General features: G+C 55.2%; 62 protein-coding genes and 1 riboswitch. Of the genes, 4 read left to right on the top strand and 58 right to left on the bottom strand.

Annotated features, from left to right (window positions below; all coding sequences use genetic code 11):
• Window positions 1-463: 463 nt before the first annotated feature.
• From HYT79_10695 to HYT79_10620, 16 genes are all read right to left on the bottom strand, one after another.
• Complete coding sequence (locus tag HYT79_10695; GenBank protein ID MBI2071053.1) at window positions 464-868, bottom strand: arsenate reductase ArsC; 405 nt, start codon at window positions 866-868, stop codon at window positions 464-466.
• 119 nt (window positions 869-987) lie between these two features.
• Entirely contained in the window at window positions 988-1,329 is a 342-nt protein-coding gene (locus tag HYT79_10690) for a DUF190 domain-containing protein (GenBank protein MBI2071052.1), read from the bottom strand.
• Window positions 1,330-1,339: 10 nt separating this feature from the next.
• On the bottom strand, window positions 1,340-1,720 hold the full coding sequence (gene crcB, locus HYT79_10685; GenBank protein MBI2071051.1) for a fluoride efflux transporter CrcB: 381 nt from the start codon (window positions 1,718-1,720) through the stop codon (window positions 1,340-1,342).
• 151 nt (window positions 1,721-1,871) lie between these two features.
• Window positions 1,872-4,061: a thioredoxin domain-containing protein gene (locus tag HYT79_10680; protein ID MBI2071050.1), complete on the bottom strand. Its 2,190-nt coding sequence runs from the start codon at window positions 4,059-4,061 to the stop codon at window positions 1,872-1,874.
• Window positions 4,062-4,107: 46 nt separating this feature from the next.
• On the bottom strand, window positions 4,108-4,680 hold the full coding sequence (locus HYT79_10675) for a TlpA family protein disulfide reductase (protein ID MBI2071049.1): 573 nt from the start codon (window positions 4,678-4,680) through the stop codon (window positions 4,108-4,110).
• Entirely contained in the window at window positions 4,677-5,384 is a 708-nt protein-coding gene (locus HYT79_10670) for a cytochrome c biogenesis protein CcdA (GenBank protein ID MBI2071048.1), read from the bottom strand. Before HYT79_10670 ends, HYT79_10675 begins: the two co-directional genes overlap by 4 nt.
• Before the next feature lie 68 nt (window positions 5,385-5,452).
• The gene (locus tag HYT79_10665; GenBank protein ID MBI2071047.1) at window positions 5,453-5,896 is read right to left on the bottom strand and encodes a DsrE family protein; all 444 of its coding nucleotides are present in this window, start codon (window positions 5,894-5,896) and stop codon (window positions 5,453-5,455) included.
• A 213-nt stretch (window positions 5,897-6,109) separates the two neighbouring features.
• Window positions 6,110-7,630, bottom strand: coding sequence for a mercuric reductase (locus HYT79_10660; protein ID MBI2071046.1), 1,521 nt, complete (start codon window positions 7,628-7,630; stop codon window positions 6,110-6,112).
• Entirely contained in the window at window positions 7,624-8,469 is an 846-nt protein-coding gene (locus HYT79_10655) for a transglutaminase domain-containing protein (protein MBI2071045.1), read from the bottom strand. Before HYT79_10655 ends, HYT79_10660 begins: the two co-directional genes overlap by 7 nt.
• Before the next feature lie 146 nt (window positions 8,470-8,615).
• Window positions 8,616-9,257, bottom strand: a complete 642-nt coding sequence (locus tag HYT79_10650; GenBank protein ID MBI2071044.1) for a hypothetical protein — start codon at window positions 9,255-9,257, stop codon at window positions 8,616-8,618.
• A gap of 581 nt (window positions 9,258-9,838) precedes the next feature.
• The gene (locus tag HYT79_10645; protein MBI2071043.1) at window positions 9,839-10,300 is read right to left on the bottom strand and encodes a copper chaperone Copz family protein; all 462 of its coding nucleotides are present in this window, start codon (window positions 10,298-10,300) and stop codon (window positions 9,839-9,841) included.
• An 8-nt stretch (window positions 10,301-10,308) separates the two neighbouring features.
• Window positions 10,309-10,884 carry a cation transporter gene (locus HYT79_10640; protein ID MBI2071042.1) on the bottom strand — a complete coding sequence of 192 codons (576 nt, stop codon included), beginning with the start codon at window positions 10,882-10,884 and terminating at the stop codon, window positions 10,309-10,311.
• Window positions 10,881-11,324, bottom strand: a complete 444-nt coding sequence (locus HYT79_10635; protein ID MBI2071041.1) for a heavy metal-responsive transcriptional regulator — start codon at window positions 11,322-11,324, stop codon at window positions 10,881-10,883. Before HYT79_10635 ends, HYT79_10640 begins: the two co-directional genes overlap by 4 nt.
• 257 nt (window positions 11,325-11,581) lie before the next feature.
• Complete coding sequence (locus HYT79_10630) at window positions 11,582-11,929, bottom strand: helix-turn-helix transcriptional regulator (GenBank protein MBI2071040.1); 348 nt, start codon at window positions 11,927-11,929, stop codon at window positions 11,582-11,584.
• On the bottom strand, window positions 11,926-12,288 hold the full coding sequence (locus tag HYT79_10625; GenBank protein ID MBI2071039.1) for a type II toxin-antitoxin system RelE/ParE family toxin: 363 nt from the start codon (window positions 12,286-12,288) through the stop codon (window positions 11,926-11,928). The genes HYT79_10630 and HYT79_10625 overlap by 4 nt, the downstream gene beginning before the upstream one ends.
• A 65-nt stretch (window positions 12,289-12,353) precedes the next feature.
• Window positions 12,354-12,599: a hypothetical protein gene (locus HYT79_10620; protein MBI2071038.1), complete on the bottom strand. Its 246-nt coding sequence runs from the start codon at window positions 12,597-12,599 to the stop codon at window positions 12,354-12,356.
• A gap of 494 nt (window positions 12,600-13,093) precedes the next feature.
• Here HYT79_10620 and HYT79_10615 point away from each other — a divergent pair, with 494 nt between their 5' ends.
• Together HYT79_10615 and HYT79_10610 are read left to right on the top strand one after the other, a co-directional pair.
• On the top strand, window positions 13,094-14,173 hold the full coding sequence (locus HYT79_10615) for a hypothetical protein (protein ID MBI2071037.1): 1,080 nt from the start codon (window positions 13,094-13,096) through the stop codon (window positions 14,171-14,173).
• Window positions 14,151-14,987 (top strand): hypothetical protein, encoded by an 837-nt coding sequence (locus HYT79_10610; protein ID MBI2071036.1) that lies wholly within the window; start codon window positions 14,151-14,153, stop codon window positions 14,985-14,987. Before HYT79_10615 ends, HYT79_10610 begins: the two co-directional genes overlap by 23 nt.
• 74 nt (window positions 14,988-15,061) lie before the next feature.
• Here HYT79_10610 and HYT79_10605 read toward each other — a convergent pair whose 3' ends face one another.
• The 9 genes from HYT79_10605 to HYT79_10565 form a co-directional block, all read right to left on the bottom strand.
• On the bottom strand, window positions 15,062-15,916 hold the full coding sequence (locus tag HYT79_10605; protein MBI2071035.1) for a metallophosphoesterase: 855 nt from the start codon (window positions 15,914-15,916) through the stop codon (window positions 15,062-15,064).
• A gap of 6 nt (window positions 15,917-15,922) precedes the next feature.
• Complete coding sequence (locus HYT79_10600; protein ID MBI2071034.1) at window positions 15,923-16,804, bottom strand: nucleotidyl transferase AbiEii/AbiGii toxin family protein; 882 nt, start codon at window positions 16,802-16,804, stop codon at window positions 15,923-15,925.
• A 32-nt stretch (window positions 16,805-16,836) separates the two neighbouring features.
• Window positions 16,837-17,586 carry a type IV toxin-antitoxin system AbiEi family antitoxin gene (locus HYT79_10595; protein MBI2071033.1) on the bottom strand — a complete coding sequence of 250 codons (750 nt, stop codon included), beginning with the start codon at window positions 17,584-17,586 and terminating at the stop codon, window positions 16,837-16,839.
• A 473-nt stretch (window positions 17,587-18,059) separates the two neighbouring features.
• Window positions 18,060-19,220 (bottom strand): DUF4433 domain-containing protein, encoded by a 1,161-nt coding sequence (locus tag HYT79_10590; protein ID MBI2071032.1) that lies wholly within the window; start codon window positions 19,218-19,220, stop codon window positions 18,060-18,062.
• 122 nt (window positions 19,221-19,342) lie between these two features.
• Complete coding sequence (locus tag HYT79_10585; GenBank protein MBI2071031.1) at window positions 19,343-19,930, bottom strand: hypothetical protein; 588 nt, start codon at window positions 19,928-19,930, stop codon at window positions 19,343-19,345.
• Window positions 19,931-19,966: 36 nt separating this feature from the next.
• On the bottom strand, window positions 19,967-20,188 hold the full coding sequence (locus HYT79_10580; protein MBI2071030.1) for a helix-turn-helix domain-containing protein: 222 nt from the start codon (window positions 20,186-20,188) through the stop codon (window positions 19,967-19,969).
• Window positions 20,189-20,421: 233 nt separating this feature from the next.
• On the bottom strand, window positions 20,422-20,871 hold the full coding sequence (locus HYT79_10575) for a 4Fe-4S binding protein (GenBank protein MBI2071029.1): 450 nt from the start codon (window positions 20,869-20,871) through the stop codon (window positions 20,422-20,424).
• Window positions 20,872-20,902: 31 nt separating this feature from the next.
• Window positions 20,903-21,499, bottom strand: a complete 597-nt coding sequence (locus HYT79_10570; GenBank protein ID MBI2071028.1) for a bifunctional nuclease family protein — start codon at window positions 21,497-21,499, stop codon at window positions 20,903-20,905.
• The gene (locus HYT79_10565; GenBank protein ID MBI2071027.1) at window positions 21,477-22,205 is read right to left on the bottom strand and encodes an SDR family NAD(P)-dependent oxidoreductase; all 729 of its coding nucleotides are present in this window, start codon (window positions 22,203-22,205) and stop codon (window positions 21,477-21,479) included. Before HYT79_10565 ends, HYT79_10570 begins: the two co-directional genes overlap by 23 nt.
• Here HYT79_10565 and nth point away from each other — a divergent pair, their 5' ends adjacent.
• Window positions 22,206-22,865, top strand: a complete 660-nt coding sequence (gene nth, locus HYT79_10560; GenBank protein MBI2071026.1) for an endonuclease III — start codon at window positions 22,206-22,208, stop codon at window positions 22,863-22,865. It abuts the gene before it with no gap.
• On the opposite strand, the gene HYT79_10555 is transcribed toward nth, so the two are convergent.
• Window positions 22,846-23,820 (bottom strand): hypothetical protein, encoded by a 975-nt coding sequence (locus HYT79_10555; GenBank protein MBI2071025.1) that lies wholly within the window; start codon window positions 23,818-23,820, stop codon window positions 22,846-22,848. The genes nth and HYT79_10555 overlap by 20 nt on opposite strands.
• 50 nt (window positions 23,821-23,870) lie before the next feature.
• Here HYT79_10555 and HYT79_10550 point away from each other — a divergent pair, with 50 nt between their 5' ends.
• Window positions 23,871-24,386, top strand: coding sequence for a phosphatidylglycerophosphatase A (locus tag HYT79_10550; protein ID MBI2071024.1), 516 nt, complete (start codon window positions 23,871-23,873; stop codon window positions 24,384-24,386).
• Here the strand turns inward: HYT79_10550 and HYT79_10545 are convergent.
• The 32 genes from HYT79_10545 to HYT79_10390 form a co-directional block, all read right to left on the bottom strand.
• Window positions 24,366-24,950 (bottom strand): CDP-alcohol phosphatidyltransferase family protein, encoded by a 585-nt coding sequence (locus HYT79_10545; protein ID MBI2071023.1) that lies wholly within the window; start codon window positions 24,948-24,950, stop codon window positions 24,366-24,368. The two genes, HYT79_10550 and HYT79_10545, sit on opposite strands and share 21 nt — an antisense overlap.
• Window positions 24,951-24,964: 14 nt before the next feature.
• Complete coding sequence (locus tag HYT79_10540; GenBank protein ID MBI2071022.1) at window positions 24,965-25,879, bottom strand: DUF4115 domain-containing protein; 915 nt, start codon at window positions 25,877-25,879, stop codon at window positions 24,965-24,967.
• Entirely contained in the window at window positions 25,876-26,640 is a 765-nt protein-coding gene (locus HYT79_10535; protein ID MBI2071021.1) for a hypothetical protein, read from the bottom strand. Before HYT79_10535 ends, HYT79_10540 begins: the two co-directional genes overlap by 4 nt.
• Window positions 26,615-28,831 carry a DNA translocase FtsK 4TM domain-containing protein gene (locus HYT79_10530; protein ID MBI2071020.1) on the bottom strand — a complete coding sequence of 739 codons (2,217 nt, stop codon included), beginning with the start codon at window positions 28,829-28,831 and terminating at the stop codon, window positions 26,615-26,617. Before HYT79_10530 ends, HYT79_10535 begins: the two co-directional genes overlap by 26 nt.
• Window positions 28,832-28,874: 43 nt before the next feature.
• Window positions 28,875-29,099 carry a hypothetical protein gene (locus HYT79_10525; protein ID MBI2071019.1) on the bottom strand — a complete coding sequence of 75 codons (225 nt, stop codon included), beginning with the start codon at window positions 29,097-29,099 and terminating at the stop codon, window positions 28,875-28,877.
• A 1-nt stretch (window position 29,100) separates the two neighbouring features.
• Window positions 29,101-29,526: an acetyl-CoA carboxylase biotin carboxyl carrier protein gene (locus HYT79_10520; protein ID MBI2071018.1), complete on the bottom strand. Its 426-nt coding sequence runs from the start codon at window positions 29,524-29,526 to the stop codon at window positions 29,101-29,103.
• Between the two features lie 43 nt (window positions 29,527-29,569).
• Window positions 29,570-31,855: a polyribonucleotide nucleotidyltransferase gene (gene pnp / locus HYT79_10515; protein MBI2071017.1), complete on the bottom strand. Its 2,286-nt coding sequence runs from the start codon at window positions 31,853-31,855 to the stop codon at window positions 29,570-29,572.
• 117 nt (window positions 31,856-31,972) lie between these two features.
• Window positions 31,973-32,236: a 30S ribosomal protein S15 gene (rpsO, locus tag HYT79_10510; GenBank protein MBI2071016.1), complete on the bottom strand. Its 264-nt coding sequence runs from the start codon at window positions 32,234-32,236 to the stop codon at window positions 31,973-31,975.
• Window positions 32,237-32,257: 21 nt separating this feature from the next.
• Complete coding sequence (ribF, locus tag HYT79_10505) at window positions 32,258-33,163, bottom strand: riboflavin biosynthesis protein RibF (protein ID MBI2071015.1); 906 nt, start codon at window positions 33,161-33,163, stop codon at window positions 32,258-32,260.
• Entirely contained in the window at window positions 33,133-33,879 is a 747-nt protein-coding gene (gene truB, locus HYT79_10500) for a tRNA pseudouridine(55) synthase TruB (protein MBI2071014.1), read from the bottom strand. Before truB ends, ribF begins: the two co-directional genes overlap by 31 nt.
• Window positions 33,880-33,904: 25 nt before the next feature.
• Window positions 33,905-34,924: a bifunctional oligoribonuclease/PAP phosphatase NrnA gene (locus tag HYT79_10495; protein ID MBI2071013.1), complete on the bottom strand. Its 1,020-nt coding sequence runs from the start codon at window positions 34,922-34,924 to the stop codon at window positions 33,905-33,907.
• Complete coding sequence (locus tag HYT79_10490; GenBank protein MBI2071012.1) at window positions 34,899-35,336, bottom strand: ribosome-binding factor A; 438 nt, start codon at window positions 35,334-35,336, stop codon at window positions 34,899-34,901. The genes HYT79_10495 and HYT79_10490 overlap by 26 nt, the downstream gene beginning before the upstream one ends.
• A 13-nt stretch (window positions 35,337-35,349) precedes the next feature.
• Complete coding sequence (gene infB / locus HYT79_10485; GenBank protein MBI2071011.1) at window positions 35,350-37,623, bottom strand: translation initiation factor IF-2; 2,274 nt, start codon at window positions 37,621-37,623, stop codon at window positions 35,350-35,352.
• A 2-nt stretch (window positions 37,624-37,625) separates the two neighbouring features.
• Complete coding sequence (nusA, locus tag HYT79_10480; protein ID MBI2071010.1) at window positions 37,626-38,747, bottom strand: transcription termination/antitermination protein NusA; 1,122 nt, start codon at window positions 38,745-38,747, stop codon at window positions 37,626-37,628.
• Window positions 38,748-39,215: a ribosome maturation factor RimP gene (locus tag HYT79_10475; GenBank protein MBI2071009.1), complete on the bottom strand. Its 468-nt coding sequence runs from the start codon at window positions 39,213-39,215 to the stop codon at window positions 38,748-38,750.
• 105 nt (window positions 39,216-39,320) lie between these two features.
• The gene (locus tag HYT79_10470) at window positions 39,321-40,088 is read right to left on the bottom strand and encodes an aminotransferase class V-fold PLP-dependent enzyme (protein ID MBI2071008.1); all 768 of its coding nucleotides are present in this window, start codon (window positions 40,086-40,088) and stop codon (window positions 39,321-39,323) included.
• On the bottom strand, window positions 40,055-40,366 hold the full coding sequence (locus HYT79_10465; GenBank protein ID MBI2071007.1) for an aminotransferase class V-fold PLP-dependent enzyme: 312 nt from the start codon (window positions 40,364-40,366) through the stop codon (window positions 40,055-40,057). The genes HYT79_10470 and HYT79_10465 overlap by 34 nt, the downstream gene beginning before the upstream one ends.
• A 199-nt stretch (window positions 40,367-40,565) precedes the next feature.
• Window positions 40,566-41,336 carry a hypothetical protein gene (locus HYT79_10460; GenBank protein MBI2071006.1) on the bottom strand — a complete coding sequence of 257 codons (771 nt, stop codon included), beginning with the start codon at window positions 41,334-41,336 and terminating at the stop codon, window positions 40,566-40,568.
• Between the two features lie 8 nt (window positions 41,337-41,344).
• Entirely contained in the window at window positions 41,345-41,995 is a 651-nt protein-coding gene (locus HYT79_10455; protein MBI2071005.1) for a flagellar motor protein MotB, read from the bottom strand.
• A 1-nt stretch (window position 41,996) separates the two neighbouring features.
• Window positions 41,997-42,803 carry a MotA/TolQ/ExbB proton channel family protein gene (locus tag HYT79_10450; protein MBI2071004.1) on the bottom strand — a complete coding sequence of 269 codons (807 nt, stop codon included), beginning with the start codon at window positions 42,801-42,803 and terminating at the stop codon, window positions 41,997-41,999.
• 38 nt (window positions 42,804-42,841) lie between these two features.
• Window positions 42,842-43,069: a flagellar FlbD family protein gene (locus HYT79_10445; protein MBI2071003.1), complete on the bottom strand. Its 228-nt coding sequence runs from the start codon at window positions 43,067-43,069 to the stop codon at window positions 42,842-42,844.
• Between the two features lie 16 nt (window positions 43,070-43,085).
• Window positions 43,086-45,299, bottom strand: a complete 2,214-nt coding sequence (locus HYT79_10440; GenBank protein MBI2071002.1) for a hypothetical protein — start codon at window positions 45,297-45,299, stop codon at window positions 43,086-43,088.
• Window positions 45,300-45,303: 4 nt separating this feature from the next.
• Window positions 45,304-48,828, bottom strand: coding sequence for a hypothetical protein (locus tag HYT79_10435; GenBank protein ID MBI2071001.1), 3,525 nt, complete (start codon window positions 48,826-48,828; stop codon window positions 45,304-45,306).
• Window positions 48,829-50,073, bottom strand: coding sequence for a hypothetical protein (locus HYT79_10430; GenBank protein MBI2071000.1), 1,245 nt, complete (start codon window positions 50,071-50,073; stop codon window positions 48,829-48,831).
• A 3-nt stretch (window positions 50,074-50,076) separates the two neighbouring features.
• A complete protein-coding gene (locus HYT79_10425) occupies window positions 50,077-52,011 on the bottom strand; it encodes a tetratricopeptide repeat protein (protein ID MBI2070999.1) in 1,935 nt (644 codons plus the stop codon).
• A gap of 195 nt (window positions 52,012-52,206) precedes the next feature.
• The gene (locus HYT79_10420) at window positions 52,207-53,781 is read right to left on the bottom strand and encodes a PorV/PorQ family protein (GenBank protein ID MBI2070998.1); all 1,575 of its coding nucleotides are present in this window, start codon (window positions 53,779-53,781) and stop codon (window positions 52,207-52,209) included.
• A gap of 170 nt (window positions 53,782-53,951) precedes the next feature.
• Window positions 53,952-54,095 carry a hypothetical protein gene (locus HYT79_10415; protein ID MBI2070997.1) on the bottom strand — a complete coding sequence of 48 codons (144 nt, stop codon included), beginning with the start codon at window positions 54,093-54,095 and terminating at the stop codon, window positions 53,952-53,954.
• Between the two features lie 4 nt (window positions 54,096-54,099).
• A riboswitch (cyclic di-GMP riboswitch) is annotated at window positions 54,100-54,179 on the bottom strand.
• A 69-nt stretch (window positions 54,180-54,248) separates the two neighbouring features.
• Complete coding sequence (locus tag HYT79_10410; protein MBI2070996.1) at window positions 54,249-55,307, bottom strand: hypothetical protein; 1,059 nt, start codon at window positions 55,305-55,307, stop codon at window positions 54,249-54,251.
• Complete coding sequence (locus tag HYT79_10405; GenBank protein MBI2070995.1) at window positions 55,308-55,994, bottom strand: flagellar motor protein MotB; 687 nt, start codon at window positions 55,992-55,994, stop codon at window positions 55,308-55,310. It abuts the gene before it with no gap.
• Window positions 55,991-56,794, bottom strand: a complete 804-nt coding sequence (locus HYT79_10400; protein ID MBI2070994.1) for a MotA/TolQ/ExbB proton channel family protein — start codon at window positions 56,792-56,794, stop codon at window positions 55,991-55,993. Before HYT79_10400 ends, HYT79_10405 begins: the two co-directional genes overlap by 4 nt.
• Before the next feature lie 3 nt (window positions 56,795-56,797).
• The gene (locus HYT79_10395) at window positions 56,798-58,519 is read right to left on the bottom strand and encodes a hypothetical protein (GenBank protein ID MBI2070993.1); all 1,722 of its coding nucleotides are present in this window, start codon (window positions 58,517-58,519) and stop codon (window positions 56,798-56,800) included.
• A 69-nt stretch (window positions 58,520-58,588) separates the two neighbouring features.
• Window positions 58,589-82,730 (bottom strand): hypothetical protein (locus tag HYT79_10390; protein MBI2070992.1); only part of this gene is annotated, 24,142 nt, incomplete at its 5' end.

Raw genomic sequence — 82,730 nt, 5'->3', positions numbered from 1 at the left:
CGCGCGGTTTTCCAAAAATCAAATGCCTGATCCGGTCAAACACGAACAGTTACCTCCTGAATATCGGCGGGGGTCACCCCCCGCATGGATTCCGGTATCAGAGGATGCCGGAATTCATGAGAGGGTTGCCTCAAAAGGCTTCGTCAGGGTGGCTCTTGACGGCTGCGCTTATCTGCAGGCATGGAATACACTATTATAAATTTATGGCCGGTTGGATAAATTGAGCCCGAATCGCGCCGTCTAAAATGTAACCCTATGGATAATCGTAGAGACATTTTTCTTTGATTGTATTTTATCTGCTGGGAGTACAATCAATATTGCGCGGTACGCTAACAACAACCTGATTTGGTTGATCTATCTGCGGGCGTAGGGCGTCACCCGGCCGCCGGAGATCTCGTTGATAATAATGGCTCCCGTACCCGCGAACACCAGGCAGAACGTGCCGACGGCCTCCGCCAGATATTTAGGGATTCTTTTGTTTAGCATTTTGGATAAGCTCGCGAACCTTCTCTTCGATTATGTCGCGCACCTTGCGAAACTCGTCATCAGGCATAGCCTTGGGATCAGGAATATTCCAATCAAGTTTCGCCTTGGCGGCAACTATGGGGCAGGCATCCCCGCAACCCATCGTGACCACATAGTCCCATTGGATTTTAGGCAGGTCACCAAGACCCTTGGGAATATTATGGCTCAAATCTATTGTTTGCTCCTTCATAAGCCGCACGGCCGTCTCATTGACCTTGCCCGAAGGCTTAGAGCCCGCGCTCCAGGCTTCCAATGCATCCTTGCCCAAAGCCCTGGCGAAACCTTCAGCCATTTGGCTGCGGCAGGAATTCTCAACGCAAACGAACAGAACCTTGATTTTCATAGGCACGTTAAATGATACCACTGACTAAGCCGACGGCAATCAAAAAAAGCATCGCGGCCACGGACCACCGAACAGCGCCCCAAAGAAGCCGCTTAAGATTCCACCCAAGGGGAGATATTTCATCCTTTTCCATTAGCCCGGTACATGACCACCTGAACCTTTTCCAGGGTGACTAGCCCCTCCTGAACCATCGCGTCGAGCTTGGGAAGAAATTTGCTGATCTTTTCTTCGCTATCCACAATCTCGATAACAATGGGCAGGTCCTCGGATAGGCGCAGGAGCTTGGCGGTGTGCAAATGACTTTTGCAGCCAAATCCCATGAAGCCTTTGATGGCGGTGGCTCCCGCCAAACCCTCCTTTTTGGCTTCGAGAACAATGGCTTCGTAAAGCGGCTGGCCTTGCCATCGATCGGCTTCGCCGATAAAGATTCTTAAAAGTTTTCCATCGGTTGGAATTTTCATCGTAACCCCCTCATATCAATTTTCCCAAGGCCATTCCCAGGCGAAGCAGGACGAGGCCAAGGAGAAGGCTCCCGCCGGCGTTTAAGACGGCTCTTAAAATTTCTCCATCCTTCAAAAGATTGTTGGTTTCCAAAATTAAAGTCGAGAAGGTGGTAAAGGCCCCGCAGAATCCGATCATGAGCAGGAGCCGGGCGTTGGGGCCTAAAAGGAATTTTTCTTCAGCCAAGCCGTCTAAAAGTCCAATCAGCAGACACCCCGACATATTGACCACGAAAGTTCCATGCGGAAAACCGGTTCCAAAGACACGATAGGCCATGCCGGCCAGAAAATACCTGGCAAAGCCTCCGGCAAGGCTGCCCGCGGCCAATCCAATTAATTTGCTTGTGTCCATAAAATAAAAAACTCCTACCGCTTTTACTTGGTAGGAGTTATCATCCCGCGAAAATCGCCGGGCGGTTCAAGGCGAACTCCATCGCCTATCGTCTATTCAAGCAAATCTTAGATGGCGCCGGCAAAATTCGCTCTGAGAAATCGAGCCAAAATTACCTGCCCTGGCTGGGGCGCGAGCCATCCAAAATCAATCCCAAAATTTTGAGATCATTGGTAGGAAGCTCGCAGGCATAGTCAATGCAGACATAGGCGGTTGCCTTGCCCCCAATAGGCACGATGCCCTTCAAAAAAGGCAGCCATTGGATCAAGGTTTCTCTGTTTTTCCCGCCATTAACCACCAGGAGAATTTTGTTTGGCATAAAGCGGCGGTGGATTTCCTCAAGCATCTCTTTCATATCTTGATCCGAGGGTTCCCCGGCAATAACGATCTGCTTAGGTTTAGAAAGATAAAAGTCCAAAGCCGCCAGCATCTGAGGCAGGGAACGCGGCTGTTGCTTCAATTGTTGGGCGAAAAGGGTCAAGGTTTTTTCCGCAGCCTCCCGGAAATCTTTACGATCCGTGAACTGCGCCAAACGCAAAAGATTCAAGGCCGCAATAGAGCTGGCCGAGGGCTCTACGTTGTCTGAATCTTCTTTGGTTCGAACCAGAAGATTTTTGTCATGGCCGATAGCGGTCATGTAGAATCCCCCGTTTTGAGAATCGTAAAAGAGTTTGTTTTGCGTTTCGGTAAGCTCAATCGCCCATTCTAGCCACCTGGCATCAAAGGTTGCTTCATAAAGATCCAAAAGCCCCTGAACCAGAAACGCGTAGTCATCGGCGATACCAGGCACCTTGCTTTCGCCCTCTCTCCATCTTCGATAAAGCCTTTTTGTCTTTAAGTCGTACAGACTGGTTTGAATGAAGGCGGCGGAGCGCTCCGCGGCTTTAGCGTATCGAGGCTCACCCAAAATTTGAGCTGCCTTGGCGAAAGCCGAGATCATGAGGCCGTTCCAGGAAACCAGAACCTTGTCGTCTAAATGGGGCCTTGGCCTCTTGGCGCGCGCTTCGAAAAGTTTTTGTTTGGTTTCTTGGAGAATCCTCTGCGTCTCTTTTTCTGATTTTTGGAACTTTTTGGCTGTATCGGGCATACCGTGGGCGATGTAGAGAATATTTTTATTTTTGAACTCTCCCTGGGGGTCAGACTCGGCGTTGCCGGTGGGCTCAATACCGTAGCGGTAGCTAAAAATCTCTCCAGCCTCCTGGCCCGCAATCCGCAAAATTTCTTCCTTCTCCCAAATATAAAAAGCTCCTTCCGATTTGTGCTCATGGCCTTTATCCGAAACCTTGCCCGCCAACTCCGGCGGGAGGCTATCCGCATCTTCGGCGGAATAAAAGCCGCCCTGGGGATGGGTCATGTCACGCAGAACATATTCCAGAGTTTCGCGGACAACTTGGGCGAATCCCTCCTCTCTGCTGATCTGATAGGCCTCCAAGTAATTGACCGCAAGCTGGGCGTTGTCGTAGAGCATCTTTTCAAAATGGGGGATATGCCATTTGTCGTCCGTGGAATAACGGTGGAATCCGCCTCCTAGGTGGTCGTAAATCCCGCCCTTGGCCATCTCGCGCAACGTGTGAAGGGACATATCCAGGGCTTTGGAATCTTTGGCACGCGCCCAGTAACGCAGGAGGAAGTTATGATTGACCGGCATGGGAAACTTGGGAGCGCCGCCAAAACCCCCTCTTGAGGCCTGATAAGAGCTCTGGTAGGACTTAAATCCGCTCTCAAGGGCCGCGGGCTCCAGTGGCCCCTGGCGTCCCTCCACTGTCATGTATTGCTGAATCTTCTCGGTCAGATCATTGCTGGAGGAAACAAGCTTGTCGCGCTGTGTTTTCCAGAGTTCCGCGGTCCTTTCTAAAATCTGAGAAAATCCCGGCCTGCCCCAGCGGGAATCCGGTGGAAAGTAGGTGCCGCCAAAGAATGGCTTGAGATCAGGCGTCAGCCATGCCGAAAGTGGCCAGCCGCCGGCGCCGGTCATGGCCTGGACCGCTGTCATGTAGATTTTATCCACGTCCGGACGCTCCTCCCGGTCCACTTTAATCGAAACAAAATATTTATTCATGATTGCCGCGATCTTGGGATCAGAGAAGGATTCCTTCTCCATGACATGGCACCAATGGCAGGTGGAATACCCGATGGAGAGGAAAATGGGTTTGTTTTCCCGGCGGGCCTTTTGAAACGCTTCCTCGCCCCAAGGATGCCATTCCACGGGATTGTAGGCATGCTGTTGCAAATAGGGACTTTTTTCCCGGATGAGATGATTGGGTTTTCCTTGAGAATTGGACGCTTGCGAATCTGAAGCCATAAAAAAGTATTGAACAAATAATAAAGCGATGAAACAGCCTCTCATCTTAACCGCCTCCCTTTCGAATTGGCACAAGGCTCTCGATGTCCTTCTCAAGCTCCTCCCTAAACTTGAATCCTGTGTATCTCTTGCGGATCATTCCATCGGGGCTGATCAAATAAGCCGTGGGAAGGCCGCGCAAAGGATAACCTTTGGGCGATTTGTCGGCGCCGCCCGCAAAAAGAACGGGCCAGGGGACATTATGTTCCTTGACGAACTGGACAACAACCTCCTTGCCCGCCTCATCCAAGGAAACCCCGACAATCACAAATCCTTTGTCCGCATATTTTTTGTAGACAGCTTTTAGATCCGGCAGCTCCTCGATGCAAGGCAGACACCAAGTCGCCCAAAAATCAAGAAGAATAACCTTGCCCTTGAAATCTGAGAGATGAATGGGCTTACCTTGAAGATCGGGTAAAATAAAATCCGCAGATGGACGGGGATTCTGGCTTAAATCCTGAGTTTGCGGCCCCTGTTGAATTCCAAGGTAATATCCTACGCCTGCGATCATCGCAACCGTGATCAAAGTCCGCCACCGCCTCAAAATAAAATTTCTTATTTTTTCGATGAGCAGAGTCATAAGGCAAACTTAAAGAGCCATGAGGGAAATAGGGCGATTAGCTTGGTCAGCCGGTTTGAAAAAATGAGGGCTCCTACCACAACAAGAAGAATGCCTGCCGCGATTTCTCCCCAACGGATATAGCGCTTGTAACGGTTAAAGAATTGCAGGAAGGCAGCTGTCCCAAAACCTGTGAGTATAAAAGGAATTCCAAGACCAAGGGAATAGACAAAAAGAAGAAACATTCCCTGTTTTACAGTCGCCTGCACCGCGGCCAACGCCAGGATTCCAGAGAGAATTGGGCCGATGCAGGGAGTCCAGCCGAAGGCGAACGCGAAGCCCATTGCAAAGGCCCCGGCCCAACTGGGCTGAAATTTTCCTGTCTTGATTCGCTTCTCGTAATAAAGCCATTTGATAGGAACGACGCCGATGGTGTGGAGTCCAAAAAGAATAATCATCGCCCCCGCCAGCTTGGAGAATACCTGCATGTGGGCCTCAAGAAGGCGGCCGATGGCTGAGGCCGAGGCGCCCAGCATGGTAAATACCATCGCAAAGCCCAAGACGAAAAAAATGGAGCCCACTCCCGCGCGGCGAATGATGGCCCGGCGGTCAGCGCCTTGAGAGAGCTCCTCTAGAGATATGCCAGAGATAAAAGAAATATAGCCCGGAACCAAAGGCAAAACGCAAGGAGACAAAAACGAAGCCACGCCAGCCAAGAATGACATCCAAACACTAATCTGGCTCATCGCAGCAAATCTCCCTCGGTCCTAAATTGATTTCGCGTCGCACCACATCAAAGAACAATAATCTGATAGCCTTGAGCAACCCACTTCTTGAGGCTGGGATGGCCCTCAAATTCTCCCACCAGCGTGGCGTCCGACATCTGTTTCAATTTACCCTTAACCTTGAAAGCCCCGGCACAGAAGTCGCAGATTTCTTCGACCACCTGCAGATTTTTAAGTCCCTTGTATCTATCGTGAAGCTTATTCTTGGGATCGCGAAAAGCCTCGGCCCAGCCCGTTCCTGCGCCGTCAAAAACAAGCGTCACGGCGTAACCCGCCTCTTTAAGCTCCTTCGCATAGAGCAGGGCATGGAGAGCGCGGGCCAACCCCTCGTGACTTTCGGTGCCCGCCTGAAGGATGATGAGAAATTTAGGCGGCCGCTCTCGTGATTCGGCGCAGCCAAAAAGCAAAAGTCCGCTAAAGAGCGCTGCGGCCAAAAGACCAAGCCTATTCATGAGATTTCTCCACGGCGACAAGCTTGCCCCCAATACAATTAACGCATTGGTCCGAATCGGAAGGCGCACATTTAGGACACCAAAGCATCCCGCACTTTACGCACTTTCTCCAGTTTTTGGCTTCATTCTCAGGCTGGTAATTGCAATGGCTGCACGTCAAAGCATTTTCGTTTTCCATCTGGTTTCCTCCTCAACTTAAAATATCTTAAAGAACTACCGGTTCCACCTCAACCATTTCTCTAAAATGGTCTTGGCAAAAGGAGTTAATCGAGTCCGATTGTAGGCATCCCCGATTTTTTTAATGCATTCGGCCTGCGTGGGATAAGGATGAATCGTCTGGGCTATACCCTTAAGACCAATCCCATTGGTCATGGCCAGAGTGATCTCACTGATCATCTCGCCGGCGTGCCGGGCGACGATAGTGGCGCCCAGTATCCGATCGGTTCCTTTCTCTACATGAACCTTAATCATGCCTTCATTCTCGCCATCCAACAAAGCCCTGTCCACTTCCTTAAACTCCTGAATAAAGGTATCCACCGGGATGCTTCGTTCCTTGGCGTCCTTTTCGTAAAGGCCGACGTGAGCGATTTCCGGATCGGTGTAGGTACACCAGGGAATTGTTAAGGCGCTTGCCTTCTTGCGTCCCATGAACAAGGCGTTTTGGATGACGATGCGCGCGGTCGCGTCTGCCGTGTGAGTGAACTTGTAGGCTGAGCAGATGTCACCCGCCGCGTAAATTCTGAGGTTGCTGGTCTCCAGCCGATCATTAACATGGACCCCTGACTTCTTGTCGTATTCCACTGCGACCGCTTCAAGGTTGAGTCCCTCCACGTTTGGGGCTCGTCCGACTCCTACCAGAATCTGATCCACAGCAATGCCGCCCTTATGGCAATCGCACTGCGTGAAAACCACTTTCTCAGCGCCACGCTTTTCCACCTTAACAACATTGTGATTGCAGGAAAACTTTATTCCCTCTCTTACGAACGCTTTCTCAATAATCTGGGCGGCGTCACGATCTTCGCGAATGAGGGTTTGACCCAGAGCCTCCATGAGATAAACTTCAGAACCGAAACGCAGAAAAGCCTGGGCCATCTCACAGCCGATGGGCCCGGCCCCCACTACAGCCAAACGCCTGGGCAGTTCCGTCAAGGAAAAAATTGTTTCATTGGTCAGGTAGCCGGCCTCCTTAAGACCCGGGATCGGCAGCTCTATGGCACGGGCTCCAGAAGCGATAACAGCCTTGGTAAAACGAAGCCGTTTGCCCTCAATTTCCACGGTATCAGGGCCCGTAAATTTGGCCTCCCCCAAAAAGACATCCACGCCTAGATTCTTGAAGCGTTGGACCGAGTCGTTGGGGCTGATCTGGGCACGCAGGCGGCGCATACGTTCCATGACTGCCGGGAAATCTACTTTAGCGCCCGGCGGGACGACAACGCCGTAGTCCGCAGCGCCTTGCACATCCGCAATGGCGCGCGAGGCCCGGATCAAGGCTTTGGAAGGCACGCAGCCCACGTTGAGGCAATCACCGCCTAAAAGATGTTTCTCGACCAAGGCTACCTTGGCTCCAAGGCCGGCGGCCCCGGCCGCGGTTACCAAACCTGCTGTACCAGCTCCGATTACTACAAGATTGTAACGGGAAGCTGGTTCTGGATTAATCCAATCGGGTGGATGGGCATTAGAAACAAGCGTCTTATTGTGCTCGTCCCAAGGCTCGACAATGACCTCTTTCACGATGATCTTTGCATCTCCTTAAAGTTGCGCGTAAACTCGATATCGTAGAGGGGCTTGCCATCCGCCTCCGCGTAGGGCCGGCTCAGAAAATTAAGCAACGGCCCCTTCTGAGGCGGAGAAAGTCGGATATCGCGGCCCGTGCTGACCAGAACCCGCCTCGTATCCAGATGGCCAAAGTAATACTCGGCGCGTTTGGGGTTTTTCCAAGCCTCCGAAATATCCACAGGAACCCAGCCTGTTTTCTCCGTGTAGAATTCAGCCCAGCAGTGGTAACCGCCGATCGCGCCTTGAGACTCCTCCGGCAGGGAGAACCCCATGTGGAATCGCGCTGGAATTCCGCTAGCCATCGCTAGAGCCATAAAGAGAGAATGGAAGTCCGTGCAGTTTCCCTTGCCGATGCGGCAAGCGTAGATGGAGTCCCCCCGCCCCCAACCCTCTCCTGATTTGTCATAAGCCATGCGGCTTAAGACATATTTATAGAGAGAGCGGCCTTTCTCCAACGAATCGGAAATGCCCTGGGTCTTGTCTTTAGCGATTTGCTGGATTTCGTCATTGACGGCCAAGAGGCCGCGTGCCTTAAGATCAATATCCGAAGGCCTTCTGCCGTCAAAAGAATCTCCTTGCGGCCTTCGGGTAATCCTGTACCTAAGAAGTACCTCAAGCCCTTCCCTGACCGGAGGATGAGCCCTCAGGAACACGGTTTCGTTCCCGAACTCCGGCTCGGAGGCAATCTCATAAGGCAGCGGCGATTCAACGCTGATCAGTTGGACGGATTGCGAAGCACCATTGGGCGGCTTGGGAATCCAGAGCCGGATTTCACGAGTCCCCGGTGGCGCCGACACCTTAACTCTTTCCTCCAGCTCAATAACTCTGGACGCTGATGGCGGCGCTAGATTAGAATAAGCCGCGAAGGCCGCAATTCCTGCCAGAAGGATCGCTCCTCCTGCTGCCAAACGCCATTCCCCTTTCATGACTATTGCGAGCTGCCTTAATTGCCGGCCGGCGCCATCTCGTTTTTCTCGTTCCAGGTATAACGAGGAACGCCGTTAACCTTGTGGATTAGGACTTTGTCAATTGTCCAGGAACCGTCGGGATTTTTCGTGGCGAAGAAATCCAGGTCGAGCTTGTCTTTTTCGCCTTTCTTAACCGATTTGAAGTCCGAGCAGGCAAAAAATTGGTTCTTGCCTAGTTGGACAATCCGGTTCTTATGAACCTTAACGACCCGCAGTTCCCAATCTTTGTTCAACTTGTCATCGTGAATCGTGTACGACTCGGTTTTGCTTTTGCCCTTTCCGACCTCGCAAACCTTGGCATCGTATTCGTTACGGATCTGCTTCATCCAGGCCTTGGAGCCTTCGGGAGCCTGGGCGGGTTTACCTTTGGGATGTTCAGGGTGCTCTTTGCCCTTCGGATGCTCCTTGTGTTCTGAGGCAGCCGCACCAGCAGGATGTTCCTTGGGATGCTCTTTGGCAGCCGCTGGAGCCGTTCCAGAGGGATGTTCTTTAGAAGGCTCCTGAGCAGCGGCAGCCGGAGCTGTTCCCGACGGATGTTCCTTCGGGTGTTCCTCTGCGTTGATATTCGCGGCAAACATTAATGCCGCAATAGCGCTTAACGCTAGGGTTCGTGTCATACTCGTTCCTCCTTGTGTTTTTGTATTTTTATTTTGCGCCCCTTGATCCAAAGCGGATCGAGCGGCGCGAGTTACAAAAAGCGTTACCGCAACCGTTGCGATGAGTCCCAAGGCATAAAGGGCCCATTCAAATGGGGTTTTAGCGCGGCTCCCCAGGGCACCACCGTGGTCCTTAAATCCATCCTTAGGAGGATAGGCAATTTTAAAATCTTCGCCAAACCACTTAAATATCGGCGATAGATAAACAATCCCCTTGGGCTCGACTTGGACCCCGCTGATCATTGATTGGCCTTGAGCATTTTTATCACAAACCCTTCATGGGCGTACCCGCTACCCGAAAGCCCTATTTCCTAAGAGGGCAACATGGGGCCGAGGGATTGCCGCAACAGATACCAGCCTTGTAGGCCCAAACCCCAGCGCCTGTCACCATCGCTATGGCCAGGGCGATCAATATGGTCTTCACTCAAATCACCTCCTTGCTTTCCTGCCGTGAGCTTTGAAAAACGTTTTAACAACCGCAAGGTTTTTTAGGTCCCATGGTCATCACCCCCTTTTCTTCGTGCTTTTCATGGCCGTTTAAGTTAAATCTCGATTTCTTTGATGGCCTGGGCAACGTTGCCCAGGCAGCAGGCGCCTTGGGGATTCTTTCTTTCGCAGTCGCAGCGGCCCTCCTTGACGCCTTGCTTGATTTTATAAGGAATGTCCGTTTTGCCCTTTTCCTTAAGACCGCGGCGCAAATCGCTCCGCTTATGCTCAAAGCAGTAGCACACATAAACGTCGTCACCCACATCTTTGATGGTCACAGGCAGTCTGGTTTGACCTTTTTTTACGATCCTGCCTTGAGGATTGCAGTAAACAACCTCACAGGCCGGGTTAAGACAAAAAGTGGCATCATCGCCCAGTTCCTTCCGCAAAGGGCTGGGCACGTGGTTATTCAGAGTCAAGGCGGTTACCTTTCGTCCTCTATTACCGCAAACAGGGCAGGGGCAAAGGATTGTCGGTATCTTGCAGCAGGCTCCGTGTGTTTCGGATGAGTCAGGCACCTTAACTCCTAATTCTTGATCTTGGCCGTGTAATCGCCAGCGGCTGACACGGCTTTAAGCAAGTCATCTGTTGAAGTGCCCGGCTCCACAAGAACCGCGGCTTCGGCCTTTTCGAAATCCACGAACGCGGATTCAACCCCGTGAACCTTCTTCAAGGAACGCTCAATGCTTAGGGCGCAGGCCGTGCAACTCATGCCGGAGATGGAAAGATGAACTGTTTGGGCATTGGCGCTTGCCGCAGCCAGATGCTTCGATAGAAACAGCGCCGACCAATCAGGAAATGTAGCTGTTCCCACCGCCAAAATGGCAATAACCCATAAGACTGTCTTCATTGTTTTGCTCCCTGATCGGAACTCGCAAGATCCATCCGCGCAAGCAACCTTGCGTTTTCTGTAGGTCATATAAAACGCTGATCCCAGCAAAATAGCGGTCAGTCCTAAAAAGAAAAGGCGATACTTTGCGAGGCCGGCCGCCAATCCAACCCCGCCTAAGCCCAGGCCAATCAACACGATGGGCCCCAGGCAACAGACAGAGGCCAAGGCTGCCGAGGCCAAAGCTCCAACGCTGGCAATTTTTTCTTTCATCTTGACGATCCCCCTTTGGGAAGCGACCTTTTTCCGTCTTTAATCTCCAAGCTCCTTAGAATAGGGCAACGATCAGTAGTGGCCTTGATCCGACAGGTACGAACAAGGCCCAGCAGCGTCTTCTCCATGGCTTTAAGGCTGGCTATTTTCTCTCTGACGCTCCGTAGCTTGGTCTCAGCCTTCCTTTTGACATCTCCACAACGGGCCCGGTGGCTCACCCTTAATTTCAAAAGTCCTTCTATTTCTTTAAGGGTAAACCCCAGAGCCTGGGCATTTTTGATGAACCTTAATTTCTGGACAGCTTCCTCGTTGTAGAGCCTATATCCTGAATCCCTTCGGTCATCTGGAAATAAAATCCCCCGGCGCTCATAGTAATGCACCGTTTGGATATTGACGCCTCCCAATTTAGCTACCTTGCCGATGGTTAATGATTCGCTCATGTCCGCCTCCTCACCTTAAGTATAAACCCTATACCTTAGTATAGAGTCAATAGGCAATTTTAGCGAAGGAGGGGGGCATCGGATCAATCAGAGCTGAAGGCCCAATTCGGCCTAATACAGCCTTGAATCCTATTACTCGGATAAAGAGCGCCAGTTGCTCTCGATAAATTCATTTCTTGCTAACGCTTTTGCTAACAGACGCCCCGATTTTCGACCCTATTTTCGGTTGACTGCAATCGTAATTTAGCTAGGTGCAATCAAAGATGCGCCGAATGAAATTTCTGGAGATAGTCTTTGGACACCAGGGTCATATTCTCTGGAACCACGGCCAGATGAGCGCCCATCTTTTCAGCGGCCCGCTTATACAAGCTTAAAAGGTGGTCAGAATCCACATTCTCAAGCCTAGAAATATGAGTTTGCTTAAGATGAAGTGCCTTGGCCAACTGCTCCTGGGTCATACCCAAATATTTGCGTAAAAGCGCGATCTGGACAGGAAGAGGGCGCTGCATAAGCTCCTCGAAATACTCGGCAGCATATTCGGGGTCCGATTCAATGGCTTTACGCACGTCTGGATCAAATTGGTTTTCCTGCTTTTTTCTTTTCATGGTTTTATCTCCAAAACTTCCTTCATTCGCTTATAAGCCTTCTCGAGCTCGTTTCTAGGTGTATCATCCGACTCCTTTTCATAAGCTGAAAGAAGCCAAAGCTCGTTCTTTTTAATACAGAAAAAAATTCTATAGGCGATCTTGTCAAAGCGCCTTTTCAACTCCTTCAAAGGTTCCCACCCTTTAAGAGTCCTAACCGTCACATTCATAGTTTTAGGCCAAAATAGCTCTAACGTTTGAAGGTCGATATCCAGCTTAACGGCCGCCTTTCTCCTCTGGCTATCCTGCCGCAAGGCCTCCAAATACTCCCGAACCTCGCCGGAATCGCCGTTGGGATAATACCTTCTACGAAGCGCCATTTTATACCCTTAAAAGTATATACCTAAATATGTATATTTTCAAGGCTCCGTTTTTAAGTCAGACATTATCCAATTTGAAATTTTTTCCAAGCGTCGCTAGGTGAAATAGTCATTCGCAAAGTTTTACATAAATTCTCCGCTTGAGAATAAAACTTTTCCCTTAGTTGATCCTCGGAAACATCGGCTTTCTTAGCTAAAGCCAGCGCTTCCTTAAATATCCAGCCCAAGAGGGAACCGGTCGTGAGATCAAATCCATTGAAATTATTACATCCGTTAATGTCGATATTTCTTGCTAACGTTTTTGCTAACAAGATCAGGGTAAATCGAGGACATTCGGGGATATTCAGGGCTGTTAGATTGGGCTACTTCGGCCCCATCAAGTTGGGCACCTGAGGGTTCTGTTTCTGAAAAACTTCGCGGTGAATTGGGTTGTCGGAGGGCGGTTTCCCGACGAAGGTTCGGAGCTCCTCCTCGACAACTTCGGGGTTTGTGAAAATGGCGTGATCGTGGGTGAGTTGGCTGTCTAAACTTGTTTTGTGATCCTTGATCGTATCTGTCGGAACCATCCTGATGGTGTCCCACGGGCAGTCAATCCCTCTCGAAGCGACCCCCCGGTTGCTACGGTTTCTGCTACGGTCCGTCATGCCAAATTTGAATATCCGCTACTTGTAGGGCACTTGGGGGGTAATTGAAGGGTCGCCCACCCCTCTTTTCTCCCTCAGGTTCTCAACGCCATCCCCCACACGTCCGAACTAAAGCTCCCCTTGAGAATACTATATTGCTTAAGTATAATATATTGCACACAGTGAGCAATATGTCTATTTTAAGCAATACTCTAACACGCGAGTTAATGGGGCTATTAGAAAAACGCCTTCCGCCCGGTTGGAAGGTGGTGTCTAAAGGCGCCGAGATAAAAGCCGGCCCTGGTTTACGCCTTGACCTCTTACTAGAGCTGCGCGGGCCAGAAGGCAAAAAAACCAAAATGCTGGTGGAGTTCAAAAATCGCCTAGAGCCCAAGCTTGTCCAACCGTTAATGGATCAACTGCGGATCTACGCTAAAGCGTTAGGCCAGGAAGCAGTCCCCATGGTTGTTTCCCCTTTTATCAGCCCCAGCACGCGCCAAAGCCTCAAGGAAGCCGGTATCCCCTATGCCGATACAACCGGCAATATGTGGCTAGTTTCCTCGCAGCCAGGCCTCTACATTGAAACCCAAGGCGCAGAACGCAACCCTAACCGTGAAAACCGTCCAGTTCAATCGCTCAAAGGCGCCAAAGCCGCAGAAGTGGTACGAGCTCTTTGCGACTTTTCTCCTCCTTTTGGAGTGGTAGAGCTGGCCCAAAAAGCAGGAGTAGACCCCGGTTACACCTCACGGGTTCTTTCGTTCATTGACAGTGAAGACTTGATCCAGCGCGAACCCAGAAGCCCCATTACGAATGTCCTCTGGAGAAAACTTATTGATCGTTGGTCTCAGGATTACTCCTTCTTAGGTTCCAACCGTATCATTCCTTGCCTTGAACCCCGCGACATAAATAATCTACCCCAAAAACTCGCCGATACAACTGACAGCCTGGCTATCACAGGCTCCGCCGCAGCAGCTGCCATTGCCCCGGTGGCACCCACCCGCATGATAGCGGCTTACGTTAAGTCGCCAGAAGACGTTATGGAACGGCTTGGTCTTAAGCCCGTCGAGGCCGGCGCCAATGTACTGCTTGCTGAACCTTATGACCCTGTAGTTTTTGAACGTGTCCAAGTGCGTGATGGTATTCCTTATGCCGCACCGAGCCAAACAGCGGCCGATCTTTTGACCGGCCCAGGGCGCAATCCCTCGGAAGCCCAATCTCTGCTAGACTGGATGGAAAATCATGAATCTAAGTGGCGCACCTGATCCGCTTTATATCCTGGCCCGTAGGGTTCTTTTGGATGCGCTGGAAGCCCTGGGCTCCCAGCGCAAAGCCACTATTCTGGTCGGAGCCCAAGCTGTCTATCTGCATACCGGCCCGGCAGGTCTGGCTGTTCCTGAATACACCACCGATGCCGACATCGCCTTAAACCCGGAGATGCTCGCAGATAGCCCGCAGTTGGAAGAAATCATGAAAGGCGCCAAATTTAAGCCGGACGGTACCAATGTTGGGAGCTGGGTTACGAAAAGAACTCAGAAGGGAAAGGAGGTGGAAATCAAAGTGGACCTACTGGTTCCGGCCGGCGTGGGTGGCCAAGGTCGCCGCGGCGCTCGCCTAGGCGCACATGGCAACAAGGCCGCCAGGAAGGTTAAAGGACTAGAAGCCGCGCTTGTGGATAAAAGTCAGATGACCATCACGGCCTTAGAGCCGACTGACCAGAGAAGTTACGCTTTAGCCGTCGCCGGACCCGCCGCTCTTTTAATCGCCAAGCTCCACAAACTGGCCGACCGCCAGGAAGATGCGGGCAGGCTCAATGACAAAGATGCCCTAGACACGCTCCGCCTCCTGCGCCATACTGACACCCAGACTTTAGCGGATACATTGCGTAAACTCCGCTTGGAAAAAATCGCAGGAAGCGTCACTCTGGAAGCCATCGAAATACTCAGCCACCTCTTTGCCAAGTCGGATTCCCCCGGTTCCCAGATGGCCGCCCGCGCTGCGACACCCATGGAACCCACAGAAACCACCGCCGCTTCCTGTTCGGCCTTAGCCACCGATCTTGTACGCGCCCTGAAATAATTAGATTCTTTCTGTCACACTAATCCGTAATTTTGTGTGACATTTTAGACAATAGCGGTTCCCCCTGCGGCCGGTCACGCAAATTTTCTATTGATGAACGAATCCACGGGTCTTTCGATCTTCAGGTTGTCAAGATCAATAAGCGCATAGCTTACGGAATCCGCGCCTACCTGCCCCGGCTGCACGCACACGGTTTTGCCTACCATAGCGCGCCACACGCCGCTGCACTCGGGTGATTCATGAATATGGCCGTGCAAAGTAAGCAATGGCTGCGTTCTTTTAATAAATTCATGAATCGCCTTTGAGCCGACCTTTTCTCCAGACTGACAAACATCCAACCCCAAGCCAGCCGGTGGCATGTGGATCACATAGATCGCTTTGCGAGGATTCTTGGGCTTAGGAAGCGAACGCAGTTCTTCTTCAATCGTTGGCAACGTCGCCGCATGGGCAAACCAATCGCCCAATTCTTCAAAACCATTTTTTGTCGAGATAAGCCCAGAGCCAAGTTGCCGCTGGAATGCATACTCTTTTTGATCTTTTCGGCATCGGTCCTTGAGCCTAAAAGGGTAGTCCACTACCCAATTCATACCGATAAATTCAAAAGTCCCCAATTCAAATCTTTTCTGGGCTAAGTTGACCGCATGGGAATGCTGGGAGCATACCTTCTCAAAAGAAGTGTCGAAAACTCTTAAATCATCATTGCCCAAGTAGCCCAGATGATAAATCCCCGCTTTCTCATATTGAGCAAAGTACCCATTCAAAAAGTCCTCAACAAATTCTTTTTGAGCGCGGTGCAGGTTGGCACCCCCTTTCGGCAGCATATCACCACCGTTTACCACTGCGTCAACCCCATGCTCCCTCGCCACTTCTAAAACCTGCCAATACTTCCCATTGTTCCCATGGATATCGGTCACAAAAAGAATCTTCATGGCAACCTACATCTCCAACTTGGCTTTAAGCTTGGCGATAGATTCCCGGTGTTTGGCCGCGTCCATCTTTTTAATATTTTGCAGCTTCCACTGAATCGCGGGCAATCTCTCAATGCCTTCAAGTCCAAGAAAATTCCATTCGGGGTTGCCCTCTTTAAGGGAAATCAAAAATCTTCTCTCGGCGTCCGTCAATCGAGCTTTCAAGTGAGCCACCAGATTCTCACGGATTTCAACCAGCTCCTCATAAGTTACCCGCTCATCGGTCATTTCTAAAAATTCGTTTTCAAAAATAGATCTCACATCCTTTCGCGTGGGATCAATGACTTCGTGCATCGGCCGGTCATGGCTAGACAAGTAAACGACAAAGGCTTTCTGGATTTCGGGTGTTATTCCCTCATGGTCCATAAGGATTTTAATGTCAAAAAGGTCTCTAGGATGCTGGCGGTCCAATGCCGCGCAAATTTTGCCTCCATAAATGTCCGCTTCAGAAAGCGTGGTGGTCGAAACGGAAATCTCGAAAAGCTCCTCGGCTTTTTTTGACAACTCGTGATTCTCACATGGAAATAATGTCCCACGAATTATCTGATTCGGCTCAATTTTGATTTGATTTTTCCCATCGTTAACAACGAGCTTGGCAACCTGCCCCAATGGCTTAATAACACTTTCTTGTATTTTGATCCCAGGCATCGCCTTTTTAATAGAAACTGCGATACGCTTAAGGGCTTGGCCGATATTTTTCAAGGAATCCTCACGTCCCTCAAGGGGAAGATAGGTCAAATCAATATCTACGGAGAGCCTTGGCATATCCCGAAGAAAAAAGTTGATCGCCGTCCCGCCTTTAAGAGCGAAGCGCGATTCGGAAGAAACATGAGGAATCATGCGCAGCATCAGCTCCGTCTCTTTGAAAAATGGGCTTTTTTTCACGATCCCTCCTCCGCTTTACTGACCGCCGGAACTGTGATCTGATACTTTGAATCCAAATGGCCGTCTCTGACGATCATGCGCTTTCCTTTTCCAAAATCCAATTGAGACTGATCCACCTTCGCCACCCATGCATGGTTAGACTTCTCGGCCAAGTGCATAAAAAGCCGCTTGACCTTTATCGAGCCACACTGCTCCAACAAACTCTGAACCAAATTGGGCCTCAGGGTGGTTAAACCCTCAAACAAAAGCTTGGCTCCCTCAAAGGATTGCTGTTCAGGAACGAGGCGAAGCGTCTCCATTATGGCCCGTTCCGGAGCGGATATGGTTACGGAATACGCTCCCAAATCTTCTTTGGTAAGCCCTAGGGTTGTTTCCTTGGGAAAAAGATTTGTAGTTATGTAACGAACTTTAACATCCCAGCTATACTCACGAAACCAAGAAGGAAGCCGGGTCCTGGGAGCCCCAAACAAATACACCCCCCTACCTTTTCCAAGAGGCACGAAATGGGCATAACCCCTCATTTCCAAAGCCGTTCTTCCCCCAAGATGGATGGGCAAATTCAGCTGCTCCTGAATGGCGTAAAGACCGCCTGTCCAATCCAACTGGTCCCCCACGCGGCCGACGGCCCCGCGGCCGACGGAATAAAGCCAATTGCTCTTTCGATAGAGATTTATAAGGTCGTAACCAAATCCCTTCTGGTGGAGCCAAGAACAGGCCGAAACTGTGCCATTGGGCCAATTGGTCAAAAGTTGGTTTATTTTAGTCTTATTTGATTGATCCATTATCAATATACTAGCAGTAATTCAAACTAAAATCAATAGCTGGTTTATTTTGAATACTTTTAGATGATTAAAAATCTATCTATTCGTACTAAATCAAACCAATATTGCACACAGCGAGCAATATGGCCTTTTTAGGCAACAGTCGTGAGTCCTATCCTAATCGTTGAAACCCTGGCCGATGTTAGCGCCGCCTCCTGACTATCCAGTTTCAGCCGTTCTCTGATTATCCAGTTGGTCCTTTTTCTTCTTTTTGGGCACACCACCCCTTTATGTTTTAGGCTTTGAGAAAAAAATAAAGAGGGGGCTTGCCCCTCTTTAATTCTTTTCTTCGATTACATCGAGCCCTAACTGCTGCTGTCTTCTTTTCTTAAGTATAAATTTGACTCTTACCTTTCAAATTGGCCTCTTCCAATTCAATCTGTAAAATATCCTCCAATCTATTTCAACAAGAATTCCCTGGTAAGCTGGGCATCGGGAATCTTTCTCTCTGTTGGCAAATAAATCCAAACCGGAATATCCAGATCAACCAGAAAACGGCAAATCGCTGGGCCCACGTCTTTCCAATCCAAACCGCCTAATCCACAACCCAACGCTGGCATCGCCAAAGATTTGATGCCCTCTTTCTTATAATTTTCTCGCAACCAAACGAGCCCTCTTTTGATACCTTCAAAATCTCCAAGCTCTTTCCAATGGTTTTTAGTAGCAAAAAGTAAAAACCAGGTAACTCCATTGCCATTGACCACCGGGCGCGGTTCATCGGCCAATTCACTATCCAGTGAATTCTCTCGCTTATAAATACAGGGCTTGCCCATTTGTAACCTACCGCTTCGACACGCATCCTGGTAAAACACATACACATCAGAAAATTGATATTTGGCCCTAGAGGCAAGCCCCTTGCCCATAATACCCACGCAATTAACGCTGATCGTCATTGTCTGCAACTTAGAAAAGAACATATCGCCTTCAACTAAAAATAAATTATTAGCAAGGCTCATCTTGCGAGTTGGCTCAAAAAATAGAGGCATCTGAGGAACAATCGCGAGCCTGTCCGGCAGAGACATGGATCTAACCTTTTCGGCTGCCTCATGGCTTGCCACGTAAATTGTATTGATCAGATCGGGTGGCACGAGGTCTGGCACCAGACACTCGGCCATCATCTTTCTTTTAGAGCCGTCCTCAGGTTTCCAATACTCGCTGTCAAGTTCTTTGCGCAATGAATCAATATTTTTCAACCCTTCTTGAGGAGGCAGAACGCTTGATTGCGGACTTCCTAACCCCCCGTCTGAAATGAAAATATCAGGTCGCCTTAAGATATCCCTGCTAATTCCTAAAACCACAATATCATTGGGCGATTTTTCATAAAGAACCCGGTACAGCATGGCGTTTCTTGCTTGAAAATAAAGATTCGCAAAGCTCAGAAGATTACGGCCACCCGCAGTCCGCTCCCGTCGTCCGGCGATAATTTGTTCGTCATAGACCGGTGTATATCGAAGGCCTTTAGATAGCACTAACTCATGAGACAAAATCCCCTCCGCCACAATGCTGGGAAGATTATCAATATGAGTAATGTAATAAAGCTCTCTAATTTGAAAAGCCATTAAAATCCGCCAAAACTGACCGTCTGAATTTCAACTGACGTTGTTGGGATTATGCCCCCTTCATCTTTTCGCTAATCTTGCTGATTACCCAATTTGCATTTTTTCGAACTAACTCATCTGGATCATAAGAACATAATACCCCTCTGCTCATCTCTCTCTTCCTGAGATCCCAGTTGGTTAAATTTGATAAATGGCGCTCGATTATCGCATCCAAAAGCATGATTCATCAATGAATCTCCCCCGTCATGCGTATTTTTCCCAAGAGCCTGCATTCGATTTTTTACTTCAGAAATAACCCTCTTCAATGCTTCCTCAACCGCCTGGGCATAATGCCCATCACGGAAAAGGCTTCCGGCTACCGCCTCAATTTTTGTATGCAATGCGTGATTTTGTAGGACATCTGCCGCAGTCCCGTTGACTATCGGATGCAACGCCGTTTCGTATTGTCGAATTATTGCTTCAAGTGCCGACCTTTTCTTTTCGAGAGTCCCCAAAAACTTTGCGCAATGATCCTCATCGCTTAAAGACCATCGCATTTCAGACGAATCTTCAAAAACAGCAACCGTCGCTTCATCAAAAGCGCTTTTCAGTAACCTAGTTGTTGCATTCTCCCAAAGCTGATACTGCGGATTGAAGGCAGGTCCTTTTTTTAAGGATTCAATTTGACCAAGTTGATCCTTTAATCGCTGAATACATTCATTAATTTCCATAAATATTAATAAAACGTCAACGAAGACTTAAGCTTTTTAGTTGTTGGGCTGTGGTTCCAGCTTATATTTTTTTCCCTTTAGTTTTTCTGCGTCCCAACGTAAAAAAATCCAAGTGGCTCCTCCGCCGGTTCGCTTCCAGGGTTTAATCCTATTTTGGTCCATCCAAGAATACAGGGTTTGTCTTGTAATCCCCAAAAGTTCACACACCTCGGTGGTACTCAAGATATCGTTGGGGGTTACGGCAACTTTTATCGACATTGCTTCATTTAATAAAATTTTTACAGGTCTGTAAAATGTAAGCCAAAAGCCTTGCTCTTTTGGTTTAAGGCTTAACCCTCAAGAGATCACAGATTTTTGCGTTGACCTCAGGAAGAGCGCAAAAACCCTGCTACCCACCCCCTTTCCATGTGCCCTTTTGGGTAGCACTTTTGCTGCCCGCTTTGCTGCCCATTTGAGCAACATTCGGCAACATTCCGCAATATCGGCCAGGTCTACTTGGGCCCCATCAAGTTGGGCACTTGGGGGTTTTGTTTCTGGAAAAGTTGCTCAACCTGGGGGTTGTTAAATGGGGGTTTCCCGACGAAGGTTCGCAGTTCTCCCTCGACAACTTGGGGGTTGCTGAAAATGGCGTGATCGTGGGTGAGTTGGCTGTCTAAACTTGTTTTGTGTTCCTTGATTGAATCGGTCGGAACCATACGTATCGTGTCCCACGGGCAGTCTTTGACGCAGAGCATGCACCCAATACAGATGTCGTAGTTGACATAAACGCCCCAGTTTTCCGGTGATTCGCCGAATTTTTCGATGCAGGTGGGCACCGGGCAGACCGCGATGCAGACCTCGCAGCCGGTGCAGGCGTTGAGATTGACCAGGGCTTTAATCTTCGCCTTGGACGCCCCTTTAACGAGAGCGGCGCGGCGCTGGGGGTTCATTTGAGCCGGCATAACCTAAGTATACAGGATAAGGATTTAGGGGTTAAAGAGGCCCTTCGCGGGGCGCGTCCTTGAATTTATCCTTATCCGGCGGCCAATCCAAGCCGTTTTCCTCGAAGACCTTCCTGAGAACGTAGATTTTGGCTTTTGACCTTAAGGCCAGAGCCATGGCATCCGAAGGGCGGGCATCGGTGGAGTATTTTTTATCCCCCAGCGTCCAATCGAGCCTGGCGAAAAAAGTATTGCCGGAAACCGTATGAATCAGGCAAGAAAGAAGCCGGACGCCGGCCTGATTCATGAACTTGGAAAAGAGTTCATGCGTCAAGGGACGGATCGATGTTTTTTTGGCGACGGCGTAAAAAATCGACGTCCCTTCGGACATGCCCACGCCGATGACCAGCACTTTCTGAGGGTATTTGTATTTTTTCTTACGGCGGGGCGCCATATTTGAAATATCCAAGGTTTTAGGGGCTAAAATCACCAGCCAACCCTTGCCTTCGGCATCCGGCATCACGGACACCACTTTGGCTTCGATTTGGTCCAAGCGATCCGGTTCCTTGGAGAAGGCGATCAGGGCCGAGAAACCGAGCGCGCCTAAAAAAACCGCGGCCCCGAGCCTACTGAATATCTTTGTAGTCAAAGGATTTTCCCGAATCATTGATGGTAAGGCGCGGGATGAATTTGGCCAGAACCTCGGCCAATTGTTCCGGCGTCTTCAAGGTTTCAGGGTCTTCCTGCGGGTAAGCGTCGGCGCGCATTTTCGTGCGCGTTCCTTCGGGATTAAACGCGATGGAAATAATGCCTTTCTCCCGAAGTTCATTGGCCAATACCTGATTTATGCCTTCCAAAGCGAATTTACTCGCGGCATAAGCGCCCCAATTGGGCTTACCAACGCGGCCGACCCCGCTTGAAATATTGACGATTAAACCGGATCCTTGCTTGAGCATGGTTTCTTTTAAACAGGCTTTGGTCACCCAAAAAAGGCCGTTCACATTGGCGTCCATCACGCTTTTCCAAACATCCTCCGGGTAATCGTAAAGCGGGGCGCGCGCGCCCAAGAGCCCGGCGTTATTGATCAAAACATCGATGCGCCCAAAGCGGCGGACGGTTTCGCGAATCCATTGGACGGCGCCTTGGCGATCGGTGATATCAAGGATTTGGGTTAAAACAGCGTCGCGGCCAAGGGAAGAACGCTTGACGGCTTCTTGAGCCGCGGACTCAAGGTCGGCGGCGGTTCTGGCGCAAAGGCTAAGCCGCGCGCCCGCCTTGGCGAAGCAGGAAGCATAAGCGCGGCCCATGCCTCGGCCCGCGCCGGTAATTGCTATAACCGAATTTTCAATTTTCATATGGCGAAAGCGGCGATTTCGAATCGACAAACACGCGCCATCCTCAAGCGCTTCGACAAGCTTTACCCCGGCGCCCATTATTATCTGAATTTTTCAAATCCGCTTGAGCTGTTGGTTGCGGTGGTTCTGTCGGCGCAAACCCGCGACCAGGCGGTCAATGCGGCCACCCCTAAGCTCTTCGCCCGGTTTAAAACCGCCCAAGACTACGCGCGTTCGACGCCCGAAGAAATTCAACGCTATATCGCCGGCATTAATTTCTCAAACACAAAATCCAAAAATATTCACAAAGCCTGCGCGATCATTGCGCAAAAACATAACGGACGGGTGCCGCAGACCATGGAAGCGCTGATCGAACTGCCCGGCATCGGCAGAAAAAGCGCCAACGCCGTCTTGATCAATGCCTTCAACAAAGTCATCGGGGTTGTGGTGGACACGCATGTGATCCGGCTGGCCAATCGCCTGGGCTTTTCCAAAAACACGGACCCCAAAAAAATCGAACAGGACTTAATGAACATCCTGCCAAAAAACTACTGGGTTAAAATCACCTATTTCATGAAGGAGCACGGCCGCGCCGTCTGCCGCGCGCCCAAAGCGCTATGCGGTCAATGCCGGCTGGCGGATTTGTGCCCGAAAGTCGGCGTCACTTCTTCCCGGCGGTAGCCGGGTAGAACGTATAACGGAAATTAATATGGGCCATGACTTCATAGCCCCTTTCATAAGCCAAATAGGCCAAATCAAAATTGGCATGCAGCGCCTGGCCCACCTGAAGATTAATCAAGTAGGGCGCAGCTTTGACTCCAACGGGACGAATAAGCTCTCCCTTAAGCGCAAAGCGGCGGCCCAGCTTTAACACAACGCCGCCGAAGTACCCGGACTTCGCGTCGGAATCCCTGGTCAAAAACTCGCTCAAATAAATAAGCTTCGACGGCGAGTCGCCTTGCACCCATCCTAATGACGGATTAAACCATCCAAAATTTTTGCTGGCCACCAGAAACAAGCCGTTGAACGTCCTGTTCTTTTCTTTGGTGGTCAGCGTGACGCCCGGAGCGGCGGAAACGCTGGGCGCGGGCGCGTTGTTAAGCATCATGGAACTTTCCATTCCCACGGCCAGTTCGGGCAGCAAGGGACCCTCCCGCTCCAAAATGACCTTGGCGTCAACCTGCCAAAACATGACGCCGATGCGCGAAAACAAACTTCTTCTCGTACTGGTCAGCTCTTCTAAACGATTGTAACTGTAGAGCCGGCCGATATAGTAGCTCGCCAAAATATCGACATTGACCGGCAACAGCTTGCTTGAGGCGCTGGCGTCGGAGTCGTACAAAGGAATCCGGCGATAAGCCGCAGGCGTCAGCATCAGACCGGAAGGCGGCGGCTGCATGGGCTTCCAGAACAGCCATTCCGGGAAGGAAACGGCCAATACCGTATTGTCCGGCCGAAACGCCAACACTTTAAAGGCAAAGGTCCTGCCCATGTCTGCCTGATAGAAATAGTCTTTGTACCAATCGTGGTAATAATCAAGCGGATGGGCTGTGTCCGTTGAGGTGGAGGCCGCAGCCGCCTGGCCCAAAACCACAAGGGATAGAATGGCTATCGAAGCCATGCCTTGTTTATTCATGAAGTCTCACCTAATTCTAACAGCCCTTGAAAGCCGGTGGTAGGAGTTTTTTGAAAAACCCGGCTCCCCGAACGCACGGCGCAGCGGTCATGCTGGCGGCTTTTTTGGCCAGCGGCTTCTTTTTAAGTCATCTGCTTTACCGGCACACCCGCAATATCCGCTTTAAACTGGGCAAGGGCTGCGGCTTAATCGGCAGCGCCTTGGCCCTGGCCGCCTGGATAGCGATGCCGCCCCTTGGCGCCTGGGCGGCCGCGCTTTTGGCTGCGGCCGTCACCCTGGCGGGCGTGGCCGCGGCTCAAGGAGCTCAAGCGTACTACGGCCAGGAAGATGACCCCCGTGTGGTCATTGATGAGTTCGCCGGGTATCTTTGGTCCGTTGTTTTCCTGCCGAAACAGGCCTGGGTTTTGATTGCGGCCTTCATCGGCTTTCGGTTGCTTGACGTGTTCAAGCCGCTGGGCATCCGGCGTCTCGAAGAGCTGCCGGGAGGCTTGGGCTGCATGATGGACGATGTCGCCGCAGGATGGCTGACGGCGCTGATCCTGGCGTCAATTTTGTTTTTTTGTTGACGAGGCCCAGGCGCGCCGAAGCGCCTCGCGATTTTTCCAAAAGTAAGGGATGCCGCTGATCACCGTCAAAAAACCGACCAACCAAAAGGCCGTCCCCAAATGCTCGTGCGTCTTGGGCGGCGCGCCGCCCAGCAAAGCCAGGTTCACCGCCAGAATCAGGCTGAATTGAATCGCGGCCTTTATTTTTCCGAAACGCTCCGCCGGCAGCAATCCGCTCGAAGACACCAACAGAATCACCCTCAACCCCAAAACCAACAGCTCCCGCATCATGATCAAAATCAATGGAAAAACAGGCAAATTCGATTTAGGCAACGCCACCAAAGCCGCAAAGGCCGATAAGACGAACACTTTATCCACAACCGGATCGAAACAAATCCCGAAATGAGACACGACTCTCCAGCGCCGCGCGAGATGCCCATCGAGCAAATCGGAAATGAAAGCAGCCACCACGGTCAAGGCGGCCAGCGACAGATAGACAAGCCCGCCTTGCAACACAAAAAAACAAAACAAGAGGCCTAAAAAAACGCGGCTTAGGGTGAGCTGATTGGGCAGGTTCGCCCTCATGGACAAAACCGGACCTAAGGCTTTTTAGTGCCCAGCTTGGCTTCGATCACGCTTTGATTGAATTCCGCCTCAAGCGGCGTGCGCTCAAGCTCATCGACGGAGAAAGGCCACGGCGTTCCGTTAATGCGCACTTCCATGCTCTTAGGATTGCCGACGCGGATTCTGGAAACGCCCTTCACGCGAAAGGAGCGTTTTTGAAGAGCGGGAAGAACCCCCTCAAAGGCCCTGCGCTCATCAACGTCGACGCGCAGCCAGGTGGGTTCGGATTTAGTGGCCAATTCCATTTGAAATTCCTGGGTAAACAAAGCGGCCACCGAATGGCCGCCGCCCGGGCCGTCTAGAGCGGGCCGTTCCCGGCCGGCAGGCGGGGTCTGCCCGATGATTTTATTGACATCGACGGTTCTCCTGGGCTGGCTATGATAGCTCTGACGCTGAACATAGGAGTAAACCCCGTAAAAACAGCCCACCAGCAAGGCCGGCAGCACCAAAAAAGCAAAAATCCAATTCTGTCCTTCCAGAGCCCATAAAACGAACGATTCCCACGGGCCGTCGGGCCTGACTCGATTCTCACCGGGCGCGGACTGAATACGCTCCTGGGGGCGGCGCTTAGTCTCTCGTTTCTCGACGGGAACGGAATGGCGGTCCGATTCAAGAGTGCCCTCGACTTTTTCCCAAAGCTCAGGCGGATTGGCCAGGGCCAGGTACTTGGCGTAATTTAAAAAGAAACCGCGGCAATACACCCTGGCGGGGAAGGCGTCGTAGCGAGCCTCCTCCAAGGCGTTTAAAAACTTGGTGGGGATTTTCGTATCGTCGCGGACTTTTTCGATGGTCAGGCCGCGCTCCGTGCGGCGGGCGCGCAACAGCTCGTGGACGGCCAGGGGAGCCGGGACGGCCGGAGTTTGAATCGGAATTTTTTCTTCTTTGGTCATAAATCGTTTCCTTTCGTCAAATCCAAAATAGCGACATCCGACGGCAAATTGCGATCGAACATTTTATCAGAGAATTTAGCCTTGGGCTTAATCTCGGAGATGGTGAGATTCGCCTCATAATTGGGCATCACCAAATCCAATGTCCGGGTCTGCCCGGTTTCAACGTCGACGCCCAGAACCAAATAATAGGGAGCGGCCTTCATTTTTGGATCGGCGCGCACATACACAAGCGCGGGCATTGTTTTGTTTTTCTTCAGCTCCTCGGCCCTGGGCGAAGATTTTTCCGCCGAAACGCTGGAAAAATCATAGCGATCCATAAAACGCCCCACGTCGAAAAATACCGGGATGTTCATGAACGCCTGGAAATGAACCTTGGTGAAATCATCCCAACGCCGGATGGCCAGTTGCTTGAGCGATTCGTCGTAAAGAAAAACCAACCCCTTGTCCAACCAAACTTTATACTTGACGCCCTTGCCGGAGTAATCCATGCGAACGCGCTTGTTCATCCGGTCGAAATAAACCCGGCCGTCGAGCTTGGACTCCTCTCCCGTGGGCGCCAGATAAAACCGCTCGTTGAAACGAAATATCGCGCGTTCGATGGAGTTATCGAACTGCTGAATCTTCGCCAAAACAGCGCCGGTGCTCAGCTCGATATTGGCCGTCGCCGTGCTGGCCGCGATGCCCAAAGCGGGCAGAAGAAGGAAAGCGCAAAAACAAAAAACAATAGCCGGACGCTCAGCTGTCGACTTTGTTGTTGGCAAGATAATCCTCGATCCGATCATATCGAATTTCCCAGCGGTTGGTTCCCTCAGGCTTCATGATGAAGCCGCCGATTTCAAGGCGCGACAAAATATCCGTGGCACGGGCGGAGGAACCGAAATGGGCTTTGAGCAAATCTTGAGACACGCGGCGGCGCTCCAAAACGAGTTTAAGCGCGCGGGAAAGGTTTTCGGCGTCTTCCCTCGAGGCCGGACCCTCCTGGCCCTCTTTGGCGGGCAGACCCATAAGCGCGGCCGGTTCGGGATAATTTGGAGGGCCTTGCTTGGCCCATCTCTCCACCACGCGGTTGATCTCCGCGTCCGACACGTAAGCGCCTTGGATGCGCACGGGCCGTTGAGCGCCCGACGCCAGATACAGCATATCCCCGGCGCCCAGAAGATTCTCCGCGCCCTGGGTGTCTAAAATGACGCGGGAGTCGATTTTCGAAACCACCTGAAGCGCGATGCGCGCGGGGAGATTCGCCTTGATCACGCCGGTGATGACGTCCACGCTGGGCCGCTGAGTCGCCAAGACCAGATGAATGCCCACGGCTCTGGCCATTTGCGCCAGACGCTGAATCGAATTTTCCACCTCTTTACCGGCCACTAGCATTAAATCCGCCAATTCGTCGATAATCACCGCCACATAAGGCTCCGGCGCAAATCCGTCGGATTTAGCCATCCGGTTGTAGGCGTCGATATTCCTGGCGCTTTTTTGAGCCAGGCGCTCATAGCGCGCCTCCATCAAATCCACCATCGCGGCCAAAGTTTTGGCGGCCTCTTTGGAATCGGTGATCACTTTGACTTCGGCCGCCGTCACCCGCGGATTGAATAGATGGGGGATGCGGTCATAAAACGGCAACTCCAGACGCTTGGGATCGATGAGCACCAACTTCAATTCATCGGGCGTGAGCCTGTATAAAAATGAAACGACGAGGGTATGAATTAAAACGCTTTTGCCCGAGTTAGTGGCTCCGGCGATCAGCAAATGAGGCATGTCCGTCAAGTCCGCGGTCACGGGTTCGCCTGAGGCAGAACGTCCCAGTGCGAACGGCAGCCTCCCGGACGCGTTCATGGCGGGATCCTCCAGGACTTCGCGCAGGCGCACCAATGTCGGGCGCGGGTTGGGCACCTCGATGCCGATGGCCCCGCGGCCGGCGATGGGTCCCAGGATGCGCACCCCGCCCACTTTAAGAGCCAAAGCGATATCCGAGGTCAAGTTGACGATTTCCCCGACCTTGACGCCCGGCTTGGGGATGACGTCGTAACGGGTGACCACCGGGCCGGGGACAATGCCGTCCAACTCAACGGCCACCTCGAAATTGCCCAAGGCCGAAACCAAATCCTGTCCCCGGCGCACCAATTCGTCCTCTTTGGCCCAGGAGCCTGACCGATGTTCCGAGGCGGCCAATAATTCAAGCGGCGGACGGGTCCATGATAAATCGCCGGCAACGCCGACGGCAGGCGCGGGCGCAGCAACGACGGCCGGCTTTTCCTTGGCCGTTTTGCGCAAGGGCGCGGGCGCGCTGATCGCGACGGCCGCTACCGGCGTTTCCTGACCCTTGGGTTCATCCGCTTCCGGAACCCGGACTTTTATCACCGCGGTTTCGCCGCCGTTGACTGTTTTTAATTTAGGTTCAAGGCTCGCGGCCAAACGCCGGCGCTCGAGCAGTTCTTTTCTCCAGGACTTCCAATCCGCGTAAAGCGCCTGCATCCCTTTTTTCAACAGCGACACCCATGGGATTTCAAAAATAAACCAAAGCCAGGCGGCCCAAGCCAAAACGGTCATGCCCCAGGCTCCTAAAAAACCGATGCGGCTGATGAGCCCGCCGGCTAAGCTCAAAGCCAAATGCCCGGCGATATCCTGCTGCCCCGCGATCAACAGCCCCCAGGTGAGCTCGCCCAAAAAACCCCCGGCCAAAGGCACGCCCAGATGTTCCACGGTAAAAGCCAAATCGCTGCCGGTCGAAGTCCTGCCCCTCCAAGCCCTGAGGCCGATCCAAAAGAAAAAAGGCGGCCAACAATAAGCGGGCCATCCCAATAAACCAAGCATACCGTCGGCCAGCCAACGGCCGAAGGGTCCCAGCCCCTGCGTCCAATACAGCGCGCCGGCCGAAACGCCGGCCGAGGCCAGCGTGAAAAAAGAAAAAATAAACCGCCAGGTTTTCCGTCGACGCTTTGGGGGCTTGGGCATCGACTAGAGTCTAAAACGTCAAGGGAGGAATGTAAAGGGGCTGTTACGAATCGCCGACCGTCGCCGGTTGAGTGATGCGGCGGACCTGATAGCCGTAGTCGGAGGGCAGCAACTCGACGCGACTTTCGGAAAGCATCCAACCTAAAGCTAAAAACAACCGGCTGGCCGCCACTTCAAGCTTAAGCTTCAAGTGCATCACTTCGACGGCTTGATTTTCGCCCAGCAATTCTTCGATGCGCCATGTCAATTCTTGAATTTCTTTGTTCATGCTACTCTCCTAGAATGAATAGAACATCGCCTTTTTTAACGTGCTTGCCGTTGACGCCGGAGATTTTGAGCACCCGGCCGGCTTTTGCGGCTTTAATCTCATTCATCACCTTCATCGCCTCGATGATGCAAAGGACGTCCCCGGGGCGCACCCCGGACCCTTCTTCAACGAACATCGGGGATGATGGCGAAGGCGCCCGGTAAAAAACGCCTGATAAAGGCGCGGTGATTTTCATGCCCGGGATCTCCGAAGCCGGCGCGGCAGAGAACGCTGAAGCGGCCTGCGCCGGACTCGCGGAAGGCGCTTGAGCGCCTTTGCGCGTCAAGCGAAGTTTTTCTTGGGGGCCGATCTCAAGCTCAAGCTTGGATACCCCCGCTTCGATCATGCGGCGATAAAGAAGCTCAAGCTGGGTTAAAAAAGAACCCACCCGTGCTCCCTCGCGAATTCAAATGAATCAATGCCGGACTCCGTCACCGCCCGCGATGCCCGCCGCCGCCGTGGCCTCCCCGGGGTCCGCCGCCGTGGCCTCCGCGATGCCCGCCGCCGCCTCGAGGATGACCGCCCCCGAACCGAGGGGGCCTTAACCCGAAACCGCGCGGCCCATCATGCCGGCGAGGCGCATCGCCGCCGCCGTCGGGACGCCGGGCGCGAGTGTCTTCAAATTCGCTGCCGGGAACAAGAATGGCTTTTCTGGAAAGCCGGATTTTGCCCATGGAATCGATGTCCACGATTTTAACCTCGACCTCATCGCCTTCTTTATAGAGATCCGAGGGATGATTGACGGGATGCTCCGCCATCTGGGAAACATGGAGCAAGCCGTCTCGGCCCGGCATAATCTCCACGAAAGCGCCGAAGTCGGTGATCGAAACCACCTTGCCCTTGTAAATTTTGCCGATCTCAGGCTCCTGGGTCATGGCTTCAATTTCCCGCTTCGCCTGTTCGACGGATTCCCACTCCTTGGCGTGGAGGAAAACCCGGCCGTCGTCCTCGACTTCAATCTCAACGGAATAAGTCTCGGACATGCGCCGGATATTTTTGCCGCCCGGGCCGATCAACGCGCCGATTTTTTCAACGGGGATGGAAACGACGACCATCTTAGGCGCGTATAAAGAAAGCGAGGAGCGCGGGTGCGTCAGCGCCTGGATCATTTTGTCCAAAATCGCCAAACGCGCGTGGCGCGCCTGTTCGACCGCTTGATTGAGAATATCGAAGGTCAAGCCCGGCACTTTAACGTCCATCTGGAAACCGGTCACGCCGTTTCTTGTTCCGGCGAGCTTGAAGTCCATGTCGCCCAAGTGATCTTCAAGCCCCATAATGTCCGTCAACACGATCGGGCGGCCGTTTTCCAGGATCAGCCCCATGGCGATGCCCGCGACATGATCTTCCATCGGAACGCCGGCGTCGAACATGGCTAATGAGCCTCCGCAAACAGAGGCCATGGAAGTCGAGCCGTTTGATTCGAGAATATCGGAGACGACCCTGACCGTGTAAGGAAAATCCTCTTCTTTGGGCACCAACGGCAAAAGAGAGCGCCGGGCCAAGGACCCGTGCCCGATTTCCCGCCGTCCTGGGCCGCGATCAGGCCTGATCTCCCCGACCGAAAAAGCGGGGAAATTGTAATGGAACAGGAAGCGTTCTCGATAATCGCCTTCCAAATCTTCCATTTGCTGAGTGTCTTTGGGCGTGCCCAACGTGACGGTCACCAGCGCCTGGGTTTGTCCGCGCTTGAAGATGGCGGACCCGTGGGTGCGGGGCAGAACCGAAGTCATACAGGTGATGTTTCTGATTTCATCGGGTTTTCTGCCGTCGGCGCGCACGCCGTCGTTGACGAGCATGGCCCTGGCTTCGGCGTAATAAATATCATGAACGACGCCGCCCACCTGGCCGACATGGTCCGGAAATTTAGCCTCAAGCTTTGCTTTAAACGCCTTGGTGATGGACCCTAATTCAAGATCCTGGCTCTTCTTATCCAAAAACTTCTTGAGCATCGCCTGAACCTTCGGCGTAGCTTCAGGGGTGACGGCGGCTTTCAATTCCGCGTTCCAAGAAAACGGCGTCCAAGAAAACTTGGCCTTGCCGATTTTTTTCCTGATTTCATCCTGAATTTCGCAAAGCCGTTCCAGCGGCTTCTGCGCCGTGCGCAGGGCTTGCAAAATCACTTCTTCGGGAACGATTTTGGCTCCGCCCTCCACCATAATATAAGCGTCTTTCGTCGCGGAAACCACGACCTCGATATCGCTGGTCTCCAACTCGGCGAAAGTCGGATTGAACACGAATTCCCCGCCGATTCTGGCCACGCGCACGCAGGCCACGGGGCCGCTGAAGGGAATGTCGGACATGGTCAACGCCGCGGAAGACGCTAAGAGCGTCAGAATATCCGCGTCGTTTTCGCCGTCTGAGGAAAGCACCAGGCTCTGAACGGTAACCTCATGGTAAAAACCTTCCGGAAACAGCGGCCGCAAGGACCGGTCGGTCAGGCGCGAAGCCAAAATTTCGGACTCCTTCGGACGGCCTTCCCTGCGGAAAAAACCGCCGGGGATACGGCCCATGGCGTAATTTCTTTCCCGGTAATCAACGGTCAAGGGAAAAAAGCTGGCTCCTTCTTTAGGATTAGGCGAAGCGCAGACGGAAGAGAGAACAACGGTTCCCCCCATGGTGACCATCACGGCGCCGTTGGCTTGCTGGGCCACATGACCGGCTTGGAATAGAATGGTTTTCCCGCCGATTTCAATGGCGAATTCAACTGGATTATGCATAAGTGCTCCTTTTATTTAATGGTTTCAAATATTAAATGTTTTTTTATGGACAATAGGTCGGGCATGGCAGGCCGGCGCAAATTCAGACTCCCCGGGTAGGCGTGGTTAAAAACCGATTTAACCGACGTCAAGATCCGAACGGAGTTTTTTTGCAGCCTCAGGGTCCCGCCGATCAAGATAGCGAAACAGCGATCGGCGTTGGCCCACGAGCCTCAACAGCCCCCGCTCGGAAGAATGATCGTTCTTTCTCGCTTTTAAATGCGCGGAAATATTTTGGATCCGCTTGGCCAAAAACGCGATTTGGACGACCGTGGTTCCCGTATCTTTGGGATTCGAGGCGTAGCGCCTCACAATGTCCGCTTTTTGTTCCTTTGTCAACATTTTCGTTGTTATTATAGCAGGTCAGACTCGCTTTAACACCGCACGAATGTCCCGCGCAATCTGAAACCGAAGATCATCCAGCGATTCGAATTTCCGCTCTCCGCGCAGCTTCTTGACGAGTTGCAGGGTCAAACGGCGCCCGTAAAGAACGCCGGCAAAATGAAGCACATGGGCCTCTACCCAGGGAACTCGGGCGCTGGAAAAAACCCGCACCGTGGGCCGATGGCCGATATTGACCATGGCCGTGCGATCAAGCTCCGGAATATGCGCCTGGTAAACGCCCAGGGGCAGTATCTTTTGCGCGGGAATCCTTAAATTAGCGGTCGGATAACCCAACAGGCGCCGGCCGATGCCCTGGCCGCGCACCACCGGCCCCGACATTTGATAAGGCCGCCCCAGCAGACGATTAGCCTCGGGCAAATGGCCCTCGGCCAGCAGGCCGCGGATGCGGGAAGAGGAAATCGGGGCCATGTGCCCGTGCCTCAAACTCACCCGGATGCCCTCGATGCCCAACGGCCCCGCGTAACGCAAAAAATTGGCCGCATGGCAGAGGCGCCGGTTGCCCAGAGCGAAATTCTCTCCGAACACCATGGCCTTCGCTCCCCAACGGCGTCCGGCGTAATCGGCCAGGAACCGGCTCGCCGGAAGGTTAAACAACGCCTTGCGCATGGTCAGGGCTTTAACCTGCTCCACTCCAAACTCGTTTTTAAGAATAGCGATCCGTTCCTGCACCGTGCTCAGAAGCCGGACAACGCGTTGAGGGGAATGAAGAAAAATGCGGGGTGAATACGGGAACAAGACGACTATGGGCTCTAAATGTCGGCGCTCGGCTGCTTTGAGCATGATTTCGATCAGGCGGCGATGGCCCAAATGCACGCCGTCGAACGTGCCCAGGGCTAAGATGCGCTTTCTGCTTGATCCAGGCATGTCAGTGTTTGCTCATAATTTAACATTTGGCCGGCGATTAAACCGGCATTCGCGTCATCCGCGAGCCGCAGAGACCGGCTGGATAAAAAAGGGCCGACTGCCGAACGTTCCAGGCTCTCCAGGTAGCCGCCCACGCCGAGGGCGGTCCCTAAATCCCGAGCCAAGCTTCTGATATAAGCGCCGCGCCCGACGCAAGCGCGGAAAGCCGCGATCGGCGACGAACGGTCGGATAAATCGACTTGCGTAACCGTGAATTCATGAATTTTGACCCGCCGCGGCGGCAGCGAAACCGCTTGGCCGCTTCTGGCCAAATCATAGAGGCGGCGGCCGTTTAAATGCAGAGCCGAAAAAACAGGAGGCGCTTGATCGAGCTCGCCGGTCAAACGCCCGGCTGCCGCGCGGACGGCTTGCGGATCCAAGGCGGCCAGGGCCTCCGCGGGAGCGCTGCCTATGAAGCGGCCCGTTCGATCATCCGTGTCCGTGGATCGCCCCAGGCGGATGGAGCCGGCATAGACTTTAGGGCAAGCCATGAGCCGCTCGGCGAGCTTGGTCGCTTTCCCGAATAAAACCAGCAGCACCCCTTCGGCGAACGGGTCCAATGTTCCGGAATGACCGATTTTGATGGACTTGCCCTGATTGATGATTTTTTTGATGCGCCGGATCATATCGTAAGACGTCGGGCCGGCGGGCTTGTAAAGATTTAATAAACCGTGCATGCCAATCGGTTGCAAAAATCAGGATTTACGACAGCTTGGCTTGGGATAACAGCGCCGCGGCGCGCTCGGTCAAAATCTTTTCCGCCTGCTCCAAGGCAAGCCCCCGTATTTCGCAGCCGGCCGCATTGCGATGCCCGCCGCCGCCGAAACTGGCCGCCAGCACCGAGACATCCACCTTCCCCCTCGAGCGAAAGGAAACGGAAATCACGCCCTTGCCTCGAAACGGCTCTTCCTTCAAGAAAAAAGCCACTTCCACATGCTCGGGGAAAAGACCGTAATTGACGATATCCTCCGTCTGAGTCGCATGCTGGTCGAATTCGCCGAAATCCTTGGCTGAAAGCCTCAGCACCGCCAGTTTTCCGTTGGCCGGAAACTGCATGGTGCCCACGGCCCTGGCCAATAGGCGCAAATGCTCCACCGTTTTGGTGCTGAAGAGCCGTTCCGCGATCCGGGTATGGGGGATGCCGACTTCAAGAAGCTCAGCGGCCACACGATGCGTGAAGGGGCTGGTCAACGAATATTGAAAACGGCCGGTGTCCGAAACCATGCCCGCATAAAGACAGACGGCATCTTCCTTGGTCGGGGCCAAGCCGAAAGCCCTAAAAAGAATGAAGACCTGCTCGGCGTTCGACGAGGCCCGCGGATTGATCCAATTGACGTCCGCGAACCCCCGGCCTGTTTTATGGTGATCGATATTGATGGTCAACCGAAAATCCTCGGGCACCGCGATGCCGCCGGAACGCTCCGGGTTGGAGCACTCCAGGTAAATAGCGCAATCGAGCCCTTTGAGATTGCTGCGTTGAGCGGGAGCGATCACCGTCTTCCATTTAGGCAGAAAACACAACTGCTCCGGGATGGGGTTGGCGTTGCCGAGCACTATTTTTCGTCCGGGTTTGATGCGCCGCAAAAGGCTGGCGATGGCCAATGACGAACCCAAGGTATCCGCGTCGGGTTTGACATGGCCGACGATGCCGAAGCTTTTGGCCTCGCGCAAAGCGCGCAGCAAAGGTGCTGGAGCTTTAGCGGCGGTGTCTGCGTGATTCACGTTGAACGCCTTTTTTTCCGGGCTCTTGAGCCGGGGTTACGGTTTCGGCCTCAAGCCCTTTTAAAATCTGATAAACCCGATCCGCGGCTTCAAACGAACCATCGTACATAAATGTCAGCTTGGGCATACGCTTTAATCGGACCCTCCGGGCCAGTTCCCGGCCCAGCACGGGTTCAAGATCGGACAATGTATCGCGCAGTTTTTGCGCAAACGCCTCAGGTTCGGCCGGCGTCCCTGTCCAGGAGTAGCGGATCAACGCCGATTCCAAATTCCGCGCCACGGAAACCCGCGTGACGGTCAATAACGCGTCGTCCTTAACCGCATTGCGAATCTCTTCGCGATGAATCTCAAGCAGACGCGTCACCTCTTCTTGAATCATGCTTTCAACGCGGCTGATGCGATCGGGAAACATCTGGCCTTGCTTGTTATTTGGCTGTTTTTGAGGCGAGCTTTTTGAGCTCCTTGACCTCTTCGAAACATTCGATGCGGTCGCCCGGACGCGGATCATTGTAACCGCTGATCACCACGCCGCATTCATAGCCGTGCGCCACTTCCGCAACGTCGTCTTTGACGCGCTTTAAGCTGGTCACTTTTCCCTCCAGCAGCTTGGCGTCTTTGCGCCAAACGCGCCCGCGCATGCCCCGGGTCATCTTCCCTTGAAGCACCATGCATCCGGCCACATGGCCGACGCCGGTCACTTTAAACGACTTTCTGACCTCGGCCGAACCCAACACATTCTCTTTGATGATCGGCGTCAAGAGGCCTTCCAAAGCGGCTCGCGCATCATCAATCAACTCATAAATGACCGAATAAATGCGCAACTCCACGGATTCGCGTTTGGCTTCCTCCTCGGCGCGATTGTCCGTAAGAACATGAAAGCCCAGGACAACGGCGTCGCTGGCCGCGGCCAGAAGCACGTCGGAAAGGCTGATGGAGCCCACCCCCGCGTGAAGAACCTTGATCACGACTTCTTCATGATGAAGCTTGGACAGCTCGCCCACGATGGCTTCCAGCGATCCCTGCATGTCCGCCCGCAAGACGATGCGGAATTCCTTGACCAAACCTTGTTCGATTTTCTCGTGCAAATCTTCCAACATCAGGTGCTTGGTCGCTTTCTTGCCGTGGATGGTCTCGAATTCAATTTTACGCCGGCCGGCAATTTCGCGGGCTTGGCGCTCATCCTTGGCGACCAACAAACGGTCGCCCGCTTGAGCCACCTCCTCAAAACCCAGCACCATGACCGGGGTCGCCGGCGGCGCCTGGGTCAGCTTAACGTTATGCTCATCCACCATGGCGCGCACTTTGCCCCAAGTGATGCCGCAAAGAAAAGGGTCCCCCACGCGCAGCGTTCCGTCGGACACCAGGACGGAAGCGACATTGCCTTTTTTCGGGTCCTTGCGCGCTTCCAAAATCGCGGCCGCGGCCGGGCGGTCGGGGTTGGCCTTCAACTCCATCAATTCGGCCTCAAGCAAAATCATTTCCAACAATTTATCGATATTGATCTTTTTCTTGGCGGAAACTTCCACCATGACCGTTTTCCCGCCCCATTCTTCGGGCACCAAGCCCAAGTCGCCCAACTCCTGCTTAACGCGGTTGACATTGGCCTCAGGCTTGTCTACTTTATTGATCGCCACCACGATTTTTACGCCGCCGGCTTTGGCATGATCGATGGCCTCGATGGTCTGCGGCATGACGCGGTCGTCGGCGGCCACGACGAGAACGACCATGTCCGTCACCTTGGCGCCGCGCGCGCGCATGGCGGTGAAGGCCTCATGACCCGGTGTGTCCAAAAAAACGATTTCGCCTTTGGATGTTTTGACCTTATAGGCGCCGATATGTTGCGTGATGCCGCCCGCCTCTTGTTCCGCGACCCTGGTCTGGCGGATCGCGTCCAACAGCGTGGTTTTACCGTGATCGACATGCCCCATAATAGTCACGATGGGAGCGCGCGGCTGCAAATGTTCGGCGCCCTCGGCTGCCCGGGGAACCAACGACGCCTCCTCTTGCTCGAACACCTTGGGCACTTCAACCTCAAAACCCATTTCACCGGCCACCAATTTGGCCATATCAGGCTCAAGGCGCTGATTGATCGTGGCCCAAACCCCAAAACCCATCAATCGTTTGATCACATCCGAAATGCCGACCCCTAAAAGCCCGGCCAATTCTTTGACCGTGGCCTGCGGCGTTAAAACGATTTTCTTTTTCAAAGGTTCCACCGGGGCCGGCGTGACTTTAGGGAGCGCCGGAGCGGGCGCAACGGGCGCGGACGTCGGCGTCAAAGCCGCAACGACCGAAACAGGCGGCGGTTTGGACGGCTGCGGGATTTCGACAGGCTGCGCGGGGTGCGGTTTCGTCTCGACCGGGACGGCCTCGGGAACAACCGTGGCGGTTGCTTCGCGCGGCGCGGCCTCAACAACCTCTTTCTTTGTTTTAGCGGAGGAACGTCTGGTCTTGACGGTCAAAGGTTTAGCCGTTTCAACGGGGGCTTGATCAGCCGTGAGATGGCCCTCATCGAGATGGGCCTTTTTCGGGGGCTTTGAGCGCGCCGGTTTTGCGACGGTTTTAGCCGCTGATTTAACGGACGTTTTCTCGACGCGTTTACCGGGTTCTTGATCCGCTTTCGGCCGGGTTTCGCTTTTGGCGGCGGCCTTCTCTCTCGACGCGGCGCGCGGTTTTTTTTCGATTTCTTTTTTGGCCATAATTATTGCTCAGAACCCTCTGTAGCGCTCGACGGCGACGGAATCGGCTCGGCGGCAGGCGGCGCGACCGGTTGAACAGGTTCCGTCGCGGCTTGTTCAATGGTCATATTCCACCCTGAAAGTTCGATGGCCAGCTTCAAATTCAGCCCATCCTTGCCGATGGCGCCGGCCACTTGGTCCTGGGCCGCGTAAATGTGGGCTGTTTTCTTATCATGATCCTCAAGCTCTATTTTAACTACTTTAGCCGGCGCCAACGAGGCGGCCAACATCTCCCCCACCTTGTCCGAGAACGGTATTAAATCGATTTTTTCACCGTGCAATTCATTGATCACGGGTTTGATGCGTGTGCCCTTGATGCCCACGCAAGCGCCCACGGGATCGACCCTGGGGTTGGATGATTTCACCAAAACTTTGGACCGAAAACCGGGTTCGCGCGCGACTTTGAGCACCTCGACCGTGCCGTCATGCACTTCCGGCACCTCAAGACGCAGCAGGCTTTTAACGAATTCCGCAGAGGAACGCGATAAATAAACCTGCGGCCCCTTGACGCTTAATTCCACGGCCCGGACCAAAGCCTTGATGGTATAGCCGATGGCGAAACGCTCGCCGGGGATCTGATCCTCTTTTTTCAAAATCGCCTCGATTTTGCCCAGGCTGACGTACACCGTTTTATCCTGCCCGTAGCGATAAACCGAACCTGTGACCACCAGGCTTTCTTTTTTCTTGAAATCTTTGAATAGGTTCTCTTTTTCCACTTCCCTGAGCTTCTGAAGGATGACCTGTTTGGCTGTTTGGGCCGCAATCCGGGAAAACTCCGTCGTGTCCACTAAAACCGGGCATTCGGCCTCAAGCTCGGCGGTGAGGCCGAGTTTTTTCGCCTGTTCCGCGGAAATCTCAGCCACAGGATCGCTCACCTGCTTGACGACTTTTTTAACCACGGCCGCGCGCATTTCACCGGTCTCAGCGTCCATGGTCGCCTGAACCGGGACCTCGCGGCCTAAATGTTTGTGGAGCGCGGATACCAGCGCCCCTTCGATCAGGCGCAAAATCTCCTGACGAGGGATGCCCTTGTCCTTCTCGATGGTCTCCAAGAGGAGGATGAATTCGCTTTTCGATTGACTCATTTACGGATTAATCTCCGGATCTAAATGGGCTTTTTCCACATTGGCCAGAGCCAAGGACCAACGCCTCGAGCCTTCGACCAAGAGAACCCTGCCTTCCTGGAAGCCCGCCAAATAAGCGGTCAATACGCGCTGATTCGTCCCTTCAAGGGGCTCCTTCAACGTCAAGTGAACGCGTTCGCCCAAAAATCGCAAATAATCCTTTTCTTTCTTCAACGGACGCCTAAGGCCGGGGGAGGAAACTTCCAGGTGATAACCATGCGTAATGATGTCCAAATTGTCCAGATGCGGCCCGACCTTATGGCTGACGCGCTCGCAATCATGCAAGGTCACGGGCTTAGCCTCGCTGTCCAAAATCAGCCTCAGCACCCAGCCGTTCTGTTCGGAACGCCACTCGATATCAAGCAATTCCAGACCTTCTTGGCTGATGACCGGGCTTAAGATTTCCTCAAGTTTTTCTTTAAGTTCCATACACGACATAAAGACCTGCCCTGCGTATTCGTGGACACAGGTAAAAGAAAAGGTGCCCTTAGGCACCTTATTAAGTTAATTGTACTAAATTAAGGTAATAACGCCCTAAAAACGGCTTTTCGCCACGAGGTTCATTCGCCTCTGGGCGTCCACGGCTTTTTTAACGGCCGCCAGCGCGATATCAAGCTCTTCCTGAGTCGTTCCCCTGCCAAAGGAAAAACGAACGCCGCCCTTGAGCCAACGCTCGTCAAGAGCCATGGCGGAAAGCACATGCGACGGGCGGGCGGCCCCGGAGGCGCAAGCGCTTCCGGTTGAGGCGCCGACCCCCTGAAGGTCAAGAGCAACCGCCAGGCGGGCGGCATCAACTCCGGCGAACGAACAATGGCTGGTATTTGGCAAACGGGGCGCTCCCAAGCCGTTGATGCGGACCTCCGGGATTTCCCGAAGGATCATGCCCTCAAATCGATCGCGCAAGGCGCCGATTCTTTGCGCATAACCCGGCAAATCGGCTGATGCCAAGGCCGCGGCCAGGCCCAAGCCCGCGGCATAAGGCACGTTCTGAGTGCCGGCCCGGCGTCCGCCTTCGTGTTGGCCGGGAAAAATCGGACGAATGTTATGGTTCAGGGCCGCCCAAAGCGCGCCGATGCCCTTAGGGGCGTTGATTTTATGCCCGGATAAAGAAATGGTTGTCGCGCCCCAGGATTCGGTTTGAACCGGTATTTTGCCCATGGCCTGAACGGCATCCACGTGAAAAGGAATGCCCGCCTCCCGGGCCAGGCGCCCGATGGCCTCAATATCCTGAATCGTTCCCGTCTCGTTATTGGCGGCCATGACCACGATCAAACCGGTTTCGGCCCTGATCCGGCGGCGCAATTCTTCCGTATCGACTCTGGCTTCCCCCGAATGCCTAAGACATTCGCTTCCGATCCGCCTGAAGTAAAAATAATCCCATCGGTTCCGGAAGCCCCAAAAAGCCCGGCGACCTGCCGGCGAGCGGTTTCCAGAGCTGTTTTGGCCTCCTGGCCCCATTGATGGATGCTGGAGGGATTGCCGAACACGCGGCCCCAGAACGGGGCCATGGCCTCGACAACCTCCGGACGAACAGGGGTTGTGGCGTTATGATCAAGATAAATTCTTCGCTCAGAAAGCATGGCCTTAAGATTATATACCGAGGAGTCTGTCCAAGCATTCCATTTCGGCTGCAATGTTGGATTTTGGCCTGCGACTTTGCCAAATTTTCCTTACATACCACTGCGGGTATGCTCGGAAAATTTGGCTTCGTCTCGGCTCAAAATCCAACATTTCGCCATGAAAGCGAATACTTGGACAGACTCCGAGCGGTACGGGCCCTTACGGGCCGAAGTTGAACGTCTTAAAAAAATCGTCCTCTTCTTTCTGTTCCACGGGTTTGGCGCCGCCGGGCGCGGATCTTTCCGCGGCCTTGCCGCCTTTAGGCTCGGCGGTTTCCGGCTTTTCCGAACCCTTGAGCTTGATCGGCGAAACCGGACCCGCGACGTTTCGGACCGGGCGCACGATCACCTTGCGGCTGCCTTCGGCAAAGGCCAACACCTTCGTTTTTTCATCATAGTAGAACCTAAACGGCGACTCCTTCATCTGGGGCTCGTAGGATTGGCCCAAAACATCATGCTGCTGGTTCCAACCCGGGTTGTATATGATTTTGCCCCGGATATCGACCTTGCGCTTGATGATGGGAACGGAAAAATGGATGCGGTAGACGCCGTCCGCGTCCGAAATGCCGGCTTCAAAATGCGGGGTAAATTCATGCACTTTTTCCCCGCCCCCTTCCTCCAGCGACTCGCCCGATAACAAAAGATCTTCCTCGCCTTTCTTTTTACCCGATTCCGTGGCCGTCACCAAGGCCCGGACCACCACGCCCTCGATGGGACGATCGTCATAATCGGTGACGAAACCGGTGAGATAGCCTTCAAGAAAATGACCGTACTTGGGCCTTTTAAACAAAATAAAACTCCGTGAAGCCACCAGCTTTCTGGCGCGCATGACGTCCGTCACGCGTTCCTCGGCTAAATTTTCCTTTATGATAACTTCCTCGGCGGCGGACACCGCTGGTAAAGCGCCAATAACCGCAACAATTAATATCACGGCCCGATTCATTGTTCCTGCGCTCCTTGATCTTCGAATTTTGTGGGCACGGTTTTCACAAAAAAGACCACGCGGCGGTTGCGGGCGCGATTCTCAGGCCGATCATTCAGAGCCACCGGTTTATACTCCCCGTAGCCCACGGCCGCCAAGCGTTCGGGCGGAAACTGCTGGCTGGCGATTAAATACCTGACGACCTCTGTGGCGCGCGCGGTGGAGAGTTCCCAATTGGAACTGTAGCGGCCGGTGTGAATAGGCACATTGTCCGTGTGCCCCTCCACTAAAATATCGAATTTCTGCGCGAGTTCCCGGACGGACGGAGACACCTGGGTCAACAATTTGGTCATTCCGGGTGTCAGTTCCGCTTTTCCGGACTGGAAAAACGACATCTCCCCCTTCTCTTCGAACGTGATATGCAAGCCGTCTTTGGTCATTTTCACTTCGCCCGAAATTTCGCTTTTCTTCATCATCTCTTCCAACTGGGTTTTGGCTTGCTGCACATTTTTATTCAAAGCGGCTGAAAGAGCGTACAGGATGACGAAAAAACAAACCATCTCCGTCATCAAATCCGCATAATTGATCAGCCAGGGAGGCGCCGGGTGGCCGATTTGAGACACCCTGGGGTCGCTCTCATCGATGAGGTTCCTGGGTTTCAAAGGCATTTTATTTGGGGGCCTCCCCCTTGGCCACGGCTGAACGAATCAACATGCGCTGGGCCGGTTCCAAGTAAGCTTTCAAGTTCGCCTCAATGACGCTCGGAGCCACGCCCGATTGCAAAAGAAGCACCCCTCGGATAATGATTTCCTTGGCCAAAAGCTCCGCTTCCGAACGCCGCCGCAGTTTGCCGGCCATGGGCAAAAAAATCAGGTACCCCGCGCCCAAGCCGAAAAAAGCCGCAGCCAAAGCCAACGCCATGCGCCGGGGCACCTCCTCCACGTCGCTGATGGAGTTCAGCATCAAAATCATGCCCAGCACCGTCCCGATAATGCCGAAGGCCGGCGCATACGTGCCCAGGGCGTTGAAAATCTCCTGCCCGACCTTATGGCGCTCGCGGATGAAGCCCAATTCCGTTTCCAGCATATTGCGGATAAAATCCTGGTCCGCGCCGTCGATGACCAATTGCAGCCCGCGCTTCATGAAATCGTTGGTCAGCTTTTTAATATCGTTTTCCAATGAAAGAAATCCCTCTTTTTTCGCTTTGCTAGAAAGCTGCACGAACGTCGAAATCACCTCCCCGCTGGTCTCCTCGTCTTCGGTGCTGGTCAAGACTTTCTTCAACACGCGGCCCACGCCCAAGACCTGATTCATGGAATAATTGACCAGCAAGGCGCAGAACGTTCCCCCCATCACCACGAACAGCGCCTCGACGTTTAAGAACGGCTTGAACCCGGCCACGCCCTCGGCGATCAGCACGGTTACGATCACCATGCCCGCAAAAACGGTGATGCCCAGAATTGTCGCGATATCCACGGCGCCTTATCCCCCTCCCTCCGTCACGGAATTTCCCTCTACTCTTTCTTTAAATTCTGCCAGTCCTGCGGCGCGCGGCCGGTTGCGCCGACGATGCGGCGCTTGAACTCCACGACCTTAGCCACCACCTCTTCCACGCTGTCTCTGACCATGTAGCGATTGCCCGTCACCAGCGTCACCACGGTGTCCGGCGAAGCTTCGATGGATTCGATCAATTCGGCGTTGATCGAAACCTCCTTGCCGTTTAGTTTGTGCAAAATAATCACCAAATCCTCGGCGCGCTCATACGGGTTTGGACAGCCATTTCATGGTGCGCTCAAGCACGCCTTCCTTGCCCGTGCTTTTGAGCTGCTGGGTCTTGCTCGGATCAACGGGCTTGACCGGAAGTTCCATCGTCGAACCGGTGCGGGCTTCGAGCGTGGCTTGCCGGACCTGATCCGGGGTCAACTGCGCGGCCAGGGCGCGAATTTTATTCTCATAAGCCGCGCATTGGCTTTCGAAAATCTTCTGCACCCGCCGCATCTCTTCCTCGTAAGTCTGCTTGATTTGATCCGCCGCCTTCTGCAGGCTTTTTAATTCCGCCTCCAGCGTGAGCACGCGCTGAGGCTCATCCTGGTGCGTCCGGACCAAATCCTGTTCCAAGCGCTGCGACTTCACCCTCAAGTCCAACAACTCAGCCTCAAACACGCGGGCTTGCGCTTGGGCATTTTTAGCCTCTTCCAAGGCCTTGGCCTGAGCCTCCCGGGCCGCGGCTAATTCCCTGCGAGCGGACTCAACCACGCTCATGGCCTCCTCGTAGCGGCCGGAAATCTGGGCATTGCTCTCGATATGGCGGCTGCCGAGCGAACGCGCTTCGTCAAGCTCCCTTCTGGTTTGCGTCAGCTCGGCCGCGGTTTTTACCAATTCCCGTTGGGCGGCTTCCAAATCTTTTTTAGCCAAAACAAATTCGGTCTGAGAAGAATGTTTGGCTTCACCGACCGCGGCGCTTAAGCGGCGCAGCTCCGCGCGCGCGGACTCGGCTTCTCTTTTGGCGGCCTCCAGGTCCTTCAGCGATTGATCACGCTGGGCCGCCATCTCGGCTTGGGAGGCTTTGAGCATGCGGATTTCCTCTTCCATGTTGATGACGCCGGCGGCCTTGGCATCGGCTTCCTTCCTGGCGGCGTTCAACTGATGGAGAACCCCCGGTAATTCCAAATGCGCGCGGCCGACATTGTTAAGCTCAGCCTTAAGCCTGATGACATCCGCTTCAAGCTGAGAGCGTTCGCGCAGCAGTTGGCTCTTTTCCATTTCCGCCCGGGCTAAATCGAGCTCAAACCGGCTGCGGCGTTCGAATTCCTGCCGGCGGGCCTCCTCCAGCCGCGTCAGATCGGCCTCCTTTTGACGCAGCTGCTCTTGGGCCGCGCGTTCTAGGGCCTGCTTGCCGGCTTGAAGGCGCCGGTACGCTTCCACAACCGAGGCCAGGCGGCTCTTGGCTGTTCTAAATTCTTCTTTGAGGCGCTGGGCCTCGGCCCGGTCGCGGGCCAATCCGGAAAGCGCGGCCTTGGCGCGGCCCAAGAGCGCGTTTCTTTGCTCGATCATGCGCTGCGCCTGGGCCAAGCGATCGCGCGCCGAACGCAACTCGTCGCGCACGATGCCCACTTCCCGTTCCATATCTTCGGCGCGCCGCAGCTTGCTGTCCATTTCAACGGCTCGCCGTTGAGTCCGCTCGTAATCGTCCTCGGCTTTTTCAAAACGCCGCCTTAATTCCTCCATGGCCTGAACCTGGGTCTCGGCTTTTTGAGACGCGCCCTTGGCCGTCTCTTCTTTAACCAAGACCTGTTTTTTCAAATCTTCGATCTCGCGGTTTTTCTCCTCCAGCTTGCTGGCGATGCGGGAACGCTCCTGGGCGTAACGCTGTTCGATCTCCTTTAATTTCGCGTTGAAACGCTCCTCCACGGCGCGGTCTTCCAGGTCGCGCTTGGACATCTGGGATTTCAGCGCCTCAACCCACGTCTCGCGCTCATGGACGACCTTCTTTTCAAGATCCTTGATTTGGGCCTCCAGCTTGGCTTTGGTCATTTCCAGCTCGCGCTCCCGCTGATCGCGCTTCAACTTCTCCTGAATCTCGCGAAGGCTGGCCTCCACTCTTAAGCCGACCGAACGCTCCTCGTGGCTCTTTAAGTTGGCGGTCATGGACTTCTCCCGCTCCTCGAGCAAAGCTTTTTCAAGTTTGGCGACTCTCTCCTCCATGGCGGATTTCGCGCGCTCCAAATCTTCATTCTTGCGCAACAAGTCCTGAGACTGGAGATCCGCAGGCCCCGGTGTCGCGGGGCTTGAGGCGGGAGGATTGGGGCGGCCGATCCCCGGGCCGAACGAACGGGACGGGGGAGGAGGCCCCTTGGGCGCAGACGCCGGCGGCGCAGGCGGGCGCAGATTGCCCGGAGGCGGCGCAGGCGGGCGCCCGGGACCCCCGACCGGGGGCTTCGGCGGCAAAGACGGCGGCGTTTGTTCAGCCATACCTTTAATGTTGTCTCCAAAACGAAGATTCTTCAAGGCCTTTTATGAGCGTGGCCATCCGGCGCACTTCCCGCTCCCAAACAAGAATAAAATCCGTCAACGTCATGGACGCCTCCCGGCTGATAGGCTCCACTTTTTCCGCGGCCTCCAATAACCGGGCCTTCTCATTCTCCCGTGTTTTCAAAAGCTCCTCCATGCGCACCCGGAAATACTCGATCTGTTGTTTGGCGCGGACGCGCATGCGCTCGATCTCCTTTTCCTCCCAAGAAGTAGACGCTCCCGGACGCTGCGCGCCGGCGCGCAGCTCGGAAAGATTCTCGCGCAGTTGGCCGCTTTTAGCGTCGAACGATTTAAGTTCCTCCTCCCTCGCCCGGCGGGCCGCGGACAATTCGTCGATTTTCGTCTTCAGGTGATCAAGCGTTTGTTCGGCGCGGCCGGCCCAGCCTGCGCGCATGCGCTCGAGCTCCTGGCGCTTCGCCGATAGAATCTCCTCCAGGCGCTTGGAACGCAGCTCGACTTTCAGACGCGCCAAATAAATTTCATGATCCTTCTCCTTGACCCTCTCCTGATAAGAGCGCCGGACCTGCTTTAACTCCTGAGCCAATTCCGCGCGGTGGGTGCGCAAATCAGCCACGACTTTTCTCTTGCGGCGGCTGATCTCCGCGGATTCGATTTCCTGCTGGCTCCTCAACACCTCCAGCTCCATGGAACGATCCTTAATTTGGACTGTTAAATTTTCAATATGGGATTCCATCTGCGCGATTTCGTCTTCACCGGTCTGAGTCTGGGATTTGAGCGAAGATTCCAACGTTTGGCGGTCGCGGGTGAAACGCTCCTGTAACGTTTCGATTTGGCGGCGGTGGGTCTGCTCGAATCCGATCAATTCATTCGACAACGCAGCCAGCTCCTTTTCCTTGGCCGCGTCGACGGCCGCGATCTGCATTTGAAGCTGCTCGATTTCGGCCTTGGCTTTCTCAACGGCTTGCGTATAGCGAACCTGTTCTTCCTTCAATCCCGTTTCAGCCGCTTGACGCTTGGCGGCGAGCGTTCCGGAAAGCTCCTCCAAGGACCGCTCCTTTTCTTGAAGATCGGTTTCCTTCCTGGCGCGCTCCGCGCCCAAAGTATCGAGCTGGCTGCGGTGCTGGCTGCGCAAAGCCGCCAGCCGCGCCTCCAGCCGCGAGGTTTCATCCGTCAGCTCTTTTTTGCGCGTTTGCCAAGCCTCCGTCCACTCGGATTGGCGCCGGGATAAATCATCGCGCATCTCTTTGATCCTGGAGGCCCAGAGGTCGTGGCTGTTTGTCGAAGCCGCTTCGAAATCGCTTCGTTGCGATTCCAATTCCCTCAAACGCGCCTCCAGAGGACCGATTTCCCGGCTGCGCTTTTCCTCCAACTGGGTGAACACGGCCTGCCAGCGCTGCGTCTGCTCCTCGAGCACTTTTTCAACTTTCAACAGCTTTTGCTGGACCTCGTCGGCTTCCTGTGTTAATTGGCTGCGCTCCTTGGCAAAGGACTCGGCATGCTCGTTGATCGCGGACAACAGCTCCACCCGGCGGGCCTCCAGCCGCGACTCCTCGGCCTCGCGCTTCCTGCGGAGGTTTTCCATCAGCCGCCGGCCGGCGCCTTCGGCCCGGACTATTTCCGTCTCCTTATTTTTAATCTCCTCTTTGGATTTAGCGACCATTTGCGTCAACAGCGATTCCAACGAGCGGATTTTTTCCTCGTCGGTGGCGCGCGAGGCGCTGATTTCATCTTCGCGGGACCGAAGCTCCTGGGCATGGGCGGTGGATATCGCCTCGAGGTCTTTTTCAAGCCGCCGCACTTGGCTGCGGCTGGTCTCCAGCGCGTCGGTCCACTGGCCCTTTTCCTTGACGCTGCGGGATTGCTGGGCCTCAAGCTGAGCCCTTAAATTCTCGATAGCGAAAAGAAGCTCCCGGCGGTGCTCCTCGGTGGTGGCTTCAAACGCCGCGCGCATATGATCCGCTTCCAGATGGATATTCGCCTTTCGCTCGTCCAAAGCCGCGATTTCATCCTTAAACTTTACGGCGGTCAGCTCGATGGTTTTCTCCAGCTCTCCCAACCGGGCCGCGCGAGGAGCGAGCATTTCGTCTTTTTTGGCGGCCAACTCTTTCATCCGCTCTTGATGGGACCGCGCCTCAAGGCTCAACTTCTCTTCAATCGCGCGGATTTGATCATGGCAGTTGCGGATGGCCGTATCCATTTGCAGACGTTCGGCCCGATGGCTCTCTTCCAGGTCAAAAAGCTTCTTTTCCCACTCTTTCTTTCTGGCTTCGATTTCCTCGACGCCTTTTTTCTTGGCCAGAAGCGTGGGCGTCAACACCTTGGCTTCGTATTCAGAGCGCAAGACGTCGAGCTCCTTCGTTTTGGCTTCCAGCAGCTTTTGATGCTCTTCGCGTAGGACAGCCAAGCGGCCCTCGCGGCGCTTGATCTCCTGAGCGGTGTCGCCATGGCGCTTAGCAGCCAACGCCTCCAGGTCCGCGACTTCCTTTTTATTGGCCTCCTCGTAACGGCGAAGCTTGCCGATCAGCTGGGTGATGCGCGTATTCGCTTCGTCGAGCTCCCCGCGCAAGGATTTGACCTCGGCCCCCACGGCCTCGGCGCGCTGCGTGTACTCGGCGTTTAATTCGAACTCGAGTTTTTTGAGTTCCTCCTCCCCTTTCGTTTTAATCGCGGCGAATTCCGCCTGCCCGGTCACCAGACGCATGCTCAAGGCGTTGATTTCTTGTTCCGCGGCTTTAATCTGGCCTTCCCAAAACGTTTTTTCCTCGAACATCTTCTGCTGAAGGGCCTGGCCCCTGCTTTCCATCTCACCCATCAGCCCTTTTAAAGCCTCCAGGCGCCGGGATTTTTCCTCTTCCAGCCAGACCTCCCTGGCTTCCACCACTTTCGTGACCTCTTGCATGCGCAGGCGTCGGCGGGAGAATTCCGCTTGGAGCAACCGGATGGCTTCCCGCGCCGCGCGCTCCTTTTTATCCAGGGCTGTTTTATATTTGGCCACCAAGGCCGACTTCTCGGCCTCCACGCGCGACGTCAATTGGCCGAGTTCTTTTTCCTTGAGGCTTAAATTCTCCTTAAGGCGTCCGATTTGTCCGCTTTTCTGGCGGATACTCTCCTCGATTTGCCGATGGAGCCCGCTCAGGGAGTCGTCGGCCGATTCCAAACTCGCCGAGGGATGGCCGGCGCCCTGGCGGACGATGTCATCCTCCAGCGCCTTGAGCTTCTTCTCGACGACCGCAGGGCTGGCTTCCTGCTCGATTTCCTGAAGACGGGCCTCAAGAGCGGTCAAATTTTTATTGGCGTTTTCAATTTCCGCGGCCAGCTTGGTTTGGGAAAGCTTGAGCGTGGTTTCGAGGTTGTCGACCGAACGGTTGAACAGCTCTTTTAACTGCTCGGCCTCACGTTGAAACAACGTTTTTCTGGCTTCGGCCAGCTTTGAAATCTGTTCGATGCGAGCCGCCAAATTCAGCAGTTCCTCGTCTTTTTCTTTCTCGAGCTTGTCGAGTTCGTCCACCTAAACTCCTTTTCCCTCGTCTGGCGGCCAATCAAAAGCGTCCGGTTCGATGGGCTCGGGCGCGTGTAATAGAGGATCATCCCATTCCATGGCTTCAAAATCGGGTTCGGGAAAAGCCGGCAAACCCCAATCCATGGGCAACGCAGAAACGCCCCAACCTTCCCCCGCCGGCCGTTCCGGAGCGAACAACGGCCGCGCAGAAGGGACGCCGGCCGCAGGGCCGGCGGACGATGAGGGACCGAGGGCTGCCGGCGTCAAATAACGGGACAGCTTCGCTTGATGTTCCTTCATCTCCCCGGTCAACAGCTCAAGGCGTTCTTGCAGGCTGCGACGGTCGGCGTCCGCGGCCGAAGCGACGATTTCCAATTGACGGGAACGCTCCTCTTCTTTGATCAAAATGCGCCGCAGACCGGCCAACTCGGCTTCCAATTCTTTCAAACGCGTTTGACCCTGATTGATTTTTTCCTCAAGAGCGGACCGCTCCCGGGCGAAGAGCCCCGCTTCCTCTTCGCGGCGCTTGGTCAGCTCGGTTTCGCGCTGGTTCAAAAATCCGCGAAAATCATCGAGCTCGGTCGTTTTAGCGGCCAGAGCGGCTTCCAATTCCGCGATTTTTCCCCCTAATTCCTGGACCTTGGCCTCCAGGAGCCGGACGACTTCCCCCCTCTGAAAACGCTCCAGCTGATAGCGCGCCTGCTCAAGCTCCCGGTCTTTTTCTTCCAGGCGGCCCAAAAGCTCCTGGGTATGCAGGGCGTTTTGAGCGAGTTTCGCCTCCATCTCCATCAAAATTTCGGATTTGGCGCGCATGTCTTTTTCCATCTCCAGGAACGACTCGCGTTCCTGATTCAGGCGGTCGATCTCGATCAGGCGCGTGGAAAAATCCTGACGCAGGCGGATCAACTGCTCATCGGCTTTAGCCAACGCCTCGATTTTTTGCTTGAGATCGGCTTGCAGCGCGGCCAGGTCCGCGCCGCTTTTTTGCGAGGACTCCTGCTGGGCCGTCATCTGCGCCTCTTGCGCGGAAAGTTTGGCCTGGGCCTCAGCGAGCGTCCGCTCAAAGGTCTCCAGACGATCGCGGGCGTCCTTCAATTCCTTGTCCGCGACCGCCGGCTGCTGCGGCGCCGGCGCTTTCTGAGGCTGAGTTTCAATTTTTTTCTTTTTAAGCTCCTCCATGTAGAGGGCCCAATTTTTGGCGATGTCCTCTTTCTTGCCCGATTTAATCGTGGATTGGATGTCTTTGAATTCCATGGGTTATGTCCCCGCCTGCACGCGCATGGAGCGCACGAATTCCTCGACTTCGGGCGAAGGGTTTAAGGCCAGCACCTGCTCGTAAGCCCACAAGGCTTCCGATAACCGCCCCAACGCGTAATAGGCCCCGCCCAAGGCCTGATAGGCTTCCCAAAAATCCTGGCGCTCGCCGACGGCCGCCTGGAAGGCGCCGATCGCCTCCTCATAACGCCCTTCGTTATAAAGGGCCAAGCCTCGCTCGTAAGGAGGCGGCTCTCCGGGCTGGGCGGCCCCTTCGCCGGCCGGGGCGCGCCAAGCGCGCATGCGCTCCTGGGCCTTGACCTCATCCTCTTCGATGCCGTCGATGATCGTCGCCTGAGGCTTTTCCCTGAACGCGACTTTCCCTTCGGTTTCCATGCGTTTGATCACCGCCAAAATTTTTTGGCGCTCCCGCTCCACTTCTTCGAGAGATGTCTCGGCGGAAAGCTCGAGTTCTTCCTTGACCAAATTAACGGCGCCCGAAGACAAATTCGCGAAAATTTTGTTTTCGATCTCAGGAGACGCCTCTTTCAGGGCGACGGCGATCTCGGAGGGCTTGAGCTCGCGCACGGCCATAGCCACGACCTTGTCCGGAAGCAAAGGCAGGTCTTCAAACAACAGAAGGCGCTTCCTCAGCTTTTCATAAACCTCGGGTTTTTCGTTCCTGAGGTATTCCAAAATGCTTTCCCGGACATCGGGCTTGGCTTCCTCCAGCATATTGACCAAGGGTTCGATGCCGCCGATGACAAAATCCACCCGTTCCTTGATTTCCTGGTCAATGGCCACCACCTGCTCCCTGGTGACCTCCCGGATGACCGCGGTTTCCATGGCCACGCGCGCCTGCAAATCAACAGGCAGCGAAGTCAGCACCTTCTGAGCTAATTCGGGCTTGAGGTACGTCAGAACCACGGAAATAATCCATGGTTCCTCGCGCTTGAGTAAATAAATCAGCCCTTTGATATTCTCCTCATTGACGTATCTAAACGGCTCGAACTTCTGCATTTCTTCCTCACCCCCTTCCCCTTCTTTTTCCAGGGAAGCCATTTCTCCTTCCAACGCGCCCATGGCGCCGCCGCCGGGGCCTCCGGGACCTTCGTCCTCGGGATTCTTGAATTCGGATTCGACATTGACCTCGGTCCCCTCGCGGCGTTCCAACAGGCGGACATAGCCGCGCATAAACGAAGCCAAGGGGCCGAATAAAAACATCAAGAAAAGAAAAACAAGCAATGCGAACAAGGACGGGATATAAACCATGGGCTGACGAAAATCGTCGACCAGATGACCCTCCATCCTGGTCGGCTTGAAACTGATCTGATCGGGCTTGACCTCAAACTGCTTCAGGGCGTCGATGATGCGCTGGCGGACCATATCCAGAACATCCGCGGCGAGCGTTTCATCATGCATGATCACGGCTTCGAATCGTTTAACCACGGTCCGCTGAGCGGCTTTTTCCTGGAGAGCCTCGCGCTCCTGGCGTGCTTGCTGCGATTTGCCCTCCAACGGCCCGGTATCCGTACTTTTGGGCTTCGGGATGCCCGGCAGGATATATTCCGTTTCCGAAAGAAGCGGCGACTGGGTTTGGCCTTTCGACGCCACGCCCGATCCGGATTGAGCCGCTTTCTGGCGCACGGTCACAACGTCCAACTCCAGCGAAACGAATACGACGGCCTTACCGCGGCCCAAGATCGGATCCAAAATATCCGTTTGTATTTTTTTCTCAAGCTCGCCGCGCAGTTGGCGCTCTTTCTCCAGGAGAGAAAAATTGGGCAGCCCATAATCGCCGCCCGTCTCCTGGCCGAAGGCCAACACCGTGGCCAAGGCGATCAAGCCGCCCAGCAGCAAAGGGAAAATGCCGTAAGCGGCGAACCCGCCCCCGTCATGGTTTACGCACGGCCCTGCTCCAACCATTTCCGCGTCCACCCGCTTCGCGGGCCAGGACCTGCCAGTGACAGGTCCTGGGACTTGGTCAAAAAGTTTAGCCCCGCCGGTCCGCAATGGCCGACGAGACTCAACAGGCTCTCTGCCGTTTGTATCCCTAATCATGACAATGGACCCGTACCTACCCTTTAAGTCTAAACCCCCTTCCCACGACGCGCAACACCCAAATGCCGATCATCATTTCTCCAAGGACTCCAGGAAAGGCCGCACTGTTTTGTTGTTGGGATCGACTTCCAAAACCCGCTTCCACAAAGCCGTGGCTTTGTCCTTTTGGTCCATCATAAAGAAGGCGCTGCCCATGATCTCCAGGGCCGTGGTGTTCGTGGGCTCCAAGTCCAGGATATCCTGACAGCGCCTGATCACGATGTCATATTTGCCGTCGTGGAAGGAGCTTCGGGCATCGAAAACCTTCTGATCGATCCAGGTGAAAATTTGAGGGCCTTCGATTTTGCGAGTGAGCTCGGGCACTTGAGCGTCTTTTTCCACCAGGTTGAGCAAGCCCAGGACCTTCTCATCCTGGATGTTTTTATTGAAGGCGTATCGCAGCGCGTTGACCGAGGCTTTTTGATCGGCGCCGCTGATGTATTGGGCCACGCCCTTTCGGACATAGGTCATGACTTCCGACTCCCCAAGGGCCTGTGGGTAAACAGCCACCACTTGCTGGAGGCGCTCCACCATGCCTTGAAGCATTTTGTTGCCAGGCTGGGCATCGAGGGCCTGGTTTAAACGCTGGAGGGCGATGAGGAAATTGCCGCTGCGGAAGGCGTCGAAACCGAGTTGAACGCTGCGGCGGATTTTCGACTCCTGACTCACTTTGATGGAGCCGCCGAAGCGCCATGAAGCGGAAAACCGGGTGGTCAGCCCCAGGTCATGGACCGCGTTGGCCAAATCCAAGGAAAAATTCTGGTAATGAAGCCCGGCGCCGAAATTCATCTCCCTGGCTCCGCCGGTTGAGCCGGGGTCGCCTTGAATGCCGAAACGAAAAGCGATCCAGGACAACACCCAATACTCGCCGCCGAAGCGCCAGGATAAGCCGCTGCGCTGGGAATTCTCAAAGTCCAACCCCAGGGAAAGTTTATCCCTGATGAGCTTGTAATTGTTGCCGACGCGAAGCGTCAAGGGCAGGGTGTCATCGGTATCGCCGGATTTCATGGCCAGAACATTGTGCAAGCCCAAGCCGATTTGATAGCGGGGGAAGGCGCGGATGATGGTGGTAATGTCCATGCCGATATGCGAATCCACGCTGGTGTCCAACTTGCGGGTCAAAAATTTGGAACTGACGCCCAAATCAAAACGCTCGGCGATGGGCTTGCCCCAAGCCATGCCCAGGGCCCGCTGTTCGTCGCTGAACGTGCCGATGGTTTGAAGCCCGGTGATATTGCCCTGATTATCCGTTTGAATCGTCACCTTCTCGAATCCGTCGGAAATCAACTGGTTGTACATGAACCCGACCGTTCCCTTGGCGGCCATCGGGTGGGCATAGGCGAGAAAACCAAGATTGGTGTCGGCGTAGAGCTGGGCGTACATGGCGACGAGCTCTTTTCGCTGCAAGCCGGCCAAACCCGCGGGATTCCAGTAAGCGGCCGTGGCATCGTCGGCCAATCCATAGAAAGCGCCGCCCATGGCCAAGGGCCGGCCGCCGGCCCCATAGGAAAGGAACCGGCCCGCCTCCCCGCCTGAACTTTTCGCTTCAAGCGTCCCAAGGCTCGCCAGCATCATCATGACGCTAAGCGCTCCAATAATCGCCTTCATCAGCGTTCGGCAGCCCGGCCTTCTCCCGACGGAGAACCTCGGCTTTGCGCCCCCGGCTTGGCGAGGCCCCTCGACTTGGCTCAGGGTCTCGCTTCGCTTGAGTTTGCCTCCCGTGCCCCGTTGGGCGCGGGACTTGCCCCGGGCCTCCTCACGGAAGCCCCGGGCGTCGTTTATCGTTTGCTCAGAAGGCCTTTCGGCCCTCGATGCCCGAAATCTGCTTTTTTCAAACTCTTTAGGCTTAAAAAATAAACCGTCGAGCTTAGCTCGACGGCCAAAATCAACGCGATTAAATACGCGACTATTAATGTATTCATTGTCTTCGGCAGCCCGGCCTTCTCCCGACGGAGAACCTCGGCTTTGCGCCCCCGGCCTTGCGGCCGGGATTGCCTTTGTCGCTCTAGTTTGGTTTTATCCCCAAAATCAGACGGAGTCAAGGGTAGTCGGGTTATTGAAACGGGGGGTAGGCTCTATTTTTGCCCGCGTTCGACCAGGTTGAGGATCATCTGAAGCGCTTCGTCCAGGCGCCCGATGCTCTGATGGGCGCCGCGCAAATCAGGGCGCATGGTTTCCAGCTCCGAGCGCAAAACATCGATTTCCTTTCTCCAATCATGGCGCCCCGAAACCGAGTTCTGGCGCATGGTTTCCAGGGATTCCTCCAAGGCCAGCAGGCGCTCGGCCAAACCCCGCATCTGCTTCCATTCCGTGGATTCGCGCAAATCAGCCAAAAAAGCCTCTTTGGCGGGCTCCACGATCTGGCTCCAAAGATCGCGCAATTCAGCCACCGTCTCTTGGCGCAACTGCCGGCTTTTCTGATCGGTTTTTATATCCAGCGCGGCTAAAGAAGCCGCCCACTGCTGGGCCGCCTTTGCCAACTCATCCGCGAACTCCCGCCGCAATTTGCCCGCGATCACCGATTCCAAGTTGGCGATCGTCCCTTTCATGGCCGCGGCCGACGCTGAGATTTCCTTAAAATCGGACAACAGATAACTCCAAAAACGCTCCAACTCGGCCACCTTGGCCGCGGTGCTTTGTTGGGCGCCCTGGAGCTTGGACATCGCCTCCTCGACATGCTTGATGATGCGCTCTTTCACCTGGGCTTCAAACCGGACCATTTCCTGATCCCTCAGGCTGACCAGCTCCAGCAGCGCCTTTTGAAATTCATCCAGGCGCTTTTCCAAAGTCTCAACCCTGGCCTGAGATTTTTCCCGAATTAAACGGAGCTCTTCCTCGACGCGCTCCTTGTTGGCCTTGGCCCAAAGCTTTTCGAACATCTCCTCGACCGCGCCTTGGGCGTTTTGCATTTCCTTAAACCGGACCTCGAACATGAGGGCGCGCTCCCTGGCTTCCATCAATTGGCGCTCCAGATCGGCCAAACGCGCTTCGAGGGAACCCCCTCCCCGCCCAGCGGAGGCTTTTGGGGGAGGCGTTGCGGACTTCGGCGGGGGGCCCTCGGACGGCTTGGCGGCTCCTTGAGCTCCCGGAGGGACCCCGCCCTCAAAAAATTGAGAAAAGAAGCCTTCGGCCATTTATTTGGTCCTCACCAACGTGATTTCGATGCGCCTGTTCTTGGCCCGTCCTTCAGGCGTCGTGTTATCGGCGATCGGCTGATGTTCGCCGTAACCCACGCACGCCAGGCGCTCGGCGGGAATTTTCTCTTCATCGGAAAAATACTTGAGCACGCGATAGGCCCGCGCCATGGACACCACCCAATTGGAAACAAAGCGGCTCCCTTTGGGGACCGGGATGTTGTCGGTGTGGCCCTCGACGACGATCCGGTTGGGCATGGAGCCCACGAATTCCGCGACCTCGTGAAGCACGGTCTTGGCGGTCGGCTTTAAATCGATTTCCCCCGGATCAAAAACAATGGCTTCTCTCAACGTGATCTTGATTTTCTCCTCGGACAATTCGACCTGGGTGAATTTATCGAGCCCGGCCTTGCCGCCGAATTTTTCCTGAAGATCCTTGGCCAGCTCCTCCTCCTTGACGATTTTGGATTTGCGCTCCAAGAGCTCCTTGTTTTCTTCGCCGCCGAAGGTCTTCTGCACTTCGGACAAACTTTCGATGAAGGAGATGCCTTCTTCCGACATGCTGAAAGAAAACATCAGTAAAAAAAACAGCATCAAATAACTCATCAAATCGCCGTAGGTCACCGCCCACAAGGCGCCTTTATTTAATTGGTTCTCCAAGTCGTTTTCGTCTTCTGCGTCGATCATGCGGTTTTTGCGGCTCCTTCGACCGCAGGCGCTCCCGCCGCAGACCCCTTCGAACGCCCGGCCATATACGATTCAAGATAAAGGCCGATCTGCGAAGGAATCATCGGGCTGAAAAAAATCTTCAGCACGCCTTCGATGAAAATTTCCTGGCTCAAGGCTTCTTCGATGGCGCGCAGCCTAAGTTTTCCGGCCACGGGAACGCAAACCATATTGGCCAGCAGAATCCCGAAAAAAGCCGTGGATAAGGCCACGGCCATGGCCGGGCCCACGTTTTTGGGATTGGAAATGTTTTTCAAGACGGTCACGATGCCGATGAGCGTACCGACCAGGCCGAACATGGGGAACAGAATGGACATGGTGCGAAACACATTCGCCACCTCGGTATGGCGCGATTTAGCCTGACGCACGCGAAGGGAAAGGATTTCCCGCGAGAGCTTCTCATCGGACGTCGCCAGGCAGACGTCGATGGAGGCCTGAAGGAAACCGTCGCCCACGCCCTGTCCATCGTTTTCAATGGACAAATTACCCATCCTCCGCGCCTTCTCGGCCAAGGACACGATGGTCCGGATCGCTTCGCTTGGGGCCACGCCCTTGGGTTTTAAAAATAAAAATCGCAGGGAGCGCAAGGCGTCGCCGATCAACGAAAACGGCGTGTTAATAAAGGTGGCGGCTATTGTTCCCCCCACCACCAGAATCAAACCGTGAATGTTTAAGAACGCGTGGGCGCTTTGCGTTTCCAGAAGCCCATAAACCACCACCGCGATGCCTGATATCAGCCCGATTAACGTCGTCCAATCCATAAACTACTTCCCCTCCAGGCTGGCCTCGGCCAAGGGATGATGCATGGTTCCGTCCACGATCATTTTTTGGGCGATTCTTAAAATTTTATCCTGGGCCTCGAAAATTTTCTCCTCGGGCGGTTTGGCGGTCATGCTCAGGAGCTCGGTCAGGGTTTCGGCTGTTTTTCGCGGCAGCGCCCGGATGATTTTTTCTTTCAAGGCCGGAGACGTCAAGCCGTCGGCAATGGCCATGGTCAATTCCTGGATCGGCACCTTGGATAAAAGAACGTTCAATTCCTGGTCGCCGACATGCATCAGGTCTTCGAATAACAAAATTCTTTTGCGGACCGAGCGAAATAAAACCGCGTTCTGCGTCTCGAGATTTTTCAGCAGCTTCATTTTGAACCCCAGCGCCATGCTTTCCAATGTGCGCACAACCTCGGTCTCTCCGCCGACCACGCCCACGATGCGGTGCTCAAGCTCTTCTTTCAAGCGCAGCAGCACGTCGCGCTCCACGTATTGGGGCTGACCCAAAGCGGAAAACACTTGGGCCAGGCGATCCGGCGGCAAGGACGACAAAAAAGCGGCCCGCGTCGCCGGCGCCAGCTTGGCCACCACCATGGCCACATGCTGGGGATTCTCCTTGCCGATCAAATGATAAAGCTCCGTGGCCCGCTCAGGCGGAATATTGATCGTCAAATCACCCGCCGGCCCTTCGGCGGTTTGGGCTTCGATCATTTTCGGAGCCCCCTGGGCGTCCAATTCATCCGGCGAACCTTCTTCCTTCCTGAAACGAATGGCGGGCAAGGCCTCGCGCAGCCAGGGAGGCACGTCAAATTTCAATTCCATGGTCCGATGGCGCATGGCCAAAAACGCCTCGACCCACTGGCCCAGAATGTTGAATAAGCTGCGCATGGTCACCACGACCAACAGGCTGATCAAAATCAACCCGGCCAGGATCAACCCCGCGATGGTGGCCCATTGCAGGACAAGGCTTAAAAACTTGGAATCCTTGAACAGCTCAAAAATAGGATTCGGCATATTGAAACGCGTGATCACGATCCGGTCGCCGCGATTGGGGTCGACCTCCAGCAAAGCCCCCAACAGCGCCTGCACCTTGGTTTCAGCGTCGCTGGGCAGGGAATAATCCAGCGCCACCTTGACGAAAATACGCTTGATTTCAAGACCGATGGCATAAAGGAAATTCGGGTCCGCGAACGGCATGCCCGGCCCGGGCATCATTTGCGGCCCGCCGCCTCCCCCCTGAGGCGCGGCCGCAGGCGGCGTGCCGCCGCCGAAACCCTGCATGGTGAAGCCGGGCAAAATATAAGATTGGGATTGCCCGGCGCCGGCGGAGCCGCCTTCCGCGGAAAGGCCCGGAAATAACCACTGGTAACCCCCTCCCTGCGACTGTTGAGGCGAGGCGCCCTGCATGGCGGCGCGATTGATCTCGCCCGAAAGATACGCTTTGAGGGTTTTCTCAAAATCGCCTTTGACCTCCTTGGAAAACCCGATGTCCACGTGCACGAACACTTCGCTTTTGCCGTAGCCGAAAATTTTATCCAGGTGCACCTGGATGCGGTCTTTCATTTCACGGGACAGACGGGCGGAAACCTCGAGGATCGTGCTGCCGCCTAATTCAATGGCCGCGGCCGCGGCCGCGAATGAGGCCAGGCACATCGATAAAATAAAAATATCGCGGCCGAACCGCTTAAACTTATTTCCCGACGGTAAATAACGGCTCACCAATGAGTTCTCCCTCCTAAGTGTAGGGCTCCTCCTTCGGCGGCGCAAGGCCCAAGTCATCAGCAACAATCAATGGATAATGCCCACCTTTCTGATGATCGTCTGAGAGCCCTTGGAGGATTTCACTTCGATTTTGACGATATAACCGCCCTTGGAAACTTTTTCGCCGCCGTCCGTGTCCCCGAACCATTTGAGGAAATTGGGGCCGGAGCGGCCGCCGGCGGCATCACCCGGGTTGAAATGCCATTCCCGCACCTTATAGCCCAGGAGATCGTAAATCGTGATGGTGACGTCGGAATCCGCGCCCAGCATATAAGTGACGGTGGTGAATCCGCCTTGGCGGGTGTCCACCGGGTTGGGGTAATTGGACACGTTTTTGACCACTTCGCTGATCTGCCCCGATGAAGCGGCCGCAGATTCGCCCGACCAAGACGAGGCCACGCCCGCGGTGTTGTAAGCCCTGACGCGATAGGTGTAAAAGTGGCCGGATTCGCGCGGCGCGTCGGCCGCGGCATAGCCCAAAGTCTTTGAACTCGGATCCCCGACGGTTATGCGATTATTGATGGCGCCACCGGTGCGCCGCGCGGGGATCAAAGCGATGGTTTTCCAAACGGGATTAGTGTCCATGCGCTCCTGGATTTCGTAATAGAAGGCGCGGCTCTCGGGATCATCGCTGGCCTCCCACGATAAGGGGAATGAAGAAGCGCTTTGGCCTGAAGCCAATTCGGCTTTAGGAGATCCGGGAACAGTCGGCGCCGTGGGATCGGTTCTCAGCATCAACAACGGGCGCCCGGCTAAGGAAGGAATGAACGCGCCTCCCTGGGTGGACTCGGCGCGCACGGAATAAAGGAACGCTTGATCGCTGACTAATTCTCCCGGCAAATGATTCTGGGCAATGGAGCCGCCCACGCCGCGCGTTTTAACCGCGAATTGATCGTTGCCCAGTTTCTTGGATATTTCAATGATTTCGCTGCCGATATAAAGACGTCCGTTCTCCAAGAAACCGTCCGTGGACACCACGGTAATGGTGCTGGCTGATTGATTGATTTCCTCCAATAAACGAGTCACCTTGGGCACGGCCAAGGTAATGCCGGTCAAGGTTTTCTTATTGTCCGTCTGCGCCGAGTCCCACGTGCGCAACAAATTGGGATTCTTGTAATCCCGGCCCAAGGCCGCCTGGTACTGAGTCACATTGCTGACCTTCGGCCAAGACCCATACACCTCGGTTGTTTTCCCGGCCCAAGCGGTTTTGGCGAAGCCTTGATCGAGCATGGGCACTTTGGACCCGTCCAAGCGCCTTAAGAATATCTGCGGCGTGCCGCCCACGCTTTCCGCGGTATCGGGCACGCCGTCATCGTTGTAATCCACATCCAATAGGGTGTCGCCGTCAATATCCGTGTCCGGCAAGCCGTCGCCGTCTAAATCAAGTTCTTGCCTTTTACCGTCACGGTTGAAATCAAAGTTGTCGCCTTTGTTATCCGTGTCCAAATCAATCAAGGGTTCGCCGCCGTCAACAACGCGGCGGGATAAATCCGGCTCCGGAAATCCTTGGCTGTCGAGAATAACGGTCCCCGAAGAATCGAGTTTGGCGTAGGCCGGGTACCCATCCGACGCGATGAGAATAGCCGGGATCAGGTTGACGGGCGGGATCACTTCAGGGCTGATCAAGGTCAACCCTGAATTGTAAGGCAGTTTCTCGAACGGGTCTTCTACCACCGAAATATTGCCGGAACGGCCGGGCACCAAAAGATCGGCGATGGAATCGATCCGGACGCCGACCTGATGCCCTGATGCTTTGCAACTGCCCGGCGCGCCGCCGGCGGCCTGAGCGCCGATGGTAGGGCAGCCCGCGCTGTCAAAGGCCCCGATATCGCCGACCAAGAAAATCGTGCTGGCAATCGGCGTGACCCGCAGCCTGGGTTTGCCTTCAACATTGAAATCGATCACCGCCAAACCATTGGTGAAATCAGGATTGGCGGTGGTGCTGGAGGCATCGGCCCAATATTTGACCTTGCCGATCAATAAATCGCCGGATGTGGTGAAGGTTTGATTGCCGTCCGTGTCCAGATAAACCGCGATTTGAGAAAAATCGCCGCGGCCTTCGACTTGATCCAGGCCAGGGTTGACGCTTCTGCCGGGCTCATCCACGGTGCCTGTCTGATTGATGCGAATCGCGCCGATATCCATATAATTCTTGGACACGGAAAGGTTCAATTGCAGCAAAGGCACGGAGGTCAGGCCGGGTTTGGCTCCGGCCGGCGCCAAGGACAAGCCGGTAATTTTCATGCTCACGGCGTTGATGGTAACCTTGCCTGTTTCATAAGGATAAGAAACCGTGGCTCCTTGGCCCAAAGGCGCGGAACGGGTGATATTATTGTTGATCACCGCGTCCACGGTTTTTGGCTGGGCCAAATTGGGCTGGGCCAAACCGATGGAGGTCACGGCATTGATTTTGACGCCCAAACTGTCGCCGGTGTACGCGGCTTCGCCGATATCATAAGCCAGGAAATATACTTGCGGCACAGGGGACAGCAGTTGCGGGAATGTGAGCGTCACTTGCCGGACCCGGTCATTCTCATTTAATTGATCGAACGTGTCCACTTTTTCCACCGACGTGCCCGTGGAATGCGCAATGGACGGGGTATTGGCATCGCCTAAGCGCATGGCGCGCTCGATAATCCTCAGCGATCCGGTCGAAGCCCCGATATCGACAATAATGTCGGAATACTTCATCAACTCGGAATCGCTGACCATGACCAAGCCGCTGGTGGGCCAATTCTGCGTTGAAGAGACGGGCAGGTTAAAGGGCACGGCCGTGAACGAGGAAACGCTCGCCAAGCCGGTGGTTTTGCTTGAGGAAACCACGATATCGTTGGTATCCAGGACATCGTTGACGTTGATGTCTTTATAAATCTTGACAAAGCGCACATCGCGATTGGAGCCGAACGGCCTTAGGGGATCGGATGAGGAGCCGGTGCGCTCCACGACCAAGGTCTGCCAAGTGGCATTGGCGATATCCGTTTTCATGTTGAAGCGCAACACCGAGGCCATGGTTTGAGCCTGGAACACGCCTCCTAGGGCCAAGAGCTCGTTGGTTTGGTCAAAAACGCCCAACGTCACCTTGCTGGCCACGTCCTTGATGGTCATAAATCCGCTTTTCATAGGGAAGCTGCGATTGGGGGCGGCCTTGACCGCGTCGGGAATTTGGGCGCCCGCCATGGCGGCCGATGACAATTGAACGCCGATGCGATGCCCGGGCGAAGCGAATTCCGAAACATCGTAGGTGATGACCAGCTTCACCGGCGTCACCCCGACTACCAGCGGCGTTTTGAATTTGACCAAGGAACGGCCTTCGATAAACGTGTCGCCGCCCTGGGATAATAAATTGGGGAAAATACCTTGAGCGGTTTGCGTGGTGTCTTCGGCGTCGAAAGCGTCCGCGCCCACGTTCTGCCAAATCTTGACCGCGAACACATCCGAGCCCACGCCTCCGGCTTCGGAAAGCAGGTCCAGCGTCAACGAGTCCAGAATTACGGTATTGTGATTGGCGTTGACGGTCAGCCTCATCATGGGGACGTTTTTCTTGGTTTGCACTTCTTCCGCGGGATTCAACGCCGCATCATCGACGATTAATTCGTCCACGGTCGGGCGGATCACGTAATTGGGGGTAATCGGCCGGACAACGAGGGTTTCGCCGTGATCGCCGTCGAAAATCATGTCTTTTAATTCGGCGCCGATGACTTCGTTTTTATTGAGCGCGGAGTCGTGTGAAAATTGGGACGCGGGATCGATGGAAAGAACCATGAAATACGTGGATATATTGGTGCCGATCACGGTGAATGCCTGGCCGCCCTCGGATAAATTCACCGTCGCCTGGCCGGATAACAGCGTGCCGAATTCGGCCGTTCCCAGCACCGTGTCTGTAAACGGAGCGATGGTGCCGTCGGGATTTCTGTTTAAAACCCCGTCGCCGTTATCCTTGTAAATGGCAACCTCGGAAACATCCGAATCCGCGTCATTAGCGCCCGCGATATCCGTGCGCCCGATCACAGCCTGGCTCCACGGCACTTCAAAGCCCGAAGACACGGCCGTGAATTTCAGCACCGCCATTTTGGCGTCGCCTTGAGTCACGGCCGGAGCGACGCGCTCGCCGACCTCATGGTTGGACGCCGCCTTGCTGAATTGGCCCCGGATCACGCCGGAAAGCATGTTCGCGGCCAAGGAAACGCTCGAGTAATAAATCATTTCCGTGGTGTCGTCCTTGGAAATCGTGGCATAGCCGCAAGGCGCGAACCCTCGGGCGTCGCTGAGGCGCACAACCGAATCGGTTGGGTCGGTGATGGCCTGGGTCAATGTCGGCGCCTCGAACACGGCGCTGTAAGGTTCGACCACGGTGGTGGACGCATGGGTCACGCCCTCCGAACCGTAAAGTCCGCGCTCGACATTGTTGATCGTGGTGGGCGTAATCCCGGAATACGCGATGATTTCGCTTTCGATTTTTAAAATGCCGCAGCTCGGCAAATCATTGGTATTGGCCAGCGAAATCGTGTCATTGGAACCGCCGATGGCCGCGGTCAATTGTTTATTGGGATTGAACCGGGCTGAAGCCGAGGTAAACAGCGGCGCGGGGATCACGGTAACGTTTCTCGGAGAAGCCTTCAATTTATGAAGATTGCCGGTAAAAGGCTGCGTCGAAGCCAAAATATTAGGCTCCGAGATCAAATCCGTGGCCGGGTCATCAACGCCGTTGACATTTTGGGGATAGGAAGCCGCATCCAAGACAACGCCCACGGTCCGGGCCGCTTTAGTGGCCGGGTCCAGGGGCGCGGCATTATCCGAGATGTCATAGCTGATGAAATAAATGGCGGGGGACACGCTCAGGCGCTCGGCCGTGGTAAATCGAACCGGCGCTTCCAACTGCTGGCCGGCGGAGCCGAATGTTCCGGTGCCGATCATCACATCAACGGCCGCATCGAGCTGTCCAGGATTCCCGGCTGTGGTATTGTCGCGCCAAATTTTGACCATGGTCACTTCTTCGCTGAATACGCCGTTGGCCGAAGCCGTGCCCGTAGCCTTAACGATCAACCCGCGCCACAAGGCATCGGCTTTGTCCACCGAGATTTGGAGCACGCCCACCGGGTTGTTCAGGGTACCCTGCACCGGTTCGATGGTTAACGGCGTCCCCGTCGAAACAACGGTTATTTTGTCGGAGAACTCGCCAATCGTCGTCACATAAGAAACAGTTTTCCCGGCGCCGTCGGGCGGGGGCAATCCGATATTTAACGTGCCCATAAAATCCGGAGAAATCAATGAAAAGTAATTAGGGTCGCGCATTTCAGCGCCCAAGCGCGCTTGCGAATGCACATTGGCCAAATAATCCACGTCATAGACGATGAAATAATGCTTGTCAGCGGTGCCGATTTCCTCGCCGCCCAAGCCCTCGGTCACACCCTTAATCCTGACGCGGGCCTGGCCGGAAATGACCGTGCCCGTGGACCAGTTGGCGGGCGCGGTGGTGCCTTCCTGGGAGCGGGACACGCCGAAAAAGACATTATTGTTAAGGTCGACCCCTGTGTAAGTAACCACTTCCTTGGGACCGGTGCCCGTGTCGTCGCCGATGACCAGCCGGCCGGGCGCCTGCGGGAATATATCGTCCGATGGGAAAAAGCTCGTGATATTGTCCACGATAATCGAGGTATCCGCGGCAAACAGCGTGGTGCCGGCTATTTTGGCTTGCGGGAATTTATAAGTCTTGGCTGAATCCAGGATCAACTGGTCCGTGGTCGAGGAGAACAGCCCGTTATTGTCCTTGTCCCAGTAAATCTTGATTTTGGACACATCGTCGACTTTATTGGCCTTCAAACCGCCGATCGAAATCGCAGACCAACGGTCGATTTTCAAGCCCTGCCACACTGCGGTCCGCTGCTGGGTGCCGAACGTCAATTTCATCACCGGCACGTTCAAATCGCCTTGCGTGGCCGTCGACGGCACGACTTCCGTGGCGCCGCCGGGAATGACGTTGACGTCTCTGACGCGCAGCTCGTCCGTGGTGGGGACCGTAACCACCTCCGAGGACTCGATCGTGGCGTAAGGCGACATGCTGCCTTCCAAAGGCCGGATATCCGCAGGGCCGATGGTCAGGCCGTTGGAAAAATTGGGCAGGGCGGATTGATTGATCTCAAAAGAGATGAAGAAATAACGCGTATTCGTGTCGATCAAAGCGTTGGTTTGTTTATTGATGATATCCAAAATCGCTGAGCCGCCCGCAAAGGTGACGGGGCTTGAGAAACTGGTGATTTCCCGGTCGATGCCCTGGTCGAATTTTTTATTACCGGCTAACGGATTGCCCTGATTATCCTGGTCCAAGAACAGGCGCACGGAGGTGATGTGGGAATCCGCGCCGGAGCCGATTCTGGTAACCTTGATATTGTTGAGCAGCGCGGACAGTTCCTTGGTGAACATGCCGATTCTGACCATGCCCACTCTGGGCTCGCCTTGAGGCGCGGTCGAATGCCGGAGGGCGAAGGGATCGCCCGTGCCTTGATAAAAGCCCGCGATATTGTCGCTGGAATTGGTTTGGTCATAGGTGACGAAAATGACGGCCGGCGCGCGGTCGACCGTCGTGGTCGCGGTTCTGATGGTGAAATTATTGGCGGAAACGCCGGCCGCGGAATCCGTGGTTAAAATCACCGAGGACGGACTATCGATTTGAAGGCCCATGGTCACCGGCGTGACGGCCGTGGTGGAAATGCGCGCCGCCAAGAAAAATGTTTTGCCCACGGTGGTTAAATTGGCCGCGCTCGGCGCAATGATGTTGATATTGTTGAAGGTCCAAGCGCCTTCGGCGTCGGACCAAGTGCCTGAGGTGATGTAGGTATCCTCCGGGGTGCCGCCCAACGACGATTCCCCGCGGAAAATGCTGTTGCCGTCGTCGACGTAAAGCCCGAGCATGGTCACGTCCTGGGCCGAGATCGTGCCCACTTTCTTGACTTTAAGCGTTCGCCACACGGCGTTCAAGCTGGAACCGGCCGGCTGAACGGCCAGCGACATTCCCAGCATGGGAATCGGAAACGGCACGGATTCGATATTGCCGTCGCCTTGGAAAATTTTCGTGCGCCCCTGAATTTGGGAACCCAGGTAAGTCGAGTTCTGTTTGAATTCGTTGACCGTCTGGCTGTTGGGATCATCGGCCTCCGGCGTCCAGTCGGTGGGGACGACCACAATGCCCGCGGTAATCACATCCCCGGCTGACTTCGGCGCGGCGATATCGCGCAGCGCGTCGCTGGTGTAGCCGAAAATCTTATTGGGATCGGTGTCCGGCAAGGTAATGGTGGCGTAATCGCTGGCGAACACTTTCAAGTTCTCTTGAATATCATCCTTCACCTTCAACAAATTGTATTTGCCGCCGTCGCCGGGCACGAACGCGTAATAGGTGTTGTTGGAAGTGTTATCGACCAAGGTCACCGTGCTCGTGGTGCCGGAATGGGAAAACGTCACGCTTCCCGTGTAATATTGGCCGTTGGTGACGTCGCCCGCGGCGATATTGCCGAACACGTCGCGCACGCACAAACCGCAGTCGATGGAACCCGCCCCCTCCAAAAAGCCCCCCGGCGGGCCGACCTTCAACGGATTGGACAGGGTAAAGTTATGATGCAAAGTGAAGTGATGCGCCTTATTGGGCGTGATGTATTGATTCTGATCCGCGAACGGCAGTTGGGCATTGTCCCAACGGATGGCCCGGGTGCGCAATGTCGTGGTGCCGGACTGGGTGTCCCAGAGATAAACCGTGGCCTGGCTCTGGGCCGCGGGGATGACCACGGTTAAAATATTCTGCCCCACCCCGATTTGAGTCCAATCCGCGCTGTCTTGAACGGTTTTCGTGGGGTCAACCCCCGCGCGCAAATTCGACGAATTGGTCGAGAAGAAATCCACGTTGACCGCGCCCGTGCCCGAGGTGATATTGCCGAAGGCGTCTTTCAAAATCACGGTCACGGGCGCGGCAACGGAGGCGCGCGGGTCATCCGCGGGATTTCCGGGCGTCCCATTGTCGTTTAAGACCTGATATTGAGTCGTGGTGCCGGCCACCAAGCGCCTCGCCGGCGTCGTGTACACCAATTGAGTCGGCGGTCCGGGCGTCACGCTATAGGTTTGAACCGCGACCTGCCAACCCGAGCCCGCGGAATCCACGCTCAAGGTGGATACGCGCACGATTGTGTCATAGAGGTAGAGCGTCGTGCTCGATTGATTGGGCGCGATACGGGCCACGTCCGGGACGAATGTGTCCGGAACCGTCATCTGTTTGGGATTGGCGCCCGGCGTGGGCCAAGAAAAATAAACCGTTCCGGTGGAATTCGTCTTGGCGTCGATAATAATATCGCCGGCATTGGGATTCGGCGTGATGTTATTGTAAGCGTCGGTCAACCCCACGTCGAAACTCTGGCTGGTGGCGCCGGCTAACAACGTCCTGGTCGGATTCAATAAATTAATCTTCGTCGTGGGCGCCGAACGGATTTCCACGGATTGAGCGCCGGTGGTCCAGGTCGGCTGATCTGCGACGGAAACCCGAATTTCGGGCCGCGTCGTGGATGAGGCGCCGTAAGCAAACGACGCGTTGGTGTCCAAATAATAAAACGTGGCGTAATGTTCGGTGGCATTGAAGGTCAGCGTCGTCACGCTCTGGGCGAAGGCCGGGGCCTGAGCCGGAGGATACGATTCGCTGACCAAGGCCGAGGAACGCGAGAAGCTGTACGCATCCAGAGCGCCCGAAGGATTGCGCACGGAGGTCAGCTGAGCCACGACCGTATAAGTGGCGGGCGTTGGGTTTTCGAATGTGTCGCGCAACTCAACTTCGAGCACCTGAGCCGTATCCGTTTGAAAGTCCCTGGGCGTGCCGGCCTTGAGCGTGCGTTTGGCCGTGTCAAAAGCCAGCTTGGTGACGGGTTTGGGATTGACCACAAGCTGATGGCTCGCGGTTAAAATACCCGATTGCTTGGCCTCGATGGTCCAGAAGCCGCCGCGCCCGTCTTCGCCCGTCGGGGTGGCGCTCATTTTATCCCGGTAAATGAAATTGACCGTGGTTTGATAAAGAGGGATGGTGCGCGAGTTGATGAAATTATTATTGCCCTCGTCGCGGAAACCGTAATAATTGCCGGCCGGGTTGCCGGAGGTGGCTTTGGTGAAACCGTTGTTGGTGTGCACGGTGATTTCCGCGGCCGGGATATCCAGATTAACCGTGGTTATCCCGTTGGTCGTGGCATTGTCGAAATCATCACGGCGCTGCACCGTGTAATTGGCCGCCCCATCGACCTCGACGGCAGCCGAAGGCGTGGACGTAAAAATAAATTTGGTCGGGGTGCCGCCGATGGAAGAAAATTTACGGCTGATATTGGTTTCATTAGAAATATACGTGCTCAAATCGCTCGGCGCGGTCATGGTGCCCATCCATACGCGGGCCGCATCATTGACCTTGCGGTAGGAGAAATACCAAATGGGCGTAGAGACCCCGACTTGGCCCGTGGCATCCGTCACCGCGGTGGTCGACAGGCCCGCGTTCAAAAACGCGCCGCTTTGATCGAAGCGGATTTCGCCGCCGGTTGAACTCGTTTGGCTGGTGATCGCGACCAACTGGATGTAGATGGTCGTGCCCGCAAGAGTGGCGGCATTTAAGAACTGATCCACCATCTGACCCTTTAAATTGCCGCGCCCCAAGCTGCCCGGCGGACTGGTATTGTTGCCGGCGCCGATTTCAATGTCCAAGGTGTCCGGGGTATGCCCGTCGGGAGCCACGATCGTGGAGCCTGAAGCCGATTGCGTGGTCACCTGAACCGCGCTGGGCACCCCGGGGCTGACAGTGATGGCCGGCTGATTGGAATACGTGGCCAACTGGGTATGAACGGAGGAATCGCCTTGATCCTCGACTTTGACCCAGCGCGTCCCCGCTTTCTTCAACCGCACGAGATCGGCTACGTATTTTGAGCCGGCGTCCGAAGCCAAGAAGTTTAAATCGTCGCTGATTCCGGGCACGATTTCACCGCAGCAAGGAAATTCCGGATTCTGGATGGAATTGGTGAATGTCTCGGCCGTAATCGTGACCGTGCCCAGATAAATATTGGGGCCTGTGGAGGTTATGTTATGGAAACTGTCATGAGCCGTTATGCGCGCGGCCAAATTGGCGCCGGCGGTCATCGACGGGCTCCAAGCGGCCATGGCGCCGACTGTTCCGGTTGAGACGGGGTTGGTATCGGTATCAAAATGAAGGTGATGGATTTGACCCGAGTAAACTTTCCAAGCCGCGCTGACCGCCGAAGAAATGTTCACCGGCGTGACCGTCATCGTTGAACCGACCGTATAAGCCAGATCAGCCTTGCGCGGGGACATGGTAAAGAACGCCTGGCCGCCGGCCATCACCTGCGGCGTCAATGACTCCGTCAAATCAAGCGGATCATTCGGGGTTTCCAGCCTCACCGTCGGCTGGGAGCCGGCCTCGCGAACACGATTGTAATAGGCGTCCACCATATGGACGCGAACCTGAGTCGAAGCCCCGGCCGTAAAATTATTGGGCGCCCCTGTTTTTCCGGGCAATGAAGCCGCCTGACAAATGCCGCCCGTATCGCATTTTCCCTCCACCTCGAACTCGCCCGGCAGCAACACCATCAAACGCGCCGGGGCCGAAGACTCGACGAAAAAGTTGGTCGTTTGATTCGCTAGATTGGGCGTCAGGTTGCCGCCCGGGAAGGGCGCGCCGCCGGGATTATCCGCCACGCTGGCAAAAATCGTGTGATCGGCGCGCCGTGAAACCAAGGTTACGGTCACATTGCGCGTGCCGTCCGCGTTCAAGCTGATGGTGGCGGGCTGGACATCGTAAGGATCGGACGTTTCCAAATAAACGTCGGGGCAAGGCTCGCTACCCGGGCAAACCCAACCGCCGGCCGTATTATCCACGGTGTTGAAATATTGATCCACGGCGCGCGTTTTAACCGTAAAGGGTACGCCCGCAAACAGGCTGGGGCTGGCGAGCGTGGACGTGGAACCCACGATTTTGCCGCCCGCAGGATAATTGCCCCGGCCGGGATCCTCTGTTTCCCAAGGCATTAAAGCCTGCAAGCCCTGACGGGCGCCGGCATTAACCGTAAAATTAGAAGGATTGGTGCCGGACGCCAGCGAATCTGAGTTGAATCCTGGCAAAGTCGCCGGTGAAATCGCGGCTTCCAGGTACTGGGCCGTGGATTTTCTCAATTCCACGCTCGATACCGTGGCGAATCCCTGGCTGGCGTCAAGCGTTCCGGTGAACCCGGGGGAAGCGCCGTAAGGATCGTTCGGCGCCGTGACCGTGACCGGGTCGCCGTCCCTGACGCCTTTGACGATATTGAAGTTGACGTCCGTCAAATACACACGCACGCCAAACGACGCTCCTGCGGTTCTCGCGGGCGCGGCCCCGGAACGCGCGGTGGCGTAGTTTGTGGCGCCTTGATTCAAGGTTTGATTGGGGTAATGAATCAGGATGATCCGGTCCGCGGACCCGGCGTTGACGGTCAAGGAAGTAACTTTGACATAACTTTGAATCGGCGCAGGGCCGGTGTTCGCATCCTCGATGCCGGGGTTATTGTCCTCGTCCAAAATGCTGATCACGTGATCCGTGGCCGCGCGCTTCAAGTTCAACGCAAAATTCAGCGTCGTGGTCACGGTTTGGGTGGCGGGCTCCACGTCATTGGGATCGGAGGTTTGAATACGCACGCGGATGCCGTTGGAGTTTTCAACCAGATTCCAATAAGCGTCGGTCACGCGCGCCTCGACGTTAAAGGGAGTTCCGGCTGTTTTTGAGCCGGGATTGCCTGTTTTGCCGCTGGAGGAACCGGGGCCGGGCGTCTGCGCAAAATCCCTGGCTTCCAAACGGGAAGCCGGGCCGGGCTTAACCGTAAAATTCGACGAATAACAGTTTCCGGTGCAGGTTAAAGCCGGGGCGGAACCATCTAAATCTTCGGCCAAAACCCTGGCCGTGGTCAACAAGGAATCATCCGTGTTCCTGGCGCGCCTGGGGCAAATGCCGGAAACCGTCGCCGAGCCTCCCTGGACCGCAAAAGTGCCGGGATTGACGTCGAAGGCGTCATCCGGGGTGGTCATGGTGATGGTGGCGCCGCTGAACGCCGCAACCCAGTTGTAATAAGAATCGGTCACATAAAGACCGGCGGTATAACAATTGCCCACCGTGGAAATAAACACAGGAGCGGTGGCCGTGCTCTTGCCCACCGGAGCCGTCCCCTTACCGTTGGTTTGCGCCTCGTTAGGCAAAACCACGACCATGCTGGCCGGTTGATTGGCGATCACGGTAAAGGTCGAAGAATTGTGAGTGGCATAGCCGTTGGATGTGGATTCTTCTTCGGCGCGCAAATACTGACCCGTGGCCGCGGTGCGCAAAGACAAGGTGAATGTCGCCAACCCTTGAGTCAAACCCTGGGGATTGTTCGGCGAGGGTTCGCCGGCGCCCTCCTCGGTATCATAAGGATCGTTCGGGGAACGCAGACGCACAACAGCACCCGGATGAGATTTGACCCTGTTGTTGAAGATGTCGGTTAAATACACTTTGGTCTGAAAATCCCAATTGCCGTTGACATCGCCGCCGGTAACCGACGCCGTGGCGCTTTGGACGCCGTTTCCAACGGCGTCAAAATCCACGATTCCCGTCCGCCCGACGGTGCCGACGATAACCTGGCAAAGGCCGCTGATATCACATTTGCCCTGTTCAAGGCTTTCGCCGGGCAAAACGACCAAGAACTTCGCCGGCGTGCCGGGACCGACATAGACTTGAGTCGAAGCCGCGAGCAATTGCGTGGACACAGGCATGGTGTCGCGCGCCGTCAATGTCCACGTGGACTCGCTGATCATGGCCACCGTAAAACCCGTCGTGCCGGAAAGCAATTGAAGCGTGGATGGGTGAATGTCATAGGGATCGGCGGTTTCGACAAAAACCTGACGGGACTCGGCGTTGACCAAATTGAAAAAATTATCCACCGCGCGCACGATGACCGGGAACCCGCCGCCGGCCGTTTGAGTCGATACCGTACCCGAATAACCGGTCGGGCTGCCCTCATCAACAACGAGGTTGGGCGGCAACACTTGGAGTTTGACGGCCGATGACGGATCCACCTGGAAATAAGCCGAGGTGGTGGAGGGATTGCTCAAGGGATTGCCGTCCGCCTGCTCGTCAACCGAAAAACGCGCCCCGCCGCCGCCGGCCGTGCTTGTGGCCCGTTTTAAAATGAATTCGTAAGTGGTGGTGCCCGACTGGAGCGTGCGAGTCTGGAAATTTCCGCTTGAACCCAAACCGATGCCTTGGGCATAGGGGTCGTTGGGGGTCAAGCGTATGATGCTGGAGTCCACGCTGGCGATATTCCAGAAATCGTCGACCGCATTGACCACGACCTGGCTGGTGACGCCTGCGGTCCACGGCAGCGGCGAGCCGATTTTGCCGGTTGGACTATCCTCGTTCCACGTTTCACCGGGGAGCAGCACTTGAAGTTTCGTGGCGGCGCCGGCCGGCACCGAAATCGCCGGCGACGTGGCGATAAACAACACGTCCGTGATATCTCTGGCGGAAATTTTCCAGCCCGTGGACTTGGCCCGCTGGAACGTCCATTTGGTCGTCGTCGAACCGGTGAACGCGAAATTCTTGGGATCAGGGCCGTCCACCGGGTCTTGACTGGTCATCTCGAGATTAACCGCGTGGGTGGAGACTTTATTCCAATATTCATCAACCACGCGAACCGCCACATCAAACTCCACGCCCGCATTCTTGGTGGCGATGACATTCGGCGGCGAGCCCGGAGGATTCTGCGACTTGCCGCCCGCGGAAAGCCCGTTGCCTCCGCCGGAAAGCCCTGAATCGTAAGGAGGTTTGCCGGGCAAAATTGTCTCGTTTGAAGGAACAAGAATTTGGAGCTTGGCCGCGGATTTAAAAGCGACGCTCACCGAAGAGGACTCCACCTGAGTCAAGGCATTGGACGTGGACAAAACGACGACGCGCGAATCCTTGAATCCGCCTGTGGTCGTGGATTCCCCGACCCGGAAGGAGAGATCGAAATTGGTGGTGCCGGAAATAAGCTCGCGATTAACGGCCGTGGCCGTGGCAAAGGCGTCATCATAGGCCCACCCGGCCGGGTTAAAATCGATTTGGATGAAAGCCGACGTGGCGGCGTCGACGTTATAGGAATTATCCACCCCGTAAGCCGTGATCGTGTAGGTCGAGCCGGCCCTGAGTTGATCAGGCGGGTTGGAGGAATTTTTGCCGCCGGTGGCCACATTGCCCTCGTCTAAAACTTCGCCCGGCATCAGCACCATCAAGCGCGTCGCCGGCGCGCCGCTGACCGGCACGGCGGTAGAAATACCGTTGGCATAAAATGTGCCGCCGGAGGTCGATGCCGTGATCAACCAGCCGTCGGGCGAGGCCGCGGGCACGCCGTCGGATTTCCTGTTGCCCGTGCGAAGAACGGCATTGGAAAACGTGGCTGTGCCCGTGGTGGTCGCCAAGGGCGACAATGCCGCCATCTCGTCATGAGGATCGTTTGAAACGATTTTGATCGTAGCCGGAGCGTTGATTTTTCTGTTGTTGAATTGGTCGACGACTTTGACCGTCAAATTAAACGTGGCTCCGGCGATTTGCGTCGAGGCGCTCTGAATGAATCCGGACGTGGTTCCCGGTTCATGGACAACGCCCGGCGGCAGAACCAGAAGCTTCACCGGCGATCCGGCGCCGACGTTGATATTGCCCGAAACATAGGCCGTCATATCCGAGGCCGAAGCCGTGGCCGAGCGGATGGTCCAGGGGCCGCGCGGCGCATCCGGGTCATCCGTAGCCGACTGGAAAATCACGTCGAAGGTGGTGGTACCGCCGGAAAGATTGACGGTTGCGGGATGAACGTCATAGGGATCGGTTGTTTCCACGAAAACCGCGGTATCCGTGGATTTCGGGTTATAGAAACGGTCCACGGCGCGCACCGTCACCTGATAGATCGAAGCCGCGTTGGGGCTTTGCGGCGGATTTGCTTTGCCGCCGCCCGATTCATTGCCGGGGTCGTAATTTTCTCCGGGCATCACCACCAGCAGCCTTGCGGTGGTCGTGGCATTGGACACGACCGGGTTGACCGTGGACGAAGAAACCGTCGTCAGCGCGCTGCCGGACGCGGTCGAGGCGTAAATCTTCCATCCAACGGCATCGGCCTTTCGAAAATAGAAATTGTTGAACAGGCCTTCACCCGTGGATAAAACCTGATTGCCCGGAATAATGGCATAGGGATCATCCGCGGACAATTGCACCGTGGGCGCGGGCGATGGGCTGGGCACACGGTTGAAGAATTGGTCGACAAGCCGAACCGTGACGGTGAAAGAAGAACCGACCGTTTGCGGATCCTGCGGGCCTGTTTTGCCGCCTGAACCCACATCACCGGGAACAAAGGATTCCCCGGGCACCCGGGCCAATAACGCCACCGGCGCCGAAGAATTGACCGGGATATGACTGGAGGAACCGTAGGTGATGCTGTAAGTCACGCAATCAGCCTGATTAGCGCAACGGGCAATGGCCCGGTTTGGACTCGGCGCGGTTTCAGTCGAGGTTTTCGGGGTGATATTAAATACGCTTAAGCCTTGGGAGAGGGTTTGGGGTCCGTAAGAAGCGGTGTCATAGAGATCATCCGTAATCACCGTGACGCTGGCATTGGTCGATACCCTATTGTAATAGCGGTCCGTGGCCCTCACCTCGATCGGGAACGTGTTGCCGGCGACCCGGGTCGACGGATTCCCTGTTTTTCCGCCGGTTCCGTCAAAAGGCGTTTTGGCGGCTTGATAGGTTTCCCCGGGCAGAACAACATGGAATCTGAAAAAGTCCGAGGCATTGACGGTCAACACCGGGGTCGTTCCGCCCACAAAATCATAGCCGCCCACGTTGTCGACGGACAATCGCACCGTGTCCGTCGCAAAATAAAGAGTGAAGTCCTGAACGCCCAAGCCGTTGGTCAACGCGATATTGGCCGGATCGGATTCCTGAGCCGCGCCCGCGCCTTCCAAAACCTCGAAACGAACGGTCGGCGCCGAATTAGCCCCGGACGTCAAGGTGTTGTAGCTGGGGTCCACGGCGCGGATCGTCGCCTGGAATTGCGTGCCCGCGCGCTGCGCGCCCGGGGAACCGACCAAACCCACGCCTTCGGTGAATGTTTGCGGCGTGATTTGCATCAGAAGGCTGCAGGAACCGGTTACGCAATTTAAATCAGGATCCACGGCCAACTTGGGCGATGTGTTGGTGACGCAAGTCGGGCAAGTGGTTCCCGATTCTTTTTGCGCGCTTAGCGTCCAACCTCCGGATGGCGGGGTCCCGGAAGAAGTCATAAAATTCCAATGGAACGACGAGGGGTTGGTATTTGAATCAAAAGTGCTTTGGCCGTTGGTGATTTTAATGCTTGCGCCTACTTTGGGATCATCCGAGGTGTCGTTAGGATCAGTGGAGGTAATGCGCAGCATCAAATCCCCCGCATCCGCGGCCTTGGGATTGAAGAAAGTATCGGTCAGCCGGACTTTATAACGGACGTCCTTACTGGTGATGAAATTCTGGTCCCCATCGCCGTTGCCGGTGGTGCAGCCGTCCGTGCCGTCGTCCGGGATGCCGTTTTCATCGGGGGCACCCACCTTGCCCGCGCCCGAACCCGGCGCCAAACATTCGCCCGGCAGCAACAGCACGAGTTTTTTGGGCGTTGATTCGGGATTGATCGAGACGTCTCCCGAACGATACCCCGCGATGTCGCCGCCCGTATGGCTCGGCGTCACGAAGCGCCCGGAATCCGCGACTTTGAAAATGACGTTATACATGGTTGCGCCGTTTTCCAGCGCTTGAACGGGAAAATCTTCAATTACTTCATTGACCACGGAGGGCGCATCGCTGGGAGTCAAATCAACGGATGGGTTGGTTGAAACGATGTTGTAATAACTGTCCGTGGCCAACACTTCGATTTGATAAGAAACGCCGGCGAATTTGGCACCGATGGTGTCCGCCTGGTTCTTGCCGCAGCGATTCACATTAAAAAGACAATTAAAGCCGTTCGCTCCCAAGGGGTTCGACGGGTCATCGGGTTGTCCGGGCTTGTGCCCCTGCTCAGCAAAACGGGCGATCAATTTAGCGAAGGCCGCGGCCCCGACCGTAAACGGCGAGCTTTCCGGATCGCTGCTGTAAGCGCCGGGCAGCGGCACCAAGGTCGAGGGATCGACCAAGGTAGCCTTTAATTCGGCGCCGGACCTGGCGTTGAAAATAATGGGGCCGTCCACGTCCGGATTCCAAACCGCCTGGCCCGAAGCGATCGCTTTGGTGGCTGCGGCCACGTCAAAATCCGTGCCGTCCGCAGATTCCACCAGAACGGCTGATGTGCTCACATTAACTTTGTTGAAATCATTGTCGACCACATACACTTTAAGCCCCATGCGCGTGCCGGCGGTCACCGCCGGCGGGGTTCCGGAAACACCTGAGCCTTGTTCTAATTTTTCGCCGCAGCCGGAGCCGCAATCCATGACAATGTGCAGCTTGGTCGCGTTGCCCGGATCGACGAGCACGCCGGCGGCCGCCGCCGTGCTCAATTGCGGATTGATGCCGCTGATGTCCTGGGCCTCAATTTTCAACGAGGTCGTGGACTGCTTGGGCGTCACCGTGATATCCAAGGAAGCGGGCACGCCGCGGCTGCCTAAAGGAATGGACGACCAGGAAGAGCCGTCGTTCTCCGTGTCGTGCGGATCAGTGGTGATAATTCTGATATTGCGGCTGTCTTCTTCGCCCGGATAATTCCTTCGGTTGAAAAATTCATCCGTGCCGTTGATCCTGACCGTGAATCCACCGCCCGCCGTCTTATTGCCGCCGGCATTAACGTCACAGCCCGGCTCAAAACCCGTGCCCGTGCCCGGCCGTTCCAATTGATCGATGGTACCGGCCGATGGGCAGCTCACCGTGCCCGGCCGAACGACGACTTGAAGCCTATTGGCGGCGCCGGGTTTGGCGGCGGGGCGACGGATATCCTGGACGCAAGCCACGCCGGCGCAGCTTGTGCCGATTTCCGAGGCGGTTACGGTTCTTGACGAACCCATGGAGCCGCCTCCCTGCCAACCGGAAGCCAGGAAACGGATGGAAAAACTGTTAGTTCCGTTGACCAAGGCTTTATTGGCGAATTCGCCATTATCATCGTCTTCCGAGGTATTGGCTCCGGCGAACTCCACATTAACCGTGGGGTTGCATGAGGTCACGCGGTTGAAGAAACGGTCCACGCAATTGATGGTTGCTTGAACGGTTGTGCCTGCGGTCATGAGAGAGGGGCTATTGTCTTTGCCGCCGGTGCTCGGATTTTCATCATAAGGCGGCTTGCCGGGCTTGACCGTTTCTCCGGGCATTAAAATTTGAAGCTTTTTGGCGGCCGCAGGATTGACCGTGACATAGGTCGAGCCCGTGATGCTGAAATCATAATCCTGGTAACCGGCGGCCCCATCCGTCACCGTCAAATACTGCGTTGAAGCGATAAACAAGGTCACATCGTAGGTCGTCGTCCCGTTGGTAAGCGTATTGGTCGCAGGCTCGGTGTCATAGATATCATCCCTCGTCTCAATCCAAACGCTCGGGTAAGAGCCCAAGTCCGCCGGATCATAAGGGTTGAAAAACTCATCAGCCGCGAAAACCGTGACCGTTCGCGTGGAACCCGCGGTCCAGGCCGTGGGCGCATCGCTTGTTTTGCCTGAATTGCTCCCCGGGCTTGGATTCTCACCGGGCATCAGCATTAAAATCTTCTTTGTCGCGCTGCTGGGATTAGCCCTGACCGTTATGCCGGGCGTCGTGTTATAAGCCCCCGCCGTGCCTGCGCCGGTAGCGGAAACAGTGCGCGCCGCAGGCGGCGGACTGGGCTGCGAGACTGAACCGCCCTTGCTTTCCAATGTGATGGAATAAGTCCGGTCGCCGTTGGTAATCGTGGTATTGCCGGTATCCGTATCATTGGGATCAGAACTCGTCAAATTAACCACGGGCTCGGAGGAAGCTTTGTTGAAAAAAGCGTCCGTAGCGATCACTCGGACATTAAATCCCACCCCGGCTGTTTTGGCGGAGACTGATTCCGTGCGGCCGTTAGCCGTCGTACACTTGGTGTTGACCGTAACGCAACCCGGACGGTATGTCATGTCCGGAACAACAAGGACCAAAATCTTGTTGGCCGTACCCGAGGTGACCATAATGGGCAGGTCACTCTCAAAGGCGCCGGCGTCTGAGTTAATGGTGGAGGTCTGCGTGTCCTCAACGCGGATATTGCGTGTGCCGGCCATCGTCAATCGCAAACCCGTAATGCCCGATTTAACGCCGTTGTCGCTGGCGTCAAAAGTAACATTGGCCGGCAAATCCCCGCCTGAGACCTCCGGGCTGTTGGGGTCATTAGTTTCAAAACGAATTTGTCCGGTATAAGCCGCGGCGATCGCGTGTAACGAGTCATGGGCGCGCACTTCAACAGTCTGCGCTGTTCCGGCCGTATAAGGGCCCGTGTCGGTTTTGATCACAAAGTGATCCGCGTTGGCGGCCACGCGCATGCGCAAGCCCGTGGAAGCCGGGGTTTCCTGGTTAACGGCCCTGTCCGTGGCGCGGGTTTTCAAGCGATACCATTTGCCGCGCACCCAGCAGGTGTTGTTTAAGCGTTCCGTGTCATTGTCGCAAACCGTACCGGAGAACGTCCACTCCTGGGTGCCGCTGTTGTAAGTCGTCACCTGATTCCACTTTTCACCGCCCCCGGTCAGCGTCCAAGTGGTGGCGGCTTGATCCCAATAATAATCCCCGGCGTCCGCAGTGCCGTTGTCATCCTCATCTCTTAAAATCAAAACTTCAATGGCTGCGGCGCCAGTCAAGCCCGAGGCGTTGGTCGCGCCGCCGTCGGGATCAGGCGTGGGTTCGGGATCGCTGGCTTGGCCGGCCATGACGAAATTGTCGAATTTCGTCAAATCCGGATTGTCCGGATCGGTTAGGCTGGTCGTGGGTTTGGTGTCGTCCACCAAAAACCCGGCGACGGAAACGGTGTTCGTGCTCTGGGCGTTATTGGCCCGGTCGCGGGCGATGACCCTGATATTGTAGTGATACCCGTTTTTGAATTTCTGGTCAGGATTTAGAATCGTGTAGCTCCACTCGAGGTTGTTCCCGAAATACGTGTACGTATCCACGCCCACTAAAACCTGGCTAGCCGAGGTAAAGGTCGAACCGCTGAACCAATTATTCGACTCCGTTTCCAAAATCGAAAATTGCACGCCCCAGGTCGTGGGGTTGGGTCCGGCAGGATCGGTTTCATCCACGCCGGCCGTGGCGTCGGAAGCCGTGCCCTTGATCGAGCCCAAATTCGCCGCTTTCCAGTAACTTGCGGCCAGCGGCCTGGTGGACGCCGAGGTCGGCAGCGCGGCGTCGAAAATAAACGTCCTGGTGGCGAAAACGTTCTCATAATTGGCCGGTGTGGCCGTGTCGCGGGCTTTGATATTGATCTTATACGTGTTGCCGCTGGTCCAAGCCGTATTATTGCTGATCGTGGCATGGCCGTATTGCCAGGCGTAACTTGAGGTGAAGACCGCGACGGAACTCACCGGCACGTCGATGAATCCGCCGCCGGGGCAGCCTCCCGACCAGCCGCCCAAACCGTCGAAACAGGAATTCGCCGTCAAATCAAAAATGCGAATTTTAAAGAAATCGCCCTCGGTAGTCGCCAAGCCGTTGGCTTCGGTGCCCGTGCCGCGCAAAATCGTATAGGAAGCCACGGTGGAGCCTTCCACGACGTTGGTCGTCACGGACACCGGCGGCGTGGTGTCGAAACGGAACGTGGTGGTGGTATAAGTTGCCGAATAATTGCCGGCATCGTCGCGCGCCCGGGCGTTGATTTCCCAAGCATTGTTGCTTAACTCCGCCCAAGCCGGCAAATACCCCGTGGACCAATTCAACAAAGCGCCTGAGTTGATGGTACCGCTGGCTACATGCCAGGTATTTGGCCCGCCGGTGAAATCGCCGCCCGAGACCCAATAATTGGCGCCGGGACGTTTGATGCGGTATTGCACCTGGCTGATATTTTTCGTGTCCTGGGCCGTGCCGCCGATTTCAGGGATCGAGCTGTAAACTTTTTCCGAGGCCGACGTCGGCGTCGTGATATTGATGTTCGGGCCGGCGGCATCCCAGGTGAAGGTGATGGGGTTGGCCAATGCCGTCTGCGTGTTGCGCGCCACGTCAAAACCGCGGGCATAAACCGTGTACACGCCGCCCTGATACAGCTTGTTGGCGGGCGGCAAATTGCTGGATTTTGTCCAATCCGTGCCGTTCCATGTTGCCGGCAGCCAATCCTGCTCCTGAGCAGGAGCGGCATGAGACGCTGACCAGGTATTGTCCGTTTGCCACCATTTATCCGCAATGCCGTTCTCATCCGGCCCGAAAATCGCGATTTGCGCGCCGCCGCCGCCCGCGATGCCGGACTCAAACGGCCCAAAATCGGAGGCCGTGCCCGTGATTTGCGTCAACGTGGACAAGAAAGACCCGCTGACCGGCGAGCGCACGGTGGAGGTCGGGGCCGTGATATCGTAGGTCATCAAGATGAACGACGTTTGATTCCGTTTGCCCTCTTGATCGATGACTCGGGCTTTGACTTCGTACTTATAATGATCCTGCAAAGCCACCATGGGATAAGTCCATGTATAGTTGGGAGCGCTGCCTGAAAGCGTGGCCGGGTACCACGCGGACAGCGGGCAGCCTTCCACGCCCATGCCGTCGTCGGCGACGCTCGCCACGTTGAACGTGGAAGCGCCGACGCTCCAGCAATATTTCCCGGGGTTGACATCCACGTGTTCACGAATGGAAATGGAGGCGGTAACGACCTGAAATGCATCCGAAGCTGTTCCCGAAATATTGGCGATGACCCCTGATTTATACTTGCCGTCATTAACAGGCAGCGTCACCCCCACGCCCGGCACTCCGGAAACGTCATAGGTGAAATCCCTGGTGATAATCGAAGCCGTATTTCCCGCTACATCTTTCACCCGTATTTTGACCCGGTACGATTGCCCGCTGGTCCAGGTCGGTGTCGAGGTGAATGTCCAATCCACGCGGCAAGTCGGGCAACCCGCTTCCGCCGAGGTCGAAGCCGCAATCCAGCAGCCGCCCACATCATCCGGATCGCAGTTGCCGTCGGTCACATCGAAAGCGCCGGCGCCGTTCCACCAACCGTCAGGTCCCGTAGCCGGATTCCTGATCGCCACCTCCACGCTGTACACCTTTGAACGGCGGGCATTATTGCCGTCGGAGGCCGTGCCGGTGATGTTCCCGGGGAATGTTCCAGCGTCCTCGAAGGTTGAATTGGGTTCGGCCAAATCGGCCGTAGGCAAAGAAGAATCGTAGGTGAAATAACGCGTGGTTTGTTGGGCCAAATTGGCATTAGGCGCGGTTTTATCCTGGGCCCGAACATGCAGGTCATAACGGAAATTGTCGCACCAATCCCCGCCGCAGGAGGTGGCTTTGCCGAAAGACCAATTGACGGAACCCGCGTTCCAGCCTGAAGAGGAAATCCAGGTTGACGCGCAATCGCCCGATGTCTGGGTCCAGCTCGATCCGGTCCAACAGAAACTGTCCTCGGAACGCTGGATGCGCAATTGTACTTCACCGACTTTGGCATAGGCGTGTGACGGTTGTTCGTTGGCCGTGCCTAAAATATTGTTCAAGAAGACGGCGGGCGAATAATATTTATTGTCTTGATCAGGCGTTGCCACCGCAGACGCAGGTGCCTGAGTGTCGTAAATCCATCGGGATTGATAAGCCGTGTTTTCCGTGTTGCCGGCCATGTCCTTGGCGCGCACGTCGATGGTCACGGTAGTTCCGGGAACGCCCCAGGCGCCGGGCAAATTGGTATAGCCCCAGGTGGAGGAAAGAACGCCGGTTGACGCGGCTTGCTGGAATACCTCGGAGCTGGTGGCGATCCATTGCGAGCCGGTCCAATAAGAGGATGGTCCGGTTCCGGTCATGGTGCTGATGCGCAGGACGGCCTCAAAAACTCCTGAAAAATCATCCGTGATGGTGCCGGAGGTTAAGGTCAAGGCATTGCGTTGGCTACCGTTCGCCGGGAAACCGACGGTGGCCGTCCCCGAAGCATTGTCAATGTAGAAAATACCCGAGGAAACGCCGACGCCGAAAACAGCCTGGACATTGCCCGGCGCAGGCAAAGTATTGTCGATGGCGCGCGTCTGAAAAAGGTAGCGCACGCCGGTCGGCGCATCAGCGCCCGTAGGCACCGAGGCATAGCTCCAGGTGCCTGAAGAACCGCCCACGAAGCTGGCGCTTCTCCACAGAGGATGGCAACCGGGTGTCGAATCCCAAGCCGCGTTGTTCCAGCAATTTAAGTTATCCTGGCGCTGGATCGCGACTTGAACGTTGGTCGAATAAATAATCCCGGCATCCGTCGAGGCCAAACCGTCCGAAGCCGTGCCTTGAAGGGACGGGAAATAGCGCCAGCCGGAACCGGCGGTCGGCTGAGTCAGTTCGGCGGTCGGCGACGACCGGTCCATGGTGAAAATGGGACCCGCGTTAAAGGCTTCCTGATTGCCGGCGCGGTCGATGGCCCGGACGCTGACGCGGTATTTTCTGGCGGAATCCCAATTGGGCACGGAGGAATACGACCAGGAACCCGATATGGCCGGGGTAAAGTTGACCGCAACCCAAGAGGAGGAGCCCAGAAAACTCGACCCCCCCCAAAAGGTATCCCCCCCGTCTTCAATCAAATTGGCGCCGAAATCTCGGATTTCGATTTCCACTAAATCAACGAAGGAAACATTGCCGGTATCCGCGAACGTGCCGTTGATGGAATCCGCAAATCGATAAAAGCTGCCGCTTGAAATCGAAGTCACCAGAGAAGTAGGGGGGTTATTGTCGAAGGTAAACGACAAGGAGGACACCCCCACCGCGAAGTCCGCCGCCTGTTGGAAGTTATTGGCATTATCCGAAGACCGCGCGATGATGTAGTAGCGGAATCCCGTCTCCCAATTGACGCCCGCAACCGTCCAATTGTCCACCGAGGAGCCCGCCGGGAAGTAATTGGGACAAGCCGCCGTAAAATTCGACGCCGACGGGTTGTAGCACAACGAGCCGGTCAACGCCGAATTCTTCCCGATCGACACCGTCACCGTGGCCACGCCCACGCCCGAGTCATTG

It is taken from the genome of Elusimicrobiota bacterium, from assembly GCA_016180815.1.
Lineage (GTDB): Bacteria > Elusimicrobiota > Elusimicrobia > JACQPE01 > JACQPE01 > JACPAN01.
Note: the sequence above shows the minus strand (reverse complement) of the source record. Positions and strands in the feature narration are given on the sequence as shown.

What these genes read in the sequence shown, in the direction of transcription:
- HYT79_10525 (MBI2071019.1), bottom strand. Translation starts at nt 29,099, where the DNA reads ATGAACAAAGAAATTCAAGAATTGACATGGCGCATCGAAGAATTGCTG.
- infB (MBI2071011.1), bottom strand. Translation starts at nt 37,623, where the DNA reads ATGGCCAAAAAAGAAATCGAAAAAAAACCGCGCGCCGCGTCGAGAGAG.
- HYT79_10630 (MBI2071040.1), bottom strand. Translation starts at nt 11,929, where the DNA reads ATGAAAAGAAAAAAGCAGGAAAACCAATTTGATCCAGACGTGCGTAAA.
- HYT79_10610 (MBI2071036.1), top strand. Translation starts at nt 14,151, where the DNA reads ATGAATCTAAGTGGCGCACCTGATCCGCTTTATATCCTGGCCCGTAGG.
- HYT79_10635 (MBI2071041.1), bottom strand. Translation starts at nt 11,324, where the DNA reads ATGAGCGAATCATTAACCATCGGCAAGGTAGCTAAATTGGGAGGCGTC.
- nusA (MBI2071010.1), bottom strand. Translation starts at nt 38,747, where the DNA reads ATGAGTCAATCGAAAAGCGAATTCATCCTCCTCTTGGAGACCATCGAG.
- truB (MBI2071014.1), bottom strand. Translation starts at nt 33,879, where the DNA reads ATGCACGGTTTATTAAATCTTTACAAGCCCGCCGGCCCGACGTCTTAC.
- HYT79_10555 (MBI2071025.1), bottom strand. Translation starts at nt 23,820, where the DNA reads ATGAATAAACAAGGCATGGCTTCGATAGCCATTCTATCCCTTGTGGTT.
- crcB (MBI2071051.1), bottom strand. Translation starts at nt 1,720, where the DNA reads ATGGACACAAGCAAATTAATTGGATTGGCCGCGGGCAGCCTTGCCGGA.
- HYT79_10400 (MBI2070994.1), bottom strand. Translation starts at nt 56,794, where the DNA reads ATGGATTGGACGACGTTAATCGGGCTGATATCAGGCATCGCGGTGGTG.
- HYT79_10675 (MBI2071049.1), bottom strand. Translation starts at nt 4,680, where the DNA reads ATGACTCTGCTCATCGAAAAAATAAGAAATTTTATTTTGAGGCGGTGG.
- HYT79_10650 (MBI2071044.1), bottom strand. Translation starts at nt 9,257, where the DNA reads ATGACACGAACCCTAGCGTTAAGCGCTATTGCGGCATTAATGTTTGCC.
- HYT79_10640 (MBI2071042.1), bottom strand. Translation starts at nt 10,884, where the DNA reads ATGAAAGAAAAAATTGCCAGCGTTGGAGCTTTGGCCTCGGCAGCCTTG.
- HYT79_10490 (MBI2071012.1), bottom strand. Translation starts at nt 35,336, where the DNA reads ATGTTTCCCGATCGCATCAGCCGCGTTGAAAGCATGATTCAAGAAGAG.
- HYT79_10600 (MBI2071034.1), bottom strand. Translation starts at nt 16,804, where the DNA reads ATGCTGCGCATGATTCCTCATGTTTCTTCCGAATCGCGCTTCGCTCTT.
- pnp (MBI2071017.1), bottom strand. Translation starts at nt 31,855, where the DNA reads ATGCATAATCCAGTTGAATTCGCCATTGAAATCGGCGGGAAAACCATT.
- HYT79_10590 (MBI2071032.1), bottom strand. Translation starts at nt 19,220, where the DNA reads ATGGCTTTTCAAATTAGAGAGCTTTATTACATTACTCATATTGATAAT.
- HYT79_10545 (MBI2071023.1), bottom strand. Translation starts at nt 24,950, where the DNA reads ATGAGGGCGAACCTGCCCAATCAGCTCACCCTAAGCCGCGTTTTTTTA.
- HYT79_10405 (MBI2070995.1), bottom strand. Translation starts at nt 55,994, where the DNA reads ATGATCGACGCAGAAGACGAAAACGACTTGGAGAACCAATTAAATAAA.
- HYT79_10575 (MBI2071029.1), bottom strand. Translation starts at nt 20,871, where the DNA reads ATGCCGGCTCAAATGAACCCCCAGCGCCGCGCCGCTCTCGTTAAAGGG.
- HYT79_10440 (MBI2071002.1), bottom strand. Translation starts at nt 45,299, where the DNA reads ATGGCTGAACAAACGCCGCCGTCTTTGCCGCCGAAGCCCCCGGTCGGG.
- nth (MBI2071026.1), top strand. Translation starts at nt 22,206, where the DNA reads ATGGCGAAAGCGGCGATTTCGAATCGACAAACACGCGCCATCCTCAAG.
- HYT79_10695 (MBI2071053.1), bottom strand. Translation starts at nt 868, where the DNA reads ATGAAAATCAAGGTTCTGTTCGTTTGCGTTGAGAATTCCTGCCGCAGC.
- HYT79_10690 (MBI2071052.1), bottom strand. Translation starts at nt 1,329, where the DNA reads ATGAAAATTCCAACCGATGGAAAACTTTTAAGAATCTTTATCGGCGAA.
- HYT79_10665 (MBI2071047.1), bottom strand. Translation starts at nt 5,896, where the DNA reads ATGAATAGGCTTGGTCTTTTGGCCGCAGCGCTCTTTAGCGGACTTTTG.
- HYT79_10430 (MBI2071000.1), bottom strand. Translation starts at nt 50,073, where the DNA reads ATGGAATTCAAAGACATCCAATCCACGATTAAATCGGGCAAGAAAGAG.
- HYT79_10415 (MBI2070997.1), bottom strand. Translation starts at nt 54,095, where the DNA reads ATGAATACATTAATAGTCGCGTATTTAATCGCGTTGATTTTGGCCGTC.
- HYT79_10680 (MBI2071050.1), bottom strand. Translation starts at nt 4,061, where the DNA reads ATGGCTTCAGATTCGCAAGCGTCCAATTCTCAAGGAAAACCCAATCAT.
- HYT79_10565 (MBI2071027.1), bottom strand. Translation starts at nt 22,205, where the DNA reads ATGAAAATTGAAAATTCGGTTATAGCAATTACCGGCGCGGGCCGAGGC.
- ribF (MBI2071015.1), bottom strand. Translation starts at nt 33,163, where the DNA reads ATGCCTGGATCAAGCAGAAAGCGCATCTTAGCCCTGGGCACGTTCGAC.
- HYT79_10420 (MBI2070998.1), bottom strand. Translation starts at nt 53,781, where the DNA reads ATGAAGGCGATTATTGGAGCGCTTAGCGTCATGATGATGCTGGCGAGC.
- rpsO (MBI2071016.1), bottom strand. Translation starts at nt 32,236, where the DNA reads ATGTTGACAAAGGAACAAAAAGCGGACATTGTGAGGCGCTACGCCTCG.
- HYT79_10540 (MBI2071022.1), bottom strand. Translation starts at nt 25,879, where the DNA reads ATGACCAAAGAAGAAAAAATTCCGATTCAAACTCCGGCCGTCCCGGCT.
- HYT79_10475 (MBI2071009.1), bottom strand. Translation starts at nt 39,215, where the DNA reads ATGGAACTTAAAGAAAAACTTGAGGAAATCTTAAGCCCGGTCATCAGC.
- HYT79_10625 (MBI2071039.1), bottom strand. Translation starts at nt 12,288, where the DNA reads ATGGCGCTTCGTAGAAGGTATTATCCCAACGGCGATTCCGGCGAGGTT.
- HYT79_10465 (MBI2071007.1), bottom strand. Translation starts at nt 40,366, where the DNA reads ATGCTTTCTGAGCGAAGAATTTATCTTGATCATAACGCCACAACCCCT.
- HYT79_10580 (MBI2071030.1), bottom strand. Translation starts at nt 20,188, where the DNA reads ATGTCGATAAAAGTTGCCGTAACCCCCAACGATATCTTGAGTACCACC.
- HYT79_10455 (MBI2071005.1), bottom strand. Translation starts at nt 41,995, where the DNA reads ATGCCTTTGAAACCCAGGAACCTCATCGATGAGAGCGACCCCAGGGTG.
- HYT79_10530 (MBI2071020.1), bottom strand. Translation starts at nt 28,831, where the DNA reads ATGCCCAAGCCCCCAAAGCGTCGACGGAAAACCTGGCGGTTTATTTTT.
- HYT79_10670 (MBI2071048.1), bottom strand. Translation starts at nt 5,384, where the DNA reads ATGTCATTCTTGGCTGGCGTGGCTTCGTTTTTGTCTCCTTGCGTTTTG.
- HYT79_10605 (MBI2071035.1), bottom strand. Translation starts at nt 15,916, where the DNA reads ATGAAGATTCTTTTTGTGACCGATATCCATGGGAACAATGGGAAGTAT.
- HYT79_10585 (MBI2071031.1), bottom strand. Translation starts at nt 19,930, where the DNA reads ATGGAAATTAATGAATGTATTCAGCGATTAAAGGATCAACTTGGTCAA.
- HYT79_10410 (MBI2070996.1), bottom strand. Translation starts at nt 55,307, where the DNA reads ATGGCCGAAGGCTTCTTTTCTCAATTTTTTGAGGGCGGGGTCCCTCCG.